This is a genomic window from Devosia sp. GW821-FHT12F11 (assembly GCF_058806655.1).
This window is the reverse complement of the sequence record NZ_JBXAPX010000009.1, coordinates 217093-324914: the sequence shown is the minus strand read 5'-3', so window position 1 is coordinate 324914 and position 107822 is coordinate 217093. Positions and strand designations below refer to the sequence as shown.

Here is a 107822-nt window from a genome sequence, read left to right as displayed (position 1 = left end):
CGTCGTCCCAGTTCTTGATGCCGCCGGCAAAGCTCCAGTACCAGGCAAAGTCGTAGCCGGTGGTGGCGGCATGCTGCAGCGCGAAGACGAAATCCTCAGCGGTCAGCGGTTCGCCGTCGCTCCAGTTGAGTTCGGGCCGGATCTTGAACGTCCAGGTCAGGCCATCGGCCGACTGCGACCAGCTCTCCGCCGCGATCGGGGTCAGGTTGAAGTCCTTGTCGAAGGCGGTCAGACCGATCTGGATCATGTCCGAGCCGGCGGCGCGGGCATAGACGGTCTTCATGTAATCCATGTAGGTGGCCGTCGTGGACTGTCCGGGGACAGTCACGGTCTGGGCCATCGCCGGCACGGCCAAACTTGCCGCCAGCGCTATCGATCCTGCCAATTTTAGCAGTAAATTCAACTCATTCTCCTCAAATATTCGTGCACTGGTTCCGGAAGGGCAGGGCGTGCACGCCCCGTTGCGGCGGCCCTCGGAATGCTTGGTGCGACGTCCTCCTGCGCTCCCGTTATGGGGATGTCACAGGTCCTCTCGCGTCGCGGGTACGGGGCAGGGACGTTCCCCGGGCAAAGCCGGGGAACGCATGTTCTGCTGCTACTTCACCGAGATGTGCGAGTAGAGGAAGTTGCCGATACGACCGAGCGGGGTGAAGCCACGCGAGTTGGGCGTGACGCCCGGCCCGGTGATGTCCTCGCTGACCGCAGCGGTGATGAGCGGGTGAACCAGCGGCACGATGAGGCCCTGATCGATCATCACCTGTTCAGCCTGCTCGTAGAGCTTCACGCGCTCTTCCCAGACCGGGTTCTTGTCGGCCTCGGCGACGAGCTTGTCGTACTCGGCCACGTGGTAGCTGTGACGGCCACCATTGTAGAACAGGCCGTAGAAGTTCGACGGATCGAGGTAGTCGTACTCGTAGGGCGCCAGGTAGATGTTGTTCTTGCGGGCGAGCATGCCCTCCATCCAGTCCTTGCCCGGCATCACCTTGATATTCATGGTGATTCCCAGGATGTCCTTGAACTGGGCCTGCAGGTACTGAGCCATGGCGGGGAGGATCGCGCCGTTATAGCCGCCTTCCTCGCGGAACCAGACTTCGATGGTCGGGAAGCCTTCACCGTTGGGGTAGCCGGCCTTGGCCAGCAGTTCCTTGGCCTTTGCCGGGTCGAACACCGCCTGCGCCGCGACCTTGTCGCTGTAGCCAGGGTAGCCGGGCGCCAGGATCGAGTGCGCCGGGATGGCGATGTCCTTGAGCACGGTGGCGGTCAGCTCGTCGCGGTTGACGGCATAGTAGAGCGCCCTGCGGACGTCGGCATTGTCGAACGGCGCCTTCTCGAGATCGAAGGCGAGGTAGGACGTGGCAAACACCGCTTCCTTGCGGATCGAGTCGGGGAAGCGCTGCTTCACCACCGGGATCTGGCCGGCATTGAGCGTGGTGTAGGCGAGGTCGCCGGCGAGGAAGGCCGGCATGCCGACTTCCGGCAGGCCCACCGACGGATCGATGGTCAGCTCGTCGACCTGCGCCACCCACGGGCCGTTGTAGTCGGGGTTCTTGGTCAGGACGACCGAGTTGTTCGACTTCTCCCAGGACTTGAGCAGGAACGGACCCGACGAGAGGACATTGGCGACATTGCTCGCCCAGTCGTCGCCGAATTTATCGAACTGGTGCTTGGGCACCGGGTACCAGAGCGAGACCACGCCCGGCAGATAGGGCTTGGGCGCCGCAGTGGTGACTTCGATGGTCTTGTCGTCGACAGCCTTGAGGCCGAGGGTCGATACGTCAGCCTTGCCGGCCGACACGTCGTCCCAGTTCTTGATCCCCGAGGCGAAGCTCCAGTACCAGGCGAAGTCGTAGCCGGTGGTGGCGGCGCGCTGCAACGCAAAGATGTAGTCGTTCGCGGTGACCGGCTCGCCGTCGCTCCACTTCATGCCGTCACGCAGGTGGAAGGTCCAGGTCAGGCCATCGGCCGACTGCTCCCAGCTGGTCGCGGCCAGCGGGGTCAGCTGGTACTCGTTGTCGAAGCTGGTCAGCGGCTCCTGCAGCAACTCGGCGCCGGAAGCGCGCGCATAGACCGTCTTCATGTAGTCCATATACGTGCCGGTGGTGGATCCACCCGGCACGGTGAGTTTTGTCTGCGCCAACGCTGGCACGGCGGTCAATCCCGCCGCCAGCGCGACCGCGCCGACAAATTTCAGCAACGCGTTCATAGAGCTCCCTCCTTGTTGCAGAGCTACTGCTTGACGTCCCCTGTGCCCCGGCCGAACCTCGGCGTGCCGGTGTCCGAACGGGCCTCGCATGAGCGGTTTCCGGGCATAGACGCCCCGCCCGGAACCGGTGCATCGGCTGACTGCAATTCCCCTCGCAATCGGCCTTATGACATATGTCTGACAACTCCAGATTGGCTTGGCAAGCCGTTTGTGGCCTGCAGATGACAAGGTTGGCATAGTTTTGCGACGAGGCTGTTCAGCCGGACGAACACGCTCATCAGCGCCCCCCGAACAGGCTCTGCGCCGCGTTGGCGATCGCCGCCGCGTCGATGCCGAAATGCCGGTAGAGATCGGTCACCGTGCCGGTCTGGCCGAAGTGCTCCACGCCCAGCGTAATGGCCCGGTGCCCCCGCACACTGCCCAGCCAGCCCAGCGTCGCCGGGTGGCCGTCGATGGCGGTGACCAAGGCTGCAGTGTCCGGGGCATCGGCCAGCAGCGTCTCGACATGGCAGGTGGCCTCGCGGTCGCCATGCAGGCGCGCCCGCTGTGCGCCGTGCCAGCCGGCATTGAGCCGATCGGCGGAGGTGACGGCCAGCACCGCGACGTTGCGCCGGTCGCCGCCGATCATCCCGGCTGCGGTGATGGCTTCGCTGGCCAGCACGCCCTGGTAGGCGATGATCGCCTCGCAGTTCGGCGTCGGCGGCACTAGCCAGTAGGCGCCGCGAATGATGTCGTTGGCGAGCGCCGGCGTCACCTCGCGCGGCGGCTGTTCGATGGCGCGGGTGGAGAGGCGCAAGTAGACCGAGCCGCCGGAGACGTCGCGTGGCCAGTCGGCGAGATCGGCCCGGTCGCTGCCATCGCGCTGCATGTAGTCGAAACCCCAGTCGATGATCACCGAGAGCTCGTCGGCGAAGGCCGGCTCGAACGAAGCGAGCCCATCCTGCGCCATGCCGATCAGGGGCGTGCCGACCGATTGATGCGCGCCGCCTTCACCGGCCAGCGATACGCCGGAGGGTGTCGCCACCAGCAGGAACCGCGCATCCTGGTAGCAGGCATAGTTCAGCGCATCGAGACCGCGGGCGATGAACGGATCGTAGAGCGTGCCGATCGGCAGCAGCCGCTCGCCGAACAGCGAGTGGCTGAGGCCGGCCGCACCGAGCAGCAGGAACAGGTTCATCTCGGCGATCCCCAGCTCGATATGCTGGCCATCGGGCGTGAACTGCCACTTCTGTGCGCTCGGGATGCGTTCCTTCTGGAAGATGTCGGCCATCTCGCGGTTGGCGAACAGGTGCCGCCGGTTGACCCAGGTGCCCAGATTGGTCGAGACGGTGACGTCGGGCGAGGTGGTGACGATGCGGCGCGCCAGCTCGCTGTCGGTCTTGGCGATGGCGTCGAGGATCTTGCCGAACGCGGTCTGCGTGGAAGTGGCGCCGGGACCGACGAATTGCGGTCCCAGCGCCGGGACGGCCGGGCAGTTGAGCCGTCGAGACTGGGTCGTGTTGAACGGCACGGCGTCGAGGAAGGCCTGCAACTCGCGCTCGGATGGGTTGAGACCCTCGAAGCGGTCCCACTCGTGGCCGTCGCGAACCCGCATCGAGGTCTTGAGGCTCTCGATCTGCGCGCCGGTCATCTGTCCGGCGTGATTATCCTTGTGACCGGCCAGCGGCGTGCCCCAGCCCTTCACGGTATAGGCGATGAACACCGTCGGCTTGTCGGTGGTCTGGCCCTCGAACTGCTCGAGCAGGCTCTCGATGCAGTGGCCGCCGAGATTGGCCATCAGTTCGGCAAGCTCGGCATCCGTGCGGCGTTCGAGCAGGGCGGTGACCGGGCCCTGGTCGCCGATCTCATCGGTGAGCCGTTCGCGCCAGGCGGCGCCGCCACGGAACATCAGCGCCGAGTAGAGCGCATTGGGGCAGGCATCGATCCAGTCGCGCAGCCGCTCGCCGCCGGGCTCGGCGAAGGCGCGGCGTTGCTTGGCGCCATACTTGAGCGTCACGACGTTCCACTCGAAGGCGCGGAAGATCGCCTCGATCCGGTCGTAGAGCCCCTCGCGCACCACGCCGTCGAGGCTCTGGCGGTTGTAGTCGATGATCCACCAGGTGTTGCGAAGGCTGTGCTTCCAGCCCTCGAGCAGGCACTCGTAGACATTGCCCTCGTCGAGTTCGGCATCGCCGACGAGCGCGATCATCCGGCCTTCGGCGCGCTTCTTCGCCCATGGCTTGGCCCGCACATAATCCTGGATCATCGAGGCGAAGGCGGTGAAGGCGACGCCGAGCCCGACCGAGCCGGTGGAGATATCGACGTCGTCGGTATCCTTGGTACGCGACGGGTAGGATTGCGCCCCGCCATAGCCGCGGAAGGCCTTGAGCTTGTCGAGGCTCTGCTTGCCGAACAGGTACTGGATGGCGTGGAACACCGGCGCGGCGTGCGGCTTCACCGCCACGCGATCCTCGGGCTTGAGGATGCCGAAATACAGCGCCGACAGGATCGCCGTCATCGAGGCGGAGGAGGCCTGGTGGCCGCCCACTTTCACCCCGTCCGGGTTGGGGCGGAGATGGTTGGCGTGGTGGATCATCCAGTTGGATAACCACAAGGCCTTGCCAGCCAGTGCCTCAATCAGGGCGATACGCTCCGTCGACATGTCCCCTCCCAAATGTCTGACATTAACGGTGCACTAGCCCTTGGGGTGTTTCCTGCCTATTGTGACTGCTATGTCATCCCGTTGCGCAGGATTTACCACGATATGCCGCCAAGATCGGTGAATTCTGCCAAGACTGAGCTGACCGGAATCGATCGCCGCATCCTGAGGGCCCTGCAGGAAGATGGCCGCATGACCATCCAGGCGATCGCCGATCGCGTCGGGCTCTCGGCCTCGCCGTGCCTGCGCCGCATCCGCCAGATGGAGGAGGCGGGGATCATTGCTGCCTACAGCGCCGTGGTCGACCAGAAGGCGGTCGGGCTGCCCGTTTCGGTGTTCATCTCGATCAAGCTGGAGCGGCAACGGGCCGAGGAGCTCGATCGCTTCGGCGCTGCCATCGCCGGCTGGCCCGAGGTGATGGAGTGCTACCTGATGACCGGCCAGTTCGATTTCCTGCTGCGCGTCGTCTGCGCCGACCTCGCTGCCTACGAGGCGTTCCTGCGCGAGAAGCTCACCCAGGTGGCGGGCGTCAGCTCGATCGAATCGAGTTTCTCGCTGGGCCAGGTGAAATACTCCCGCGTGCTGCCCATCTGACGCAGTTACGGCGGCGCCAAACGTCGCTAAAAGCGGACCCGACAGTTTTCTTCGGGTGAGTCATGCAGGCCGACAGCATCGTTCTTGGCGCGGGTATCGTGGGCGTCAGCATCGCGGTGCATCTGCAGATGCGGGGCAGGGCGACCGTGCTGGTCGATCGGCGCGGCGCCGGCGAGGAAACCTCCTACGGCAATGCCGGCCTGATCCAGCGCGAAGGGGTGATGCCGCACGCCTTTCCGCAGGACCTGGGCGAGCTGTTCCGCTATGGGCTGAACAACCGCACCGACATGCACTACCACCTCGGCGCGCTGCCGCGCATCGCGCCCTTCCTCGCGCGCTACTGGTGGAACTCGCGGCCGGACCACTACCGCCGCATCGTCGAGACCTATGCGCCGCTGATCGCGCAGTCGATCAACGAGCACGCGCCACTGATCGAACGGGCAGGGGCGAGCCACCTGATCGAGAAGAAGGGCTGGTATCTGCTCTATCGCGACAAGGCCAAGCAGGACGAGGGCTACCTCAAGGCCGAGACGCTGCGGCGGGATTTCGGCATCGGCAGCGCTGAGCTTTCGAGCGCTCAGATGCACCGGGTCGAACCCGGCCTCGGCATCCCGCTCGAGGGCGCCTTGCACTGGACCGATCCGTGGAGCATCCGCGATCCCGGCGGGCTGGTGGTCAAGTATCGCGAGCTGTTCGAGCAACTGGGCGGCGTGGTGGTCAATGGCGATGCGCTCGGGCTGCAGCAGGGGACGAGTGGCTGGCGCCTGCCGGTGGCGGATGGCGTGCTCGAGGCGCGCGACGCGGTGATCGCGCTGGGGCCATGGGCCGGCGACCTTACCAGCCGGCTCGGCTACCGCCTGCCGCTCGGGGTGAAGCGCGGCTACCACATGCATTTCGGCCAGCCGGCGGCGCAGCCGCTGAGCAACTGGATCCTCGATACCAGCTATGGGTACCTGTTGACCCCGATGGCCCGTGGCATCCGGCTGACCAGCGGTGCCGAGTTCGCGCTGCGCGATGCGCCCGCGACGCCGGTACAGGTCGATCGCGACGAACCCTATGCGCGAGAGCTCTTCCCCGGCCTCGGCCAGCGCCTCGAGGCCCAGCCCTGGCGCGGCGCGCGACCGGCAACGCCCGACATGATGCCGATCATTGGCCCGGCGCCCAGCCAAAAGGGTCTGTGGTTCGCCTTTGGCCATGCCCACCACGGCATCACGCTCGGGCCCGTCACCGGCCGGCTGATCGCCGAGATGATCACTGGCGAGGCGCCGTTCGTTGACCCCACCGCGTTTTCGGCCGAGCGGTTTCTGTAACTGCTGCTGCAGGTGGTTGCGGACCCCCACCCCTGTCCCCTCCCCGCAAGGGGGAGGGAGACCCTCACACTGATATCGAGGCTATCGTCTCCCTCCCCCTGTTTGAGGGGGAGGGGACAGGGGTGGGGTCAGCCCGCCCTGGCGCCTCGGCCCAAGCCAGAAATCCGACTGCCGCATTTTGCCGCTGCTCGGGGGCTTGAACTCGGCCGATAGCTCGCTACGTTTTGCGGGCGGTACCGGGCCCCTCTGACGGCAGCACTTCTACGCTCCGTGATGTCGGAACTGCTCCAACGTTCACATGGAGAGGTCCGGCATGGATATGCTGCTCAGCGCCCTTATGGGCGATTTCCTTGGTACTCCCGTCTATTTCTGGGTGGCGTTTCTCGCCATCGTCATTGGCCTGTTGGTCTTCGACCTGGGCATTCTCAACCGCAACGCGCACGAAATTTCCGCTCGCGAGAGCCTGACGCTCTACGCCGGCTACGTCTTCGTCGCGGTGCTGTTCGGCATCTGGGTATGGTTCAGCCGCGGTGCTGAAGCCGGGCTCGAGTTCTACACCGGCTACCTGATCGAGCAGAGCCTCGCGATGGACAACATGTTCGTCATCGCGACCATTTTCGGCTTCCTCGCCATCCCGCGCCTTTACCAGCACCGCGTGCTGTTCTGGGGCATTCTCGGCGTGATCGTGTTCCGGGCGCTGCTGATCGGTCTCGGCGCGGCGCTGGTGCACTCGTTCAGCTGGGTGCTGGTGCTGTTCGGCGCGTTCCTGATCTTCACCGGCGTGCGGCTGTTCTCGCATCAGGACAAGGAACCGGACATCGAGGCCAACCCGATCCTCCAATTCCTCCGCAAGCACTTTCGCATCTCGAACACGCTCGACGGCAAGAACTTCCTGACCAGGCTGCCGGATAGCAAGACCGGCAAGCTCGTGACCTTCCTCACCCCGCTCGGCGTGGCGCTGATCATGGTCGAGACGGTCGATCTGATCTTTGCCGTCGACTCGGTACCGGCGGTGTTCGCCGTCACGCAGGACACCTTCATCGTCTACACCTCGAACATCTTCGCCATCCTGGGCCTTCGCGCCCTCTACTTCGCGCTTGCCGCGGCGATGAACCGCTTCCGCTACCTGCAGGTCTCGTTGGCCATCGTCCTGGTGCTGATCGGCATCAAGGTGGCGCTGGTGCCGTTCGATGTGAAGATCGACACCTTCCTGTCGCTCGCGGTCACTCTCGGCGTGTTGGCCGGCGGCGTCTTCTACTCGCTGTGGAAGACCCGCAACGAGCGGGACGTGTCGGCCGAGGTGCAGCCGGAGCAAGGCCGGCTCGAGCCGTAAGGGGGCGAACGGGGCCAGCGGCTAAGCTCCGCTTGGCCCCACCCACCGGCGTCATCCCCGCGCAGGCGGGGACCCAGTGCGATCTTTCAGGCTCCACCGCGCAGCAGCATCCCACTGGGTTCCCGCCTGCGCGGGAATGACGCCGGTGGGGGCCGAGACATCTGGGCGACTACGCGGCCCCTACGGCCGCACCGTCACCACATCGAGCGTTCCCGCGGGGAGGGGCTTCAGCAGCTCCTCCTCGGGCTTGGTGAGAAACAGCCAGTGCGCCCAGTCCTCGGGCAGGATCACGCAGACCTGCCGGTCGTGATAGGGCGCGATATCCGGCCCGGGCTCGGTGGTGAGCATGGTGAAGCTCAGCGCCCCATCCGCGTCCTCACTCCAGAGGCCCGCAATCGCCATCATCGGCGAGCCCTTGAGGCTGAAGCGGTGCTTGGTCTTGGGCGACTTGGTGCCGGTGAACTCGAAAAAGCCCGACAGGATGACGAGGCAGCGCTTCGATTTGTCGAAGTGCCGCCCGTCGGACTTGAAGTTGAACACCGGTGGCGCCTTGGGGCGCGGCGGTGGCCAGCCGAACCGCATCGAGACCACCTCGACGCCGTTCCCGGCCGCCCGCAGCACCGGCCCCATATCGCCGATGCGGATGTCATCGGCCCGCGGCAGCTCGGCCGGCGCCTCGCTGCTGTCGAGCTCGAGCGCCTTGATCGCTTCGAGATATTGCTGGTGGGTGACGTGCTGCTCGTAGTCGTTACACATCAGGCCCTCCGCGCTTCGGGATCGCTCAGCGCCAGCCGAGCGCCGGCGCAACGTGCTTCAGCACCGCCTCGATGACATGCGCGTTGTAGGCCACACCCAGCTGGTTGGGCACCGTCAGCAGCAGCGTATCGGCCGCCTTGATCCCCTCGTCCTCGGCCAGCTCCTTGACCAGTTGCTCCGGCTCCGCCGCATAGCTGCGGCCGAACACGGCTTGCTTGCCCGGCTCGATATAGCCGAAATGATCCTGGCTGCGCCCCTCGCCGCCGAAATAGGCGCGGTCCATATCGGTGACCAGCGGGAAGATGCTGCGGCTGACCGAGACGCGCGGCGTACGCGTGTGACCGGCTTCCGCCCAGGCGGCGCGGAAGGCTGCGATCTGCTCGGCCTGCTGGATGTGGAACGGCTTGTCGGATTCGGCCATCACCAGGGTCGAGCTCTGGAGGTTCATCCCCATCTTGCCGGTCCACTGCGCGGTCGGCGTCGTCGCGGCGCCCCACCAGATCCGGTCCCTGAGCCCCGGCGAATGTGGCTCGAGCCGTAAGAGGCCCGGCGGGTTGGGGAACATCGGCCGCGGGTTGGGCTGGGCAAAGCCTTCGCCGCCGAGCACATCGAGGAACACCTCGGCGTGGCCGCGCGCCATGTCGGCATCGGTCTGGCCCTCGGCCGGCACATAGCCGAAATGCCGGTAGCCATCGATCACCTGCTCGGGCGAGCCGCGGCTGATACCCAGCTGCAAACGCCCACCGGCGATCAGGTCAGCGGCGCCGGCATCCTCAGCCATGTAGAGCGGGTTCTCGTAGCGCATATCGATGACGGCGGTGCCGAGCTCGATCCGGCTGGTTCTTGCGCCGGCAGCGGCGAGCAGCGGGAACGGCGACGCGAGCTGGCGCGCGAAGTGGTGGACGCGGAAATAGGCGCCGTCCGCGCCCAGTTCCTCGGCCGCCACGGCCAGCTCGATCGATTGCAGCAGCGCATCGGCCGCCGATCGGGTCTGCGATTGCGACGAGGGCGTCCAGTGCCCGAACGAGAGGAAACCGATCTTCTTCATGGTATTGGCCTTAGCGTTGCCGGACCTCCTAGATGTCACGGCAAGGGAGAGGGATCAACGTCGTCGGCGTCTGTCACGTGCCGGTCATCCGGCGCAGTTAGGAGGCCCGCCATCAACCATGGGGCCACTGCCGTGACACTGAAATTCATCGTGATGAGCGACCTGCACCTGGTGCCGGAGGGCGAGCTGTCGATGACGCTCGATACCGCCGCCCGGCTGGAAGTCGCGGTCGAAACCATCAATGCCCGCTATGCCGATGCCGATTTCTGCATCCTCGCCGGCGATCTCGCCGATCTCGGCCAGGCCGCGGCCTATCGCCGGCTGCAGGCAATCCTCGCCAAGCTGACCATTCCGGTGCACATCACGCTCGGCAACCACGACGACCGGCCGACCTTCCTCGCCGTGTTCGGTGAGGATTTCGCCGGCGAGACCGGCCATGTCGACAAGGTGCTCGATGTGAAGGGCTACCGCATCATCCTGCTCGATTCGTCCGAGCCGGGCCGTGTCGATGGCGTGCTCGAGGCGCATCAGATCGACTGGCTGAAGGCCCGTCTGGCGGAAGCCGCCGACAAGCCGGTGATCGTCATCCTCCACCACAACGCCAACGCGCTGCATATCAGCTCCGACACCATCCGCATCCTCGAGGACGGCCCGTTCCTCGAGGCGCTGGCGACGCATGACGATATCCGCCAGGTGATCGCCGGCCACGTGCACGTCACCTCGACCGCCACCTATCGCGGCATCCCGTTCACCACGCTGGCCGGTGGTCACTACTCGGTGAGCTTCAACGTCGACCAGCCCGGCAAGCCGATCCGCCGCCTCACCGGCCCCGGCCAGATGGCCGTGGTAATCGGCACCGAGGACCGCACCACGGTGTTGTTCGAGGATTTCGTCGACGGCAACGAGGAGATCGTGCTGGCGGCTGCCGCCGAGTAAGCGGTGCCGGGGTGCGCGTTACTCGACGCGCACCTTCTTGACGAGGCCAAGCCGCTCGAGCTTTTCCAGGGCGTTGATCGCCTTGGGGTTGCCGGTATTGGCCTTCGACGAGAGGTCCTTCACCAGCGAGGCCGCGTCGCTCGTATCGCCGGCCTCGTTGAGCATGGTGATCGCCTTGACGTAGTCGACGGTCACGCAGCGCTTCCCCATCTGCTTGCCATGGTAATAGAGCAGCGCCGCTTGAATTTTGTGCGCCCGGCTCTTGTTGGCATCGGCGAGGACCTGCTCGCAGCTTGGCAGCGTCTCTGCGGCAACGGATGAAACGGCTGCCAGCAGCAGCACTGCGGCAAGTATCGTACGACGCATGAAATATCCCCCTGAGAACATTGCCGACGATTGGCATGCGGGTCAGGCGGCAGCAAGTATCTCCGCTGCGTCGGAGCGGAGATATTTGCGCGGATAGTTTACGCCGGGCGCGGCGTCAGGCGTTGCCGGGGCCGGTGATGTTGACCAGCCAGGAAATGCCGAACTTGTCGCTCAGCATGCCAAAACTGTCGCCCCATGGCGCCTTCGCGAGCGGCATCATCACGTTGCCGCCGGCCGAGAGTTTGTCCCAATAGCCGCGCAACTCGGCCTCATTGTCGCCGCTGAGCGACACGCTGATGTTGTTGCCTGGGGTGTGCGGCATGCCAGGCGGCGTGTCGGCTGCCATCAACCAGTAGCCGCTGGAGGAGATCAGTTGGCCGTGCATGATCTTGTCCTTGTCGGCGGGGTCGTGCGGCATGCCGCCCTCGGCGTAGGTGCTGATGGTCAGCTCGCCGCCGAACACCGAGCGATAGAACTCGATGGCCTCGCGGGCGTTGCCGTTGAAGTTGAGATAGGGATTGAGGCGCGTCGGCATGGTTTCCTCCCGTGCTGCCTCAGCCGAGGCTAGAGCGCTTTCAGGAAAAGTTGCAGACTTTTCTGGTTCGAAAGCGCGCCAGAATCAAAGACTGAGATCGCTTCGCCGTTCCACTTGAACGGAGAAACGATCTAGGTGAGCCGCGGTGACGAGAACAAGACGCGCGGGCTTGCGGGTGCTTTGACCGTCCGCTCTACTTCGCCTCGCGGAGGAGACCGGCATGGAGCTGCAGTTCAGGGCGACGGTGATCTACTGGCGCGGCCCGGCGCCGTTCTTCTACGCCCGCATCCCCACGGAAATCGGCGCCGAGATCGGCAAGGTGAAGAAGGCCGCGAGCTATGGCTGGGGCGTCATCCCGGTGGAAGCGACGATCAACGGCGTCACCTTCACCACCTCGCTGTTCCCCAAGGATGACACCTACCTGCTGCCGCTGAAGCAGGTAGTGCGCAACCAGCTGGGTGTCACCGCCGATGACCAGATCGATGTCGAAATGACCATCGGCGGCGGCTACGTGCCGCTGCAGTTCCGGGACTAGAATGCTGCTCGGGCAGAGCCGCCGGTCAGTCGGGCCAGCGGCTCTGACGATGCTCTTAGCGGCCGGCGAAGATGCTCTCGGCCCACGCCATCATGCCGCCGCCGCCGCCGCCGGCGTAACGGCGGAGTCGTGCGGCGAGGCTGTGGCCGGTCAGCGAGCCCATATAGTGGCAATCGCACAGCAGCCGGTGGGCATCCTCGTCATTCATCGCGAAGTAGTCCATGGCGTCGCCGAGCGTGTTGCCGCGCAGGCCATCGCCACGCAGGACCGGGTCACTGAAGGCGATGGCGAGCGGCGTGCTTTCGCTCCCTCGATATGCCCGACGATCCGCCTCGCTCAGGTACTCGATGCGATAGAGCGCCTCAATCGAGCCGGGATGTACCTCCAGCAGGTCGGCCCAGCGGTTGAGCCGTTCCTTGCGTGTCATGGTGGTGAGCGGGTTCGCCGCCACGATCGCGGCGGCCTCGCGCAGTTGTTCAGGTGTCTGGTGCTTCATGGGGACCTCCTCCGGGCCTGGGCACAGCGGCAGCCAAGGCCGATCTTGCCCTGGTGTCCCTTGTGCCTGACGCTTGGCTCGCGAGGCGACCGCCGGCTCCTGCCTTGGTCCTGCTGGTGGAGTGAGGCTGCGCCGCAAAGCCGCCGCAATGACGGCGGTCCCGAAGATGTGACCAGCGCGGCCCCGGGGGCCGGCGCCGGTCACCGATCAGGCGGCGAGCGGCAGCGCGAGGCGGCGGATTTCGGCCGCGACACGCGCCTGCAGCGCCCACAGGTTCCGGTCGCGGATGCCGTGCGCCTCGAGCTGCGTCACCGTGTTGTAGAGGTATTGCGCGCCCGAACCCCAGTGCCCGGCGGCGCGGGCGAGGGTGCGCGCCACCACGCTCTGCGGCAGCCGGCCGGCATAGTTGGCGCCCTCAGGCGAAGCGACGAAGGCCAGCGCATGGAGCGGCCCGCTCGGTGTTGCGAGCCGCATCCAGCGCGGCACGTTGGTCGGGCGCCGGCTATCGGTCTCGCGGACGAGCAGCCGCACCAGCTGGCCATGCGGATCGGCATCGGGCAGCCGGTAGGCCAGGCCCGCGCACGAGCCTCCGCGATCGAGCGCCATCATCAGCCCCGGCACCTCGCGGGTGCCGCGCCAGCGGGTCAGCCGCATGCAGAAGCGGCGGTGCCAGCCATGCGCTCGCGCCTGGCGGGTCTCGAGATGTTCGAGCTCCGGTTTCCAGATCAGCGAGCCATAGGCGAACAGCCACAACGGGCCATCCGGACGGTTGGCCAGCAGCGCGGCGGCCGTGGCGTCGAGGTCGGCTTCGGTGGGGTCGGGCTGGCCGGGCATCGGGCCCGGATCGGGCTCGGTGCGCTCGACCAGCGCAACCAGTTCAGCAGTCAGCTCCATGGCGGAGCGGCGTAGGGACATCGTCCAACTCCAAGCGGTCGCCCCCCGCCGGGATTGGGTCGGATATGCCCAGAGCGGCGCGGGGGATCAAGTGTACTGCTGGTACGGAACTGCTCTCGGGCGGGCGACCCGGTTTCGACGCAGGTCGCAACCGAAGCGGCCGAGCCGGCGTTGCCCAGGGGCAGCGACAGGAGGCCTCCATGCAGACACGACGCATCCACGAAGTAGCGGGTCAGGCGACCTGGGTGATGGTGCTCGAGACCGGTGACGAGGCGATCGATTGCCTCACCCGCTTTGCCGGCGAAGCAGGCCTGGATGCCGCGAGCTTCACCGCAATCGGCGCTTTCGAACGGGCGACACTTGCTTTCTTCGATTGGGAGCTGAAGGAATACCTGCCGATCCCGGTCGAGGAGCAGGTCGAGGTGGCATCACTCAGTGGTGACATTGCCCTTGGGCCGGATGGCCAGCCGGCAGTGCATGTGCATGCGGTGCTGGGACGCCGCGACGGCAGCGCGCTCGCAGGCCATCTCAAGGCCGGCGTGGTGCGGCCGACGCTGGAACTGGTGCTGACTGAGTCGCCCGGCGCGCTGCGCAAGCGCGTCGACGCCGAGAGCGGCGTGGCGCTGATAAGGATGTAGGCCGGTCGGGCACCATGACCGCCGCTCACTCGGGGTCATCCCTGCGGGGAGGCGACACTGGGGTTCAGCTCAGCTGAGAAGGCCAAGGAGCTACCACATGCCCGAAATCTCAGCCGGAATCCTGCTGCATCGGCATGGCCCCAACGGGCGTGAGGTGTTGCTGGTGCATCCGGGCGGACCGTTCTGGGCCCAGAAGGACGAGGCGGCCTGGTCGATCCCCAAGGGGCTGATCGATCCCGGCGAGGAGCGGGAGGCGGCCGCACGCCGGGAATTTGCCGAGGAGGTGGGCACGCTGCCGGAGGGCGCGCTGGCGCCGCTCGGCGAGTTAAAGCTGTCGAGCGGCAAGCAGCTGGTGGCGTTTGCGCTCGAGGGGGATTTCGACCCGCAGGCGCTGATCTCCAACAGCTTCGAGATGGAGTGGCCGCCGCGTTCCGGACAGCGGCAGAGCTTTCCCGAAGTCGACCGGGCAGGGTGGTTCGGGTTGGACGAAGCGCGGACCAAACTGCATCTGGGACAGCGCGTTCTGGTTGATGCGTTGCGGGCGCATACCCGGCCATAGACTTCTGGCGCGAGTGATGGCAGGGAGGCCAAAAGGGGAAGGCCCATGCGCATCGCGGTGACCGGCACGCACGGCAGTGGCAAGTCCACGCTCGTTGAGGATTTCGTTTCAGCTACTGCAGGTTACGAGGCGGTGCCGGAGCCCTACTGGCTGCTGGTGCAGCAGGGGGTAGTGTTCGCCGATGGGCCATCGGTCGCCGACCTCGAAGAGCAGCTGAAGCAGAGCTGCGCGCTGCTTCTGGCGACCAGCGAGGCGAACGTCGTGTTCGACCGCTGCCCTCTCGATTTGATCGGTTATCTCGAGGTGCTGAGCGCGGCTGAGGGCTTTGAATGGAGCCCGGACGGCAAGCTGCTGAAACGCATCGAGGATGCGCTGGCGTCGCTCGACCTCGTCGCCTTCGTGCCGCTGAAAAGCCCGGACGAGATCGAAGTGGCGATCGAGTACCCCAAGCTCAGGAAGCGGGTGGATGCGCGGCTCAAGATCATGCTGCGCGAGGATGATCTCGGGCTGCTGGCCGACGGGCCGCGTGTGGTCGAGATCACCGGGACCCGGGAGCAGCGGGTGCGCCGCCTGACCGAGGCGCTGGCTGGCTGAGCTGTTGCTCCTAGTCGTAGGCCTTCTCGTACTTCTCCAGCGCGCGAATGGCCTTGGCGTTGCCGCCGGCGGCGCGATCGCGGATGTAGGTCAGGGCCGCCTTGAGGGTGAAGGCGTCGCCGGACTCGCGGGCGAGCACCAGCGCCTTGAAGTAATCGACCTTGAGGCAGCTGACGCCCATGATCATGCCGTGCATGTAGAGGTGCGAGGCATCGGTCTGGCCGACCGCTGAGGCATCCTGGCGGGCCACGATCTCGGCGCAGATCGCCTTGATTTCGTCCTTGGTCGAGGCGGTGCTCACCTTGGTGTAGAGCGAGCTCTTGGGCAGCAGCTGCGCGCCGCCCTTGGCGGCGACCTCGGTGGCAATGCCCGCACTGGTCGCGAGAACCAGGGCAGCAAGAAGTGTGGACAGGCGTGAATTGTGTCGCATGGTGGATGCTCCAGTGCTCGGGGTTACTTGAGGCGCTTGGTCAGCGCTTCGATGCTGGTGCGGCGTTTGGGGAGGGAGAATGGCGGCTTCTGGCGCTTCGCGAGCCCGAACACGTCGCCCGCGGCGCGCTCCACCACGACGCTCTCAAAGATCTTCAGCGATTGGCATTCCCAGCCCGCGCCGCTGTGGCCGGTGACGGGGTTGTAGCTGTTGGACGTGTAGCCGAAGCAGATATTGCCGCGCTCGGTCTTCCAGCGGCCGGGCAGCACCACCTTGTTGCCGGGGTACCAGAGCCAGGTGCCGCCCTGCTTGTCGTAGTATTCCACCTGCGTGCCGTGGCCGGGGCTGTAGGTCATGATGGTCTGGTTGGCGAGCTTGGGCGCGGCGAGCGCCACACCGACGCCGGCGAGGACGATGAGGGTGGCAAGGATCAATCGCATGGCGGGGTTCCTCATTGACCGCAGAACTCGTCTTCGATGCGGCAGGGCCCGGCACCGAGCGCGTCGCAGGCCTTGAGCGCCGCGGCGTGGGCGCGGGACTTGCTGCCTGCCTTGCCGACACCCCATTTGCTGCCGGTGGTCGCAATCGCCAGGCACCCGCTGGATCCCGAGGCCACCACCTTGCAGTTCTGGTATTGCTTGCGGCAGGCCTCCAGCGTGACGTCGCTGGCCCACGAAATCGAGCGGAAGCGCTGGACAAAGGGCTTGCCGCCCGGCGCTGCCTGCGCCACGGCCCAATCGGCCATGGCTGGCACCGGCGCCAGCAGCGACAGGCTGCAGGCAACCGCCAGTATCAGATGCTTCATATTATCCCCCAAGGCGTAAGTATGACTTGCGTATGAAGTATCGCTAAGGGGTAAGACTTCGCGCCGCCAGTGCAGCCTGCGGATAGGGTAAATTCTGGCGGGAAATATCGGTCAGGCAGTGGCTGGGGGTGGCATCCCGTCCAGGCTCAGATACTGATCCCGCAGCGCTCAGGCACCGACCCACCCCAACCACGGTGTCACCCCGGCGGAGGCCGGGGTCCATCCTGAGATGCCCTTAGTGAACCGAGTTGAATGCCAGCCCTGATATGGGCGGCGCTGGCGGGCAGTGGTCCGCCAAGAAACCTGAGGATGGGCCCCGGCCTTCGCCCATACGCGCTAAGGTCAGGTGATTTCCACTGCTCGGATGCGGCGCCGATGGGCGAACTTGCCACCCGGCAGAGCCCCAAACTCGGTGTCATCCCTGCGAAAGCAGGGACCCAAGTCACTGCCCGCGCAGATGGATGGATGGCGGACGAGGGCAAAAAGCCCTCGCCGCGAGGTCCCTGCTTTCGCAGGGATGACAGCCGGTGGGTGGGGGCGATCGTAACTTAGCGCCCATAGACCTTCGCCGGAGTGACCCTGTGGGTGATGTAAGCGGGGAGGCCGACTTGCTCTTCCCAGGAGGTCCCCAGCCTAATCCTCGCTGCGCCCGCCGCCCTCGCGGTTGCGCTCATAGCGGTGCTTCAGCGGGAAGGGCGGCAGCCAGGCTTCGCGCCGGATGGTCCAGAGCTCATAGCTCGGCTTGAACTGGTCCGGCGCATCGAACGCCCCCACATGCACTTCGATCTCGTCATCCGACTGAGAGAACACCGACGACCCGCAGCGCGGGCAGAAATGCCGCCCCAGATACTGGTGCGTCGCGCCTTCGATGGTCACCGCATCCGCCGGAAAGATCGCGAACACCCCGAACAAGCTCCCCGAGTGCTTGCGGCAGTCGAGGCAATGGCAGATCCCGGTGCGGTACGGCTCGCCAGAGGTGGTGAGGCGGACATCCCCGCAGAGGCAGGAGGCGGTGGGCATGGTGTGGCTCCCGGTCGGCGACGCCGCATGGCGCCCTTTCTAGAGCCGAATATCCATTTCGGCGAGGCCGGCCGGCATCCGACCTTGAATACGCGGCGGGGTTCAGGGCTGTCGCGCCGGGCCGACCCGCTCGGCAATATGGAGCGCGGGCGGAGACGCCGAGCTTGCTCGAACCGTCTTCCGCCCGCCTTCACAGATTCAACGGGTCGCGATCGACATGGCGTCGCGGACCTTGCCACTCGGAGCCCATTTGATCGAGACCCTCTCGCCGACCTTGAGCTTGGAGAAGTCGCACCTGGGTCCGAACTGATAGACGTTCTTGCTGGTGAGGGTGACGGTGCACGCCTTGGCGTCGAGCAGCTTGACGGTGCCGCGGGCAGTCTTGAAGTGCACCCGGGCCGCCACGGTGGGCGCGTGGGCGGCAGGGGCGGCAGGTGCGACCATGGTGCCGCCGCTACCGTAGCCGGCAGCCATTACCCCGGACGAGGCGCTGAGGGCGGCAACGAGCAGAACTGGGAGGACAAAATTGCGCATGACAACTCCAATCGGTTACGGCCGGGTCGACCAATCGTCTGACGGCCTCGAGGACCGTAGGTCCGAGCGCTTACACCTCCCTGTCCGCCACCTTACATCCGCGCAAGGTTGGCGAGGCTGTCTCGGCAACGGCCGTCGGCGCTGATCATTGTCGTCGTCGCGCAGCGGCCCGATCGGGCCTGGCGCTAGAGCCGAATGCCCTTCTCGGCGAGCCCGGCCAGCATCCGGCCGTTGAAGGCCCGGGCAATCTCGGGCTGCCGCACCGGACTGGTGCGCAGCGACCCGCTCACCACCACCGATCCGGCATTGATCTCGTCGATCCCCAGGTCGTGCATGTCACTGGTAATGGCTTTGGCGAATTTCGGGTCTGCCCTGAGCTCGGTGGCTGCCGTCCGCATCTCGTCGATCACCGCCAGCGGATCGGTGCCGCTCGGCACGGTGAAGCGCGGGCGAAGCACGCCAAAATTCCGCGAACTGTTCTTCAGCGCCTTGACCGTCGAGAACGGAATCGAGTGCAGCGCCCCATCGCTGTCGCGTAGCCGCATGCTGCGCAGCGACAGGCTCTCGACCACCCCGGTGCGATCGCCGGTGCTGATGGTGTCGCCGACGGCAATCGTGTCCTCGGCGAGGATGAAGAAGCCGGTGATGACATCCTGCACCAGCTGCTGCGAGCCAAAGCTCAGGGCGAGGCCGAACACACCGGCGCCGGCGATCAGCGGCGTCACGTCGACCCCGATATTGGCCAGCACCGCAATGCCGCCCAGCACCACCAGCAGGATCAGCACGCCATTGCGCATCAGCGGCAACAGCGTCTGCAGCCGGCTCGAGCGCTGCGCGCCCGGACGGGTGTTCGGGTTCGGCGCCAGGGTCGTGGCGATCCAGGCATCGAGCGTCACCCAGATCAACCAGGCCACCGCGACAACGGTGGCAGCGGCAAACAGTGGGCCGACGATTACGCGGCCATCACCGGTGAGCCAGCCCCAGATGTTGAAGCCCCAGACGCCGGCAATGGTGATCGCCATGGCAAAGAGGGTCAGCGCGTCGGCGGCGACCCGCAACAGCCTGAGGATCTTGCCGGCCACGATCTGACGAAGGGTATGCCTTTGATAGCGGTAGCGCGGCGGCGTGGACGAGGTGAGCCGGTGCAGCACGGCGATCGTCACCATGCCGGCCAGCACCACCGCGAACGACCACAGCATCTGGCTCAGCACATCATTGTCGCGCTGCCCGGCCAGGAGGCTGAAAATGCTGAGGATCAGAAAGCCATAGGCGAGAAGGTGCCAGTGCCGCGCGAGGCGCCGGGTAGCGTTGCGGATCGGATTGTCCGAAACCGGAGCGCGCGCTGCGGCGCCGAAGATCAGCCGGCCAAGCGCCACCCGGTGCCGCGACACAAATGCCAGCATGGTGAGCGCGGCGATGCAGTTGAGGATTAGCCCGACAAAATCGGCCGCCGACCACCCGAGCACTTGCCGCAGCGACGGGTCGGAACTGAGCGCCGCGAAGGTGGCAAAGCTCGCGACCGCCAGCCACCACGGGTAGAACCGGCGCTGGCCATAGCGGATCAGCCGCACGCTGCGCGCGCTGCCGAACCCGGACAGCGCCGACGTCGCGAGGTCGGCCGTCAGCATCGCCAGGAGAATCCCAATCGCGAGACTATTGAAACTGGTGCTCGCCACCTTCGGCACCGGCAACAGGCTCGCCAGCACCGCGACCAACAGCGCTGCCGCCGCCGCCAGCACCACCTTCAGCATCAACCCCATCGCCAGCTTCCGCTTCCGCACCGGTTTTGTCGGCTGCACCAAACCGCGCGTAACCCGGCGCAGGCCAATGCCGATGCCGGCGACGATCACCAGGCCGGGCAGGGCCCAGAGCAGGAACTGCAGCAACTGCCCACTGCTGACCCCACTCTGCACCCGGCTACCGATCTGCGTCCCGGCCTGCGCCAGCTTCCGATCGATCGGCACGCCGAAGGTGGCGGTCGGCAGCGAGGTGACGAGCTCGTCGGACCAGCGGTACAGGGCTCCGACGAGGCCGGTGCTCGCACGGTTGTCGGCTTCCTCCCCGCCGGCTGCTGCTGCCGGCGCATCGGTCGGCGTTGATCGCAGATGCTCGAGCAACTGCTCTCGCAGCACGGGGTCCTCCAGCACGACGATCAGCCGATCGACGGCCTCGGACGAAGCCGCCGGGGCAGGGGCCGCCTGCTGGGCACCGGCGCTGCCGATCGACAGCATGACGAGAATAACGGCGATCAGCTGCTTCAAGGTGTAGTCTCCGTGTGGTCCATCCGGGCGGCAGATGCGCGGAATCGAAAGGGCTGTGTACTAGCCCTTGGGCGAGCAAATTGTCAGCATCGTGCCGAGGCTTAGCCTAAAGCGCTACGGGACGGTCCGACCAGCGTCGTCCCGTCCCCCGATAACCATTGGCAATGTGACCCGTGCCGGTTGGATACGCCTGCCGGCGATGATCTGGTCGAAGCAACGGAGGGTGTGTCTGGCCTCCCGGTGCCGGTTACGGCAGGGTGTGCCCGGCGGCGCGGAACAGGCGGTACCATTCCTCGCGCGTAAGATTGATGTCCGAGCCTGCGGCGCTCTCGCGGATGCGCCCGGGCCTGCGCAAATATGTAGATTGGGAAATCGACGCCACACTGCAAAAGGGCCACGGTCTCATCGGCGTGCGGTTGCCAACGCTTTCTCCGATGCAGAACGGTCTGTACCCGGTTCCGGATCGTCTGTTTGACAACGTCAATTCCGGCTATGCCGTATGGACCGATTGGGCCACGATAACCCAAGGGCGACACAGTTTGGTCAGCCTGATCGAAACTGCGAACTCGAAGAACTCTTCGTTGATCGACAACTCTCGCCCCCGCCGCATGCGCAACGCTTGAAGGAGACCTGCATGCCGATTCCCACGCGCCCGTTTTTGATCGTCTATGTAGCTTGGCATCCGGACTTCGAACTTGGACCGACAATCGCCAAGCACCTGTTCGACCATTATCGACGCGAGCACTTCGGTAACATTGCCGGTGGCGCAGGACTGAGTGTCGTCTATCGCCATGTAGCGAAAGCTGCCACAGGTGCTCCATTGGCGATCGATTTCGAGGAGGGCGAGACTTCTGCCGTTGTGGTGCTTTTCGACGAAGAGTTCGCGAAGTCCCGGGAATACATGGCTTGGCTGAAGTCGGTGGAGGCTTCGAGCGAAGACGCCGGCATGCGAGCGATGGTATTTCCTGTCGCCATGGATTCATCGCTCACGAAGGCTGGCGTCGTGGAGCAGGCAGTTCGATGGGATCACTGGACGCACATCCAAGAGCCCCAAGCCAAACTGCAGAAGCTGACCACCGACCTAACCTATCAGTTCAGCCGGATGCTTCGGTCCTATCTCGAGCGCCTGAAGCGGCCGCTGACCGAGGACGAGGAACTGCTCGGCTACTTGCAGAAGGTTCAGATATTCCTCAGTCACTCGAAGCATGACGCGGACGGCGAACGCATCGCCAAGGTCGTCCGAGATGCGTTGCATGATGGACAGGGCTTCAGCAGTTTCTTCGACGTCAAGGATATTCCCACCGGGACGCGGTTCGATCGAATCCTCTTGGCACAAGTACGCGTCAGTGCCGTGGTAGCGATCCACACGGACAGCTTCTCATCAAGGGAGTGGTGTCGTCGAGAGATCATCGAAGCGAAGCGGCACAACGTCCCCCTCGTCGTAGCGAACTGCATACAGGATGCGGACGAGCGTGGCTTTCCCTATCTTGGCAATGTGCCCCTGGTCCGTATGGACCCCATTCTGCTTGATCGCATCGACAACATAGTTGGCAGATTGCTGGATGAAGTCCTCAAGGACTTCCTGTGGCGTTGCCGCGTCGAGATGGTGCAGCGCGACGGCGGTGATGGCGCCGTATTCCTGCCTCGTCCGCCGGAACTGATATCTCTTGCAGCCCTCGACGGCGAGGCTCAAGCGAAAGTCACTCTTGTTTACCCCGATCCTCCCATTGGTTCGGAAGAGCAGCGGCTATTCGAGGTCATCGCCCCTTGGGTGAAGCTCAGGAGCATTACCGAGTGGATTGCTCAGTCTGGAGTGCACCCATGACTTACCGCGAACCACTCAGCCAGATGGCGATCGCCATATCGATCTCGGAGAGCGACGACTTGGCAGTCTTGGGCCTCGCCGAGGAGCATCTTCGCGACGCTATGACCGAGATTTCTCGCCACCTATTGGCCATGGGGGCGCGTCTGGCTTACGGAGGAGACCTGCGCGACAACGGGTTCACCAAGCTCCTGCTCGAGCTGGTAGCGCGCCACAGGCGAGATGCGGATGTGGGCGACACCAGGCCAGCAGTCTCGAACTACCTTCCCTGGCCGGTCCATTCGATGAAGTCGAGGGAGTATCTAGCAGGCCTGCAGGATGATCTCGAGGGGCTCGGCGTACTCTATTGCTTGGACAGGGATGGGCGACCGGTTGTCCCGAATTCCGATGTCGTTGCCGCCAGTTCTGATTTTTCCGACGAAGACTGGGCTGAAAGCCTCACTGCCATGAGGCGGGCGCAGACTGATGCCATCCACGGCCGAGTCGTTCTTGGTGGGCGGGTGACGAAGTTCAAGGGGCGGATGCCGGGCATCGCCGAGGAGACCGAATTCGCTCTGAAGGGAAAGCAGCCGCTGTATCTGCTTGGTGGGTTTGGAGGCTGCGCGAGGGACATTGCCGCGGACATGGGCTTGATGCCGGGTATCCCCGCAGATGGAGATTGGGCCGGTCGCAAAGAGCTGTCGGTCTGGAAATGGACGGACATGGCCAACGGATTGGAGCAGGCCGAGATAGAGACCTTGGCGCGAACGGTTCATGTCGATCAGGCCGTCGCTTTGATCCTCCGAGGGCTGCTTAGGTTGAGCCACCGAGATGGCCGTGATTGACTACCCGACCCGTGGCGATCTTCTCCGCTTCGCGGCCGAACTGAACCTAACCGAGCAGGCCTCCGTCAGGAAAACAGCAGAGGATCGAAGTCCGGAAGGAGCGACGTTTCTTTCACATTCGAGCAAGGATCAGGAGCTAGTGGTCGGAGCGGTTCGACTGTTGAGAGGGCATGGTGCTACTGTCTACATCGACAAGAAGGACCCTGGGCTGCCGCCTTACACGAACAAGGGCACCGCAACAGAGCTGAAGAAGAGGATACAGCAGTCCAGAAAGTTCGTGCTCCTCGCTTCGAACAACAGCAAGGACAGCCGCTGGGTCCCATGGGAACTAGGAATAGCTGATCAGGCCAAAGGCCTCAGCCGTGTTGCCGTGCTACCCGCAGTGGAATCGCAGAACGATATCACGTGGAGCACCTGGGAATACTTGGGGCTCTATGACCGCATCGTTTGGGGCGATCTTCAAGGGGAATCGAAGCGCGTGTGGATGGTGCTTGACCAACGAAAGAACACGGCGACCGAACTATCGGAGTGGCTCCGATCCTAAAGAGCGACAGGGCAGAGCTTTTAGCCGAATAGGGGCAATGTTTCTTCCGCCGATACACTAGCCTTCAAGCCGTAGTGCCTCGACACGCCGTCGATGAATTCCGGTTGTCCACCATAACTAGGGTGACGCACTTGCTTGGCATGGATTCCGAGGTCGGACATCGCGATTTCGGCGTCACGCCCTATAGCGAGGACCGACTGAGGCGCAAGCAAGTCCAACAGCGTCACCATCACGTGTCGACATGCATGTCTCTCCGCGCGCGTGTGGGACCTGTTCGTCATGGGATGGCCTGGCTCATGGGGATGCAGCGGAAACACGTTCCACAAGAACACCGGTTTCCCGATCTGCATCAACATACGCCAGATCACCGTCGCAGTGCGCTCCGCCGCGACGGGCCCCAGGGTCGAGCGTTTGAAGTCCTTTGCGCCAAGCAGGCTGGCATGGGCTTCCAAGTGCGCTTCATCTGTCAGCGCAAGGCCGGTCCTACGGCCTCCTCTATAGCCCAGGTCGCGCGCTATCCAGACGCTATCCACGCCGTTTGCGAGTGCCGCATCCAGAGCGGCCGCCAAGTTGGCACGCCGTATTGCCGCCGCGTCGGGCCGATCGAAGTCGGCGCATGTGTCAGAATAGGGATTGAACGCGTTGTCGAACTTAAGATCTGCGACCATCGCCACGAAGTTATTGGCCACGGGCGAACGCGCAGTCATTCTAGCTTTTCGAACATGATGGTTCGCTCGTTGAGGTCGATTGTTACGACGCCGTTGCGGTGTTCGCGAAGCTCTCGAAAGACCCGGAAGCCCTCAAGGATCGCATGCTCCCACTGCCACAGCGGCCTTTGCGCAACCTCATACCCGGTCACGAGCTCGCGGACAGCCTTCAACAACCCGTAATCCAGGGATTTTACGTGCTTGAACGCGCCGTGGCGCAAACCATGGTTGAAGATCCAGGTCGAGATCCCTTCTTCGATGATGTTTGCTCGCGCGCCATCCTCGTTTTCGTCCACCACCGGATTGCTCTTGCGTTTGATGCGAAGCAAGGCGCGAAGGGTAGGGGACCATCCGAGTATCCCCGCGAAGGCTAGGTGAAAGACGTCGTGATACCTGTAGTCGTCCGGTTCTTGCCGGTTGTCGGTCAGCGGGCTGCCCAAGTTGACGCCGTTGTACCTCATCACCACCTGCTGGCGCGAACCGTGGGTTCGTTCGATGAACTCGACCCGCATTGTACGAGGCAACTGCTCCCATTCCGGGAAGTCGGTGTCGTATAGCCCGCCCCAGTTCTTCTGCTCGGGCCATCGGCCGAAAGTCTTGATGACGTTTTGACGCGCAGCGGTGTCGAGGCTCACCTGGGCGTCGTCGGCGGATATCAGCAGTGCTCGGAAGATCTCCACCAAATCGGCTGAGAGCTGGTCGCCATTGTCGCGAATCTGGCCACCGCTCCAATGTGACAGGAGTATCCCAACTCTGCCCGCCAAGGCCAAAAGGCTGGCCTCGACCTGTTCGCCAGCGACTGGTTCGGCAAATGGAATGTCGTGTTGCTGCAGATCGACGAAGGTCGTGGCGCCGGCTTTGCCTCGATAGGTCCAGTCTGCCAGAGAAAGCCGAGCGCGCTCCGCGATATCGGACAGGTTCAGGCCAGCGCGCAAAGCGGCGTTTGAGAAGTACCATAAGGAGTCGCCCAACTCCTCGATGACCTCGTCGTGATAGGACGAGAACGACTCCTTGTCGCGCTGCTTCTTTTTCAGCGCGCTGAGCAGACTTCCCACCTCGCCGAACAAACCGAGGAGAACGAAGCCCAAACCATCGATGCTAGGTTTTCCGTTCTTGTCTGTTCTTTGCGTGAACTGCTGGTATTCGTTGAGGGCGAGCGGCGCGTCGTCATCCGTGAACAGGCTGCCTTGCTGGCGCATCAGTGATCGTGCATCAACCGTCATCGACTCATCCTCCCAACCGAGATGCTGAAGTCACGAGCTCCGGCCTGCAAGCCGTTCGTGGGATAGAAAATGTATCTCAGGCTACTTTATTCGTCTGCTTGGAGTAGCGAGCAGCGCTGTTCTCGAACTGGTAGGGATCGGCGAGCACAAGATTCCAGTTGCCTCGCCCCTTTTCTTCCATCCAGTCCAGCAGAGGGCCGCACTGCCAGTCGAAGAACGTGCGATGATTGCGACCGTTCTTGTAGTCGATCTCGTCGAGGATGGCCCGTGGGATCTCGATCGCGTCGCGGCCGAAATAGACGAATTTGTTCGAGTACAATACTCGGTCCGTGCCGGTGTCGTTCTCCACGTTGAACCACTCCGGGGTGCCGTCTTCATTGCTGTGGTGCGAGTTTTCCTGCGTCCATAGGTCCTCCTCGGTCTCGCGATGGTAGATGTTGTCGCCCAGCATCGCCATCTGCGAGCCGTTGCGGGCGGGGCGCTTCGCCTTGAAGTCCGGATGAGACCAGTACTCGTTGAACGAGAGCGATCCAGTCACCTGCATGAAGTAGATGCATTTGCCAGTTGCCTTCAGGGCCGACCCGCCAACACCCACTACCCAATCGCCTACCTTGGCCACACTGCGTATCCTGGGCTTGCATGTCGCTAGGGTGCAGGTCCCATGGAAAGGGTTGGGAGCGAATCCGAAGTCCCGATCGATGACATACACGTAGACTTTTGCCATCGTCAGCACCGAGACGTGGATGCAGCGTGGACTGGTGCCCGGTCACCGCCTCCAGGATTCTCGAAGGTGTTTGTGCCTTCCACTGCAGCGATAATGCTGTCTGCGTTCCAGTTGACGATGGCGCTGGCGTATTGCTCAAGAGCCGCCGGCTTGTCGTTCTCTGTTCCTCCGCGTTCGTAAACGCCGATGATTCGTTTGCCTTGGCGCTTCGCCTGGTTGATCTCCCAGTCGACCCAAGGGCGTTGAGCGGTGTTCTTTCCGATAACGACGATGACCGTGGAAGCCCAGCTCATCTTCATGCGCAGCAAACGCTGTATCGTCTTGTCGCTCACCAACCCCTTGTTCAGTCGCTCCTGGTTGGCGGGCTTCGCCCTGATTGAGCTGTTGCGGATCTCGTAGCCGTTGCGAGACAACATGTTGGTCATGTTCGTCACCGCCTGATCGTCGGCATGGTGGTGACTGATGAATACGTGACGGCGCGACGCCATGGTTTCTCCTCGAAAAGATCACTAACGATTGTTCACCTTTTGGTCCTCGCGCGGTATGTTGTGTCGGCCTGATTTATTGTAAAGAGCTGGAAGAGAAAATCTTTGGCATTCGAGCTTGTTAGAGGCTCTGGGCGCAAACGGAGCTGTCTGGCATGAATCAAGGCACTAGCGCGCAGCCGGCGTCGCTGGCGACAACTGACTACATCCGGATCGCACTCGACAAAGATTTTGGTCTAAGCGTCCACATAAACATGGTAGTGGTAGCATTGCTGGTTCTTGCCGTAGTGCTTGCATTCTTGGCTCGCTACTACTTTTTCCAGCGCCGCCTGCCACAGTTTGAGATCGAGGAAGCAGAATTCGGCCTTGGCGATCAGAAGATCACCTTGAGAGCGAACGATCTTGATCGCACAGTTGCCTACAGGGTCTGGGTGGAGCTGAGCACTCGCAAGATTGGACTGCAGATCGACCCAGATGACGACGTCATCGATGAAATCTACAACAGTTGGTACGAATTCTTTGCCGTGACACGCGAGCTGGTGAAGGACGTCCCGGTCGTGAAGGTGCGCCAAGACTCAACCCGTAAAATCATCCAGCTTTCGATCGAAGTGCTCAATACGGGGCTTCGGCCGCACCTAACGAAATGGCAAGCGCGGTTTCGGCGTTGGTATGCAAACCAACTCGAGAGGGACAAGGATGCTCTTGAACACCCTCAGGACATCCAGAAGCGCTTCCCGACTACGACAAGCTGGTAGCCGAGATGCTTGAGGTCAACAAGAAGCTGATAGCCTATCGTGCAAAGATGTACGACTTGGTAACGCAGTGACTATCGGTCCTCTACCGGAGGAAGTAGCTCGGTAATTGATCCATTGATGCCCACAGTGCCATAGGCAGTCGCGTCGCTATGCCAAGCGCAGTGCCACTTGGGTACCCAGCAGCGACCTTGCTCAGCGGCACGCTCACCATGAAGGAGCGTTGCTCGTCGGGTATCGCTACTGGATATAGGCCCAAGAACTCACGGCCCCTGTGGTCCTGGCCAACGTCTTCGACAACCGGCAGAACACATATTCTGCCCTTTGCTGCATCAAACCAACCGATCTCCCAACTCATCCATGTCGAGGCGGCGGCGTGATCAGAGTCGATGAAGACAAGCGCAGTCGAAGCGCTAAGCTTCTCCCTCAGACGCGCTGCCTCTCGCGAGGTGGTTGCGGCGTGATCGTTGTCGGGGTCCTCCAGCCAATCACAGAAGACCTTAAGGCCAAGGTCTTCAACAAGAGTGGCATAGACGCCGAGCACGATCTCTTTGTCGCGGATCGCTTGCGAAAGGAAAATGTCGTACTTCGGCGAGTCCACTTGAGCTTGTAGTGCTAGTGCGGTGTCTACCGAAACTGAGTGGTCCCTGGCAAATGCCCGGCCGCGGCGCCTTAGTTGCGGTGCGGTTGCGACCCGTGCTTGCATTCATTAGCCCCCGTCCCACCGCAATCGAAGCGCGTAAACTGATTCATTCAGGAATTAAGCAGAAAGCCCCGGGAGTCCGGGGCTTTCTTGTTCGTCATGACCGCTGACCAATACTGTTACTGATCAATGAGCCACACTGTGGTTTGGATCGTCCAAACCTATGTGGGCGGTCATATCAAGTCTCTTGGATGCTTCTCAGCTACACCCAGTCGTCGTCCCGCAATCCTCACAAACCATGCAATGCCCCGACACCTTCATCCGCATCGAGTTACAGTTGCTGCACTGATCGCCCGTATACCCCTGCATCAGCGCCTGTGCCCTCAACTGCCCCGCGTCCTGCTGCGTCGGCGGGCTCGGGATCGGGTTGAGCTCCGCTTCGTTGAGCACGGTCGGGCTGGTTTCGATCTTCAGGGCCGTTGCGGCCTTCAGCGCCGTGACGGTTGAGGTCTGCATCGAGGCGACCGGGTTGTAGGCCTGGGCGGCGGTGAGGCCGCCGGAGACCAGCATCAGGTTCTGGTCCTTCACCTTGCCACGGGTCATGCCGCGGGAGACGAGGTTCTGCGCCGGGATCGGGGCAGGGCGCTGGCCTTCGCCGCTCTGCGACAGCGCCGTCGGGCTGTCGGCGTGGACATGGGCCAGATCCTCGCGGTCGAGATAGGAGACGGCGAGTTCGCGGAAGATGTAGTCGAGGATCGAGGTGGCGTTCTTGATCCGGTCGTTGCCCATCACCATGCCGGCCGGTTCAAACCGGGTGAAGGTGAAGGCCTCGACATACTCGTCGAGCGGCACGCCATACTGCAGGCCGAGCGAGATCGAGATGGCGAAATTGTTCATCATGGCGCGGAAGGCAGCGCCTTCCTTGTGCATGTCGATGAAGATCTCGCCCAGGCGCCCGTCGTCGAATTCGCCGGTACGCAGGTACACCTTGTGGCCGCCGATATTGGCCTTCTGGGTATAGCCCTTGCGGCGGTTCGGCAGCTTTTCGCGCTCACGCGACACGCGCTCGATGATCCGCTCGACAATCTTCTCGGTGACTTGAGGAACGCGCGCCATCTGGTTGGCGGCGTTCAGCAGTTCGACCGCATCCTCTTCCTCGTCGTCCTCATCGGCGACCAGCGACGAATTCAGCGGCTGGCTCAGCTTGCTGCCATCGCGATAGAGCGCGTTGGCCTTGAGCGCCAGGCGCCAGCTGAGCTGGTAGGCTTCCTTGGCGTCCGCGACCGTCGCGTCGTTCGGCATGTTGATGGTTTTCGAGATAGCGCCCGAAATGAACGGCTGCGCTGCGGCCATCATCAGGATGTGGCTCTCGACCGAGAGGTAGCGCTTGCCGATCTTGCCGCACGGGTTGGCGCAATCGAACACCGGCAGGTGTTCGTCCTTGAGGAAGGGGGCGCCCTCGAGCGTCATCGAGCCGCAGACATGGATGTTGGCGGCCTCGATGTCCTTCTTGGAGAACCCCAGGAAGGCGAGGAGGTCGAACGTCATGTCGCCGAGCTGGGCGTCGGTCACGCCGAGGCTCTTCAGGAAATCGGCGCCAAGGGTCCACTGGTTGAAGATGAACTTGATGTCGAAGGCCGACTTGGTCGCGGCGTTGAGCGCGGCGATCTTCTCGTCGGTGAAGCCCTTGGCGCGCAGCGTCGAGGGGTTGATGCCCGGCGCCTGGTTCAGGTTGCCGTGGCCGACGGCATAAGCCTCGATCTCGGCGATCTGCGCCTCGGAATAGCCCAGCGTGCGCAGCGCCGGCGGCACCGCATTGTTGATGATCTTGAAGTAGCCGCCGCCGGCGAGCTTCTTGAACTTCACCAGCGCGAAATCGGGCTCGATGCCGGTGGTGTCGCAATCCATCACGAGGCCGATGGTGCCGGTCGGGGCAATCACCGAGACCTGCGCGTTGCGGTAGCCGTGCTTTTCGCCCAGCGCCAGCGCATCGTCCCACACCGCCTTGGCGCGGGTCGAAAGCGTGTCGTCGCCGATCGAGGCGTGGTCGAGCGCCACCGGGTTGATGCTGAGGCCCTCATAGCCGTCGGTCTTGCCGTAGGCGGCAGTCCGGTGGTTCCGAATGACGCGCAGCATGTGCTTGGAATTGCGCGGATAATCCTGGAACGGGCCTAGCTCGCCGGCCATTTCGGCCGACGTGGCATAGGAGACACCGGTCATCACCGCGGTGATGGCGCCGGCAATGGCGCGGCCCTGCGCCGAGTCATAGGGAATGCCCGATGTCATCAGCAGGCCGCCGATATTGGCGTAGCCGATGCCGAGGGTACGGTAGATGAACGAGCGCTCGGCGATGGCCTTGGACGGGAACTGCGCCATCATCACCGAGACCTCGAGGACCACGGTCCAGAGGCGGATGGTGTGCTCGAACGCGGCGACGTCGAACGACGAGTCGGCGTTGCGGTAGGGCAAGAGGTTCACCGAGGCGAGGTTACACGCCGTGTCGTCGAGGAACATGTATTCCGAGCACGGGTTCGAAGCGACGATCTCGCCGGCTTCCGGGCTCGTGTGCCACTCGTTGATGGTGGTGTGGAAATGGATGCCCGGATCGGCCGATGCCCAGGCGGCGTAGCCGATCTGTTCCCACAGGTCGCGCGCCTTGACGGTCTTGGTGACCTTGCCGGCCTTGGTGCGGCTCAACAGGTTCCAGTCGCCATCGGTCTCTACGGCCTTGAGGAAATCGTCGGTGACGCGGACGGAATTGTTCGAGTTCTGGCCGGAGACGGTAAGGTAGGCTTCGCTATCCCAGTCGGTGTCGTAAACCGGGAAGTCGATATCGGTGTAGCCTTGCCTGGCGAACTGGATGACGCGCTGGATGTAGTTCTCCGGAACCAGCGCCTTCTTCGCCGCCTTCACTTCGCGCTTCAGCGCCGGGTTCTTGTTGACGTCGAAGCAATCGTCGCCGGTGCCTTCGCAGTTCACCGCGGCCTTCATGATGGCCTTGAGCGCCTTCGACACCACCTTGGAGCCAGTGACGAGCGCGGCGACCTTCTGCTCCTCCTTCACCTTCCAGTTGATGTAATCCTCGATATCGGGGTGATCGATATCGATCACCACCATCTTGGCGGCGCGACGGGTGGTGCCGCCCGACTTGATGGCGCCGGCAGCGCGGTCGCCGATCTTCAAAAAGCTCATCAGGCCGGAGGACTTGCCGCCGCCCGAGAGCTTTTCGCCTTCGCCGCGCAGCTTGGAAAAGTTCGAGCCGGTGCCCGAGCCATATTTGAACAGGCGCGCCTCGCGCACCCACAGGTCCATGATGCCGCCCTCGTTGACGAGGTCATCGGTCACCGACTGGATGAAGCAGGCATGCGGCTGCGGATGCTCGTAGGCGGATTTGGACGAGGTCAGCTTGCCGGTGAAGGGGTCGACATAGAAGTGACCCTGGCCGGGGCCATCGATGCCATAGGCCCAGTGCAGGCCCGTGTTGAACCACTGCGGGGAGTTGGGGGCAACCCGCTGCGTGGCCAGCATGAAGCAGAGCTCGTCGAAGAAGGCGCGCGCATCTTCCTCGGTGGCAAAATACTTGCCCTTCCAGCCCCAGTAGGTCCAGGTGCCGGCGAGACGCTCGAACACCTGGCGGCTGTCGGTTTCCGAACCATAGCGCTCAGCCTCGGGGAGCTTGGCGAGCGCCTTTTCGTCGGGGACCGAACGCCACAGCCACGAGGGCACGTCGTTCTCTTCGACCTTCTTCAGGATCTTGGCGACGCCGGCCTTGCGGAAATATTTCTGCGCGATGATGTCGGCAGCCACCTGCGACCAGGTCGAGGGGACCTGCATGCCTTCGAGCTTGAACACGATCGAGCCGTCGGGGTTCTTGATCTCGCTCGTCACCGAGCGGAATTCGATCCCCGCATAGGCGCTGTCGTTGGCTTTCGTGAACCGGCGTTCGATGCGCATTTGTCTATATATTCCCCAATAAAGCGGACAGGAAAGCCCGCGAGCCGCCAAGGACGGCTTCTGCCTCTTTGTATGACGCTGTCTAACTGACCGTGAAAAACGGCCTAGGAGCCCCGTTTGGGACCTTCAGCGAACTGTCGCCGCCGCGTGGTCCCGGTCGTCCGTCGTGCCGTCTGAACAAGCCCGGCGCAACCTCCAAAGGATGCGTCCGATGCTTCGAGTCGGTCAATGCCGAGGCATGATCACAACATACAACTGCTAGTGGCATTGCCCGTATCCGACGGCTAAATCCAGTATCTCATATGTGGATTACGGGGAAAAGTTCCAACCCCGATTCGACGCGTAAGAGGGTCAATTTTCGGTACCGGGCCCTCGCGAACCGCTGGTGGAATCGGCGCTAAACCACGGGAAATCGGCCGCTCTTTCGCCACCTTTGAGCACCGCGCGAAGATGAGCCGGCCGGGCTAAGTGAGGAGCAGTTTTCGGTGCGAATCCTGTCAAGCGCATTATTTCCGTCACAAATCGACGACCATACACAGCGCCCTCTGGTGGGTCGGCACACCATAGGTAGAGGGCAGGGCGGGCTCGCCTTTCTGCTAGGCGCGTGTCCTAGGGCATGTTAGAGCCACAGGCGGAAATGGCGGGCGATCTGTCCCGCGCGAATGGCTTCTGAGACGGGTTCAGACGGTATGGCGAACGGCGGCATGAAGGACTTCCTGATCGAGATCCTGGCCTGGTGGCGGGGCAACACCTGGGGCACGCGCCTGTGGATCGCGACGCAGGGCGAGTATGTCGGCGAAGACGAGACCGGCAACCGCTACTACCGCTCGAAGAAGGGCTCGAAGCCCGGCCCGAACGGCTACGAGCGGCGCATGGTGGTCTATGCCGGCGGTTACGCCGAGCCCACCACCATCCCGCCCGGCTGGTACGGCTGGATGCACTACCGCAGCAACACCCCGCCGACCGAGCAGGATTACACCGCCCGTTCCTGGCAGCTGCCGCACCAGCCCAACCTCACCGGCACCGCCGCAGCCTATCGCCCGGATGGCAGCCTGCTCAGCAAGGGCGAGCGCCCGCGCGTCACCGGCGATTACGACGCGTGGTCTCCAGAATAATCCCGACCATCGTCCCGCCCATGCAGATGGTCCGCAAGGCAGTTGCCGTTGTTTTCGCCAGCCTTGCGCTGGCGACGCCTGTGCTGGCGGAGACGATCGCCAATCCGGTCGCCCAGTTCTCCGGGCTCGACAAGATCACCGGCCGCATCACCACCTTCGATGTCTATATCGATGAGACGGTGCAGTTCGGCGCGCTGCAGATCACCCCGCGCGCCTGCTACACCCGGCCGCCGACCGAGACGCAGCGCACCAGCGTGTTCGTCGAAGTCGACCAGGTGAGCCTCAAGGGCTCGATCGACCGCATCTTCACCGGCTGGATGTTCGCCGACAGCCCGGCGCTCAACGCCATCGACCACGCGGTCTACGATATCTGGCTGCTCGACTGTAAGCAGAGCTCGGATGTGCCGCCGCCTTCGGCTGACGCAGGCACCGGCGGCTGAGGCATGAACTCTTGGGATGCCTATGAAGGCACCCAGGCCCGCCCCATCCACGGTGTCACCCCGGCGAAGGCCGGGGCCCATCCTGAGGGGCTTCGGCCGATCATTGCTCGCCCGGCACCCTCGGTACTGATCGCATGATCTCGACTTCGTGGCCTGATGAGCTGTTCGCCAGCGGAGGGAGGCGCATCAGTTCAACCTCAGCATCTCAGGATGGGCCCCGGCCTTCGCCGGGGTGACATCGAGAGTGGGGTAAGCTCTGTGCCCTGCAGATAACGACACAACAGCGACCGCAACCACGATCAAGTCCGGCGCCTGTCACTTGCGCTTAGCTCCTCCCATCACGACGAGAGGAGCCCAGGATGCTCAGCACGCCCGAGATCGTTACCCGCCCCGACCAGCCGTTCGCGGCCATCCGCATCAGAGCCGATCGCGGCGAAATCCCGAGCAAGGCGCCGCCACTGATCGGCGAGGTGGCCGGCTGGCTGGCAGCGCAAGGCGCCGCTCCGGTCGGTGCGCCATTCTTCAGCTATCTCGAAATGCCCGAGGACGGGCCGATGGTGATGGAAGTCGGTTTCCCCACGGCAAAGCTGCTGGCCGGCGATTCGAGGGTCAGGACCGGCACCATCCCGGCCGGCCGCTTCGCGACGCTGATCCACACCGGACCTTATGACGGGCTCTACCAGGCCAACGTCGCGCTCGGCGAGTGGCTGGGGAAGCAAGGTATTGCGCATCCGATGCCGGAAGACGCCCCCGGCGAATACGACGCGGCTTTGCTGGAAATCTACGCCACTGACCCCGCCAGTGAGCCCGACCCGCAGAAGTGGCAAACCGAAGTGGCGTTCCGGCTGGGGAAGTAAGAGCGTGTTTCGCGGGTGGCCTGGCCAACGGGGGCGTGCCAGTCTGCAGATGGCAGGCGGCGGGCAACCCGAGAGTACTCGGGTCGAGCTGAACCACCGCGACCAACTCAAACTCGATGTCATCCCAGCGAAAGCTGGGACCCATTTCACCTCCCGCGCCAGCTGCCAGATGGGTCCCAGCTTTCGCTGGGATGACAGCCGGTGGGGCGTCGAGGTTGAGCCCTGCCGCCGCGCCCAGCGAGAAGCACGTCAGCCCGAAAAAGCACCGGCCGGCCCGGGAGAGGAACCGGCCGGCTGGAGTCATCCTGCCCGGGCGAGGATGTCCTTTGCGCCGCTCACCACTTGCGCGGCGGCGTCCTCCGGCGATTTGGCGCCGAAGGCGATTTCCTGGCTCAGCGTGCCCAGCAGCGACTGGCTGATCTCGCCCGCCGCCGACGGCGGCGACGGCGGGATCGGCCCAAGCAACTCGCCCAGGTTGGCGAAGAAATCGAGCGTCTGCCGCTCGAGGTCGGTGAGGCCGCCGGTGATATGCTCGCGCGACGCCGCCGAACTCGGGATGCCGCGTTCCAGCCCGAGCAGGCTCGCCGCCTCGAGATCGCGCACGAAGAAGTTGATCAGCTCCACCGCCTCGTCCTTGACCTTGGAGGTCTGAGCCAGCGTCCACATCATCGTGGGCTTGCGGTATTGCCCGCCTTTGCCGCCAGCCATCGCCAGCGGCATGTTGGTGACGGCCAGCCGGTCCTTGACCAGCGCCTGGTAGGCGATCAGCTCATTGACCCCGGTAAAGCCGCTCGCGGCGCGCCCGGTCACCAGCATGCTGGTGTCGATGGTGCCGGTCGAAACCGCCTGCTGCTCGGCGGTCACGCAGACGTCCTTGCTGCGCAGGTCCGCCCATAGCGTAAACCACTCGGCTGCGTCCGCCGTGTCGAAGGCGAGTTCCCCCTCCCGGGTGTAGAGTGCCTTGCCGCGTTGCCTCAGCCAGTTCTCCAATGCCGGCTCGTTGCCCGAGCCATCCTGCAGCATGCGCATCTCGCCATTGGCGGCGTTGAACTCGCCGACCATGCCCAAGAGGTCGGCATAGGTTGTGGTGGGTCCCGGCACCGGCAGGCCGGCGCGCTCGAAGGCGCTGGCATTGACCTGCAGGCAGAAGCCGCCGGCGCCCATGCTCACGCCATAGAGCTTGCCATCGACCCGCCCGGCCTCGATCTGGTCGGCATCGAAATCACCGAGATCGAGCGTCTTGCCGAGGTAGTCGTCGAGTGGCGTCAGTGCGCCGCGCTGGGCGTATTCGACGATGTAGCGGTAATCCATCTGGATCAGGTCGGGCGCGTTGCCGCCGGCGGTCTGCGTCGCAACCTTCGGCCAGTAGTCGTTGAACCCCATGAACTCGCTGACCACCGGCGCGGTGCCGAACTTCTTCTGGAACAGGTCGAACACCGAAAAAGTCCGTTCGGCGCGCGCCTGGCCACCCCAGAAGATGGCGCGGACGCCTTCCGATTGCGCCCGTACGGCCGGCGCCAGCGCCGTGGCCCCCAGCAACGCGAGAGCGCCCTTCAGCAGCGTCCTGCGACGTGTGATCATATCGTCTCCTCCTGGCTCTTTTGAGCCTTGTGTTGCGCGCGGCGCCGGTCCTCTCCGGGCGTCGTCGCGAAATAGGATTTGTACTGGCGCGAGAAATACTGGGTCGTCGAATAGCCCAGGATCGAGCAGATCTCCCCGATGCTCATCGAGGTGGTCTGCAACAGGCTGCGCGCCTTCAACAGCTTGGTGGATTTGACGAAGCTGGCCGGGCTCACCCCATAGATGCGCCGGAAGGTGCGGGTGAAGTGCGAGCGGCTGCGGAACACCGCTCCGGCGAGCTCGGAGACATCGTCGTGCTCGGCCGGCATCTCGAGCACCTTGTTGGCCAGCTCGATCACGTCGCGGTCGAGCCGGGAGCTGGGCACATCCCCTGGTTGCACCTGCAGCTGCAACTCGTCCAGCACCGCCCGCAGCAGCATGGCGGTGCGACCGCCGTTGTCGGCGAGGCCCGCGAGCTCGGCGGCATGCAACTGCACGATCTTGCGGGTCACTGCATCGATGAACAGGAAGTCGGAGGTCCAGCTCCAGATCGGGGGCAGGGGCGCCGCTCCCTCATAGGCGTAGTTGAGAAAGGTGACGCCCAGCGGATTGGCGGGATTGTGCGACGCCTGGTAGACGCCGTCGGGCCGCATCACCGCTGTCACTCCCGGCAACAGGGCGATGCGCTCGCCGCCGGGCGTCACCAGTTCGCCTTCTCCGGCCCAGATCAGCCAGATGCGGTAGTTGTCGTGCTTGGCCGGATCGGAGGTAAACGACCAGCCGGGATCGCAACGCATCCGGCCGACCGGAGCCCGCAGCTCGACGCCCGGCTCGCCGGCATCCGATGGTCTGGCAGCCCTCTCGTTCAACAGGTTGCCCCGGCGCCTTCACCGCCGAAGATGGCGAGCCGCTCGACCTGGTCGGTCGGTTGCGCCTTCTGGTCCATGTAGTGGAACTGCAGCGCCCGGCGCCGCTGCGCCGAGTTGTTCGATGGCGTGCCATGCGGCAGGAGGCCATCGAAGAACATGCCGTCGCCGGGCCTGAGCGGGAAGGCCACGGACTTGCGTCCCTCCATGTCGGTATCGCAGATCTGCCAGTCGCGGCGGCGAAAGTGGTGGATGGGCCCGAGCTTGTGCCCGCCATCCAGCACTTGCATGCAGCCGTTGGCGACAGTGGCCTCGTCGATCGCGATCCACACGCCCACGATGCGCGTGCCCAGCGGATAGTCGAAAAACGCGTGATCCTGATGCCACGGCTTCTCACGGCCGCCGCGCGGCGGCTTGAGCAGCGCCATATCCTGGAACAGGCGCACGTCGCGCTCGAGCAGGTGCCGGCAGATCGCGCCGATCCGCTCGCCCAGCGCGATGCGGGCCAGCCGCTCCTCATGGGGCACGAAGTCGTACAGCTTGCGCACCGCGTCGTAGCGCTCGGCGGCTGTCATCGTATCGATGATCTCCTTGTATCCTTTTTCGTAGGACACACCGGAGAACGCCGGCACCCGGCCCTCGATCAGGTCATCGATCGCCGCCTTGGCCGCCGGCAGTTCGTCCGCATCCAGCAGGCCTTCCACCGATAGCCAGCCATGTTCGCGATAGTGCTGGCGGGATGCCGTGGTCAGCGCCGTGGCGATATCCACCCGCGGTGCACTCGATTCCGGGTCGTAAAGCCCGTCCTGGTAGGTCCCGCCCTGTTCCTGGTCGAATTGCAGCATCGTCCGTGATCCCACTCTCCGGAGCTCGCCTTCGGCTCTCGTTGCTAGCGATAGTCACGCCAAACCACTGCCGATCCAAGGCCACGAAGTCAGCGAAGTTGTGCACTTTTCGCGCATTGTGACCGCGCGACAGAGGGAGGGCCGGCCGAGGACTTGACTCGATATGCTGGCCGGTATTTAACAATCATGTTATTTAACGAATGTGCAAAATATGACCACCGACGCCCTGACCCTCACGTTCTCCGCGCTCGCCGACCCAACGCGGCGGGCGATCTTGCAGCGGCTGAGCGAGGGGGAGGCGTCGGTGAGCGAACTGACGGCGCCGTTCGACATCTCGATGCCGGCCATCTCCCGCCATTTGAAGGTGCTGGAGCAGGCCGGCCTCGTAGCGCGCACCCGGCATGCGCAATGGCGTCCGGTGCAGCTCAACGCCGCGCCGCTGGCAGAACTCGCCAACTGGGTCGAGCACTACCGCCGGCACTGGGACCAGAACTTTGCGCGCATGGATGCGTACCTGGCCGAACTTCAGAAGGGGGACCCGAATGGCCCAAAGCAATAGCGTCACGGCCGAGCAGGCAGCCCTGGTGCTGGAGTTCGACCGGCTGTTCGACGCGCCACGGGCCCTGGTCTGGCTGATGTGGAGGGATCCCGAGCACATGGTGCGCTGGCACGGGCCCGAGGGTTACGCGCTGCTCAGCTGCGACATCGACTTCCGCGTCGGCGGCAAGTGGCGGCGCTGCATGAGCAACGGTCCCGGACACGCCCACTGGATCCGTGGCGAGTACCTCGAGATCGAGGAGCCGAGCCGGCTGAGCTTCACCTACATCAACGAGTATGACGGGTTCGAGACCGTGGTGACGATGGATTTCGTCGACGAGCACGGCAAGACCCGCATGTACTTCCGGCAAACGCCATTCATCAGCGTCGAGGAGCGCGATGGGCATGGCTGGGGCTGGAAGAGCGGCTTCGATGTGTTCGACCGCTATGTGGCGCAGTTCATCGACGACGACTGGAGCCCCAAGGGCCGGCCGCGCAGCGATGGCGTCGCCGAGGATATCGTCGCGGCGCGACGCCGGGCACTGGAAAGCAAGCGGGAGGACGACAATGCTCACTCTGCCAATGATCGTTGAGCGAGCTGCTCAACCCTATGTCGCCATCCGCAAACGGGTGACGATCCCCTTCGGCGAAGTGATAGGGCCGACCATGGATGCCATGTTCTCCGCCGTAAAAGCCAAATCCCTGCAACCGGTTGGGCCGGCATTCTTCAAGTACAACATCGTGAACATGCCGGATCTCGAGATCGAGTTCGGCGTGCCTGTAGCCGTCCCTGTGGCAAGCGACGGCCAACTGATCGGCGGCATGCTGCCGGCGGGACGTTACGCCCAGACCACCTACTGGGGGCACTACGACAACCTGATGGATGTCAACGCTGTGCTCATCGGCTGGGCCAGGGAGAAGGGCATAGTGTGGGACGCGACCTCTGGCAGCGATGGCGATCATTTCGCCGCCCGCTTCGAGATCTATCCCAACAGCCCGGAGGAAGAGCCCGACCCGAACAAGTGGGAAACCACGGTTGCCATCAAGGTCAAGGATTGAGCCATGCTGCTTAAGGGCCGGACGGCGATTGTCTATGGCGGTTCGGGCGCGGTCGGCGGCGCCGTTGCCAAAGCCTATGCCCGGGAAGGCGCGCGGGTGTTCCTCGCGGCCCGCAACCGCGACAAGCTCGAGGCCGTGGCGGCTGAGATCGCCGCGGCGGGCGGCAGGGCCGAAGTCGCGCCCATCGATGCCACCGATCACGACGCGGTCGAAGCACACCTCCAGGCGATCGTTGCCACGGCCGGTCCGGTGAAGGTGATGTTCAACGCCGTCGCGATCGATGACACCCAGGGCCAAAAGCTCATCGACATGCCGCGCGACAGGTTCATCGCGCCGATCGTGACGGGGATGAAGACCTGGTTCTCCACCGGTACCGCCAACGCCCGCCATATGGCGGCCAATGGCGGAGGCGTCATTGTCGGCATCTCGGCCAATGCGGCGCGCGAGGCCTATGACATCATGGGCGGCTTCGGTGTGTCCCAGGCTGCCATCGAGCACTTCCTACGCCACCTCGCGGTCGAGAACGGTCCCGCCGGCGTGCGCTGCGTCTGCGTCCGCTCGCCGGGTTCCCCCGATGCTCCGGGTGTGCGGGAAGCGTTCCTGCTGCACGCGAGGGAGGAGGGGATCACCCTCGAGGAAGCCGAACGCCGGGCCGGTGAGCGCACCCCGCTCCGCCGGCTGACGCCACTGGCGCAGATCGCCGACGTCGCGGTGCTGCTGTCCTCCGACCTCGCGGCGTCAATGACGGCGACGGTGGCCAATGCGACTGGCGGGGCGCAGGTAGATTAGGGTGACGATTGGGCGGGCTGACCACCGGCGTCATCCCCGCGCAGGCGGGGACCCAGTGGGATCTTTCAGTCTCAGCGTGTGCGGCAGTATCCCACTAGGTTCCCGCCTGCGCGGGAATGACGTCGGTGGGTGTTGAGACGCCAACGCGCCTCACCCGCTCCTAGAAAAACTCATCCAGCAGCGTGTACCACTCGAGCTTCGCCCGGTCCGGTTCTGTAACGCCATAGGCCGCGAAGAACACCGGGATCGCCGCAGCCCCGTAGTTCCACTCGAGGCTGCGGCAGGCCAGCGCCAGGTCCTGGTAGCGGTCGGCAACGCCCAGCCGTCCGCAATCGATAAAGCCGGTGAAGCGGCCATTCTCGGCCATGAAGTTGGGAAAGCAGGCGTCGCCATGGGTGACGACCAGGTCTTCGGCCGTCGGGACGCCGGCGATGAGCCGGGCGTGGTCCGCCGGACCCTGGTCGGGGTCGTCGCCGTCATAGAGCCCGGCATGGTAGCGCACCGAGGCGTCGGCGACGCGAAGGCCGGCGCGATGATCGAACGGGCAGCTTGCGGGATCGAGCGCGTGCAATTGGCGCAGCGCCTCGGCGACCAGGCGTATGGCGGTCTCGGCCGTCACCTCGGACGTGGACGCCAGGTCATGCCCGGAGATCGCCGTCATCAGCAGCCAGTGCCGGCCGCCATGATCGGCCGCGTCGACCACCGCGGGGCAGGGCAGCCCGGTGGCGTGGAGCCAGCGGAGCCGCTCGATCTCTCCCGGCAGCTCGGCCAGCGGCGAGATCGGTTCGGATTTGATGAAGTGGGCGTCGCCGGCACGGTACACCCACGCCCCGGATTCGCCGATGGTCTGCGGCACGAGCTCGAGGCTGCTCGCCCAGCCGGGCGGCAGGTCTAGTGGTCGCATGCAAAGAAATCGCCCTGGTGTCGCAGCGCCTCGGCGAGGCGGGCCTCATAATCCTCGCGCGGGATCTCGATGCCGCCGAAGGTGCGGAGGTGATCGGTGACGAACTGCGTGTCCAGCAGGTGATAGCCCCCGGCCACCAACCGTTCGAGCAGATGCGCCATGGCGATCTTCGAGCAGTCGGTCTTGCGATGGAACATCGATTCGCCGAAGAACGCGGCGCCCAGCGATACGCCATAGAGCCCGCCGACCAGCGCGGCCCCATCCCACACCTCGACGGTGTGGACGATGCCGCGCTCGAACAGCGCGCCATAGAGACGGCGGATCTCGGGGTTGATCCAGGTCGACTCGCGATCGACCCCCGCCGTGGCGCAGCCCTCAATGGTGCCGGCGAAATCGGTATCGACCTTCACCTCATAGGGGTGGGTGCGGAGCGTCTTCCGCAGGCTTTTCGAGATGTGGAAGCGGTCGAGCGGGATCACGCCGCGCTTTTGTGGGCTGACCCAGAACAGGTCCGGGGAATCCGCATCCTCCGCCATCGGGAAAATGCCTGCCTGGTAGGCCCGGATGATCAGTTCGGGCGTCAGGTCGATGGCGAACGGATCAGGCTTCTTGCTCATGAGCTGAATATGGGCCCGGCAGATCGGCGAAACAACGGCAAAGCGGGGTTGCAACCGCCGTCCTCGGAGGCGATTGTGCCGCCCGGCTGGGGGCGTTCAATGAACAAGTGGGTGCGGCGGATCATCGTCGGGATCGTCATCGTGGTGGTGCTGTTCATCGCCGCGGGCGGTGTGGGCACCTCCATGCTGATGAACCACCTGCTGACCCCGGGTGGTGTCGACTGGAGCGGCGCCAACAACCCCAAACCGCCGACTGACCCGTATGAGCTCGGCTATCGCGGCGACCCGCTGGCAGCGCTGGGCCTGCCGTTCGAGACGGTGACCTACGCCACCGAGCTGGGCGACGCAGAGGCCTGGTTCGTGCCGGCCGCGAACATGGCCGGCCCGTGGGCCGTCTACGTCCACGGCATTGGCGGCATCCGTGAGAATGGCTACCGGCAGCTGTCGATCCTCCACGAAGCCGGCATCCCGACGCTGCTGATCACCTATCGCAACGACAAGGGCGCGCCGGCGGAGCCGAACCCAATCTACGGCTTTGGCGTGAACGAGTGGCGGGACCTCGATGCAGCGGTGAGCTGGATGCTCGGCCGTGGCGCTCCGAACGTCATACTCGTCGCGGAGTCGATGGGCGGCGCCATCGCCGGGCAGTTCCTGATGCATTCCACCCAGGCCGACAAGGTGGTGGCCCTGGCGCTCGATGCGCCGGCGTTGGATTTCACCGAGGTGGTGGCCGACAAGATCGGATCGCGGATGATCCCGCTGGCCCGTACGCTGGCCAATGCCGGCATCTTCGTCTTCGACACCTATCGCGGTGTGCAACTGAACAAGGCCGTCAGCATGGATGCGGTGGCAAAGTTTCCGGGGCCGCTGTTCCTCGCCCACGGCACGGCCGACAGCCTGGTGCCGGTCACCATCAGCGAGCGGCTGGTGGCGGCGCGCACGGCGCCGACGACTTATCTGCAGACGGGCGCCAATCACCTGCTGTCGTTCAAGGAAAACCCCGAGCGCTACCGCGCCGAGATGGGCGGGTTCCTCAGCAGTCTCGGCCGCTGAAGCTCAGCGGAGCACCAGCCGCACCAGCAAAGGCAGGCTGATCGCAGCGAGCACGACCGGCAGCATCAGGACGAGGGCATCGAGGTAATCGATCATGTGCGGCATGGCACGATCTCCTTAGGTTGGGGATCCTTGCCACACGGCGGCTGAACCGGTGCTGGAGTGGCTGTTCAGAATTCGTTAACGAGTCGATTGAGCCGGCCGCCCTCACCGGGTCATTCCCGCGAAAGCGGGAACCTCTGTTTGGGTAGGCGCCGAGGTATCCGAAAACGAAGATCCCCGCTTTCGCGGGGATGACATCGTGCGTGGGGAAGAACCGGGCTCGCGCCCTAGTGCTTCATCCCGAGGTACTTTTCCAGCCAGTGAATATCGTAGTTTCCGGCAATGATATCCGGTTCCTTGATCAGCCGCTGGAACAGGGGCAGGGTGGTCTTGATCCCATCGACCACGAACTCGTCCACCGCGCGGCGCAGGCGCTGCAGGCACTCTTCGCGGGTGCGGCCGTAAACGATCAGCTTGCCGATCAGGCTGTCGTAATAGGGCGGGATCGTATAGCCCGCATAGACGGCGGAATCGACGCGCACGCCGACGCCGCCGGCAGGGTGGTAGAAGCTGATCTTGCCGGGCGACGGGGTGAAGGTCTGGGGGTCCTCGGCATTGATGCGCACTTCGATGGCGTGGCCGGTGAAGGTGATCTTGTCCTGTTCCAGGCTGAGCTTTTCGCCCGAGGCGACGCGGATCTGCTCATAGACCAGGTCGACGCCGGTGATGCGCTCGGTGACCGGGTGCTCCACCTGCAGGCGGGTGTTCATCTCGATGAAGTAGAACTCGCCGTTCTCGTACAGGAACTCGATGGTCCCGGCGCCCGAGTATTTGAGCTTGCGCATCGCGGCGGCGCAGATCTCGCCGATCCTGTCACGCTGCTCGGCCGGCACGGTGGGGGCCGAGGCCTCTTCCCAGACCTTCTGGTGGCGGCGCTGCAGCGAGCAGTCGCGAGTGCCCAGGTGCACTGCGTTGCCCTGGCCGTCGCCCATCACCTGCACTTCGATGTGGCGCGGCTTGCCCAGGTACTTCTCCATGTAGACGGAGTCGTTACCGAAGGCGGCCTTGGCTTCCGAGCGGGCCGTCGACCAGGCGTTGAGCAGGTCGAGTTCGGTGTGCGCGACCTTCATGCCGCGCCCGCCGCCGCCGGCCGTCGCCTTGATCAGCACCGGGTAGCCGATCTCGGCGGCGGTCTTCTTGGCGTCTGCCTCGGTTGCGACTTCGCCCTTGGAACCAGGCACGACCGGGATGCCAAGCTCGACGGCCGTCTGCTTGGCCGTGATCTTGTCGCCCATGATCGAGATGTGATGCTCGGAGGGCCCGATGAAGGTGATCTTGTGCTCGGTAAGGATGCGGGCGAAGCGCGCGTTCTCGGAGAGGAAGCCGTAGCCCGGATGCACGGCGTCGGCGCCGGTGATCTCGCAGGCCGCGAGGATCGACGGGATGTTGAGGTAGCTGTCCTTGGCCGGCGGCGGCCCGATGCAGACGCTTTCGTCGGCGAGGCGCACATGCATGGCGTTGGAATCGGCCGTCGAATGGACGGCCACCGTCTGAATACCGAGCTCCTTGCAGGCCCTGAGGATGCGGAGCGCGATCTCGCCACGGTTGGCGATGAGGACCTTCTGGAACATCCTGGGCTTACTCGATCACGACGAGCGGCTGGCCGTATTCGACCGGCGAGGCGTCTTCGACGAGGATGCGGGTGACGGTGCCGGAGCGATGCGCCGGGATCTGGTTCATCGTCTTCATCGCTTCGATGATTAGGACGGTCTGGCCTTCCGATACCTTGGTGCCGACGCTGGCGAAGGCGGGCTTGCCCGGCTCAGGCGAGAGGTAGGCGGTGCCCACCATCGGGGAGGTAAGGGTGCCCGGGTTCGAGCTCAGGTCGTCATGCGCCGATGCGATAGCGGCGGCGACGCCGGCCGGAGCCACTGGAGCAGGAGCTGCCGGAGCTGGAGCGTAGGCAGGTACGGCAAGCTGCTGTACCCCCTGGTTGGCGTAGGAGCGGGTGACACGGACGCGCAGATCGTCGCGTTCGATCTCGATCTCGGCAAGGTTCTGCTCGTTGAGCAGCTTGGCGATGGCCTCGATCAGTTCCTGATCGGCATTCGGGGACGACGCCTTGGTCATATTCTGCCTCTTAGAGTTTTTCGGCCAGTGCGTGGAGCGCCAGCCTATATCCGGTAGCGCCCAGACCGCAAATCACCCCCATCGCCACCGGCGAAACGTAGGAGTGATGGCGGAACGCCTCACGGGTGTAGATGTTGGACAGGTGAACTTCGATCACCGGCAACGCCACGGCGCGAAACGCATCGTGGATGGCGATCGAGGTGTGCGAGTAGGCGCCCGGATTGATGACGATGGCGTCGAATTTGCCCAGCGCCTGCTGGATCCAGGTGACCAGTTCGCCTTCGATATTGGATTGCTTGCAGGTGACCTCGAGGCCAAGCGTCTTGCCTTCGGCAATCGCCATCTTCTCGATGTCGGCAAGCGTCTGCGAGCCGTAGGTCTGGGGCTCGCGGGTCCCGAGCATATTCAGGTTCGGGCCGTTGAGAACAAGGACGCGGTGAGCCATGGTTCGTGCCTTTTGCACTGGCCCCCCAGCGGGCGCAAGCGTGGCGCGGAGTAATGCACGAAAAAGGGCGGATTTGCGGCGGAGAGGGTGGGTGGAAGACCTGCTCCACCCGGTGGCTGTGTACCCCCACCCTTGATCCTCCCCGCAAGGGGGAGGGAGACGACATCTCGATACTGGTGTGAGGGTCGCAGCGCACACCGGCCGAGAGGTTGATCGCCCCACTCAGCCCGGTTGCTCCGTCGTGCACACCGTTGCCCCGCAGGCGCGCATGTTGGCGATACGCTGCTTGAGCGCATCAAGGCCGATGGCGCCGGGGATGATCTCGTCGCCGATGATGAAGGTCGGCGTGCCGGTGATCTTCAACCGGTCGGCGATGCGGTAGCTTTCCTCGATCACCTGGTCGACCCTGGGCGTCTTCATCCCCATCTCCAGGGCGATCGGATTGAGCCCGAGGTCCGACGCCGCCTTCAACGCCGCCGCCTTGTCGACCTGGCCGCGGCTGGTGAACAGCGCCTGGTGGAAGGCCCAGTAGTCGACATCGGCGTCGGCCACCTGTGCGGCGATGCGCGCCGCGTCGACCGAGCCCTGCGACAGGATCGGGAATTCCTTCAGCACCACCTTGAGGTTCTTGTCGCTGTCGAGCAGCGCCGCGAGATCGGGCAGGGCCTGCCGGCAGTAGCCGCAGTTATAGTCGAACATCTCGACCAGCGTGACATCGCCATTGGGGTTGCCGAGCACGATGCCGTTCTCGGATTCGAAGATCGCGGGCTTCAGTTCGACCATCGCCGTGCGGGTCGCCGCAGTGCGCTCCGCCGTCAATTCGGCGTCGAGTGCGGCCGAGACTTTCTGCAGGATACGCGGATTGCCGAGCAGGTATTTTTCGATCATCGGATCGAGCGTCGACTGCTCGAGCGCTGCCACCGGTTGCGGGGAATCCTGCTTGGGTTGCCTCGCGATCAGGTCGGCGACGATGGTCTCCACGGCCGATGCGGTGAGGCCGGGCTCCGGCTTTGCCTGCGCCACCACCTCTTCGGCGATTGCCCGCGCCCCCGCCTCGTCGAGTTTTGGCCCCGACAGCAGCGTCGCGCCGAGCCCGCCCGCCAGCACACCGACGGCAAGCACGAGGATGGTGGTGAGGCGAGACATGCGAACTCCGGAACGACCTGTTTCGGTCCTGTCTAGCAGACCGGGCCGATTATGCCATGCTGCGCTGCCCGGACCGAACGCCGCGGCTTCAATTCTAGTTGAGGCGGCGCGGCAATTCCCGTAGCCAAGGCGCCATGCAGACCGACGAAAAACTCACCGGCCTGAGGCCGTTCTACGTGATGGAAATCACCGCGCGCTCCAAGCTCGTCGAAGCGAGCGGTCGCAGCGTGATGCACATGGAATCGGGCGAGCCCGGTGCGCCGCCGGCGCCGCGGGTGCGCGAGGCGGTTGCCGCCGCGCTGGAGCTGCCGCAGCACTACACCCACTCGGCCGGGCAGATCGAACTGCGCCGCGCGCTGGTCGACTATTACCGCGTGCAGCACGGCGCGACGGTCGATCCCGAGAGCATCGTCGTGACCATGGGCTCGTCTTCGGGCTTCATCCTCGCCTTCCTCGGGGCGTTCGGGCTCGGTGCGAAGATCGCGGTGACCCGTCCCGGTTACCCGGCCTACCTCAACACGCTCGATGGGCTCGGCATGCAGGCGGTCGAGATCCCCGTGACGGCCGCCGCCGGCTGGCGGCTCAGCGCCGCCGATGTCGAGGCAGCCTATGCCCGTGAAAAGTTCGATGGCCTGCTGTTCGCTTCGCCGGCTAACCCGACCGGGGCGGCGGTAACGCGCGAAGCGCTGAAGGAGATTGTCGAGGTCTGTGCGCGGCTCGGCGTGCAGTTCATCTCCGACGAGATCTATCACGGGCTCGACTATCGGGCGCCGTCGGTGTCGGCGCTCGAGTTCACCGACGACGCCATCATCATCAACAGCTTCTCGAAATACTACTGCATGACCGGCTGGCGCATCGGCTGGATGGTGCTGCCCGAGCGGTTCAACCGCCGCACCAACATTCTGCAGCAGAACCTGTTCATCGCCGCGCCGACCCTAAGCCAGATCGCCGGCCGGGTGGCGCTGGGCGAGCGGGAGTATTCCGAGCAGCAGAAGGCGCAATACGCGGTGAACCGGCACGTGCTGGCCGAGGGGTTGGCTGAGTTCGGTCTCGCCTCCGCCAACGAGGGCGACGGCGCGTTCTACGCCTATGTCGACTTTTCCCGCTTCACCAACGACTCGCTGAGCTTCTGCATGCAGATGCTCGACGAGGTCGCGGTGGCGGCAACGCCTGGCATCGATTTCGACCGGCTCAACGGCAACCGCTTCGTACGCTTTTCCTATGCTGGAACGCGCGCGACGATCGACGAGGGGCTGAACCGGATCGGCGATTTCCTCAGAGGGAAGTGATGCCCAGCCACGCGATACCGACGCTCAGGACGGAACGCCTGGTGTTGCGGCCGCCGGTGTTCGAGGATTTCGCCGCCTATCGCGAGTTGATGGCGTCATCGCGCTCGACATTCATGGGCGGACCGTTCGACGAGGCGCGGGCCTGGGGGCTGTTCTGCCACGATATCGCCTGCTGGACGTTGTTCGGGCACGGTGCGCTGATGATCGACCGGGCAGCGACGGGCCAGTGCGTCGGGCAGGTGGGGATCAACCATGGACCGCTGTTCCCCGAGAAGGAACTGGGCTGGCTGCTCTATGACGGTTTTGAAGGGCAGGGCTATGTGACGGAGGCGGCAGCAGCGCTGCGCGACTGGGCCTTTGCGGAACTGGGGCTCCCGACCCTCGTCAGCTATTTCGATCCGGCCAACGCCCGCTCGATCGCCGTGGCCCAGCGCCTCCGGGCGGTGCGGGACGATGCCGCCCCGCGCCAGGATCCCGATGACGTGGTGTACCGGCATTTTCCGCCGAGATCGCGCAGTTAGATCGTTCGCGAGTGCGAGCCACCGCCCGCCCCACCCACTCGGTGTCACCCTGCGAAAGCAGGGACCCAACTCTCGGCTGGTGCGGGCGGTGAGATGGGTCCCTGCTTTCGCAGGGATGACATCCGGTGGGGAGGCGAGCCGTGGGCCATCAACCCATCCGCTAAACCGCCCTAGCGCGGATCATCGCCAAGCACGAACGGCCGCAGCCGGTGGCCATCAGAATCCTCGACCACGAAGGTGAAGCCGAAATCCATCTCGGTCGGCTCCTGCAGCACAGTCAGGCCGAGCTTGGTCCACTCTTCGAACGTGGCGCGGACCGCTTCCTTGCTGTCTTCGCTGAACGAGATCTCGATCCCGCCGGCGGCGTTCGGCTTGGGCTCCATCTCGTTGGCCAGCCACAGGCCGATCTTGAGGCCGGTGGGCAGCACATAGAGCACGAAAGTCGGGGCCTTCTCGACCGGCTCGCGGCCGAGCAGCTTGCTGTAGAGCTCGGCGCTCTTGAGCGGGTCGCGGACAGCGAGGAGCAGGTAGTTGAGGGTGCGCATGGGGCGTCTCCGTTGTTGATGGAGACGGGGATAGCGGGCCGGACTGACAGTTTCCGGCAGTGGTAGACCGCGAAATGGTCAGCGGACCGGAATACCCTCGCGCTCGCGCCACTCCTTCAGCATGGCGGCGCGCCGCCGCGGGTAGCGCTCTGCCAGCACCTCCATGCGGTCGATGCGGTCGAGCCGGAAGTGCCGGTAGTCGGTCCGCAACTCGCACCAGCCGATGACCACGCGGACCCGATCGAAGAAGCCGACGGCGAAGGGCCAGATGGTACGCTCCGTCGCTGTGCCGCTGGCATTGCGATAGGCGATCACCAGCTTCTTCTGCTCGCGGATGGCGAGGCGAATGGCCGAGAGGTCGACTTGCGCCGGGATCACCTCGCCGCCACCGACGAGAAGGTTCGAGCCGTCGACGGTGTCGCGCAACTCACTAGGCAGCACAGCGGTGATCTTGCTCAGGGCGTTGGCTGCCGCATCGCCGAGCCGCGAATCCTCGGCCCGGCGCGCCACCCAGCGTGACCCCAGCACCAGCGCCTCGATCTCGTCGGCCGAGAACATCAGCGGTGGCAGGGTAAAGCCAGGGCGCAGCACGTAGCCGAGGCCCGGTTCGCCCTGGATATCGGCGCCCTGCGCTTGCAGCGTCGCGATGTCCCGATAGAGCGTGCGGATCGAAATGCCGAGCTCATCGGCGAGGGCAGGGCCCGTCACCGGCGCCCGATGGCGGCGCAGCAGCTGGATCAGGTCGAGCAGGCGTTCGGTGCGAGACATCTCGGCAGCCTAACGGATTCCGCTCCTTTGTGAGAGCGCCTCACCATCAAGACGATTGGCTACAGGTGAACGCCTGTGCTGCGCGGCGAGCGGCTGGAGCCTCCGGCAGTGCGGCAGGCGGTCTGAACGGACCCGAGCAATGAAGAAGGGCGGGAGATGATCCCGCCCTTTTCGATTCGACTGTTGTGCTGGCGCTTAGCCGCCGAGACCGAGGCGGCGCTGCCACCAGCCGGCCTTCTTCGGCTTGGCGTCTTCCGCCGGCTGCTCTTCAGCGGCCGGGGCGGTCGAGCTCACGACGATCTCGCCTTCCGGGATGACCTTCTTGGCGCGACGGCGCAGTGCCGCCTCGGGCTCCGGCGCAGGAGCAGCGGCAACCTCGGCGACGGTTTCCGCCGGTGCGGCCTCGGCGGCCACAGACTCGACCGGTGCGGCCTTGGGCTTGCGCGCCCGCGGCTGCTTGGGCTTCGGAGCGTCATCGGCCACAGCTTCCGGCTCGGCAACTGGCGCGGCTTTGGGAGCGGACTTCCTTCCCCGAGCAGGCTTCTTTGCGACTGCCGGAGCAGACTCTTCCGCGACCACTGGTGCAGACTCTTCCGCGACCTCGGGGGCAGCCGTCGCTGCAACCGCCGGAGCAGACTCCTCTGCCACAGGCTCGGCCTTCTTGCGGCGACCACGCTTCGGCTTCTCGGTCGGAGCGTCCTCGGCAACTACGGGGGCTGAGGCGTCGACGGCCGCAGCTTCAGCAACGACTGCCAAGGCCGGCGCATCGGCTGCGGCGACGGCCTCTTCCGAAGCCGGCTCGGCCGTCACGCCATCGCGCTGCTCGCCACCCTCGCCATCGCGACGGTTGCGGCGGCCACCACGGCGACCACGACGGCGGCGGCGGCGCGGCTCGCCGTCTTCACCGACGGCACCCTCACCGGCCTGGCGCGGCGCCTCATCGCCGTCACCGTCCTCGGACTCGTCGTCCGATGCGGCTTCGACGGGCTGGCGCGGCTGCTGCTGTGGCTGGCCGCCCTGCGGGCGATCCTCGCGGTCGCCACCACGACGGCGACGACGACGACGACGGCCGGAGCGTTCGCCACCTTCCTCGGAGCGCGCCTGGCGTTCGCCACCGCCGGTGCTCTCCTCTTCCTCGTCGTCCTCGTCTTCGATCAGAGCATCGGCCGCCTCGGCCTCCGCATCGATGATCGTGGTGGTGTCGACGCGGACATGCGTGCCGGCAGACTCGCTGCGGTCGAGCACGCGCGCCTCGCCACGTTCGATGGCAAAGTGCGACGGCCCGACATGGTCATCGGCGACGATGGTGATCGACAGGCCATACTTGGCCTCGAGATTATTCAGCGTGCCACGCTTGGTGTTGAGGATGTAGAGCGCCACATCGGTCGGCACGCGCACATTGATCGACTGGCCGGGCTTGCGCAGCACGTGGTCTTCCACGTTGCGCATCACCATCAGCGCCAGGCTTTCCACCGAGCGGACGAGGCCGGTGCCCTGGCAGGTGGGGCACTTGTGCGTCGAGCTTTCGACCACGCCGAAGCGGATGCGCTGGCGGCTCATCTCGAGCAGGCCGAAATGGCTGATCCGGCCGACCTGGATACGGGCGCGGTCGTTCTTCAGGCATTCCTTGAGCTTGCGCTCCACCGCCCGGTTCGAGCGGTTCTCCACCATATCGATGAAGTCGATGACGATCAGGCCGGCCAGATCGCGCAACCTCAGCTGGCGGGAGACTTCCTCCGCCGCCTCGAGGTTGGTCTGCAGCGCCGTATCCTCGATATTGTGTTCCTTGGTGGCGCGACCGGAGTTCACGTCGATCGAGACCAGCGCCTCCGTCGGGTTGATGACCAGATAGCCGCCCGACGGCAGGGTCACCTGCGGCGAGAACATCTGGTCGAGCTGGCCCTCGACGTTGAACTTACTGAAAAGCGGCGCGTCATCCTTATAGAGCTGCACGTTCTTGGCGTGGCTCGGCATGATCATGCGCATGAAATCTTTGGCTTCGCGGTAGGCGTCGTCGCCCGCCACGAACAGCTCGTCGATATCCTTGTTGTAGAGGTCGCGGATGGTCCGCTTGATCAGCGAGCCTTCCTCGTAGACGAGGCAGGGAGCCTGCGACTTCAGGGTCAGCGAGCGGACGTTCTCCCACAGCCGCTGCAGATACTCGAAGTCACGCTTCACTTCCGCCTTGGTGCGGCTGGCGCCGGCGGTCCTGAGGATGATCCCCTGGCCCTGCGGCACTTCAAGATCCCCGACGATGTCCTTGAGACGCTTGCGGTCTGCGGCATTGGTGATCTTGCGCGAGATCCCGCCGCCACGCGCGGTATTGGGCATCAGCACCGAGTAGCGGCCGGCGAGCGACAGGTAAGTGGTGAGAGCCGCGCCCTTGTTGCCGCGTTCTTCCTTGACCACCTGCACCAGCATCACCTGCCGGCGCTTGATCACTTCCTGAATCTTGTACTGGTGGCGGCGCTGCGACGGACGGCGGCGCTCCTGCGCGTCATCGAGTGCATCCGAACCGCCGACGCTTTCGACCGGCTCATTGCTGGTCGGCGCCTGCTCGATATGGCTGTGCTCTTCGTCGCCCTCGGCGTCGTCATGCTCGGACGAAACCTCGGCCGGCGCGCTGGCCTGGGCCGCGGCGTGCTCGTGTTCGTGCTCGTCGTCGTCATGTGCCTCGTCGCGCAGCAGCGCTTCGCGGTCGGCGATGGGGATCTGGTAGTAGTCGGGGTGGATTTCCGAGAAGGCGAGGAAGCCATGGCGGTTGCCGCCATACTCGATGAAAGCCGCCTGGAGCGAGGGCTCCACGCGCGTCACCTTGGCCAGGTAGATATTACCCCTGAGCTGCCGCCGCTGAGCGGATTCGAAATCGAACTCTTCGAGCCGGTTCCCGTTAGTGACGACGATCCGTGTTTCTTCCGGGTGGATGGCATCCACCAACATGCGCTTTGTAGCCATAGACTAAGTCTCCGCGCCGTCGCGCGCCGACACCGATCGACCGGCGAACCGGTCCTCCTGGCGTAGCGCAATGCGAGGCGAATGGTTTTAGGAGGATGGCGCGCGAGGCGCCGGCAAAAGCAACGGCGCGCGCGCCGCCGCGAGACTGGAGAGCGAAGGCAGCCGGGACTTCGACGACAAAAGCGCAACCGCTGTTCGGGATCGCGTCACTCTTTGTCTGCCCGATGGCCATCAGACCTCTTCCTTGAGAACAGGCCAGCGATAATCAAACCGCCTGTTCTTCGACCCCGAGGGATCGAGATTCTATCGCGAGGCGCCAAATGTGCCGCACTTCAGACCGGTCTCACCTCTGGTGATTTCCGATCCGCCGCTGCCGACCACGAGGGCCAGGGGCGCCGATTGCGCCGCTCCGGCATATGGTGGCGGCAGCAGGCCGCCTCAAGATGGCTTTAGGGTTGTTGCCGCAAATTGGCAACAGGAAACTCAAAACCCGCGGGTACGGGCGGCTTTCAGATCGATCACATTATTGCATTGTCGACGCGCGGTGCGTAACGCCGCAGAATCGCCCGAGTGATCTGGCGTCTTGCACCACCCTCAGGGAGCGCTGCTGTCTTGTTGAACTCTGCCGGTTCCGCCGGCCATACCGGAGCGCGAGCAGGAAAGGTTGCAGACCTTTTCCGGCTCGAGAGCGCGATAAATCAAAGGCTTAGACCGTACCGCCGGTTCACCGAAGCGGTGACACGGTCTAACAGAATTGCGGGGTTTGCGGCGATCATGCTGGTCCTCGTGGCCAGCCTGTTTGCGACGCACCCGGCCTTCGCCCAGCTCGAATCGATCGAGGATTACCCCGATGTCATCGACGCGCGTGTCACCGCGACGCCGCAGCGGGCGCGCCTGATCATCGATCTCAGTGGCCCGACAGAGTTCGCCATCGTCTCCCTCGACAAGCCCAACCGCATCGCCATCGACGTCAAGGCGTTCGAGCTGAAGATCCTCGCGCCGGCGGATGTGGCGGGGAAGGGCATCGTCAGCGGCTACACCGTCGAGATGGCGGAAAAGGGCAGGGCGCGTACCATGCTGACCCTGGCCGAACCGGCCCAGGTGCAGCAGGCCTATATCCTCGATGCCGTCGCCGACCAGCCGGCGCGCCTCGTCGTCGACATCATTGCGGCGACACCGGAGGAGTTCGCTACCAAGGTCGCCTCCGACCTCGCGGCCTCCATCGCCAACCAAGGCGCGGTGCCGCCGACCGCCTCGACCGATCCCGGCACCCACGCGCCGATCACTGCCACGCGTCCGCTGGTGGTGCTGGACCCGGGCCACGGCGGCGTCGACAACGGCGCCAGCGCGCCCAATGGCACGCACGAGAAAGACATCACCCTGACCTTCGCGCTGCAGTTGCAGAAGGTGCTGATCGATTCCGGCCGCTTCGACGTGGCGCTGACCCGCGAGGACGACACCTACCTGTCGCTCAACGAGCGCGTTGATCTCGCCCGGCAGAACAAGGCCGACCTGTTCATCTCGCTCCATGCCGACAGCTTCCAGCAGCCCGAGATCCGCGGCGCCAGCGTCTATACGCGCGACGAGAACGCCACCGACGTGCTCGACAAGGTGCTGGCCGACGGCGAGAACCGCTACGACATCGTCGCCGGCTTCTCGGTCCCGCAGGCCACACCCGCGGTGATGGACATTCTCGTCGATCTGATGCGCCGCGAGATGCGCAAATCGAGTTTCCTTGCCGCCGAGGCCATCGTCCATCAGCTCGAGCCGAGCGTGGCGCTACGCCGCTTCCCGGTGCGGCAGGCCGATTTCTTCGTGCTGCAGGCGCCGGATGTGCCCTCGGTGCTGGTCGAACTCGGCTTCCTGTCCAACGCCTCCGACATCGCCAACCTGCAGCAGTCCGATTGGCGCGACCGGGTGGTGAATGCCCTGGCTCGCGGCATCGCCGATTATTTCGACAGCACGCAAAAGGCCGCAGTGGCGACGCAGTGACTATTGGGCACGCGCCGCCTCGCAAGTTCTTGAAAGGGCGCCCTTGTCCACATTTCCGCCCTTGTCTGGTATGATTCCGCAATATTCCGCGCCCCATCCGATCGGACCCGTGGCGCCCGCTCCAAGGTTCACGATCTGATGCTCAGACTTCTCGGCTGGCTCTTCGGTTTCGGCGTTTTCTGCGCCCTGGGTGCCGTTGCGGTTGGCGCCGTCTATCTCAACCAGCTGAACGCGACGCTGCCCGACTACACGGTGCTGAAGGATTATCAGCCGCCGGTGACGACGCGCGTTCACGCCGCAGATGGGACGCTTCTGGCCGAATATGCGCGGGAGCGCCGGCTGTTCCAGCCGATCGAAACCATCCCGCCGCTGATCATCAACGCCTTCATCTCGGCCGAAGACAAGGACTTCTATACCCACTCGGGTATTGCCGTGGACGGCGTGGTCCGCGCCCTGCGCGACAACGTCATGGCGCGCATCGACGGCAACGACTCGATCCAGGGCGGCGGCTCGACCATCACCCAGCAGGTGGCCAAGAACTTCCTCCTCACCTCCGAGCAGACCTGGGATCGCAAGATCCAGGAAGCCATCCTGGCGCTGCGCATCGAGTCGACCTTCTCGAAGAACAAGATCCTCGAGCTTTACGTCAACGAGATCTTCCTCGGGCTCAACTCCTACGGCGTGGCCGCCGCAGCGCTCAACTATTTCGACAAGGCGCTGTACGAGCTGACGCTCAGCGAGGCCGCCTATCTCGCGGCGCTCCCCAAGGGCCCGAACAACTACCACCCGTTCCGCCGCCCCAAGCAGGCCATCGAGCGCCGCAACTGGGTGATCGACCGCATGGTCGAGAATGGCTACGTGACGGCCGAGGAGGCTGCCAAGGCCAAAGAGGAGCCGCTGAACGTCAAGCCGCGCACTTCGGGCAGCCAGTTGTTCTCGGCCGAGTATTTTACCGAGGAAGTGCGCCGTCAGCTCGGCAAACTCTATGGTGAGGCTGAGCTCTATGGCGGCGGCCTCAGCGTGCGCACCACGCTCGATCCGCACTTGCAGGAATACGCGCGCCGCGCCCTGATGGATGGGCTGATCCACTACGACCACGGCGAAGGTTTTCGCGGACCCATCGCCAGCGTCGACATCACCTCGGACTGGGGCGTCGCGGTCAACGCCGTCAAGCCGCTCAGCGACGTGCCGGAATGGACGCTCGCCGTGGTGCTGGAGATGGGCGACAACGAAGGCCGCATCGGCATTCGTCCCGCCACCGACATCGAAGGCAAGGTCTCGGCCGAACGCGTCACCGGCACGCTGGCCGGACCCGACATCAAGTGGGTGAGCAAGAAGCTCGGCTCGATCCTCAAGCCCGGCGACGTGATCTATGTCTCCAAGCTCCCCGACCGCGAGGGCGCCTATACGCTCGAGCAGGTGCCCGAGCTCGAAGGCGCGCTGGTCGCCATGGATCCGCGCACCGGTCGCGTGCTCGCCATGGTCGGCGGCTTCTCCTATGCCGAGTCCGAGTTCAACCGCGCCACCCAGGCGATGCGCCAGCCCGGCTCCTCGTTCAAGCCGATTGTCTACTCGGCCGCGCTCGACAACGGCTATACCCCGGCCTCGGTGGTGCTCGACGCCCCGATCGAGATCGTCAACGGCGACGGCTCGGTCTGGCGGCCGGAGAACTACGCGCAGGAATTCTACGGCCCGCAGACGCTGCGCCGCGGCATCGAGCGTTCGCGTAACGTCATGACCGTGCGTCTCGCCAAGGATCTCGGGATGCCGCTGATCTCGGACTACGCCAAGATGTTCGGCATCTATGACGAGCTGAACCCGGTGCTGGCGATGGCGCTCGGCGCCGGCGAAACCACCGACATGCGGATGACCGCAGCCTATGCGACCATCGCAAATGGCGGCCGCCGGATCGTACCGACGCTGATCGACCGGATCCAGGACCGCTACGGCAAGACCATCTACCGCCACGACGAACGCGTCTGCGATGGCTGCACCGCCGATAGCTGGAACCAGCAGGGCGAGCCGCTGATCATCGATAACCGCGAGCAGGTGCTCGACCCGATGACCGCCTACCAGATCACCTCGATGATGGAAGGCGTGGTGCAGCGCGGCACCGGCACCGGCGCCAAGAGCCTCGGCCGTCCGGTCGCCGGCAAGACCGGCACCTCGAACGACTACAAGGACGCCTGGTTCATCGGCTTCACTCCCGAGCTGGCGGTCGGCGTCTATGTCGGCTTCGACACGCCGCGCAACATGGGCCGTCAGTCGACCGGCGGCGAAATGGCCGTGCCGATCTTCACCGAGTTCGTCGCCAAGGCCCTGAAGGGCAAGCCGCCGACCCCGTTCAACATGCCCGGCGGGATGGCGCAGGTATGGATCGATCCCGGTACCGGCGTGAAGGCCAATGGCGGCGACCAGGCGATCTATGAGGCGTTCAAGCCGGGCACCGGCCCGAACCTCGTCACCTCGGTGATCGGCGTCGACTCCAACGCCTTCCAGGCCATCCAGGCGGGCCAGGATCCGGCGGCGACCGATATGACGCTGGGCCGTGGCGGGCTGTTCTAGCCCGATGATCGTCGCCTATCCCGATCCGCGGCTCACCCGCAGGGCCGAGCCGCGGCCGCTGGATGACGGCCTCAGGGCCATCGGCAACCGCCTGCTCGAGGCCACACGCGCCGCCAATGCCTACGGCCTCGCCGCCATCCACATCGGCGCCGTGGCGCCGGTGGTGGTGATCAGCGCCGACGAGGACCCGGCAAAACGTGATTACCTCGTTCTCTACAATCCCGAAATCGTCGCCACCGACGGCCCCAGTATTCCCGGCCCCGAAGGCTCGGTGTCGATGCCCGGCGTCGAGGTCGAGATCATCCGCCCCTACGCCGCGGAAGTCGCCTGGGACGACGAAACCGGCGCTCGCCAGCACCGCCGCTTCGAAGGCCTGCCTGCCCGCATCGCGCAGCACGAGATCGACCAGGTGAACGGTATCTTCTTCCTCGAACGCCTGTCCCGCCTGAAGCGCGACATGGTGCTGAAGAAATGGAAGAAGCGCGGCGGGGATTAGCCTCGCTTGAATCAGTGACGATTTGAGAGTGGTGCCGGCAGCAAGAATCGAACTCGCGACCCACTGATTACAAATCAGTTGCTCTACCAACTGAGCTATGCCGGCCCGACGCGGTCGATACCATTGGCTGCCGCATGGCGCAAGGCGCGCCGCAGCATGCCGCGCTAGCCGCGACGGCTTGTCTTAGATGTGGCATCCTCGTGGTGCAAATATCCGGCTGGTTGGTGATTCACTGGCTTAGAGGTCGCCGTGGGAGGCAAACGAAGCGCATCGGTTCCGGCTCGCATCCTGCCCCGGCACGCCGCCTTCTACTGGGGCGTTGGCGTGGGGGTGGTGGCGTTGGTCGTGTGCCTGCTGCTGTCGCCCAAATATGCGGTCGCCGTCGGCACCAACGCGATGTTCATCACCTACCTGCTGCTGGTCCGCATCGAGTTTCCCTGTCTCACCGCCGAGTTTCTGCAGCAGCGGCCCGATGATGCCGATTCTCCCGTGGCGGCGATCTTTCTCGGCACCATCCTCGCAGCGGTCGTGGCGATGATCTTCCTGTTCCTCGCGCTCAATGGCGGGGAAGGGCGGACCGATCCACTCGAGATCACGGTCAGTGTCGTTTCGGTGCTGCTCGGCTGGTTCACCGTGCACACGATGGCGGCGCTGCACTACGCGCACGAGTATTATCGCGATGACCCGGACGACAAGGGCGGTGTACTTGCCGGCCTGGCGTTTCCGGGAGACGAGCCGCCGGACGGCGCGGCGTTCCTGTACTTTTCGTATGTGCTCGGGATGACGGCGCAGGTAGCGGACGTTGCAGTGACGTCGCGGGCCATGCGCCGGCTGGTAACGCTGCACGGTGTCGTCTCGTTCTTTTTCAACACGGTCATCGTCGCGGCCACGGTCAACGTCGTCGTGACGATCGCCGGTGGATGAGGCTGGCGCCCGCGGGCGGCCCAGGCAAGCAGTTCACGCGCAGCGGGCAGCAGTTCCGGGCGCCAAAACTTCGAAGAGGAAACCGATCATGAAACGAACGCACCTTCTGGCCCTGCCGGTCGCCCTGTCGTTAGGCCTGCTGCTCGCTGCTTGTGACAACAACTCGGCGCCGCCGCCGGCCAAGCCGGCCGCCGAGGCTCCCGCTGCCCCGGCCGCCACGGCGGATGCGGACAAGGCGGCAGCCGAACAGAAGGCTGCCGAGGAAAAGGCTGCAGCTGATAAGGCAGCCGCCGACAAGGCCGCTGCGGACAAGGCCGCTGCGGACAAGGCCGCAGCAGACAAGGCGGCGGCCGAGGCCAAGGCTGCAGAGGAGAAGAAGGCGGCTGACGCTGCCGCAGCAGCCAAAGCCGAGGAAGACAAGAAGGCCGCGGAGGCTGCAGCCGCAGCAAAGGCGGAGGAAGAAAAGAAGGCTGCTGAAGCGGCAGCCGCCGCGAAAGCTGCGGAAGAAAAGAAAGCCGCCGAAGCTGCAGCTGCCAAGGCGGCCGAAGAGAAGAAAGCCGCCGAAGCCGCAGCTGCCGCCAAGGCTGCGGAGGAGAAAAGGGCCGCTGAGGCCGCCGCTGCTGCCAAGGCCGCGGAGGAGAAGAAGGCCGCCGAGGCTGCAGCCGCAGCAAAGGCGGAGGAAGAAAAGCAGGCAGCAGAGGCCGACGCTACCGCCAAGGCCGAAGCGGACAAGCAGGCGACGCTTGCCGCTGCTGCCGCCAAGGGCAAGGCCGATGCCGCCGCCGCGGTTGCCGCTGCCGAAGCTGCTCCGGCTGCCGCGGCACCGGGCTCCGCTGAGGCCAAGGGCGCTGCAGACGCCGCCGCTGCCGTTGCTGCTGCTGAAGCTGCTCCCGCAGCAGCTGCTACCCCGGCGCAGAGCAAGGGTGCGGCTGACGCCGCCGCGGCCGTAGCCGCCGCCGAGGCGCCGGTGATGACCACCCCGGCCATGGGCATCCTGCCGGCCGATGGGCTGAAGCCGGATACCCGGCTGGCCGCCAACGCCGACCGCAGCCAGATCGGCTACCTCGGCGTCTGGGCGCCGACCTACGATGCCTGCGGCACGGTCGATCAGGCCGGCGGCACCGGCTACGTGGTGATCACCAAGATCAGCGTCCGGCAGGGCAGCGAGATCACCCTGGTCGACGCCGTTCCGGCGACCGACGGTAAAGTGAGCCTCAAGGCTGGAGACAAGACGATCGAGATCGCGCAGGCCGGAACCGACGTGCTGAACGTCAACGGAACCGATCTGGTGCGCTGCACCACGCCGTAATGGGTTCTGGGGTCGCGGAGTTTGCTCCGCGGCCCTTACGTCCCCGCGCGGCCGGCGGTCACGGCGAACAGCGCGATCGCCGCCGCGTTCGATACGTTGAGCGACTTGATCGGCCCGGGCATGTCGAGCCGGACCATCTCGTCGCAGAGTTCGCGGGTCCGCTGCCTGAGACCCTTGCCTTCAGCGCCCAGGACGATCGCCATCGGCGTATCGTCGGTACGCGGGCGGATCGGGGCAGGGGCCTCCGAATCGAAGCCGATCACAGTGAGACCGCGCTCCTTGAGCTTCTCGATGGCGTCGCCGAGGTTGCGCACCTCGATCATCGGCACCATGTCGAGTGCGCCGGAGGCGGCCTTGGCCATCACTCCGGTCTCGCGCGGCGAGTGCCGGGCCGTGGTGACCACCGCATCGGCGCCGAACGCACAGGCCGTACGCAGGATCGCCCCGACATTGTGGGGGTCGGTCAACTGGTCGAGGATCACCACCAGCCGGGGATTCGGCACATCGTTGAGCCCGAAGCGGCTGATCGCCTCGACTTCCAGCGCGACGCCCTGGTGAACGGCGTCAGCGCCGAGCAGCCGATCGAGCTCCTTGGGGGTGGTTTCGGTGAATCGCATCTCCACCGGACCGGTCTCCCTGAGGCGCATCAGCGCATTGGGAGTGACCAAGAGGTTGCGCCGTTCGCGCAGCGGATTGTCGAGTGCCGCCCGCACCGTATGCAGCCCATAGAGGTAGACCGGCCCGGTATCCGGGTCGTACTTGGGCTTGGGCGGGAATTTGTTGCGGCTCATGGGGATGCCCTAGCGGTTTTGATGCAGGACAGCAAGGCGAGCCCTGCGATGCGCAAAGGGCGGATTGGGTGTTGACAGGCGTTCACCGCCCCGACATAAACCGCCCCGACGACGCGCCCGGGGACGGGCGCCGTTCGTTTCTCCGGCTCTGAATGGAGGGGTGGGAGAGTGGTTAAATCCGGCAGACTGTAAATCTGCTCGCTTAGCGTACACTGGTTCGAATCCAGTCCCCTCCACCACCCCCTGACATGGCCGGTAGCTTCAGAGCCGAAAGCAATGCTCGGCGTCAGGCGTCGCTGTCCGCGCCACCTTCCTCCACCACTATGGAACTCACCGGCGCCTCCAGCGTCCAGGTGATGCGCGATGCGGTCCGCGTGGTGTTCGCGCGCCCATTGAGGGCGACCGGTGTTACGCGCTCCAGCACCACGGTCCCGAACCCGCGCCCCGTTTGCGGTTCCGGCACCAGCGGCTCGTCGAATGCCTCGTCCCAGTTGACCTTCAGCTCGGGCGTCGGACCTCGGCTCACCGACCACGACACTGTGACCGTGCCGCTCACGCCGGCCAGCACACCGTACTTGGCAGAGTTGGTCCCCAGCTCATGAAACGCCATGCCGAGGTTCTGCACGGCGTTGGGCGAGATCGAGACGAGCGGCCCCGATATCGTCACCAGCTGTTCGTGCCCGAACGGCGCCAGTTGCGCTTTGACCAGTTCGGCCAGCGTGGAACCGGTCCACTCCGAGCGCACCAGCAGGTCGTGTGAGGCCGCGAGGCTGGCGATGCGGGTGCGAATCTTCTGCTGGAACTCGTCGATCGATACCGAACTCAGCCCGGTCTCGCGGATCAGCGACAGGATCACCGCATACTGGTTCTTCACCCGATGGTTGATCTCGCGCAGCAATACCCGGATGCGCCGCTCGCTTTCCTTGGTCTGGGTAATGTCGCGCGCAATCTTGGAAGCGCCCACTACCTCGCCGCGCGGGTTGCGGATCGGCGATACGGTCAGCGAGACGAACACCGTGCTGCCGTCCTTGCGCAGCCGGACCGTCTCGAAGCTTTCGATCCGCTCGTTGGCGCGGATGCGCCGGATGATGTCGGTTTCCTCGCTCTGCAGGTGCGGCGGAATCAGCATGGTGATCGACTGGCCGATCGCCTCCTTGGCCGAATAGCCGAACATCCGCTCGGCGGCCGGGTTCCAGTCTGTGATGATGCTGTTCAGATCCTTGGCGATCACCGCATCGAAGGAAGAATCAATGATCGCGGCCAGCCGCGCCTCAACGATGCGCTCGCCCTCGTCGGTCTGTCGTTCGCCCTGCATACGGTCCCCCAGCAACCCGGCAATGAACGAAGCGGACGCCTGTTGGTTCCGGTTGTCGATGGGATTGTTTGTGTCCTCGGCTATTCCGTCAGCAGCCGGTGCGAGCGGGGCTGCCAGCCGATGAGCCGCGCAGCTTTCGACAGGTCGTGCTCCCCCCCGGTCTCGTCGCCGACGATGAACAACGCCTCGAACCGGCCCGTCGCCGGCGGAGTCACCGCTTCGATGGCGCCGAGATAGGCGTTCGCCATATCTTCCTCGTCGAGCGGGTAGACATAGCTGCCGTCACCGGCGCGCTGCGGGTTGCGGCGTTGGGCCAGGTAGTCGGCACGCTTGCGCGGCCCGCTGATCCTGAGCCCGATGATGTTCATGCCGAACCAGTGCGCGAAATAGGCGCAGATCTCTTCGCCCAAGCCCTTGCTGAGGCCATAGACGGAGGGCGAGTCGAGCGGCACCTGGTCCTCGCCGGGGTAGTTCGGGCGACCTCGATAGTGGACGCTCATCGAACTGGTGTAGACACCGCGCTTCACGCCCGCTTCCTGCGCCAGATAAAGAAACAGGTGCAGTGCCTTGGTATTCAAGTCATAATTGTTGACGATAGTTTCGATGTCCTGGTCGGTGACCATGCCGCCCTGGGCGCTGCGCATCGCCAGCCAGACGAAGCCGTCGACACCCTGGAGCGCCTGGCGGATCGCCTCGGGGTCGAGCACCGAACCCCTCACGTGCTCGACGTCGGGGTCGGCGGGCGGGGCGAGGTCGAGCACTCTGAGCCTGTGCCTTGCCTTCAGATAGGGCGTGATCAGCTGGCCGACATGGCCGGCTCCGCCGACGAGCAGCAGCTTCATCGCGCCGCCTCCGGCTTGTCGCCGACATCGAGGATGCGGATGCCGCGCTCCCCGGCGATCCGGTGGAACAGCGCCCCGACTTCGGGCAGTTCCTCGCTCGAGTTGCCCTCGGCGATCAGCGGGTAGTCCGGGTCGAGCGCCTCTAGTCGGCTGAACAGCGTCGCAAAGTCCATCAGGCCCTTGCCGGGGCAGCCATCCTGCAGGTGGATCGCCAGCCGGTTCTCCACCCAGATGTCCTTGGCGTGGGCGCTGCAGATGTGGCGGCCGAGCAGGTCGAAATGCGCGTTGAGCGCGCCGCCGGTATCGTAGATCGTCTCGAGCGTGATCCAGTTGGCGGAATCGTAGTCGCAGCGCACCCACGGCGAATCCACTGCGTCGAGGATGCGGCCCGCGATCTCGGGAGTGCGGGGCGTCACCAGCGAGTGCGATTCGAGGCTGAGGAACACGCCGGCATCCTCTGCCGCCTTGGCGCACTCCTTGAGCGAACGGACCAACTGGTCCTCGGCCCTGGCCGTCCAGTTGTCGGGATGCGGGAACCAGGGTCCATCGGGGTTCATCGAACCGGGGCCGGTGTCGATGCCGCGGGCGCCCAGCCAGCCTGCGAGTTGCAGCGCCGCCTGCACCACGCGCACCGACTGCGCTCGCGCCGTCTCGTCGGAAGTGACGAGGTTCTGCCAGTAGCCGGTGGTCTGGAACAACGACACGCCCTCGTCGGCGAGCAGCGCTTTCAGCCGCGCCGCGTCCTCGCGTGACGCGGTCAGCGGGTCGTTGTCGCGAAAGCGCGTGAAGATGCCGGAAAAACCTGCATCGCGAACCCGTCGGCACATCTGGGGGGTAAGGTCATTCATGTCCGCGGGCAAAAAACACCCGCTCATACCAAGCCGCATCATCGTCCTCCTCGAGACGCGGGCATCCATCCGGCGCCGGGGCCCGGAGTCAATTATACGTTCGCCTCCCGGTGGGCAGGGCTTCGGCCTGGGGCAGGGCCAGCTATCCGCACCAGTTCGGCGATTCCGGCGTCCTCGCCCGGGCCAGCCCCTCGGTGATCAGTTGCGCACCCAGCGACTGCCCATCCCGCGTCACCACCGCCAGCTGCGATCCATCTGGATCCCCGATCTCGAACGTCCCGGCATTCAGCAGGTCACGCAGCCGCAGCGCCGAACGCCACGAGAGCTGGCTCGCCCTGGGACATTCCGAGGTGTAGCGCTCCGGCGTAACGGCGTCGGCAAGGCGGACGATCTTGCCGCGCAAATAGAAGCTGTCGCCGGACCATACACAGTTGAGGTGGGGCAGGGCCTCGCACAGCATGAAACGGGCATCCTCGGCGTGAACCGGGAGAGGGGCCGCCAGCAGCGGCAGCATCAACAGGGCAATCGCGGCGCGCATGCCCCACGCTGACTCCGATGCGGCTCGTGGGCAACGCACAATGCTGGGATTGAAGAAGCCTGGGTGGGCTCGAAGAGGCTTGCCAGCATCGCGCCTCAGCCACTAAGAAGCGCTGGCGCTTCGGCGCGGGTGTAGCTCAATGGTAGAGCAGAAGCCTTCCAAGCTTATGACGAGGGTTCGATTCCCTTCACCCGCTCCAGCGCACGATCCGTGGATCCGCCCCTCGTTCTCGCCTTGGTCCGCGAGGCGGGCTGCTCCTCCATGGTTCGCTTCCCTTCACGCGTTCCAGCCCGCCGCCCCCCTCAACTGATCGGCTTCTTAGCTTCCTCGACCACCCAGTCGCGGAATGCCTTGATCTTGGGCACGTTGCGGCGCCCCTCGGGGTAGGCCAGCCAATAGCTGGTGCCTTCGTCGATCACCCGCTCGAACGGCTGCATCAGCCGGCCCTCGGCCAACTCGCGCTGGAAGTAATCGGGGGTGAGTAGGGTGACGCCCTGGCCGGCCATTGCGGCGATGGCGTCGAAGGTCTGCATGTTCATCGACGGGGTCGTCTGTTGCTTGAGCACGTCGTGCGGCAGGCCATAGGCGTCGAGCCAGAAGATCCACCACGGGTCGTCGGCGTCGAGCAGCGGCAGTTTCAGGATATCCGCCGGTTCGTGGACTCCACCGATCGTCGCCGCCAGCGCCGGTGACAGCATCGGCGTAAACCGTACGTCGATCAGCTTGAAGGCTGCGAGGCCCGGCCAGACGCCTTTGCCGGCGCGCACCACGACGTCCACTTCCTCGCGGCCGAAATCTACCAGCCGCCCGGTGGTCTCCAGCCGCACGGCAATTTCCGGATGCCGAAGCTGGAAGATCCCGAGCCGCGGCGCCAGCCATTGCGCCGCGAAGGTGTGCATGGTGTTGACGATCAGCGTGCCGTGCTCGCGTTCACCGAAATCGATGAAGGCCTCGCGCAAGATGTCGAAGGCGCGACTCACGTCCGGCGCCAGCCGTTCGCCCGCCTCGGTAAGCGCCACCTCGCGCGGCCGCCGGAAGAACAGCGGCGCGCCCACGCGCTCTTCCAGCAGCTTGATCTGGTAGCTCACCGCAGCCTGCGTCATGCCCAGTTCCTGGGCGGCGCGGGTGAAGCTCAGGTGCCGGGCCGCAGCCTCGAAGACGCGGATCGCAGCGAGTGGGGGTAAGTGATCAGACATAAGGCCTCCTTATGCATGATACTCGAGCTTTGGTTGGAAATCAAAGCTCTGGGGGCGCATCTATCCCTCACACGCATCAAAGCTGACGGTGATCGAAATGCTCTACCAAGCCCCCAAGTCCCGCGCTGCCCGCCTGATCGGCTGGGTGAAGCACGCCATCCTGCCGCGTCGCGCCCACCCCGTGGCCGATATCCGCGAACTGAGTTCGTACCTGCGCACTGATATTGGCGCCAACGACACGCACTATCCTTTTCACCATCCATGATGAGCTGCGCCGCTTCGGCGGCGGACCATGAGAAAGGCCCGGCATCGCTGCCGGGCCTTCTGTTCGTGCGGGTAGATTCGAGATCAGCAGTCGAGCAGGTGGCCCGAGCCCTTCGGTGCTGCGGTGCAGGTCCACAGCGTCGGCAGCTTCAGCTTGGTCGCGGTGGTTTCGGTCGCCGCGGCAACCGTCTTCGGCGTCGCCTTCAGCATCTCGGCGCCTTTCTCCCAGCATTCCTTTTTCAGGACCGGGAAGATCAGGCAGTTCACTTCCGAATCCGACAGCGCCGGGGCGGCAGCGGTGGGCAGGACAGGCACGGCGAAACCTGACGCGACGAACGCGGCAACGAGAACGAGTCTCTTCATCTATTTCCCCTGGTTACCTCCAACGCGCGGCCTCCGCTTGGTGAAGGCCTCAGGCGCGCGGCACGAAGCGTAATCCCGCGCCACAGCGACGCGCAATCATCACGCGAAGGTTGCCCCCTTGCCACTTGCGCGGCACGAGGCTTTTCAGTAGAGGGAGGGCCGCAGGTTTAGGGGTATAGCTCAGTTGGTAGAGCATCGGTCTCCAAAACCGAGGGTCGAGGGTTCAAGTCCTTCTGCCCCTGCCACCTGCTCCTAGCCGAGGCGAACGACCTCGGCGCTGGTTTCCTCCGTACATTTCAACTTGCGGCACACAGCAGTCGATGCGCCAACGAGCGCTTCAGGCTGCTATCGCTTCTTCTTCCGAATGAGCTCCCAGTGCCGATCGGTCCAGCGGCGACGGGATCGATCCGGACGAGCCAGCCCTTTTGCCAGCCCTGGGTGGATGCGCAGCGGCAGCGTAAACGTCGGATGCCGGTCGGCTACAACAGCCCGAGATACATCGCGACCGGCGTCGCCAGCATCGCGGCGACGAGGGTCGCGAACAGAGCTTTGAGAAGGATCGTCTCGAGCATGGTGCCCTCGCTCGAGAAAGTCGGCGGGCGCGACAAGAGTTGCCACCGGAGTCTGCAGCCCGCCGCTTCCTCCCGAAGCGCTCAACCTAAGGCGTCGTGCCCACCGGCGCATTTAACAATGACATGTCGGCCTGGAGGGGCGAATTCCTTAGGGATCTTCCGGGGGAGGGGGTACAGTGCTCCGGCGCACGAACGCGCCACCAGCGAAAGCGACCCCCCATATGCCCGTGGATCATCCCGACGCGGCGCCCGCCGTGGTTCGTCGCTTGCCCAGTCGCACCCTGACGGTGGCGCTGAGCTTCTTCATCACGCTCGGCGCGCTTTTCGTGTTGGCGCCGTTGCTGCGCTTCGGCACGAGTTTCGGCTGACGGGGACAGACGCCATGCCCCGCAGGCCCGATTCCGGGTCCGATCTCGCAGCCAGCGCCGGCGGCGAGGACCTGTCCCGTCCGTTCGACTACGCCGAACCGGCCGATCTCTACTTTCCGGTGCAGGTCGGGCGGAAGGCCGGTCTCGACTATCGGCGCTTCCCGTCGGCAGCGCTGGCGCTGCGATATGCGATGGAATCGCTGCTGCCCGGCAAGCTGAGTTCAGCGACGCTCGAAGTCGATGGCGAGCGCTACGACAGCGTCGCGATGCGCCGGCTCTATGCCTCGTCGGATTTCCCGGCGTCGTGAGGCGGCGGCACGTCGATGCCGTCCTCGATATACTCGTGCAGCTTGTTGCGCAGCGTGCGGATGCTGATGGCAAGGATGGCGGCGGCGTGGGTGCGATTGCCGTGGGTGGCGCGAAGCGTTGCAAGGATCAGTTCGCGCTCGACGTCGGCGGCCTGCAGGCCGACCAGTTGCAGCGCTGCTGCTGGATCGGGATTAAGGTCGTAGCCGTTGAGCATCGGACGCCTCGCGCTATTCCATTTCGACCGGCAGGTAGAGGCTGAGATCGAGGGCAACAAGGAAGGCGGCGACGGCGGCGGCGATCATGATCGCCACCGGCAGCCATTGCCCAAACTGGGCTTGCGTCATCGCTTGCAAAAGCGCCCCCATCTCATGGTCCCAGAATCACGCCGCGGGTCCGTGCGCCTGTGGTAATGAAGGCAAGCTGACGGATGGCTGACAGCCCTCGTGGATGGGCGTCGGCGCGCCGACATCACCGTGTCATTGGGGCTTGCAATAGCGGAGGCAAGCCATTAGATACCGCTTCCCAAGCCGCCCGGGGTGACTCGCGCGGTTCTTCGTTTTTGGCCTGACGGCCCGACCGAAAGTAGAGCTGATGGCTGCACTGAACCCGCTGAAGTTCCTGCAAGAGGTTCGTCAGGAAGTCGGCAAGGTCACCTGGCCGACCCGCAACGAGACCCTGGTCTCGACGGTGATGGTGCTGGTGATGGTGGTCATCGCGAGCATTTTCTTCCTCGCGGCCGACCAGCTTATTTCCTGGCTCGTGCAGCTGATGCTGTCGATCCGCTAAGCGGCAAACGGATTATTAGGAGCTTCGACGCGGCATGGCCAAGCGCTGGTATATCGTTCAGGCGTACTCGAACTTCGAGCGCAAGGTGGCGGAAGACATCCGCCAGAAGGTTGCGCAGAAGAAGCTCGAAGACCTGTTCGACGACGTGATCGTGCCGACCGAAAAGGTCGTGGAGATGCGTCGCGGTCGCAAGGTCGACGCCGAGCGCAAGTTCTTCCCGGGCTACGTGCTGGTGAAGATGGATATGACCAACGAGGCGTTCCATCTGATCAAGAATACGCCCAAGGTCACCGGCTTCCTCGGTTCGGGCGACAAGCCCATGCCGATCTCGGAGAAGGAAGCCATGGCCATCCTGCAGCAGGTGCAGGAAGGCGTCGAGCATCCCAAGCCGTCCGTCTCGTTCGAGGTCGGCGAGCAGGTACGCGTTTCCGACGGTCCCTTCGCCAGCTTCAACGGCGTTGTGGAAGAGGTCGACGAGGAGCGTTCGCGCCTCAAGGTGGAAGTTTCGATCTTCGGGCGTCCGACGCCCGTCGAACTGGAATACGGTCAGGTCGAGAAGGTCTGATCCTGTCGTTGCGCAAGCACGACTGACTACTCGTCGTTGCGCAAGCACGACTGACTTATGCGTCGTTGCGCAAGCACGACTAGGAATTCCGGCGAAAGCCGGTACTGCGGCCGAGAGGTTGCGGAAAACCGTGGGAGGGCAGGGCGGTCGCCAACCGTTCGTAAAGCCCGGACCACGGCGTCTCACAGATCCGGTGACGCGGATCATCCGCCCGATCCTGGGCACATATGGAGATTGAACCATGGCAAAGAAAATCACTGGGTACCTGAAGCTTCAGGTCCCGGCCGGTTCGGCGACCCCGTCGCCCCCGATCGGCCCCGCGCTGGGTCAGCGCGGCCTCAACATCATGGAATTCTGCAAGGCCTTCAATGCGAAGACCGCCGAGCAGGAAAAGGGTGCCCCGACCCCGGTCGTGATCACCATCTATGCCGACAAGAGCTTCACTTTCGAGACCAAGCTCCCGCCGGTCACCTACCTGATCAAGAAGGCCGTGAACCTGAAGTCCGGCTCCAAGCTTCCGGGCAAGGAATCTGCTGGCACCATCACGCAGAAGCAGATCCGCGAGATCGCCGAAAAGAAGATGGCCGATCTCAACGCCTATGACGTCGACCAGGCCGCGACCATGATCGCCGGCTCCGCCCGCTCCATGGGCATTCAGGTGGAAGGCTGATCATGAGCAAGCTCGGTAAGCGTACTGACGCCGCCCGCGTGGGCATCGATCGCAAGAAGCTCTACGCGCTCAGCGACGCCGTGAAGATGGTCAAGGAACGCGCCAAGGCGAAGTTCGACGAGACCGTCGAAGTTGCGTTCAACCTGGGTGTCGACCCGCGTCACGCCGACCAGATGGTCCGAGGCGTGGTGAACCTCCCCAATGGCACCGGCAAGACCGTTCGCGTCGCCGTGTTCGCCAAGGACGCCAAGGCCGATGAGGCCCGCAAGGCCGGCGCCGATATCGTCGGCGCCGAAGATCTCGTCGAGATCGTCCAGTCGGGTAAGATCGAGTTCGACCGCGTGATCGCGACCCCGGACATGATGCCGCTGGTCGGCCGTCTCGGTAAGATCCTCGGCCCGCGCAATCTGATGCCGAACCCGAAGGTCGGGACCGTGACCCCCGACGTCGCCGGTGCCGTCAAGGCTGCCAAGGGCGGCGCCGTCGAGTTCCGCGTCGAGAAGGCAGGCATCCTGCACGCCGGCGTCGGCAAGGCCTCGTTCTCGGACGAAGCTCTGCTGCAGAACATCAAGGCGTTCGCCGATGCCGTCCAGAAGGCCAAGCCTGCTGGCGCCAAGGGCACCTACGTCAAGCGCGTCGCCGTGTCCTCGACCATGGGCCCCGGCGTCCACGTCGATCCCTCGTCGGTCAACGCTTAAGACCGTCGGGTAAGTTAGAATTCCTGGCGGCAGCGATGCCGCCGGGATGCCGATCTTCGGATCGGTGAAGTCCTGTCCGAGACTGCGGGTCTGCCCGAAAGGGCGCTAATCCCGAGCCAGCGACGCGCTAGCGCGCGATCAAAGGAGCAAGGGGCCCGCATAGATGGGGTGAAGACCGGATACTTGTCCGGTTCGAACCAGGCCAGTTGCCGCCAAGGGGCATTTCGCCCTCCGACGGTCAGCCGGTTGACAGGCATCAACCGCTGCACTCCAGACGGAGGGCAGCAATTGGCAAACGGTCCGGGACCTATCTCCGGGCCAAATGTGGAGACTAGCAGTGGAAAGAGCGGAAAAGGCTGAGCTCATCACCTCGCTCCAGTCGTCGTTCGCGGCGGCCGGGTCGATCGTGGTTGCCCAGAATGCCGGCTTGACCGTTGCTGACCTGGAGACTCTGCGCAAGCAGATGAAGCAGGCCGGCGGTACGATCAAGGTGGCCAAGAACCGCCTCGCCAAGCTTGCTCTGAAGGATACCGACAACGCGGACATCTCGGCCCTGTTCACAGGTCCGACCGTCGTCGCCTTCGCCAAGGATCCCATGACCGCGCCGAAAGTCGCGGCCGCTTTCGCCGACAAGAACCAGAAGTTCGTGGTTCTCGGTGGCGCAATGGGGAAGACCGGGCTCGACGCGAACAACGTCAAGGCGCTCGCCACGATGCCGTCGCTGGACCAGCTTCGCGCCACGCTCGCAGGGATGCTCAAGCAGCCCGGCACGCGTATCGCGTCTGTCCTGCAGGCCCCTGGCGGTGCGGTTGCACGGGTTATCTCGGCGCACGCCGAGAAGAGCAATGCAGCATAGGCAAACTACCCACGTGGGGCCGTTCCGGCCCTCCACGGTTCGAACTGAAACATCAAAGAGAGTGAATTCAAATGGCTGATCTCGCCAAACTCGTAGACGACCTGTCTGCCCTGACCGTTCTGGAAGCTTCCGAGCTGTCGAAGCTTCTCGAAGAGAAGTGGGGCGTTTCGGCTGCCGCTCCGGTCGCCGTTGCCGCCGCTGCCACGGGCGCTGCCCCGGCTGCCGCCGCTGAAGAGAAGACCGAATTCGACGTGATCCTCGCCTCGTTCGGCGAGAACAAGATCAACGTCATCAAGGAAGTCCGCGCCATCACCGGCCTGGGCCTCGGCGAAGCCAAGGCGCTGGTCGAAGGCGCTCCGAAGGCCGTCAAGGAAGCCGCTTCGAAGGCGGAAGCCGAAGACATCAAGAAGAAGCTGGAAGCCGCCGGCGCCAAGGTCGAGCTCAAGTAAGCTCGTCTACGGACAACGATCTGGGGCAGCGCGGCGAATTTGCCGCGCTGCCTTATTTGTGTCGCATTTATGGTATTTGGGACGCGTTCCACCCGCGCGATTGGATGGCCGGGCAGGACAATCAAAATTTCGGAGTTCGGATGGCGCTCATCGAGCGCAGATGAATTCGAGTGCAGTTGCGACGGGGCAGAAGCAGTCCCGCGCAAACGAGTGCGTAATGACCGGGGTTCCCTCCCTCTCACCGGGCCCCGATGAAAAGAAGCAAGGCCGATGTCCTGATGCCCGACGGCTGATAGTCGGGCCTTTGGACATCTGCCTCCGAGACATCGAGAAATTTGAGGAGCTGGTATGGCTACCACTTTCAACGGCCGCCGCAAGGTACGCAAGTCTTTCGGCAGCATTCGCGAAGTCACGGAGATGCCCAATCTGATCGAGGTCCAGAAGGCCTCCTATGATCAGTTCCTCATCGTCGACGAGCCCAAGGGCGGTCGTAACGATGAGGGGCTTCAGTCCGTTTTCCGGTCGGTTTTTCCGATCACCGACTTTTCCAACACTGCCTCCCTCGAGTTCGTGAAATACGAGTTCGAGCAGCCGAAGTATGACGTCGACGAGTGCCGTCAGCGCGACATGACGTTCGCAGCGCCGCTCAAGGTCACGCTTCGCCTGATCGTGTTCGAAGTTGATGAAGAGACCGGCGCCCGCTCCGTCAAGGACATCAAGGAGCAGGACGTCTACATGGGCGACATGCCGTTCATGACCATGAACGGTACCTTTATCGTCAACGGCACCGAGCGCGTTATCGTCTCGCAGATGCACCGTTCGCCCGGCGTGTTCTTCGATCACGACAAGGGCAAGACCCACTCTTCGGGTAAGCTCCTGTTCGCCGCCCGCATCATCCCGTACCGCGGTTCCTGGCTCGACATCGAGTTCGACGCCAAGGACATCGTGTTCGCCCGTATCGACCGTCGCCGCAAGATTCCGGTGACCTCGCTGCTCAAGGCGCTCGGCATGGATGCTGAGGAAATTCTCGACACCTATTACGACACCCTGCAGTTCGAGAAGACCAAGACCGGCTGGCAGAAGCCATTCGACGCCGACAAGATGAAGAACGCCAAGCCGACGTTCGACCTCATCGACGCCAAGACTGGCGACGTCGTGCACGAAGGTGGCAAGAAGCTTTCGCCGCGCCAGGCCAAGAAGCTCGCCGAGAACGGCCTGACCCACCTCGCTGTGGTGGAAGAGGACCTTTACGGTCAGTTCATCGCGCAGGACCTGGTCAACCTCAAGACCGGTGAGATCTTCGCCGAAGCCGGCGACGAGATCGACGAGAAGCTGCTCAACAAGCTCAAGGACGCCGGCTTCGACGCGCTGCCGATCCTCGACATCGACCACGTCACCGTGGGCGCCTACCTGCGCAACACGCTGGCCGTCGACAAGAACGAGTCTCGCGAAGACGCGCTGTTCGACATCTACCGCGTGATGCGTCCGGGCGAGCCGCCGACCGTCGAAACCGCCGAAGCCATGTTCAAGTCGCTGTTCTTCGACAGCGAACGCTATGACCTGAGCGCCGTCGGCCGCGTGAAGATGAACATGCGCCTCGACCTCGACGTCGAGGACACCGTCCGGATCCTGCGCAAGGAGGATATCGTCGAGGTGGTTCGTACCCTCGTCGACCTGCGCGACGGCAAGGGCGAGATCGACGACATCGACAACCTCGGCAACCGCCGGGTGCGTTCGGTCGGCGAGCTGATGGAGAACCACTATCGTCTCGGGCTGCTCCGCATGGAGCGCGCGATCAAGGAGCGTATGTCGTCGGTCGAGATCGACACCGTCATGCCGCAGGACCTGATCAACGCGAAGCCCGCGGCTGCCGCGGTGCGCGAGTTCTTCGGCTCGTCGCAGCTCAGCCAGTTCATGGATCAGACCAATCCGCTGTCGGAAGTCTCGCACAAGCGTCGCCTGTCGGCGCTCGGGCCTGGCGGTCTCACCCGTGAGCGCGCCGGCTTCGAAGTCCGCGACGTGCATCCGACCCACTATGGCCGTATCTGCCCGATCGAGACGCCGGAAGGCCCGAACATCGGCCTGATCAACAACCTGGCGACCTACGCCCACGTCAACAAGTACGGCTTCATCGAGACGCCGTACCGCAAGATCGTGGACGGCAAGGTGACTGACGACGTCGTCTATCTGTCGGCGATGGAAGAGGCCAAGCACTACGTCGCTCAGGCCAACGCCAAGCTCACCGCCAAGGGTGAGTTCGCCGACGACCTGGTCGTGGCCCGCCACGCCGGCGATAACGGCCTGACGCCGAAAGAGACCATCGATCTGATGGACGTTTCGCCCAAGCAGGTCATCTCGGTCGCCGCTTCGCTGATCCCGTTCCTCGAGAACGACGACGCCAACCGCGCCCTGATGGGCTCGAACATGCAGAAGCAGGCTGTGCCGCTGCTGCGTGCCGAGGCTCCGTTCGTGGGCACCGGCATGGAAAAGATCGTCGCCCGTGACTCGGGCGCCGCGATCGTCGCCAAGCGCAAGGGCATCGTCGACCAGGTGGATGCGACCCGTATCGTTATCCGCGCCACCGAAGAGACCGATGCGTCGAAGTCGGGCGTCGACATCTACAACCTGATGAAGTTCCAGCGTTCGAACCAGTCGACCTGCATCAACCAGCGTCCGCTGGTGGTGGTGGGCGACCATGTCGACGCCGGCGACATCGTGGCCGATGGTCCGTCGACCGACCTGGGCGATCTGGCTCTCGGCCGCAACGTGCTCGTCGCGTTCATGCCGTGGAACGGCTACAACTTCGAAGACTCGATCCTGCTCAGCGAAAAGATCGCCATGCAGGACGTGTTCACCTCGATCCACATCGAGGAATACGAAGTGATGGCCCGCGACACCAAGCTTGGTCCCGAGGAAATCACCCGCGACATTCCGAACGTTTCGGAAGAAGCGCTTAAGAACCTCGACGAAGCCGGTATCGTCCACATCGGTGCCGAAGTCGCTGCCGGCGACATCCTCGTTGGCAAGATCACCCCGAAGGGCGAAAGCCCGATGACGCCGGAAGAAAAGCTCCTCCGCGCCATCTTCGGCGAGAAGGCCTCGGACGTCCGTGACACCTCGCTCCGCGTTCCGCCGGGCGATGCTGGTACCGTCGTTGAAGTGCGCGTGTTCAACCGCCACGGCATCGACAAGGACGAGCGTGCCATGGCCATCGAGCGCGAGGAAATCGAGCGCCTGGCCAAGGACCGTGACGACGAGCAGTCGATCCTCGACCGCAACGTCTATGCGCGCCTGAAGGAAATGCTGTTCGGCAAGACCGCGACCGCTGGCCCCAAGGGCTATGTCAACGGCACCAAGCTGAACGACGCGACCTTCGACGCCCAGCCGCGGTCCAAGTGGTGGCAGTTCGCCCTCGAGGACGACAAGGTCATGGCCGAGATGGAGGCCCTCCATGCTCAGTACGAGGAGAGCCGCAAGCTGCTCGAGCAGCGCTTCATCGACAAGGTCGACAAGCTGCAGCGCGGTGACGAACTTCCGCCGGGCGTGATGAAGATGGTCAAGGTCTTCGTCGCAACCAAGCGCAAGATCCAGCCGGGCGACAAGATGGCCGGCCGTCACGGCAACAAGGGTGTGGTTTCGCGTATCACCCCGATCGAAGACATGCCGTACCTGGAAGACGGTACGCACGTCGACATCGTGCTGAACCCGCTCGGCGTGCCGTCGCGCATGAACGTGGGCCAGATCCTCGAGACGCACCTTGGTTGGGCCGCCCGCGGCCTGGGCAAGAAGATCGACGAGATCATGAAGGCCTACCAGCAGAAGGGCGACATGACGCCGCTCAAGAAGGAGATCAGCGCCCTCTACGAAGGCGACGACTACGTCTCCCAGCTTGACGACGACAGCATCCTCCGCCTTGGCGAGCATCTCTCCAAGGGCGTGCCGATCGCCACTCCGGTGTTCGACGGCGCCAAGGAGAGCGACATCGTCGACCTGCTGACGCGGGCAGGGTTGAACTCCACCGGCCAGTCCATCGTGTTTGATGGGCGCACCGGCGAGCAGTTCGACCGCAGGGTGACCGTGGGCTACATCTATATGCTGAAGCTCCACCACCTCGTGGACGACAAGATCCACGCCCGCTCGATCGGCCCGTACTCGCTGGTCACCCAGCAGCCGCTGGGCGGCAAGGCGCAGTTCGGCGGCCAGCGCTTCGGCGAAATGGAGGTGTGGGCGCTCGAAGCGTACGGCGCCGCCTACACGCTGCAGGAAATGCTGACCATCAAGTCGGACGACGTCGCTGGTCGCACCAAGGTCTACGAGGCGATCGTCAGAGGCGACGACACCTTCGAGGCGGGTATCCCCGAGAGCTTCAACGTTCTCGTCAAGGAAATCCGCTCTCTCGGCCTCAATGTCGAGCTGGATACGTTTGAAGGCGACGCGCTGCCCCAGGGCGGCCCCGCCGACAACCAGCTCGCACCTCCTCAGAACGCGGCGGAATAAGGCTGCCGAGTTCAACCCACATTCACTTCGGACGCTTCCCGGCCCGAGCCGCCGGGGAGCTCCGATAAGAGGAGTCTACCGATGAACACTCATCACCACGTCATGGACCCGTTCAACCCGCAGGTCCCGGTTCAGATGTTCGATCAGATGAAGATCAGCATCGCGAGCCCGGAGAAGATCCTGAGCTGGTCCTACGGCGAGATCAAAAAGCCCGAGACCATCAACTATCGTACGTTCAAGCCCGAGCGCGACGGCCTGTTCTGCGCGCGCATCTTCGGGCCCGTGAAGGACTACGAGTGCCTGTGCGGCAAGTACAAGCGCATGAAGTTCAAGGGCGTCATCTGCGAGAAGTGCGGTGTCGAAGTCACCCTGAGCCGCGTCCGTCGCGAGCGCATGGGCCACATCGAGCTCGCCGCCCCGGTTGCCCATATCTGGTTCCTCAAGTCGCTGCCGTCGCGTATCGCGTTGCTGCTCGACATGACGCTGAAGGATATCGAGCGCATCCTGTACTTCGAGCAGTACGTTGTGCTGGACCCTGGCCTGACCCCGTTCGGCGTGAACGAGCTGGTCACCGAGGAGCAGTATATCGACGCCCAGGACCAGTACGGTGCCGACAGCTTCACCGCCAAGATCGGCGCTGAGGCCATCCGCGACCTGCTGCTCTCGCTCGACCTCGAAAAGATCGCCGCCGACCTCCGCGTCGAGATCGCCGAGGCGACCACTGAGCTCAAGCCCAAGAAGCTGGCCAAGCGCCTGAAGATCGTCGAGCAGTTCATCGTCTCGGGCAACAAGCCCGAGTGGATGATCATGACCGTCATCCCGGTCATTCCGCCCGAGCTCCGCCCGCTCGTCCCGCTGGATGGCGGCCGTTTCGCCACGTCCGATCTCAACGACCTCTACCGTCGCGTGATCAACCGCAACAACCGCCTGAAGCGCCTGATCGAACTGCGGGCACCCGACATCATCATCCGCAACGAGAAGCGCATGCTTCAGGAAGCGGTCGATGCGCTGTTCGACAACGGCCGCCGTGGCCGCACCATCACCGGTGCGAACAAGCGTCCGCTGAAGTCGCTGAGCGACATGCTCAAGGGCAAGCAGGGCCGGTTCCGTCAGAACCTGCTCGGCAAGCGCGTGGACTATTCCGGCCGTTCGGTGATCACCGTGGGGCCGGAGCTCAAGCTCCACCAGTGCGGCCTGCCCAAGAAGATGGCGCTCGAGCTGTTCAAGCCCTTCATCTACTCGCGCCTTGAGGCCAAGGGCCTCTCGTCGACGGTGAAGCAGGCCAAGAAGCTCGTCGAAAAGGAAAAGCCCGAGGTCTGGGATATCCTCGATGAAGTGATCCGCGAGCACCCGGTTCTGCTGAACCGCGCTCCGACCCTTCACCGTCTGGGCATCCAGGCATTCGAGCCGCACCTGATCGAAGGCAAGGCGATCCAGCTGCACCCGCTCGTCTGCGCGGCGTTCAACGCCGACTTCGACGGCGACCAGATGGCCGTGCACGTGCCGCTCTCGCTCGAGGCGCAGCTCGAAGCCCGTGTGCTGATGATGTCGACCAACAACATCCTGCACCCGGCCAACGGCCAGCCGATCATCGTGCCGAGCCAGGACATCGTGCTTGGTCTCTACCACCTCTCCCTGATGAACGAGGGCGAGCCCGGCCAGGGCATGGCCTTCTCGGACATGGGCGAGCTGGAGCACGCGCTGGCGTCCGGCGTCGTGACCATGCACTCCAAGATCAAGGGGCGCGTTGACGTCTATGATCTGGAAGGCAACCGTACGACCGAGATCGTCGAGACGACCCCGGGCCGCATGCTCCTGGGCAAGCTGCTTCCGAAGCATCCGGCGGTGCCGTATGCGACGGCCAACCAGCTGATGACCAAGAAGATGATCTCCAAGATGATCGACACCGTGTATCGCGGTTGCGGTCAGAAGGAGACGGTCATCTTCTGCGATCGCATCATGGACATGGGCTTCAAGCATGCTGCCCGCGCCGGCATCTCGTTTGGCAAGGACGACATGGTTATCCCGGCCTCGAAGTACAAAATCGTCGAGGACACGCGTAAGCAGGTCGAAGAGTTCGAGCAGCAGTACAACGACGGCCTGATCACTCAGGGCGAGAAGTACAACAAGGTGGTCGACGCCTGGGCCAAGTGCGGTGACAAGGTCGCCGAAGAGATGATGAAGGGCATTGCTGCCGTTCAGTTCGACAAGGAGACGGGTCGTCAGAAGCCGATCAACTCGGTTTACATGATGAGCCACTCGGGCGCCCGTGGTTCGCCGGCGCAGATGAAGCAGCTCGCCGGTATGCGCGGCCTGATGGCGCGTCCGGACGGCTCGATCATCGAGACCCCGATCACGGCCAACTTCAAGGAAGGCCTGAACGTTCTCGAGTACTTCAACTCGACCCACGGTGCTCGTAAGGGCCTCGCGGACACCGCGCTGAAGACCGCGAACTCGGGTTACCTGACCCGTCGTCTCGTCGACGTGGCGCAGGACTCGATCATCACCGAGCTCGATTGCGGTACCGAACGCGGCCTCACCATGGAGCCGATCGTCGATGCCGGCCAGGTCGTGGCCTCGCTGGGGCAGCGCATTCTCGGCCGCACCGCGGCTGACGATGTGGTGAACCCGGAGAACGGCGACGTCATCGTTCCCAAGGGCACGCTGCTCACCGAAAAGGACGTTGAGCTCATCGAGAGCTACAAGGTCCAGTCGATGCGCATCCGCTCGCCGCTGACCTGCGATCTCCGCCAGGGCTGCTGCGCCGCCTGCTACGGTCGCGACCTCGCTCGCGGTACGCCGGTCAACATTGGTGAAGCTGTCGGCGTTATCGCCGCTCAGTCGATCGGTGAGCCGGGCACGCAGCTCACTATGCGTACGTTCCACATCGGTGGCACCGCGCAGGTGGTTGACTCGTCCTATCTCGAGGCTGGTGCCGAGGGTAAGGTCGAGATCCGCAACCGCAACGTCGCCAAGGTCGAGGGCGGTCAGCTGGTCGCCATGGGCCGTAACGTGACCATCGCCATCCTCGATCCCGAGGGCAAGGACCGCGCCACGCACCGCGTGACGTACGGCGCCAAGCTCCGTGTCGATGACGGCGCCGAGGTCAAGCGCGGCCAGCGTATCGCCGAATGGGATCCCTACACCCGTCCGGTGCTGGCCGAAGTCGATGGCGAAGTGGCTTTCGAGGATCTGGTCGACGGTGCCTCGGTGGCGGAAACCACCGACGAGACGACGGGCTTTACCAAGCGCGTCGTGTCGGATTGGCGGACCAGCCAGCGCAGCGACGGCCTGAAGCCGGCGATCACGATCAAGCGTGGCGACGCCGTCGTCAAACTGGATCGCGGCGGTGAGGCCCGGTACCTGCTCTCGGTCGACGCGGTTATCGCGGTCGAGCCGGGTGAGAAGGTGTCGCCGGGTGACGTTCTGGCCCGTATCCCGCTGGAAAGCGCCAAGACCAAGGACATCACCGGCGGTCTGCCGCGTGTGGCCGAGCTGTTCGAGGCACGTCGTCCCAAGGATCACGCGATCATCGCGGAGATCACCGGCACGATCAAATTCGGTCGCGACTACAAGAACAAGCGCCGGATCATCATCGAAGCCGCAGAGGAGGGCGCCGAGCCCGTCGAGTACCTGATCCCGAAGGGCAAGCCGTTCCACCTCCAGGAAGGCGACACCATCGAGAAGGGTGAGTACATCCTCGACGGCAACCCGGCACCGCACGACATCCTGGCGATCAAGGGCGTGGAAGAGCTTGCTCGTTACCTCGTCAACGAGATCCAGGAGGTCTACCGGCTGCAGGGCGTGCTGATCAACGACAAGCACATCGAGGTGATCGTTCGCCAGATGCTGCAGAAGGTCGAGATCGTGAACCCGGGCGACAGCGGCATGCTCAAGGACGAGCAGCTCGACAAGCTGGACTTCGACGAGCTCAACGACCAGCTGGTTGCCGACGGCAAGAAGCCGGCGACGGCCAACCCGGTGCTGCTCGGCATCACCAAGGCGTCGCTGCAGACCCGCTCGTTCGTGTCGGCCGCGTCCTTCCAGGAAACCACCCGCGTCCTCACCGAGGCGGCGGTTTCCGGCAAGGCCGACCTGCTCGAAGGTCTCAAGGAGAACGTCATCGTCGGCCGCCTGATCCCGGCCGGTACCGGCGCGGGCATCTCGAAGGCCAAGGCGATCGCTACCCGTCGCGACGATATGATCCTCGACGAGCGCCGCCGCCAGGCCGAGACCGCCGCCATCCCGGCGCCGACCCCGACCCCGGTGGAGCCGGCCGAGTAATCGGCAGCCACATTGCAGAACTTCGAAAGGGCCCTCCGGGGCCCTTTCTCTTTTCCGAGGAGCAGGAAACTGCCGACAACCGCGCCGGCGACGTGGACAAACTCCGATCGCTGCATGACATGCTGCGCCCATCGTCGTTCGTCCGCGATTCAGTGCGTCAGCCGGGCGACGACTTGAGCATCAGGAGATACAATGCGTATTCCGCCGCTTGCCATCGCCGTCGCCGTGATCGCCGTCGTCGCTGTCATCCTGCTCGGCTCCTGGTACCAGATCGACCAGGGTGAAGAGGGGGTCGTGCTCCGCAACGGGGCGGTCACCGGCACGGTTGGACCGGGCCTCCACTTCAAACTGCCGATCGTCGACGATGTGAAGGAGGTGTCGCTGCAGTCCCACACCAAGACCTTCGAGTCGATGGAATCCTACAGCCGCGACCAGCAGCCGGCGCAGATCCGGTTGTCGGTGAGCTATCACGTCATTCCGGGCAGCGGCGCCGAGGTCTATGCCGAGTATGGTGGCGTCGACAACATGATCGCCCGGCTGGTCGAGCCGCGCGTGCCGGCATTGTTCAAGAACGTCTTCGGCCAGTACGACGCCCTGGGTGTCATCCAGCAGCGCGCCAAACTCAACCTCGATGCGCTCGCCGCCCTGCAGGCCGGCATCGGCGACCCGATCATGGTGGAGAGCGTGCAGGTCGAGGACATCAAGTTCTCCGCTGCCTACGAGAACTCCATCGAGCAGAAGCAGCTCGCCACCGTCGAAGTGCAGAAGCGGCAGCAGGAACTGGCCCAGCAGGAAGTGCAGGCCAAGATCACCGTCACCCAGGCTCAGGCCGAAGCGGACTCGGTCGTCGCCACGGCCACCGCCAATGCTCAGGCCGTGCGACTTGCCGCGGAAGCCGAGGCCTACTCGATCGAGATCAAGGGCCGGGCCGAGGCGACGGCGATCGACCAACGCGGGCAGGCGCTGAAGGACAACCCGGGTGTCGTAGCGCTCGTCCAGGCTGAAAAGTGGGACGGCGTCCTGCCATCGGTGATGCCACCCGGCGGTACGGTGCCGTTCCTCAACCTGACACCCACGCCCTCGATACCCTGAGGCGGCGTGCTCAGCACTCTCCGAAGGGGCCCGTCGGGCCCTTTCTCATTTCCGTCATCGCTCCGACGCAAATCTGCAACCGCTCTGTGAGGCAAGCGACACACGTCATCGGTACCTGAGGCGCGCAACCCAAAGGAGCATCTCATGTTGCGCAAAGCCCTTATTGCCGGCGTCAGCCTTGTCGCACTCGCCAGCGCCGCCATTGCCCAGGAGGTCGCGCCGAAGCAGTTCGACGCTGTGCTGAAAGCGCATGCCGAGCTGCCGGCCCAGTCCTTCACACCGGCGCCGGCTGATGCTCCGGCCTATTTCAACCTTTCCGGCCGCTTCACCAATGGCCCGAAGACCGAGGCGCTCTACTCGATCCACGATCCGAAGACGGGCCTCGCGCGCCCTTATGCCGGGCAGGCGGTCCAAGGGTTCTCGGGCATCCGCTCGCTCGGCGATGATCGGTTCCTGGTGCTGACCGACAACGGCTTCGGCTCCAAGCTCACCTCGACCGACTCGCTGCTGATGTTCCATGAGCTCAAGCTCGACTGGGCCAACGGCCGGGTAGGGGTGGACAAGACCACCTTCCTCAAGGACCCGAACGGCGTCGTGCCGTTCCGCATCGTCAACGAGGCCACCAGGGAGCGCTATCTCACCGGCTCCGACTTCGACATCGAGTCGATCCAGCCGGTCGGCGACACCTATTGGCTCGGCGACGAGTTCGGCCCCTGGCTGATCAACGTCGCCGCCGACGGCACGGTGCTCAAGGTCGTCGCCACCAAGATCGGCGATGTCGACTACAAGTCGCCGGACAACCAGACCGTCGTCACCCCCAATCCGGGCACTCCGCTCGCCGGCGTCAACACCCAGCGCTCAGGCGGCTATGAGGGCATGGCCCAGTCGGCCGACGGCAAGACGCTCTACCCGCTGCTCGAGAAGACCTTCTTCGACGAGACAGCCGGCGCGCTCGAGCTGGTCGACGGCAAGCCGGCGATCCGCATGCTGGAGTTTCACCTCGACAGCAACAGCTGGGGCGACCAGGTACGCTACTATCCGCTGGAGGACGCGGCGAACTCGATCGGCGACTTCAACATGATCGATGATCACCGCGCCCTGATCATCGAACGCGACCAGGGCTCGGGCGGCGCCTGGGCCGACAAGCCGGCCAAGCTGAAGCGCATCTATCTGGTCGATCTCAACAAGGCCGACGCCAATGGTGTGCTGCACAAGCTCGCCTATATCGACCTGCTCGCCATCAAGGATCCGAACGGCGTGGCGCCGCGCGGCACCGAGGACGGCGTCTTCACCTTCCCGTTCGAGACCATCGAGGATGTCGATCTGGTCGATCCGACCACGATCGTCGTCGCCAACGACAACAACTATCCTTACTCGGTGGGCCGTCAGCAGGGCCGGGCCGACGACAACGAGTTCATGCTGCTCGACGTCGCCGACTTCCTGAAGGTCGAGTAAGCCTCACGAGAGCCGGGAAGGGGCCGCACGACCGGCCCCTTCCTTTTGCCTGGCCGTGCTGTCATGCAGGCGTCATAAGTCGCGCTGTAGAAGCCGACCGGACGAGCGGAGAGAAGCCGATGAGCGCCGAACTGTGGGGCAGGGTGGATGACTACATCGTCGACCGGCTGGTCGATGAGGACCAGGCGCTGGCCGATGCGTTGAAGGCTAACGCGGCAAACGGGCTGCGGCCCATCGATGTGTCGGCGGCGCAAGGCAAGTTCCTGCACCTTCTGGTCCGGATGAGCCGGGCGAAGCGCATCCTCGAGGTCGGGACGCTCGGCGCCTACTCGACCATCTGGATGGCCAAGGCGTTGCCGGCGGGCGGCACGATCGTCACGCTGGAATACGAGCCGCACCATGCCGAGGTGGCGCGGCGGAACATCGCGCGGGCAGGGTACTCCGGACGGATCGAGGTTCGCGTCGGCGCTGCGGCGGAGACACTGCCGGTGCTGGCCGGCGAGAAGCCCGAGCCGTTCGATTTCGTTTTCATCGATGCGGACAAGCCGAACAACACCGTCTACCTGGACTGGGCCATCAAACTCGGCCGTCCCGGTACGGTGATCGTGCTCGACAACGTGGTGCGGGACGGTCAGGTGGCCAACGCGGAGAGCCGCGACCCGAACGTGCTGGGCAGCCGCGGCGCGTTCGACTTGATCGCCGCCAACCCGCGGCTCACTGCCACGGCCTTGCAGACGGTCGGCGCCAAGGGCTATGACGGCTTCGCGGTGATGATCCTCGACTGAAGCTCGAGGGGCCGGCGTGGCTCAGGGGCCGGGCTTGTAGCCGACATATTCGGTGTACTGCTCGAGCAGCACCGACCACACCCCGAACGCCGCATCGAGGTTCTCGCGGGTGACGCCGTACTCGAGGTTCACGTCATACTCGATCGCCGCGTCGAGGTCGGCGTCGAGATAGGCATTGCCGAAGCGCTTGTCGCGGTTCCAGGCGTTGAGCGCATCCATCGTGGGTTTGATGTTGGCAAAGCCCGCGTAGAAGTTGATGTCTTCGCACGCCGCCTGGTCGGTGCAGTTCATGAAGAACACGTAATACGGCACGCCCTTGATGTTGCCCGCGATGCGCGGGTTGCCGTCGCCCTGGCTCTCGAGCGTCGCCGCGCCATAGCCGCGGGCGATGGTCACGATCTCGTCGACCTTCGAGCCATCGACAATGCTCTGTGCGAGCGCCGATGTCGTGGCGAGAGCGCCCAGCGTAACGGCAACCAGCAGGCGTCCCAGCTTCATCGATTGTTCCCCAACTCGGCTCCGGTGTCGCGCCGACTGATACACCTTTGTCTCAGGCGGGCCAATGCGGGGCAGGGGACGCTGCGCCCGATTCCCGAAAATCGAGGAAAACTGCATCGACGATCTGGCGCCAGCCATGCGCTCGGGTCAGATTAGCTCTGCCCTCCGACCCCATCCCGCCCGTGGATGGAAATTCCCCGGATTTCCGGCAGCGTGAGCATCACGTTCCGCTGCAAAGAATCCTTGACGGGGGGACTCACTGACCATATAGAGGCGCAACCTTAGCGGTCGGTCGTGAAGTTCACGCGGGTATCTGCCACCTTGTGCGGGCATCCAGGAACTTCAAACACATCGCCAAAGGCAAGAGACGACGACAAATCTTCGTGCGCATGAACGCCCAGCCAACGCTGGGTGGTCCGCTGCAATGAGAGGCGCCGCTGCCCCGTTAGGGGTGGAATTGGCGCCCTATTGGTTTGCCTTCGTCTTTCGCAACGAACTTCGGACCGATGGAAAGAGCGCAATGCCGACCATTAATCAGTTGATCCGCAAGCCTCGGGTATCCAAGCCCAAGCGGAACAAAGTACCGGCGATGGAAGCAAACCCGCAGAAGCGCGGCGTGTGCTCTCGCGTTTATACGACGACCCCGAAGAAGCCGAACTCGGCTCTCCGCAAGGTTGCGAAGGTCCGTCTGACCACTTCGCGTGAAGTCATTTCCTATATCCCCGGCGAAGGCCACAACCTGCAGGAACACTCCGTGGTGCTGATCCGCGGCGGTCGTGTTCGCGATCTGCCGGGCGTTCGCTACCACGTGCTGCGCGGCGTCCTCGACACCCAGTCGGTGAAGGATCGCAAGCAGCGCCGTTCGAAGTACGGCGCGAAGCGGCCGAAGTAAGGAGCATTCCAGATGTCCCGTCGTCACTCCGCTGAAAAGCGCGTCGTCAATCCCGATCCGAAGTTCGGCGATCTCGTTGTCTCCAAGTTCATGAACTCGCTCATGAAGGACGGCAAGAAGTCGGCTGCCGAGTCGATCGTCTATGGCGCCTTTGACATCGTGCAGACCAAGCTGAAGCAGGATCCGATCGGCGTGTTCCACACCGCCCTCGACAACATCCGCCCGGCCGTCGAAGTCCGTTCGCGCCGCGTCGGTGGTGCGACCTACCAGGTCCCGGTCGAAGTTCGTACCGATCGTCAGCAGGCCCTGGCTATCCGCTGGCTCATCGAGTCCGCCCGCAAGCGTGGCGAGCACACCATGAAGGAGCGCCTGTCGGGCGAGCTCATGGATGCCGTCAACGGTCGCGGTCAGGCCGTCAAGAAACGCGAAGACACGCACCGTATGGCTGACGCCAACCGTGCCTTCTCGCACTACCGCTGGTAACGGAAGGCTCGCTCAGATGGCCCGCGAATACCCGATCAATCACTATCGTAACTTCGGCATCATGGCTCACATCGATGCTGGCAAGACGACCACGACCGAGCGTGTTCTCTACTACACCGGCAAGTCCCATAAGATCGGCGAAGTCCACGACGGCGCCGCGACCATGGACTGGATGGAGCAGGAGCAGGAGCGCGGCATCACCATCACGTCCGCCGCGACCACCACGTTCTGGAAGGGCCGTGACGGCTCGCAGTTCCGCTTCAACATCATCGACACCCCCGGCCACGTGGACTTCACCATTGAAGTCGAGCGTTCGCTCCGCGTGCTCGACGGCGCCATCGCGCTGCTCGACGGCAACCAGGGCGTAGAGCCGCAGACGGAAACCGTCTGGCGCCAGGCCGACAAGTACAACGTTCCGCGTCTGATCTTCGTCAACAAGATGGACAAGATCGGTGCCGATTTCTATTTCTGCCTCGATACGCTGGACAAGCGCCTCGGCATCAAGCCGGTCGTCATGCAGCTGCCGATCGGCGCCGAAAGCGACTTCAAGGGCGTCGTCGATCTGATCGAGATGAACGCGCTCGTCTGGCGCAACGAAGAGCTGGGCGCCCAGTGGGACGTCGTCGAGATCCCCGAGGACCTCAAGGCCAAGGCCGCTGAGTACCGCGAGAAGATGATCGAGACCGCCGTCGAGATGGACGATGCGGCCACCGAAGCTTACCTGAACGGCGAAATGCCGGACAACGACACGCTGCGCCGGCTGATCCGCAAGGGCACCTGCGAGGTGAAGCTGTATCCGGTGTTCTGTGGCTCGGCCTTTAAGAACAAGGGCGTGCAGCCGCTGCTGGATGGCGTTATCGACTTCCTGCCGGCCCCGACCGACATTCCCGCGATCAAGGGCATCGACGTCAAGACCGAAGGCGAGATCGAGCGTCACGCCACCGACGATGAGCCGCTGTCGATGCTGGCCTTCAAGATCGCCAACGACCCGCACATGGGCTCGCTGACCTTCTGCCGCATCTACTCGGGTCACCTCGAGGCCGGTGCGATGCTGGAAAATACGGTCAAGGAAAAGCGCGAGCGCGTTGGCCGCATGTTCCAGATGCACGCCAACAGCCGTGAGCAGATCAACGAAGCCTACGCCGGCGACATCGTCGCTATCGTTGGCCTCAAGGACACCACGACCGGCGACACGCTGTCTGACCCGAACCACCGCGTCATTCTCGAGCGCATGGAATTCCCGGAGCCGGTTATCGACATCGCCGTCGAGCCGAAGTCCAAGGCCGACCAGGAAAAGATGGGCCTCGCGCTCGCTCGCCTGGCTGCCGAGGATCCGTCGTTCCGCGTCAAGACCGACGAAGAATCCGGCCAGACCATCATCTCGGGCATGGGCGAATTGCACCTCGACATTCTCGTCGATCGCATGAAGCGCGAGTTCAAGGTGGAAGCCAATATCGGTGCGCCGCAGGTGGCTTACCGCGAGGCGATCACCCGCACGGTCGAGCACGACTACACCCACAAGAAGCAGTCGGGTGGTTCGGGCCAGTTCGCGCGCATCAAGTTCCGCATCGAGCCCAATGAGCCGGGCAAGGGTTTCGAGTTCGTCTCGGAAGTCGTCGGCGGCAACGTGCCGAAGGAATATGTGCCGGGCGTGCAGAAGGGCGTTCAGTCCGTCATGGGTTCGGGTCCGATCATCGGCTTCCCGATCGTCGATGTGAAGTTCGCACTGACCGACGGCGCCTACCACGACGTGGACTCCTCGGTCCTCGCCTTCGAAATCGCCGGCCGCGCGGGTTTCCGTGAAGCCATCGAGAAGGCCTCGCCGAAGATCCTCGAGCCGATCATGCGGGTTGAAGTTCTGACCCCGGAAGACTATGTCGGCGACGTCATCGGTGACCTGAATTCACGTCGCGGCCAGATCCGCGGCACTGAAGCCCGCGGTATCGCGCAGGTGATCGACGCCATGGTGCCACTTGCCAACATGTTTGGCTACGTGAACTCGCTCCGCTCGATGAGCCAGGGGCGCGCTCAGTACACCATGACCTTCGACCACTACGAGCAGGTCCCGCAGGCGGTCGCCACCGAAGTCCAGGCAAAGTACGCTTAACGTTTACCCGCTAAGCAAGCGCTTGAATTAAAACTGAAAACTCACGTCGGCTTGTGGCTGACGCATACGGAGAGAAGCGATGGGCAAGGAAAAGTTTTCCCGCAATAAGCCTCACTGCAACATCGGCACCATTGGTCACGTCGACCATGGCAAGACCTCGCTGACCGCAGCGATTACCAAGGTCCTGGCTGAGACCGGTGGCGCGACCTTCAAGGCGTACGACCAGATCGACGCAGCGCCGGAAGAGAAGGCGCGCGGCATCACGATCAATACCGCCCACGTCGAGTACGAGACGACCAACCGTCACTATGCTCACGTCGACTGCCCGGGCCACGCCGACTATGTGAAGAACATGATCACCGGCGCCGCCCAGATGGACGGCGCGATCCTGGTCGTGTCGGCTGCCGACGGCCCGATGCCGCAGACCCGTGAGCACATCCTGCTCGCCCGTCAGGTCGGTGTGCCGGCGCTCGTCGTGTTCCTGAACAAGTGCGACATGGTCGACGATCCGGAGCTCCTCGAGCTCGTGGAACTCGAAGTTCGCGAACTGCTGTCGTCCTATGAATTCCCGGGCGACGACGTTCCGATCATCAAGGGCTCGGCCACTGAAGCTCTGAACGACGGCAACAAGGAGCTCGGCCACGACGCCGTGCTCAAGCTGATGGCCGCCGTTGACGAGTACATCCCGCAGCCGGCTCGTCCGATCGACCAGCCGTTCCTGATGCCGATCGAAGACGTGTTCTCGATCTCTGGCCGTGGCACCGTGGTGACCGGCCGTGTCGAGCGCGGCATCGTGAAGGTGGGTGAGGAAGTCGAGATCGTCGGCATCAAGGCGACGCAGAAGACGACCGTGACCGGCGTTGAAATGTTCCGCAAGCTGCTCGATCAGGGCCAGGCTGGCGACAACATCGGCGCGCTGATCCGTGGTATCGACCGCACGCAGGTCGAGCGCGGCCAGGTGCTCTGCAAGCCCGGTTCCGTGACCCCGCACACCGACTTCGTGGCTGAGGCTTATATCCTCACCAAGGAAGAGGGTGGCCGTCACACGCCGTTCTTCGCCAACTATCGTCCGCAGTTCTACTTCCGTACCACCGACGTGACCGGCGTTGTTACGCTGCCGGAAGGCACCGAGATGGTGATGCCGGGCGACAACGTGAATATTTCGGTCCAGCTGATCGTGCCGATCGCCATGGAAGAGAAGCTCCGCTTCGCTATCCGTGAGGGTGGCCGCACCGTCGGTTCGGGCGTCGTCGCCAAGATCCTGAAGTAAGACCTGGTAATCCAGGGCGCGGCGCGCCGCTACAAACAGCGCGCCGCGTTCCATTTTTCGCTGGGAAAGCAAGATGAACGGTCAAAACATTCGCATCCGGCTCAAAGCCTTTGACCACCGTGTGCTCGACACTTCCACTCGGGAGATCGTCAACACGGCCAAGCGTACGGGTGCGCAGGTGCGCGGGCCGATCCCGCTGCCCACACAGATTGAGAAGTTTACGGTCAACCGCTCGCCGCACATCGACAAGAAGTCGCGCGAGCAGTTCGAGATCCGGACCCACAAGCGTCTTCTGGACATCGTGGATCCGACCCCGCAGACCGTCGATGCTCTGATGAAGCTCGATCTCGCCGCCGGCGTCGACGTCGAAATCAAGCTCTGAGTGACTGAGTTTTCGCGCTGACCATCCAAAGGGTCCTCTTGGACACAATGACCCGGTCAAGCGCCAAAGAGAGAAGGTAACAACCGATGCGTTCTGGTTTGATCGCACAGAAGCTGGGCATGACCCGCCTGTTCTTGGATGACGGCACACACGTCCCCGTGACCGTGCTCGACCTCAAGAATTGCCAGGTGGTTGGCCAGCGCACGCAGGAGAAGGACGGTTACACCGCCCTCCAGCTCGGCGCCGGCACCGTCAAGGCGAAGAATGTCACCAAGGCGGAGCGCGGCCAGTTCGCCGTCGCCAAGGTCGAGCCCAAGCGTCAGGTAACTGAGTTTCGTGTCGATCCTGCGAACCTCATCGAAGTTGGCGCCACCATGCAGGCGGACCACTTCGTCGAGGGTCAGCTGGTCGACGTGACCGGTACCTCGATCGGTAAGGGCTTCGCCGGCGGCATGAAGCGCTGGAACTTCGGCGGCCTGCGTGCCACGCACGGTGTGTCCGTGTCGCACCGCTCGCACGGTTCGACCGGTCAGCGCCAGGACCCCGGTAAGGTGTTCAAGGGCAAGAAGATGGCCGGCCACATGGGCGACCGTCGCGTCACTACCCAGAACCTGAAGGTCGTGCGCACCGATGTGGAGCGCGGGCTGATCATGGTCGAGGGCGCTGTCCCGGGTGCCAAGGGCGCCTGGATCCAGATCAAGGATGCGGTCAAGAAGGCCGCTCCGAAGGGCGCTGCTGTGCCCGGTTCGTTCAAGGCGGCTGTCGCAGCCGTGGCCGAGGAGGCGAAATAATGGAACTCCAGGTCACTACTCTGGACGGCAAGGCCGACGGTTCGGTCACCCTGAAGGACGAGATCTTCGGTCTGGAAGTCCGTCAGGACATCCTGCACCGCATGGTCCGCTATCAGCAGCTCAAGGCGATGGCCGGCACCCACAAGGTGAAGCACCGCTCCGAGATCGCTTACACTTCGAAGAAGTCGATCAAGCAGAAGGGCTCGGGCGGCGCTCGTCACGGCGCCAAGTCTGCTCCGCAGTTCCGCGGCGGCGGCCGGGCCTTTGGTCCCGAGCCCCGCAGCCATGCGATCGAGCTGCCCAAGAAGGTCCGCGCCCTGGCGCTGAAGCACGCGCTTTCGGCCAAGGCCAAGGCTGGCGAACTGGTCGTCGTTCCGACCGTCGCCACCAAGGAGCCCAAGACCGCCCAGCTGGTTGCCAAGTTCGGCAAGCTGGAATGGTCGAGCGCTCTGATCATCGATGGCGCCGAGGTGGACAAGAATTTCGCCAACGCGGCCCGCAACATTCCGCAGATCGACGTGCTGCCGGTGCAGGGGATCAATGTCGCTGACATTCTCCGTCGCCATAAGCTCGTTCTGACCAAAGCAGCGCTTGAAGCGCTCGAGGCCCGGTTCGCATGAGCAAGTTCAGCAACTACGACGTGATCCGTAACCCGGTCGTCACCGAAAAGTCGACGATGGCGTCCGAGCACAGCCAGGTCGTCTTCGACGTCGCGATCGATGCCACCAAGGCCGATATCAAAGCCGCCGTCGAGGCGCTCTTTTCGGTCAAGGTCAAGGCGGTCAACACCCTGGTCCGCAAGGGCAAGGTGAAGCGTTTCCGGCAGGAACTTGGCACCCGTAAGGATGTCAAGAAGGCCATTGTCACCCTGGCCGATGGCCAGTCGATCGATATTTCGACCGGCATCTGAGGGGAGAGAGAAGAATGGGTCTAAAAACTTACAATCCGACCTCCCCGGGCCGCCGTCAGCTCATCACGACCGATCGGTCGGAGCTGTGGAAGGGCAAGCCGGTCAAGTCGCTGACCGAAGGTCTGAACCAGTCTGGCGGTCGTAACAACGCCGGCCGTATCACCGCGTACCATCGCGGCGGCGGTCACAAGCGTTCGTACCGCATCGTCGACTTCCGTCGCGTTCGCTTCGAAGAGACGGCGACGGTCGAGCGGCTGGAATATGATCCGAACCGCACCGCCTGGATCGCGCTGATCAAGTACGCGGACGGCGAGCTCGCCTACATCATCGCGCCGCAGCGTTTGTCTGCCGGCGACAAGGTGATCTCGACGCTCGGCACTGCCGACGTGAAGCCGGGCAACGCGATGCCGCTCGAGCGCATGCCGGTTGGCACCATCGTCCACAACGTCGAGATGAAGCCCCGCAAGGGCGGTCAGATCGCTCGTTCGGCCGGTGCCTACGCACAGTATGTCGGCCGCGACGCCGGTTGGGCGATCCTTCGCCTCAACTCGGGTGAGCAGCGTCGGGTCCACGGCTCGTGCCTCGCCACCGTCGGCGCGGTGTCGAACCAGGATCACTCCAATACCTCGATCGGCAAGGCCGGTCGTAATCGCTGGCTCGGCCGCAAGCCGGTCAACCGCGGTGTGACCATGAACCCGGTCGATCACCCGCATGGTGGTGGTGAAGGCCGTACGTCTGGTGGCCGTCACCCGGTGACCCCGTGGGGCAAGCCGACCAAGGGTAAGAAGACCCGCAGCAACAAGTCGACGGACAAGTTTATCGTCCGCTCGCGTCACGTGAAGAAGGGCCGCTAAGCCATGTCGCGTTCAGTCTGGAAAGGCCCGTTCGTCGACGGCTATCTGCTCAAGAAGGCAGAGACCAGCCGTGCGAGCGGCCGCAACGAAGTCATCAAGATCTGGAGCCGTCGTTCCACGATCCTGCCGCAGTTCGTCGGTCTCACCTTCGGCGTGCACAACGGCCACAAGCATGTGCCGGTGAACGTCCAGGAAGAGATGATCGGCCACAAGTTCGGCGAGTTCGCTCCGACCCGTACGTACTACGGTCATGCGGCCGACAAGAAGGCCAAGAGGAAGTAACATGGGCAAGCCGAAAACTCAGCGGTCGCTCAAGGACAACGAGGCCAAGGCGGTTCTCCGCATGCTTCGTACCTCGGGCATCAAGCTCAACCTCGTGGCTGCGATGATCCGCGGCAAGAAGGTCGACAAGGCTCTCGCCGAGCTGACCTTCTCGCGCAAGCGCATCGCCGGCTCGGTCAAGAAGACGCTCGAGAGCGCCATCGCGAACGCCGAGAACAATCACGGCCTCGACCCGGACAGCCTGGTCGTTGCCGAGTGCTATGTCGGCGACTCCCTGGTGATGAAGCGCTTCATGGCCCGTGGCCGTGGTCACGCTGCCCGCATGGAGCGCCCGTTCTCGAACCTCACGATTGTGGTTCGCCAAGTTGAGGAGACCGCATAATGGGTCAGAAGATCAACCCGATCGGTCTGCGCCTCGGCATCAACCGCACCTGGGACTCGCGTTGGTACGCGAACAAGGGTGAGTACGGTTCGCTGCTCCAGGAAGACCTGAAGATCCGTGAAACGCTGCTTGAAGACCTCAAGCAGGCTGCGGTTTCGAAGATCGTCATCGAGCGTCCGCACCGCAAGTGCCGCGTGTCGATCCACACTGCCCGTCCGGGCATCGTGATCGGCAAGAAGGGCGCTGACATCGACAAGATCCGCGCCAAGGTGAAGAAGTTCACCGACAGCGAAGTGCACATCAACATCGTCGAAGTGCGCAAGCCCGAGACCGATGCCAACCTCGTGGCTCAGGGCATTGCCCAGCAGCTCGAGCGTCGCGTGGCCTTCCGCCGTGCGATGAAGCGTGCAGTGCAGACGGCGATCCGCATGGGCGCCGGCGGCATCCGGGTGAACGTGGGCGGCCGTCTCGGCGGCGCCGACATCGCTCGCACCGAGTGGTACCGCGAAGGTCGCGTGCCGCTGCACACGCTGCGCGCCGACATCGACTACGGCACTGCCGAGGCGAAGACCACCTACGGCATCATCGGCATCAAGGTGTGGGTCTTTAAGGGCGAAGTCCTTGAGCACGATCCGTCCGCTCACGAGCGCCGCGCCACTGAAGGCGGCTCCTCGAACGAGGGCGGTCAGCGTCGCGAGCGTTCCGATCGGGACGATCGTGGTGAGCGCGGCGATCGCCGCGATCGCGCGCCGGCGAACTGAGAAGGCATAGACAAAAATGCTGCAACCAAAACGTACCAAGTTCCGCAAGGCGCATAAGGGCCGCATCCATGGCAATGCCAAGGGTGGCACGGAGTTGGCTTTCGGTCAGTTCGGCCTGAAGTCCCAGGAGCCCGAGCGCGTCACGGCTCGCCAGATCGAAGCGGCTCGCCGCGCGATCACCCGCGAGATGAAGCGCGCCGGCCGCGTCTGGATCCGTGTCTTCCCGGACCTGCCGGTTTCCAAGAAGCCGACCGAAGTCCGCATGGGTAAGGGCAAGGGTTCGGTGGAATTCTGGGCGGCTCGCGTCAAGCCGGGTCGTATCCTGTTCGAAATCGACGGCGTCCCCGAGGACGTCGCCAAGGAAGCCCTGCGCCTCGGCGCGATGAAGCTTCCGATCATCACGCGGGTCGTCACCCGCATTGCGGATTGATCGCCATGGCACGTGCACCGAAGAAAAAAGTTGAGGCCAAGAGCGCCAACGGCGCCGCCGACCTCCGCGCCAAGACCCCCGATGAGCTGAAGGATCAGCTGCTCGGCCTGAAGAAAGAGCAGTTCAACCTGCGGTTCCAGCGCGCTACCCAGCAGCTGGAAAAGCCGACCGAGGTCAAGAAAGTCCGCCGCGAAATCGCGCGGGTGAAGACCATCCTCGGCCAAAAAGCCGCAGCGAAGTAAGGAGCAACCGATGCCCAAGCGCGTTTTGCAGGGGACCGTGGTCTCCGACACCAATGACAAGACCGTGGTGGTGCGGGTCGACCGTGCGTTTACCCACCCGGTGATGAAGAAGACCGTGCGCCGGTCCAAGAAGTACCACGCTCACGACGAAGCCAATGTGGCCAAGGTCGGGGACGTCGTCTGGATCGAAGAGTCGGCGCCGATTTCGAAGAACAAGCGCTGGGTCCTGAAACCCTCCGCGTAAACCGGAATTTAGGGCTCGCCGAGTAGGCAGACCCCGAAACTGAAAAAGGCATCAAGCCATGATCCAGATGCAGTCCAATCTCGACGTTGCCGACAATTCCGGCGCGCGTCGTGTCATGTGCATCAAGGTACTCGGCGGTTCGCACCGCAAGTACGCCTCGGTGGGCGATATCATTGTTGTCTCGGTCAAGGACGCGATCCCGCGTGGCCGTGTCAAGAAGGGCCAGGTGATGAAGGCCGTCGTTGTGCGCACCGCTTTCCCGGTTCGCCGCGCCGACGGGACTGTCATCCGCTTCGACCGCAACGCGGCCGTGCTGATCAACAACCAGGCCGAGCCGATCGGTACCCGTATCTTCGGGCCGGTGCCGCGCGAGCTGCGTTCCAAGAACCACATGAAGATCATTTCGCTTGCGCCGGAGGTGTTGTGATGGCGGCCAAGATTAAGAAGGGCGACAAGGTCGTCATTCTCGCCGGCAAGGACAAGGGCAAGACCGGGCAGGTCACCCAGGTGTTCCCCGATGCGACCAAGGCCACCGTGCAGGGTTTGAACCTCGTGCGTCGCCACACCAAGCAGACCGCGAGCCAGGACGCCGGGATCTTCACCAAGGAAGCCCCGATTCACCTGTCGAATCTCGCGATCGCCGATGCGAACGGCAAGCCGTCGCGCGTCGGGTTCAAGATCAACGCCGACGGCACCAAGGTGCGCGTCGCCAAGTCGACCGGGGACACGATCGATGGCTGATACCGTCTATATCCCGCGTCTCCGTGCTCAGTACGACGAGACCATCAAGGCGAACCTGATCAAAGAGTTCGGCTACAAGAACGTCATGCAGGCCCCCAAGCTCGACAAGATCGTGCTGAACATGGGTGTCGGCGAGGCGGTGAACGACACCAAGAAGGTGAAGTCGGCTGCCGCCGATCTCGAGAAGATCGCCGGCCAGAAGCCCGTCATCACCCACGCTCGCAAGTCGATCGCAGGCTTCAAGGTCCGCGAAGAGATGCCGCTCGGCGTGAAGGTGACGCTCCGCAAGGCGCGCATGTACGAGTTCCTGGACCGTCTGGTGAACATCGCTCTGCCGCGGGTTCGCGACTTCCGCGGCCTGAACCCGAATTCCTTTGATGGTCGTGGCAACTACGCCATGGGCATCAAGGAACACATCATCTTCCCCGAGATCAATTTCGATCAGATCGATCAGACCTGGGGCATGGATATCATCGTGTGCACGACCGCGCGCACCGACGACGAAGCCCGGGCGCTGCTCAAGGCTTTCAATTTCCCCTTCCGGCAGTAACGGAAGAGAGAAGGACGAGACATGGCAAAGACCAGCTCCATCGAAAAGAACAACAAGCGCAAGCGCCTCTCCAAGCAGCTCGGCCCGAAGCGGGCCAAGCTCAAGGCCGTGGTGATGAACCAGAGCGTCTCGCTCGAGGAGCGCTTCGCCGCGCAGCTCAAGCTTGCTGCGCTGCCGCGCAACTCCGCTGAGAACCGCGTGCACAACCGCTGCGAACTCACCGGTCGCCCGCGTGGTTACTACCGCAAGCTCAAGCTCAGCCGTATTGCCCTGCGTCAGCTCGGCAATCTCGGGCTGATCCCGGGCATGGTCAAGTCGAGCTGGTAAGGAGAAGACGACAATGAGCCTCTCTGATCCGATCGGCGATATGCTGACCCGCATCCGCAACGCGCAGCTGCGTCGTCGCGATGTTGTCCAGACTCCGGCGTCCACCCTGCGTGGCCGTGTGCTCGACGTGCTGAAGTCGGAAGGCTTCATCCGCGGCTACTCGGAAAGCAAGATGGACAACGGCGTTGCCCAGTTCGACATCGAGCTGAAGTACTCCGACAACGCTCCGGTGATCCGCACCATCGAGCGCGTCTCGCGTCCTGGCCGTCGCGTCTATGCCTCGGTCAAGAACATCCCCTCGGTCGCCAATGGCCTCGGTGTGTCGATCCTGTCGACCCCCAAGGGCGTGATGGCCGATCATGAAGCTAAAGCCCAGAACCTGGGTGGCGAGGTACTCTGCCGCGTCTTCTAAGGCTTTTGCCTTGAAGCCGTCGGTGTGACGATTACTCCGAAGGAAGTAGAAAGAATGTCCCGTACAGGCAAAAAGCCGATTGCTCCGGTCAGTGGCGTCACCGTCACGATCAGCGATCGCAAGGTCACCGCAAAGGGGCCTAAGGGCGAGCAGGCGCTGACGCTCATGGATATCGTGAACGCCAAGCAGACCGATGACGGCATCGTCATCGAGCCCGCCAACGACAGCAAGGAAGCTCGTGCTGCCTGGGGGACCACCCGCGCGCTGATCAACAACATGGTTGTTGGCGTCAGTGCGGGCTTCGAGAAGAAGCTGCAGATCCAGGGCGTCGGTTATCGCGCTGCGATGCAGGGCAAGGATCTAAAGCTGTCGCTGGGGTTCAGCCACGAAGTGGTCTTCGTGACCCCGGCTGGCATCACCCTCGCCGCACCGACGCAGACCGAAGTGGTCGTGACCGGCACGGACAAGCAGCAGGTTGGCCAGGTGGCCGCCGACATTCGCGGTTGGCGTCCGCCGGAGCCCTACAAGGGCAAGGGCGTGCGTTATGTGGGCGAGTACATCGCCCGCAAAGAAGGCAAGAAGAAGTAAGGAGCGCACGAGATGCCCATCAGCCTCAAAGGTGCGGACCGCCGCAAGGCGCGCGTTCGCAAGGCGCTCAAGGCCAATGCCAATGGCCGCCCGCGTCTGTCCGTGCACCGTTCGGACAAGAACATCTATGCCCAGATCATCGATGACGCATCCGGCCGCACGCTTGCTGCCGCTTCGACCGTCGACAAGGACGTCAAGGCCAAGCTCAAGAACGGCTCGACCGCGGAGGCAGCTGCCGCCGTTGGCAAGCTGATCGCCGAGCGTGGCATCGCCGCCAAGGTGTCGACCGTTGTGTTCGACCGTGGTGCCTACCTCTACCATGGCCGCGTGAAGGCCCTTGGTGATGCGGCCCGCGAAGGCGGCCTGCAGTTCTGATCCGGCGACAAAGGAAAATTCGATGAGAGACGTTCAAGAGCGCGATAGCGAATTCGTCGACCGGCTGGTTCACATCAACCGCGTCGCCAAGGTTGTGAAGGGTGGCCGTCGCTTCGGCTTCGCCGCCCTGGTGGTGGTTGGTGATCAGAAGGGCCGCGTTGGCTTTGGTCACGGCAAGGCGCGTGAAGTGCCCGAGGCCATCCGCAAGGCAACCGAGCAGGCCAAGCGCCAGATGATCCGCGTTCCGCTGCGCGATGCCCGTACGCTGCACCACGATGTGGTCGGCCACCACGGCGCAGGCAAGGTCATCCTGCGTGCTGCCGTGCCCGGCACCGGCATCATCGCCGGCGGCCCGATGCGTGCGGTGTTCGAGACCCTTGGGGTCAACGACATCGTGGCGAAGTCGCAGGGCACCGCCAATCCCTACAACATGGTGCGGGCCACCTTCGATGCGCTGAAGCGCGTTGATAGCCCGCGTTCGGTCGCCGCCCGCCGTGGCCTGAAGGTCTCCGACCTGCAGGCTCGCCGTGGCGAGACCGTCGAAGCCTGATTAGGGCTTGGGAGTTAGAACTATGGCCGACAAGACCGTAACCATCGAGCAGATCGCCAGCCCGACGCGCCGTCCGCAGGACCAGCGCGCCACCCTCATCGGTTTGGGGCTGAACAAGATCCGCAAGCAGTCGACCCTCAAGGACACCCCCGAGGTTCGCGGCATGATCCGTAAGATCCCGCACCTCGTGCGCGTCGTCGACGCCAAATAAGGACGAGAACAATGACTCGTTTGAACGAACTCCGGGACAACCCGGGCGCCAACAAGAAGCGCGTGCGCGTCGGTCGTGGTATCGGCTCGGGCGTCGGCAAGACCGGTGGTCGCGGCGGCAAGGGCCAGACGGCCCGCTCCGGCGTTGCCATCAACGGCTTCGAAGGCGGCCAGATGCCGCTGCACATGCGTATGCCGAAGCGCGGTTTCAACGCTCTGAATCCCAAGAAGTGGAACCAGCTGCGTATCGACCGCGTCCAGAACTACATCGACAGCGGCAAGCTGGACATCAAGGGCGTGGTCGATGCGGCCGCTCTCGTGAAGGCCGGTGTGATCCGTCGCGAGCTCGATGGCGTGCGTCTGATCGGCAGCTCCGGTTTCACTGCCAAGAAGGTGACCTTCAAGGTTGCTCACGCGACCAAGGGTGCGCTCGCTGCTATTGAAGCAGCCGGCGGCAAGGTCGATATGCCTCAGGCAGAAGTGAAGGCTGACGCCTAAGAGCGCCTGGCCCCATTCTAAAGGGAGCGACTATGGCGTCCGCAGCCGAACAGCTGGCCAAGAATCTGAACTTCGGGACCTTCGCGAAAGCGAAGGCCCTTCAGCAGCGCATCTGGTTCACACTGGGTGCGCTTCTCGTTTATCGGCTCGGGACGTACATCCCGGTGCCCGGTATCGACCCCGATGCCTATGCCGCGACCTTCAAGCAGGCGCAGCAGGGCATTTTCGGCATGTTCGACATGTTCGCCGGCGGTGCCGTGCAGCGCATGGCGATCTTCGCGCTGAACCTCATTCCGTACATCACCGCGTCCATCGTGGTGCAGGTGATCACCACGGCCTCGCCGCGCCTCGAAGCCCTCCGCAAGGAAGGCGAGAGCGGTCGCCGCAAGATCAACCAGTACACGCGCTATCTCGCCGTGCTGTTCTGCGCCGTGCAGGCCTATGGCATCGCCATCGGTCTCGAGGGCAGCCAGGGCGTCGTGATCGATCCGGGTTGGTTCTTCCGGCTCTCGACGGTGATCACCCTCGTGGGTGGCACCATGTTCCTGATGTGGCTGGGTGAGCAGATCACCTCGCGCGGCATCGGCAATGGTATCTCGCTGATCATCTTCGCCGGTATCGTGGCGAACCTGCCGGCGACGGTGGTGCAGACCCTCGAACTCAGCCGTACCGGCGCGCTGCCGATCGGCTGGCTGTTCGGCCTGATGTTGATCGCCATCGTCGTTATCGCGGTGATCGTCTTCTTCGAACGCGCCCAGCGCCGGCTGCTGATCCAGTATCCGAAGCGCCAGGTCGGCAACAAGATGTTCCAGGGCGACACCTCGCACCTGCCGCTGAAGCTCAACACCGCGGGCGTTATCCCGGTGATCTTCGGTTCGTCCCTGCTGCTGCTGCCCGCCACCATCGCGTCGTTCGCGGCGCAGGGTGATGCGCCGCAGTGGCTGTCGGTGACGGCGGCGCTGCTCGGTCGTGGCCAGCCCCTCTATCTGGTGCTGTTCGCGGTCCTGATCATCTTCTTCGCCTTCTTCTACACCTCGATCGTCTTCAACCCGACCGATACCGCGGACAACCTGAAGCGCTCCGGCGGCTTCATTCCCGGCATCCGTCCGGGCGAGCGGACGGCGAACTACATCGACTACGTGCTGACCCGCATCACGGTGATCGGTGCCCTCTATCTGACCGTCGTGGCGCTCATCCCCGAGATGATCCACAGCCAGCTCAACGTCAGCCAGTTCATCGGCGGCACCTCGCTGCTGATTATCGTGACGGTAACGCTGGATACGGTGACCCAGGTGCAGAGCCACCTGATCGCCCAGCAGTACGAAGGCCTGGTGAAGCGGTCACGCCTTGGGGGCAAGCGTAAATGAGGTTGATCCTTCTGGGACCTCCGGGCGCCGGTAAGGGCACGCAGGCAAAGGTGCTGATCGACAGCTACGGGATCCCGCAGCTTTCGACGGGCGATATCCTGCGGTCCGCCATCGCCGCCAAGACCCCGATGGGGTTGGCCGCCAAGGAGATCATGGATCGCGGCGACCTCGTCTCGGACGAGATCGTCAACGGCATCGTCTCCGAGCGGCTCGACCAGGATGACTGCAAACCCGGTTTCGTGCTCGACGGTTTTCCGCGGACCATTCCGCAGGCCGAGGCGCTCGATCAGATGCTGGCCGACAAGGGCATGCAGCTCGACGCGGTGATCGAGATCACCGCCGACGCCGATGTGCTCGTTGGGCGTATCGCCAAGCGCGCCAAGGAATCGGGTGTTGCCCGTGGCGACGACAATGAGGAGGTGCTTCGCAACCGCCTCAGCGTCTATCGCGAGCAGACCGCGCCGCTGGTCGAGTTCTACCGCGGCAAAGGCCTTCTGAAGTCGGTCGACGGCATGCAGCCGGTCGACGATGTCACGGCGGCCATCCGCCGGGCCGTGCATAACTAGTATACCTCGGGGCAGGGGCTCTGCAGTTGACTCTGCGGCACCTTGCCCTTATGAACCGCGCCAGTCTCATGGATTATCGGGCTGGATTCGGTTCCTCAAAGAGTGGGGAGCGGAATTCCGGTCCCTTGTCGTTATCAAACGGGCAGCGTGAGCTGCCGACTATAGGAGAGCGGACGTGGCCCGTATTGCTGGCGTCAATATTCCGACCAACAAGCGCGTGGTGATCGCGCTTCAGTACATCCATGGGATCGGCGCGAAGTTCGCCCAGGAGATCACCGAGAAGGTCGGTATCCCGGCTGAGCGTCGTGTGAACGACCTGACCGACGCCGAAGTGATCCAGATCCGTGAAACGATCGATCGCGACTACGTCGTCGAGGGCGATCTGCGCCGTAACGTGGCGATGAACATCAAGCGGCTCATGGATCTCGGTAACTACCGTGGCCTGCGTCACCGCAAGGGCCTGCCGGTCCGTGGTCAGCGTACCCACACCAATGCCCGCACCCGCAAGGGTCCGGCAAAGCCGATCGCCGGCAAGAAGAAGTAATTCGGGTCGCGGAGCACCTCTCCGCCATCCTGATGTAGCTGCTGGGACTACGGCAGCGTCGATATCGAACTGAGGAAGCAAATTGGCAAAAGCTGAAATCGCGCGCGTTCGTCGTAAAGAGCGCAAGAATATCACCAATGGCGTTGCGCACGTGAATGCGTCGTTCAACAACACCATGGTCACCATCACCGATGTGCAGGGCAACACCATCTCCTGGTCGTCCTCGGGCGTGATGGGTTTCAAGGGTTCGCGCAAGTCGACCCCGTATGCCGCCCAGGTTGCGGCTGAAGACGCGGCCAAGAAGGCCCAGGAACACGGCATGAAGACCCTCGAGGTCGAGGTCCGCGGTCCTGGCTCGGGCCGTGAGTCGGCGCTTCGTGCGCTGCAGGCTGCTGGCTTCAACGTCACCAGCATTCGCGATGTCACCTCGATCCCGCACAACGGTTGCCGGCCGCGCAAGCGTCGCCGCGTCTAACCTCCGTTACGGTAGATCTCCCGGCGCGCCCCTCGCGCCGGGATAGGTACATTGCATAGCGGACAGGCGGTTAGGCGGACCGCCCATTTGAAAGGACACCACCGTGACCATCCAGCGGAACTGGCAGGAACTCATCAAGCCGACCAAACTGGACATCGTTTCGGGCAGCGATAGCGTGCGCACGGCTTCGGTCGTGGCGGAGCCGCTTGAGCGCGGCTACGGCCTGACGCTCGGCAACGCTCTGCGTCGCGTGCTGCTCTCGTCGCTCCAGGGCGCGGCCGTTACCGCGATCCAGATTGACGGCATCCTGCACGAATTCTCGTCGCTTCCCGGCGTGCGTGAAGACATTACCGACCTCGTGCTCAACGTCAAGGAAATCGCCCTCAAGATGGGTGGCGAAGGTCCGAAGCGTCTGACCCTGACCAAGCAGGGCCCGGGTGCGGTCGTTGCCGGCGACATCAAGGTTTCCGGCGACATCGAAGTGCTGAACCCCGAGCTGGTGATCTGCCACCTCGACGACGGCGCCGAGATCAATATCGAGTTCACCGTCAACACCGGCAAGGGCTACGTGCCGGCCGACAAGAACCGTCCCGACGATGCGCCGATCGGCTACATCCCGGTCGACGCGCTGTTCTCCCCGGTTCGCCGTGTTTCCTACAAGGTGGATGCGACCCGTGCCGGCGAGAGCCTCGACAAGGACAAGCTGACCCTGACCGTCGAGACCAATGGCGCCATCTCGCCGGAAGACGCCGTGGCCTACGCCGCGCGTATCCTGCAGGACCAGCTGTCGGTGTTCGTCAACTTCGAAGAGCCCACCAAGGAAAAGACCCAGGACACTGTCCCGGAACTCGCCTTCAACCCGGCGCTGCTCAAGAAGGTCGACGAGCTCGAGCTCAGCGTTCGTTCGGCGAACTGCCTGAAGAACGACAACATCGTCTATATCGGCGATCTGATCCAGAAGACCGAAGCCGAGATGCTGCGCACGCCGAACTTCGGCCGCAAGTCGCTCAACGAGATCAAGGAAGTGCTGGCTCAGATGGGCCTGCACCTCGGGATGGACGTGCCGAACTGGCCGCCTGAGAACATCGACGATCTGGCCAAGCGCTACGAAGACCATTATTAAGCAGGCCAACCGGAGCGCTTTCAGGAAAAGTTGCAGACTTTTCTCCCTCGAGAGCGCGACAACCCAATACGTGGATCACTTCAACGAAGTGATCCACAGCACTAACCGCCCGTCGTGAGACGCCCGGGCCTTAGGGAGTAACAAAATGCGCCACGGTAATTCGAACCGTAAGCTCAACCGGACCTCTGCTCATCGCAAGGCCATGTTCGCCAACATGTCTGCTTCGCTGATCAAGCACGAGCAGATCGTGACCACCTTGCCCAAGGCCAAGGAACTGCGTCCGATCGTCGAGAAGCTGATCACGCTGGGCAAGCGCGGCGACCTGCATGCCCGCCGCCAGGCCATCGCCCAGATGCGCGATGAAACCCAGGTGCAGAAGCTCTTCGCCACCATCGGTCCGCGCTACAAGGATCGTAACGGCGGCTATATCCGCATCCTCAAGGCCGGCTTCCGCTACGGCGACAATGCCGCTCTCGCGGTCATCGAGCTGGTCGATCGCGACGTCGACGCCAAGGGCCTCGACTCCGGTCCGGTCGAAGCTCGTGAGACCGACGACGAAGCCGCCGCGGCGTAAGCCCGAGGCTATCGACGAAATTCAAAGGCGGTCCGGTTTGTCCGGACCGCCTTTTCGTTTGACCACCGAAGATAATCAACGCCGTAATGGCGATACTCGATTGGGGAGAGTGGAATGTCGGATCAGGGCCTCATCCTCGTCACCGGCGCTACCGGTTTCGTCGGCAAATGGACGGTGCTGGAGCTGCTGAAGGCCGGGCACCGCGTGCGCGGCACCGTGCGCTCGCTCGGGCGCTCCGAAGAGGTCCGAGCGACGCTCCTCGGCGAACTGGGGCAGGGCCCCCTTGACCACCTGGAACTGGTGGAAGCGGATCTGCTCGACGACAAGGGTTGGGCCGAGGCGATGCGGGGCGTGGCTACCGTCATGCACATCGCCACCGCCATCCGTGCCGATGAACCCAAGGACCAGAGCCTCGTGATCCGCCCGGCGCTCGAGGGCACCCAGCGGGTCTTCCGCTTCGCCAACGACGCCGGCATCAAACGCATCATCATGACGTCGTCGATCGCCACGGTCGGCTACGGGCACGGCCAGACCAGCGGCCGTCGCGTCTACGACGAGACCTACTTCACCAACCTCGACAACATGCGCTGGACCTGGGCCTATTGCATCGGCAAGACCAAGGCGGAGCAGTTCGCCTGGGACTTCGCCAAGCAGCACGGCATCAACCTCACCACCGTCCATCCGGGCGCCATTATCGGGCCGGCGCTCGATAAGGACGCCAGCATCTCGCTGCAGTTGGTGTCCGGCCTGCTCAATGGCTCGACGCCAGCCATGCCCTCCAACGGCTTCTCGATCATCGACGTGCGCGACGTGGCCGCGCTGCATCTTGCGGCCCTCGACACCCCCGAGACGGCCGGCCAGCGCTATCTCGCAACGGCCGAGTACGTGCCTTTCCCCGAGGTCGGCAATATCCTGCGCGCCGCCCACCCGGAATGGAACGTCACCAGCAAGACCGTGCCCGATTGGATCATCAAGCTGATTGCCGCGTTCGGTGGGCCGGCGCGCCAGATCATCAACGACATCGGCAATGAAAAGGTGTTCGACGGCTCGAAAGGTGAGAAACTGCTGGGCCGCAAGTTCATTTCCGCCAAGGATTCGATCCTCGCCACCGCAGACAGCGTGATCCGCCTCGGACTGGTGAAACAGAAGACCCCCTGACGTGCCCACAATAGAGCTGATCGACGATCTCCGCGCCGCCGTCGGGCGCCGCTACCTCATTACCGGCGACCGGAAGACCGAGCGCTACCGCCGCGGTTTCCGGTCGGGCGAGGGGGATGCCGTGGCGGTGGCGAAGCCCGGCACCCTGCTGGAGCTGTGGCGAGTGCTCGAGGCGACGGTCCGCCACGACGCCATCGTCATCATGCAGGCCGCCAATACCGGCCTCACCGAGGGCTCGACGCCCAGCGGCCATTATGATCGCCCGGTGGTCGTGGTGAACACGCTGCGTCTTGCCGGTATCCAACTGCTCGACGGCGGCAAGCAGATCGTCAGCTTCCCCGGCAGCACGCTCGACAAGCTTGAGAAGCTGCTGAAGCCGATCGGCCGGCTGCCGCACTCGGTAATCGGCTCGTCCTGCCTCGGCGCTTCGATCGTCGGTGGCGTCTGCAACAACTCCGGCGGCTCGCTGGTCCACCGCGGTCCGGCCTATACCGAGCTGTCGCTGTTCGCCCAGATCGGCGCCGACGGCCGGCTGGAACTGATCAATCACCTCGGCATCGAGCTCGGCAACAGTCCCGAGGAGATCCTCGGTCGCCTGCAGGCGGGCAGCTATTCGGCCGAGGATGTGCAGCACAATGTCGGCCTCGCGTCGGATCGTGAGTATGCCGAGCGGGTGCGCCAGATCGATGAGCCGACCGCCGCGCGTTTCAATGCCGATCCGCGACGCCTGCATGAGGCCTCCGGCAGCGCCGGCAAGGTGGTAGTGTTCGCCGTGCGTCTCGACACGTTCGAGAAGCAGGGTGGCGAACAGGTGTTCTACATCGGCACCAACGACGTTGCCGTGCTGACCCGGTTGCGCCGCGAACTGCTCAGCCTGAGTGCATTGCCGGTGGCCGGCGAGTACATGCATCGCGACATGTTCGATGTCGCCCGCAGCCACGGTAAGGATACCTTCCTCGTCATCCAGCGCTTCGGCACCGAGGTAATGCCGACCTTCTTCAACCTGAAGGGCAGGGTGGATGCCACGCTCAACAAGCTGCCGCTGCTGCCCAAGCAGCTTTCCGATCGCATCCTGCAGGCCATGAGCCACCTGTTCCCCGAGCACCTGCCGCAGCGCCTGCTCGAGTATCGTGACCGCTATGAGCATCACCTGATGCTCCGCATGTCCGGCGACGGCATTGCAGAGGCCGAGGCGCTATTGGACGGGGTGTTCGCCGACGGGGCCAACGGTGCGTATTTCAAGTGCACGCCCAAGGAGGGAGCACAGGCCTTCCTGCATCGCTTCGCCGCGGCGGGCGCCGCCATCCGCTATGCGCTGATGCATGAGAAGGACTCGGGCGGCCTGCTGGCGCTCGATATCGCGCTCCGCCGCAACGATCACGACTGGTACGAGCACCTGCCGGCGGCGATCGACAGCCAGCTCAAGCTGAAGCTCTATTATGGCCACTTCCTCTGCCACGTCTTCCACCAGGATTACGTGTTGACGAAGGGCGCCGATCCGCACCAGGTGAAGGACGCCATGCTGGCCGTGCTCGACCAGCGTGGCGCTCAGTATCCCGCCGAGCACAATGTCGGCCATGTCTATGCATCAAAGCCCGAGCAGCAGGCGTTCTTCCGCGCGCTCGACCCGACCAACAGCTTCAACCCCGGGATCGGCGAAGATTCCAAGCACCGGAACTATGCCGGCGATCACCACCACGACCACTCACACTGACGGGCGCCTAAGACCCCATCCCGCATAGAGCCGTTTGAGCTGTCGCATCGAGTTGACCTCGACCAGCGGCAGCCCGACGGCTCGGACGCGGTCGCGATCCCTCTCGCGCCGGGTCGGCTGCACGAAGAGGATCCAGCGGATCATCTCCCACTTGAGGCTGTCTTTGTTCCCCGCCAGCGCGCCCACCCGATTGCTTTGGAACAGGGTGCGCCACAGGTAGCGCCGGAAGTTCGCCCAGTGGTTGTCATAGAGCAGGATGATGCCGGTGGCGCGGGCGAAACGCTGCGGCATCAGGCTGGAATAGTTGCCGTCCATCACCCAGCGCTCCCTGAGGATCGCGGCATCATGCAGCGCGTGAAACTCCTCGTCCGGCCGCTGTACCCAATTGGTATCGGGCAGATGGCGGAACAGGTCGACATGGAACGGTTCGGCGCCGATCTTGTTTGCCAGCGCGACAGCGAGCGTCGACTTGCCGGAATTCGATGGCCCGCAGATCATGATGCGTTCGCCAAGCGCCGAGAGTGGCAGCACGTCCATCTTCACCCCCATGTTCAGTAAGCCCCGCGTCCGGGGACGCGGCTTATACTGTATCTGGCCCAATGAGGCGAGACGCCGGATCGGTGGTGCTGCGGATCGCCTGCGGCCCGTCTCACCGCCAATGTGGAGCTGCTGAAGTGAGCGGGCTTCCCTCCACCGCAGCGCTGCAGCTAGAATGTGGGAGGGCGGTGCGCGTGCACCGCCTTTCGTTCGTGGGAGGGTACCGCCGTGGCCAAGGTCGTCATCATCGGAGGCAGCGGCCATGTCGGCACCTACCTCGTGCCGCGGCTGGTCGAAGCCGGGCACCATGTCATCAACGTCACCCGCGGCCACCGCAAGCCGTACACGCCCAATGCAGCGTGGGGCAGGGTGGAGACGGTGCTCATCGATCGCGAGGCCGCCGAACACGAGGGCAGTTTCGGCACTGCCATCGCAGCGCTCGAGGCCGACATCGTCATCGACATGATCTGCTTCGTGCTGCCGCGCGCCCAGCAACTGGTGGAGGCGCTGCGCGGCAAGGTGCAGCACTTCATCCACTGCGGCACCATCTGGGTCTATGGCCACAACGCCGCCGTGCCCGCAACCGAGGACCAGCCGCTCAACCCCTTTGGCGAATACGGCACGCAGAAAGCGGCGATCGAGAGCTACCTGCTCGACGAGGCGCGCCGTGACGGCTTTCCGGCCACCGTGTTCCGTCCCGGCCATATCGTCGGCCCGGGCTGGACGCCGCTGAACCCGGCGGGGCACTTCAATGCCGAGGTGTTCTCGCAGATCGCCCGCGGCGAGGAACTGGCGCTGCCGAACTTCGGGCTCGAGACCGTGCATCACGTCCACGCCGACGACCTGGCGCGGCTGATCATGGCGATCATCGCCAACCGCTCGACCGCCGTCGGCGAGGCCTTCAATGCCGTCTCGCCGCAGGCCATCAACCTGCGCGGCTACGCCGAAGCGATGTACCGCTGGTTCGGCCACGAGCCGAAGCTCAGCTACCTGCCGTTCGAACAGTGGAAGGCCGGGCAAGACGCCGACGAAGCCAACGCCACCTGGGAGCACATTGTCCGCAGCCCCAGCCACTCGATGGAGAAGGCGAGGCGCCTGCTCGGATACAGCCCGCGCTACTCCTCGCTGGAGGCCGTGCAGGAGGCCGTCCGCTGGCTCGTTGCCAACGGCAAGGTGCAAGGTCCGCAAGACTAGTGAAATCGGCTCATGGCACACCATCGCTCATCACGAGGTAAGCCATGACCCAGAGTTACGAAGCCCGCATCAACCGCGTCACCGCCTACATCCACGAACACCTCGACGAGCCGCTCGATCTCATACGCCTTGCCGACGTCGCGGCGATGTCACCCTGGCACTGGCACCGCGTCTATTCGGCGATGCGTGGCGAGACTGTCGCCGCTGCGGTCCGCCGCCTCCGCCTGATGCGCGCCGCCAACGAGCTGGCCAACACCGACGGGCCGGTCGAGGCGATCGCCAGACGTTCCGGCTACGACAACCTGCAGTCCTTCAC

119 protein-coding genes and 4 tRNA genes (2 of these 123 only partly in view) are annotated in these 107822 nt (G+C 64.1%); 79 read left to right on the top strand and 44 right to left on the bottom strand.

All coding sequences use genetic code 11. The features are described from left to right. The 3 genes from AC1ROK_RS24970 to AC1ROK_RS24960 form a co-directional block, all read right to left on the bottom strand. Positions 1-340, bottom strand: the start of a protein-coding gene (locus AC1ROK_RS24970) for a peptide ABC transporter substrate-binding protein (RefSeq protein WP_492851972.1). 1193 nt of this gene lie to the left of the window's left edge; the window shows 340 of its 1533 coding nt (coding positions 1-340); its start codon is at positions 338-340; its stop codon lies off the left edge, out of view. 255 nt (positions 341-595) lie between these two features. Further along, positions 596-2203, bottom strand: coding sequence for a peptide ABC transporter substrate-binding protein (locus AC1ROK_RS24965; protein ID WP_492851970.1), 1608 nt, complete (start codon positions 2201-2203; stop codon positions 596-598). 277 nt (positions 2204-2480) lie between these two features. Then, entirely contained in the window at positions 2481-4844 is a 2364-nt protein-coding gene (locus AC1ROK_RS24960) for a thiamine pyrophosphate-binding protein (RefSeq protein ID WP_492851968.1), read from the bottom strand. Between the two features lie 102 nt (positions 4845-4946). Here AC1ROK_RS24960 and AC1ROK_RS24955 point away from each other — a divergent pair, with 102 nt between their 5' ends. The 3 genes from AC1ROK_RS24955 to AC1ROK_RS24945 all read left to right on the top strand — a co-directional run bounded on the left by AC1ROK_RS24955 (position 4947) and on the right by AC1ROK_RS24945 (position 8078). After that, on the top strand, positions 4947-5435 hold the full coding sequence (locus AC1ROK_RS24955; RefSeq protein WP_492851966.1) for an Lrp/AsnC family transcriptional regulator: 489 nt from the start codon (positions 4947-4949) through the stop codon (positions 5433-5435). Positions 5436-5497: 62 nt separating this feature from the next. Further along, entirely contained in the window at positions 5498-6745 is a 1248-nt protein-coding gene (locus AC1ROK_RS24950) for an NAD(P)/FAD-dependent oxidoreductase (protein WP_492851964.1), read from the top strand. A 313-nt stretch (positions 6746-7058) separates the two neighbouring features. Further along, positions 7059-8078 (top strand): TerC family protein, encoded by a 1020-nt coding sequence (locus AC1ROK_RS24945; protein WP_492851962.1) that lies wholly within the window; start codon positions 7059-7061, stop codon positions 8076-8078. A gap of 180 nt (positions 8079-8258) precedes the next feature. On the opposite strand, the gene AC1ROK_RS24940 is transcribed toward AC1ROK_RS24945, so the two are convergent. Continuing rightward, positions 8259-8834 carry an SOS response-associated peptidase gene (locus AC1ROK_RS24940; RefSeq protein ID WP_492851960.1) on the bottom strand — a complete coding sequence of 192 codons (576 nt, stop codon included), beginning with the start codon at positions 8832-8834 and terminating at the stop codon, positions 8259-8261. 25 nt (positions 8835-8859) lie between these two features. Then, a complete protein-coding gene (locus tag AC1ROK_RS24935; protein ID WP_492851958.1) occupies positions 8860-9882 on the bottom strand; it encodes an LLM class flavin-dependent oxidoreductase in 1023 nt (340 codons plus the stop codon). A 132-nt stretch (positions 9883-10014) separates the two neighbouring features. Here AC1ROK_RS24935 and AC1ROK_RS24930 point away from each other — a divergent pair, with 132 nt between their 5' ends. Then, on the top strand, positions 10015-10818 hold the full coding sequence (locus tag AC1ROK_RS24930; protein WP_492851956.1) for a phosphodiesterase: 804 nt from the start codon (positions 10015-10017) through the stop codon (positions 10816-10818). A gap of 18 nt (positions 10819-10836) precedes the next feature. On the opposite strand, the gene AC1ROK_RS24925 is transcribed toward AC1ROK_RS24930, so the two are convergent. Both AC1ROK_RS24925 and AC1ROK_RS24920 read right to left on the bottom strand, forming a co-directional pair. Then, complete coding sequence (locus AC1ROK_RS24925; protein WP_492851954.1) at positions 10837-11184, bottom strand: helix-turn-helix domain-containing protein; 348 nt, start codon at positions 11182-11184, stop codon at positions 10837-10839. Positions 11185-11299: 115 nt separating this feature from the next. Continuing rightward, complete coding sequence (locus AC1ROK_RS24920) at positions 11300-11719, bottom strand: VOC family protein (RefSeq protein ID WP_492851952.1); 420 nt, start codon at positions 11717-11719, stop codon at positions 11300-11302. 220 nt (positions 11720-11939) lie between these two features. Here AC1ROK_RS24920 and AC1ROK_RS24915 point away from each other — a divergent pair, with 220 nt between their 5' ends. Then, entirely contained in the window at positions 11940-12254 is a 315-nt protein-coding gene (locus tag AC1ROK_RS24915; RefSeq protein ID WP_492851950.1) for a DUF1905 domain-containing protein, read from the top strand. Positions 12255-12309: 55 nt separating this feature from the next. Here the strand turns inward: AC1ROK_RS24915 and AC1ROK_RS24910 are convergent, their stop codons facing one another. Both AC1ROK_RS24910 and AC1ROK_RS24905 read right to left on the bottom strand, forming a co-directional pair. Then, positions 12310-12750 carry a hypothetical protein gene (locus AC1ROK_RS24910; protein ID WP_492851948.1) on the bottom strand — a complete coding sequence of 147 codons (441 nt, stop codon included), beginning with the start codon at positions 12748-12750 and terminating at the stop codon, positions 12310-12312. Between the two features lie 207 nt (positions 12751-12957). Continuing rightward, complete coding sequence (locus AC1ROK_RS24905) at positions 12958-13665, bottom strand: gamma-glutamylcyclotransferase (RefSeq protein ID WP_492851946.1); 708 nt, start codon at positions 13663-13665, stop codon at positions 12958-12960. Positions 13666-13844: 179 nt separating this feature from the next. Here AC1ROK_RS24905 and AC1ROK_RS24900 point away from each other — a divergent pair, with 179 nt between their 5' ends. The 3 genes from AC1ROK_RS24900 (at position 13845) to AC1ROK_RS24890 (ending at position 15435) form a co-directional block, all read left to right on the top strand. After that, positions 13845-14282 (top strand): PPC domain-containing DNA-binding protein, encoded by a 438-nt coding sequence (locus AC1ROK_RS24900; protein ID WP_492851944.1) that lies wholly within the window; start codon positions 13845-13847, stop codon positions 14280-14282. 97 nt (positions 14283-14379) lie between these two features. Then, positions 14380-14841 (top strand): NUDIX hydrolase, encoded by a 462-nt coding sequence (locus tag AC1ROK_RS24895; RefSeq protein ID WP_492851942.1) that lies wholly within the window; start codon positions 14380-14382, stop codon positions 14839-14841. Positions 14842-14886: 45 nt separating this feature from the next. Further along, positions 14887-15435, top strand: a complete 549-nt coding sequence (locus AC1ROK_RS24890; protein ID WP_492851940.1) for an AAA family ATPase — start codon at positions 14887-14889, stop codon at positions 15433-15435. 10 nt (positions 15436-15445) lie between these two features. On the opposite strand, the gene AC1ROK_RS24885 is transcribed toward AC1ROK_RS24890, so the two are convergent. The 6 genes from AC1ROK_RS24885 to AC1ROK_RS24860 all read right to left on the bottom strand — a co-directional run bounded on the left by AC1ROK_RS24885 (position 15446) and on the right by AC1ROK_RS24860 (position 20485). Then, positions 15446-15865 carry a hypothetical protein gene (locus AC1ROK_RS24885; protein ID WP_492851938.1) on the bottom strand — a complete coding sequence of 140 codons (420 nt, stop codon included), beginning with the start codon at positions 15863-15865 and terminating at the stop codon, positions 15446-15448. Positions 15866-15888: 23 nt separating this feature from the next. Further along, positions 15889-16305 (bottom strand): hypothetical protein, encoded by a 417-nt coding sequence (locus AC1ROK_RS24880; protein WP_492851936.1) that lies wholly within the window; start codon positions 16303-16305, stop codon positions 15889-15891. 11 nt (positions 16306-16316) lie between these two features. Continuing rightward, complete coding sequence (locus AC1ROK_RS24875) at positions 16317-16670, bottom strand: DUF4189 domain-containing protein (protein ID WP_492851934.1); 354 nt, start codon at positions 16668-16670, stop codon at positions 16317-16319. 633 nt (positions 16671-17303) lie between these two features. Further along, on the bottom strand, positions 17304-17690 hold the full coding sequence (locus AC1ROK_RS24870; protein WP_492851932.1) for a GFA family protein: 387 nt from the start codon (positions 17688-17690) through the stop codon (positions 17304-17306). Between the two features lie 198 nt (positions 17691-17888). Further along, positions 17889-18224 (bottom strand): hypothetical protein, encoded by a 336-nt coding sequence (locus tag AC1ROK_RS24865; protein ID WP_492851930.1) that lies wholly within the window; start codon positions 18222-18224, stop codon positions 17889-17891. Between the two features lie 185 nt (positions 18225-18409). Continuing rightward, entirely contained in the window at positions 18410-20485 is a 2076-nt protein-coding gene (locus AC1ROK_RS24860) for a mechanosensitive ion channel family protein (RefSeq protein ID WP_492851928.1), read from the bottom strand. A gap of 308 nt (positions 20486-20793) precedes the next feature. Between AC1ROK_RS24860 and AC1ROK_RS24855 the strand changes: the two genes are divergently transcribed. Genes AC1ROK_RS24855 through AC1ROK_RS24840 form a run of 4 tightly spaced genes read left to right on the top strand, consistent with a single transcriptional unit; the run spans position 20794 to position 23675 of the window. Then, positions 20794-21108 (top strand): TIR domain-containing protein, encoded by a 315-nt coding sequence (locus tag AC1ROK_RS24855; RefSeq protein WP_492851926.1) that lies wholly within the window; start codon positions 20794-20796, stop codon positions 21106-21108. A gap of 11 nt (positions 21109-21119) precedes the next feature. Then, on the top strand, positions 21120-22310 hold the full coding sequence (locus tag AC1ROK_RS24850) for a toll/interleukin-1 receptor domain-containing protein (RefSeq protein ID WP_492851924.1): 1191 nt from the start codon (positions 21120-21122) through the stop codon (positions 22308-22310). After that, complete coding sequence (locus tag AC1ROK_RS24845) at positions 22307-23131, top strand: hypothetical protein (RefSeq protein WP_492851922.1); 825 nt, start codon at positions 22307-22309, stop codon at positions 23129-23131. Before AC1ROK_RS24850 ends, AC1ROK_RS24845 begins: the two co-directional genes overlap by 4 nt. After that, complete coding sequence (locus AC1ROK_RS24840) at positions 23118-23675, top strand: toll/interleukin-1 receptor domain-containing protein (RefSeq protein WP_492851920.1); 558 nt, start codon at positions 23118-23120, stop codon at positions 23673-23675. The genes AC1ROK_RS24845 and AC1ROK_RS24840 overlap by 14 nt, the downstream gene beginning before the upstream one ends. A gap of 20 nt (positions 23676-23695) precedes the next feature. Here AC1ROK_RS24840 and AC1ROK_RS24835 read toward each other — a convergent pair whose 3' ends face one another. The 4 genes from AC1ROK_RS24835 to AC1ROK_RS24820 all read right to left on the bottom strand — a co-directional run bounded on the left by AC1ROK_RS24835 (position 23696) and on the right by AC1ROK_RS24820 (position 26817). Further along, positions 23696-24382, bottom strand: coding sequence for a uracil-DNA glycosylase (locus AC1ROK_RS24835; protein ID WP_492851918.1), 687 nt, complete (start codon positions 24380-24382; stop codon positions 23696-23698). Continuing rightward, positions 24379-25605 carry a nucleoside triphosphate pyrophosphohydrolase family protein gene (locus AC1ROK_RS24830; RefSeq protein ID WP_492851916.1) on the bottom strand — a complete coding sequence of 409 codons (1227 nt, stop codon included), beginning with the start codon at positions 25603-25605 and terminating at the stop codon, positions 24379-24381. The genes AC1ROK_RS24835 and AC1ROK_RS24830 overlap by 4 nt, the downstream gene beginning before the upstream one ends. A 76-nt stretch (positions 25606-25681) precedes the next feature. Beyond that, positions 25682-26329, bottom strand: a complete 648-nt coding sequence (locus tag AC1ROK_RS24825; protein ID WP_492851914.1) for an Nmad2 family putative nucleotide modification protein — start codon at positions 26327-26329, stop codon at positions 25682-25684. A gap of 2 nt (positions 26330-26331) precedes the next feature. Beyond that, the gene (locus AC1ROK_RS24820) at positions 26332-26817 is read right to left on the bottom strand and encodes a TIR domain-containing protein (RefSeq protein WP_492851912.1); all 486 of its coding nucleotides are present in this window, start codon (positions 26815-26817) and stop codon (positions 26332-26334) included. 152 nt (positions 26818-26969) lie between these two features. Between AC1ROK_RS24820 and AC1ROK_RS24815 the strand changes: the two genes are divergently transcribed. After that, positions 26970-27569, top strand: coding sequence for a hypothetical protein (locus AC1ROK_RS24815; RefSeq protein ID WP_492851910.1), 600 nt, complete (start codon positions 26970-26972; stop codon positions 27567-27569). Between the two features lie 82 nt (positions 27570-27651). Here AC1ROK_RS24815 and AC1ROK_RS24810 read toward each other — a convergent pair whose 3' ends face one another. Together AC1ROK_RS24810 and AC1ROK_RS24805 are read right to left on the bottom strand one after the other, a co-directional pair. Further along, complete coding sequence (locus AC1ROK_RS24810) at positions 27652-28167, bottom strand: toll/interleukin-1 receptor domain-containing protein (RefSeq protein ID WP_492851908.1); 516 nt, start codon at positions 28165-28167, stop codon at positions 27652-27654. Between the two features lie 300 nt (positions 28168-28467). Beyond that, positions 28468-32163, bottom strand: a complete 3696-nt coding sequence (locus tag AC1ROK_RS24805; protein ID WP_492851906.1) for a vitamin B12-dependent ribonucleotide reductase — start codon at positions 32161-32163, stop codon at positions 28468-28470. Positions 32164-32867: 704 nt separating this feature from the next. Between AC1ROK_RS24805 and AC1ROK_RS24800 the strand changes: the two genes are divergently transcribed. From AC1ROK_RS24800 to AC1ROK_RS24790, 3 genes are all read left to right on the top strand, one after another. Continuing rightward, positions 32868-33278: an NADH:ubiquinone oxidoreductase subunit NDUFA12 gene (locus AC1ROK_RS24800; RefSeq protein WP_492851904.1), complete on the top strand. Its 411-nt coding sequence runs from the start codon at positions 32868-32870 to the stop codon at positions 33276-33278. A gap of 26 nt (positions 33279-33304) precedes the next feature. Further along, positions 33305-33718, top strand: a complete 414-nt coding sequence (locus tag AC1ROK_RS24795; RefSeq protein ID WP_492852000.1) for a DUF2155 domain-containing protein — start codon at positions 33305-33307, stop codon at positions 33716-33718. A gap of 359 nt (positions 33719-34077) precedes the next feature. Next, a complete protein-coding gene (locus AC1ROK_RS24790) occupies positions 34078-34575 on the top strand; it encodes a GyrI-like domain-containing protein (RefSeq protein WP_492851902.1) in 498 nt (165 codons plus the stop codon). 300 nt (positions 34576-34875) lie between these two features. On the opposite strand, the gene AC1ROK_RS24785 is transcribed toward AC1ROK_RS24790, so the two are convergent. From AC1ROK_RS24785 to AC1ROK_RS24775, 3 genes are read right to left on the bottom strand one after another with little or no spacing between them, the layout of a single operon-like run. Then, on the bottom strand, positions 34876-36156 hold the full coding sequence (locus AC1ROK_RS24785; RefSeq protein ID WP_492851900.1) for an ABC transporter substrate-binding protein: 1281 nt from the start codon (positions 36154-36156) through the stop codon (positions 34876-34878). Continuing rightward, complete coding sequence (locus tag AC1ROK_RS24780; RefSeq protein ID WP_492851899.1) at positions 36153-37004, bottom strand: helix-turn-helix domain-containing protein; 852 nt, start codon at positions 37002-37004, stop codon at positions 36153-36155. Before AC1ROK_RS24780 ends, AC1ROK_RS24785 begins: the two co-directional genes overlap by 4 nt. After that, a complete protein-coding gene (locus AC1ROK_RS24775; RefSeq protein ID WP_492851897.1) occupies positions 37001-37846 on the bottom strand; it encodes a phytanoyl-CoA dioxygenase family protein in 846 nt (281 codons plus the stop codon). The genes AC1ROK_RS24780 and AC1ROK_RS24775 overlap by 4 nt, the downstream gene beginning before the upstream one ends. A gap of 211 nt (positions 37847-38057) precedes the next feature. Here AC1ROK_RS24775 and AC1ROK_RS24770 point away from each other — a divergent pair, with 211 nt between their 5' ends. From AC1ROK_RS24770 to AC1ROK_RS24755, 4 genes are read left to right on the top strand one after another with little or no spacing between them, the layout of a single operon-like run. Continuing rightward, the gene (locus AC1ROK_RS24770; protein WP_492851895.1) at positions 38058-38405 is read left to right on the top strand and encodes an ArsR/SmtB family transcription factor; all 348 of its coding nucleotides are present in this window, start codon (positions 38058-38060) and stop codon (positions 38403-38405) included. Further along, complete coding sequence (locus tag AC1ROK_RS24765; protein ID WP_492851893.1) at positions 38389-38976, top strand: SRPBCC family protein; 588 nt, start codon at positions 38389-38391, stop codon at positions 38974-38976. Before AC1ROK_RS24770 ends, AC1ROK_RS24765 begins: the two co-directional genes overlap by 17 nt. Beyond that, on the top strand, positions 38951-39442 hold the full coding sequence (locus tag AC1ROK_RS24760; RefSeq protein WP_492851891.1) for a GyrI-like domain-containing protein: 492 nt from the start codon (positions 38951-38953) through the stop codon (positions 39440-39442). The genes AC1ROK_RS24765 and AC1ROK_RS24760 overlap by 26 nt, the downstream gene beginning before the upstream one ends. Positions 39443-39445: 3 nt before the next feature. Continuing rightward, entirely contained in the window at positions 39446-40231 is a 786-nt protein-coding gene (locus tag AC1ROK_RS24755) for an SDR family NAD(P)-dependent oxidoreductase (protein ID WP_492851889.1), read from the top strand. 160 nt (positions 40232-40391) lie between these two features. On the opposite strand, the gene AC1ROK_RS24750 is transcribed toward AC1ROK_RS24755, so the two are convergent. Both AC1ROK_RS24750 and aat read right to left on the bottom strand, forming a co-directional pair. Next, positions 40392-41135: an APH(3') family aminoglycoside O-phosphotransferase gene (locus AC1ROK_RS24750; protein WP_492851887.1), complete on the bottom strand. Its 744-nt coding sequence runs from the start codon at positions 41133-41135 to the stop codon at positions 40392-40394. Beyond that, positions 41123-41752: a leucyl/phenylalanyl-tRNA--protein transferase gene (aat, locus tag AC1ROK_RS24745; protein ID WP_492851885.1), complete on the bottom strand. Its 630-nt coding sequence runs from the start codon at positions 41750-41752 to the stop codon at positions 41123-41125. The genes AC1ROK_RS24750 and aat overlap by 13 nt, the downstream gene beginning before the upstream one ends. A 99-nt stretch (positions 41753-41851) precedes the next feature. Between aat and AC1ROK_RS24740 the strand changes: the two genes are divergently transcribed. Beyond that, positions 41852-42805 carry an alpha/beta hydrolase gene (locus AC1ROK_RS24740; protein WP_492851883.1) on the top strand — a complete coding sequence of 318 codons (954 nt, stop codon included), beginning with the start codon at positions 41852-41854 and terminating at the stop codon, positions 42803-42805. 329 nt (positions 42806-43134) lie between these two features. Here AC1ROK_RS24740 and accC read toward each other — a convergent pair whose 3' ends face one another. The 4 genes from accC to AC1ROK_RS24720 form a co-directional block, all read right to left on the bottom strand. Beyond that, complete coding sequence (gene accC, locus AC1ROK_RS24735; protein ID WP_492851881.1) at positions 43135-44478, bottom strand: acetyl-CoA carboxylase biotin carboxylase subunit; 1344 nt, start codon at positions 44476-44478, stop codon at positions 43135-43137. A 7-nt stretch (positions 44479-44485) separates the two neighbouring features. Continuing rightward, positions 44486-44977, bottom strand: coding sequence for an acetyl-CoA carboxylase biotin carboxyl carrier protein (gene accB / locus AC1ROK_RS24730; RefSeq protein ID WP_492851879.1), 492 nt, complete (start codon positions 44975-44977; stop codon positions 44486-44488). 10 nt (positions 44978-44987) lie between these two features. Then, on the bottom strand, positions 44988-45422 hold the full coding sequence (aroQ, locus tag AC1ROK_RS24725) for a type II 3-dehydroquinate dehydratase (protein ID WP_492851877.1): 435 nt from the start codon (positions 45420-45422) through the stop codon (positions 44988-44990). A gap of 222 nt (positions 45423-45644) precedes the next feature. Beyond that, positions 45645-46568 carry a DsbA family protein gene (locus AC1ROK_RS24720; protein WP_492851875.1) on the bottom strand — a complete coding sequence of 308 codons (924 nt, stop codon included), beginning with the start codon at positions 46566-46568 and terminating at the stop codon, positions 45645-45647. Positions 46569-46702: 134 nt separating this feature from the next. On the opposite strand from AC1ROK_RS24720, the gene AC1ROK_RS24715 reads away from it, so the two are divergent. Further along, positions 46703-47857 (top strand): pyridoxal phosphate-dependent aminotransferase, encoded by a 1155-nt coding sequence (locus AC1ROK_RS24715; RefSeq protein ID WP_492851873.1) that lies wholly within the window; start codon positions 46703-46705, stop codon positions 47855-47857. Then, positions 47857-48378, top strand: coding sequence for a GNAT family N-acetyltransferase (locus tag AC1ROK_RS24710; protein WP_492851871.1), 522 nt, complete (start codon positions 47857-47859; stop codon positions 48376-48378). The genes AC1ROK_RS24715 and AC1ROK_RS24710 overlap by 1 nt, the downstream gene beginning before the upstream one ends. 170 nt (positions 48379-48548) lie before the next feature. Here AC1ROK_RS24710 and AC1ROK_RS24705 read toward each other — a convergent pair whose 3' ends face one another. The 3 genes from AC1ROK_RS24705 to AC1ROK_RS24695 all read right to left on the bottom strand — a co-directional run bounded on the left by AC1ROK_RS24705 (position 48549) and on the right by AC1ROK_RS24695 (position 52646). Then, positions 48549-48923 carry a VOC family protein gene (locus tag AC1ROK_RS24705; RefSeq protein ID WP_492851869.1) on the bottom strand — a complete coding sequence of 125 codons (375 nt, stop codon included), beginning with the start codon at positions 48921-48923 and terminating at the stop codon, positions 48549-48551. A 78-nt stretch (positions 48924-49001) separates the two neighbouring features. After that, the gene (locus tag AC1ROK_RS24700; RefSeq protein WP_492851867.1) at positions 49002-49691 is read right to left on the bottom strand and encodes a helix-turn-helix transcriptional regulator; all 690 of its coding nucleotides are present in this window, start codon (positions 49689-49691) and stop codon (positions 49002-49004) included. Positions 49692-49886: 195 nt separating this feature from the next. After that, on the bottom strand, positions 49887-52646 hold the full coding sequence (locus AC1ROK_RS24695; protein ID WP_492851865.1) for an Rne/Rng family ribonuclease: 2760 nt from the start codon (positions 52644-52646) through the stop codon (positions 49887-49889). 774 nt (positions 52647-53420) lie between these two features. On the opposite strand from AC1ROK_RS24695, the gene AC1ROK_RS24690 reads away from it, so the two are divergent. From AC1ROK_RS24690 to AC1ROK_RS24680, 3 genes are all read left to right on the top strand, one after another. After that, positions 53421-54638, top strand: coding sequence for an N-acetylmuramoyl-L-alanine amidase (locus AC1ROK_RS24690; protein WP_492851863.1), 1218 nt, complete (start codon positions 53421-53423; stop codon positions 54636-54638). 138 nt (positions 54639-54776) lie between these two features. Continuing rightward, positions 54777-57203: a penicillin-binding protein 1A gene (locus AC1ROK_RS24685; RefSeq protein ID WP_492851861.1), complete on the top strand. Its 2427-nt coding sequence runs from the start codon at positions 54777-54779 to the stop codon at positions 57201-57203. After that, on the top strand, positions 57187-57699 hold the full coding sequence (locus AC1ROK_RS24680; RefSeq protein WP_492851859.1) for a peptide deformylase: 513 nt from the start codon (positions 57187-57189) through the stop codon (positions 57697-57699). Before AC1ROK_RS24685 ends, AC1ROK_RS24680 begins: the two co-directional genes overlap by 17 nt. Before the next feature lie 29 nt (positions 57700-57728). Here AC1ROK_RS24680 and AC1ROK_RS24675 read toward each other — a convergent pair. Beyond that, positions 57729-57804: transfer RNA gene (locus tag AC1ROK_RS24675), tRNA-Thr, on the bottom strand. Between the two features lie 144 nt (positions 57805-57948). On the opposite strand from AC1ROK_RS24675, the gene AC1ROK_RS24670 reads away from it, so the two are divergent. Then, positions 57949-58623, top strand: coding sequence for a DUF1345 domain-containing protein (locus AC1ROK_RS24670; protein WP_492851857.1), 675 nt, complete (start codon positions 57949-57951; stop codon positions 58621-58623). An 88-nt stretch (positions 58624-58711) separates the two neighbouring features. Next, positions 58712-59932, top strand: coding sequence for a hypothetical protein (locus tag AC1ROK_RS24665; RefSeq protein WP_492851855.1), 1221 nt, complete (start codon positions 58712-58714; stop codon positions 59930-59932). A gap of 35 nt (positions 59933-59967) precedes the next feature. Here the strand turns inward: AC1ROK_RS24665 and rlmB are convergent, their stop codons facing one another. Beyond that, positions 59968-60723, bottom strand: a complete 756-nt coding sequence (rlmB, locus tag AC1ROK_RS24660) for a 23S rRNA (guanosine(2251)-2'-O)-methyltransferase RlmB (RefSeq protein ID WP_492851853.1) — start codon at positions 60721-60723, stop codon at positions 59968-59970. 154 nt (positions 60724-60877) lie between these two features. On the opposite strand from rlmB, the gene AC1ROK_RS24655 reads away from it, so the two are divergent. After that, positions 60878-60962, top strand: a tRNA-Tyr gene (locus AC1ROK_RS24655). A gap of 47 nt (positions 60963-61009) precedes the next feature. Here AC1ROK_RS24655 and AC1ROK_RS24650 read toward each other — a convergent pair. The 4 genes from AC1ROK_RS24650 to AC1ROK_RS24635 form a co-directional block, all read right to left on the bottom strand. Then, on the bottom strand, positions 61010-62038 hold the full coding sequence (locus tag AC1ROK_RS24650) for a PAS domain S-box protein (protein ID WP_492851851.1): 1029 nt from the start codon (positions 62036-62038) through the stop codon (positions 61010-61012). An 80-nt stretch (positions 62039-62118) separates the two neighbouring features. After that, a complete protein-coding gene (locus AC1ROK_RS24645; RefSeq protein ID WP_492851849.1) occupies positions 62119-62880 on the bottom strand; it encodes an NAD-dependent epimerase/dehydratase family protein in 762 nt (253 codons plus the stop codon). Beyond that, on the bottom strand, positions 62877-63728 hold the full coding sequence (locus AC1ROK_RS24640; RefSeq protein WP_492851847.1) for a sugar phosphate isomerase/epimerase family protein: 852 nt from the start codon (positions 63726-63728) through the stop codon (positions 62877-62879). Before AC1ROK_RS24640 ends, AC1ROK_RS24645 begins: the two co-directional genes overlap by 4 nt. Positions 63729-63870: 142 nt before the next feature. Next, positions 63871-64266: a thermonuclease family protein gene (locus AC1ROK_RS24635; protein ID WP_492851845.1), complete on the bottom strand. Its 396-nt coding sequence runs from the start codon at positions 64264-64266 to the stop codon at positions 63871-63873. Between the two features lie 125 nt (positions 64267-64391). Between AC1ROK_RS24635 and AC1ROK_RS24630 the strand changes: the two genes are divergently transcribed. Continuing rightward, positions 64392-64465 (top strand) — tRNA-Gly (locus tag AC1ROK_RS24630). Between the two features lie 103 nt (positions 64466-64568). On the opposite strand, the gene gcvA is transcribed toward AC1ROK_RS24630, so the two are convergent. After that, positions 64569-65462: a transcriptional regulator GcvA gene (gene gcvA / locus AC1ROK_RS24625; protein ID WP_492851843.1), complete on the bottom strand. Its 894-nt coding sequence runs from the start codon at positions 65460-65462 to the stop codon at positions 64569-64571. 97 nt (positions 65463-65559) lie between these two features. On the opposite strand from gcvA, the gene AC1ROK_RS24620 reads away from it, so the two are divergent. Continuing rightward, positions 65560-65727 (top strand): hypothetical protein, encoded by a 168-nt coding sequence (locus tag AC1ROK_RS24620; RefSeq protein WP_492851841.1) that lies wholly within the window; start codon positions 65560-65562, stop codon positions 65725-65727. A gap of 83 nt (positions 65728-65810) precedes the next feature. On the opposite strand, the gene AC1ROK_RS24615 is transcribed toward AC1ROK_RS24620, so the two are convergent. After that, the gene (locus tag AC1ROK_RS24615) at positions 65811-66089 is read right to left on the bottom strand and encodes a hypothetical protein (protein ID WP_492851839.1); all 279 of its coding nucleotides are present in this window, start codon (positions 66087-66089) and stop codon (positions 65811-65813) included. Positions 66090-66258: 169 nt separating this feature from the next. On the opposite strand from AC1ROK_RS24615, the gene AC1ROK_RS24610 reads away from it, so the two are divergent. Together AC1ROK_RS24610 and AC1ROK_RS24605 are read left to right on the top strand one after the other, a co-directional pair. Further along, positions 66259-66334: transfer RNA gene (locus tag AC1ROK_RS24610), tRNA-Trp, on the top strand. A gap of 709 nt (positions 66335-67043) precedes the next feature. Further along, the gene (locus AC1ROK_RS24605) at positions 67044-67337 is read left to right on the top strand and encodes a hypothetical protein (protein ID WP_492851837.1); all 294 of its coding nucleotides are present in this window, start codon (positions 67044-67046) and stop codon (positions 67335-67337) included. On the opposite strand, the gene AC1ROK_RS24600 is transcribed toward AC1ROK_RS24605, so the two are convergent. Further along, the gene (locus tag AC1ROK_RS24600; protein ID WP_492851835.1) at positions 67307-67552 is read right to left on the bottom strand and encodes a helix-turn-helix domain-containing protein; all 246 of its coding nucleotides are present in this window, start codon (positions 67550-67552) and stop codon (positions 67307-67309) included. The genes AC1ROK_RS24605 and AC1ROK_RS24600 overlap by 31 nt on opposite strands. Positions 67553-67926: 374 nt before the next feature. On the opposite strand from AC1ROK_RS24600, the gene secE reads away from it, so the two are divergent. The 11 genes from secE (at position 67927) to AC1ROK_RS24545 (ending at position 83475) form a co-directional block, all read left to right on the top strand. Then, a complete protein-coding gene (gene secE, locus AC1ROK_RS24595) occupies positions 67927-68124 on the top strand; it encodes a preprotein translocase subunit SecE (protein ID WP_492851998.1) in 198 nt (65 codons plus the stop codon). Between the two features lie 34 nt (positions 68125-68158). Then, complete coding sequence (gene nusG, locus AC1ROK_RS24590; protein WP_055877965.1) at positions 68159-68689, top strand: transcription termination/antitermination protein NusG; 531 nt, start codon at positions 68159-68161, stop codon at positions 68687-68689. Between the two features lie 241 nt (positions 68690-68930). After that, positions 68931-69359 carry a 50S ribosomal protein L11 gene (rplK, locus tag AC1ROK_RS24585; protein ID WP_055877963.1) on the top strand — a complete coding sequence of 143 codons (429 nt, stop codon included), beginning with the start codon at positions 68931-68933 and terminating at the stop codon, positions 69357-69359. A 2-nt stretch (positions 69360-69361) separates the two neighbouring features. Beyond that, positions 69362-70057, top strand: a complete 696-nt coding sequence (gene rplA, locus AC1ROK_RS24580; RefSeq protein WP_492851832.1) for a 50S ribosomal protein L1 — start codon at positions 69362-69364, stop codon at positions 70055-70057. A 337-nt stretch (positions 70058-70394) separates the two neighbouring features. Next, on the top strand, positions 70395-70913 hold the full coding sequence (gene rplJ / locus AC1ROK_RS24575; protein WP_492851830.1) for a 50S ribosomal protein L10: 519 nt from the start codon (positions 70395-70397) through the stop codon (positions 70911-70913). A 71-nt stretch (positions 70914-70984) separates the two neighbouring features. Continuing rightward, positions 70985-71362, top strand: a complete 378-nt coding sequence (gene rplL / locus AC1ROK_RS24570) for a 50S ribosomal protein L7/L12 (RefSeq protein ID WP_492851828.1) — start codon at positions 70985-70987, stop codon at positions 71360-71362. Positions 71363-71710: 348 nt separating this feature from the next. Next, entirely contained in the window at positions 71711-75859 is a 4149-nt protein-coding gene (gene rpoB / locus AC1ROK_RS24565) for a DNA-directed RNA polymerase subunit beta (protein WP_492851826.1), read from the top strand. An 81-nt stretch (positions 75860-75940) separates the two neighbouring features. Continuing rightward, on the top strand, positions 75941-80143 hold the full coding sequence (gene rpoC, locus AC1ROK_RS24560; protein ID WP_492851824.1) for a DNA-directed RNA polymerase subunit beta': 4203 nt from the start codon (positions 75941-75943) through the stop codon (positions 80141-80143). 192 nt (positions 80144-80335) lie between these two features. After that, positions 80336-81235, top strand: a complete 900-nt coding sequence (locus AC1ROK_RS24555) for a prohibitin family protein (RefSeq protein ID WP_492851822.1) — start codon at positions 80336-80338, stop codon at positions 81233-81235. 144 nt (positions 81236-81379) lie between these two features. Continuing rightward, the gene (locus AC1ROK_RS24550; RefSeq protein ID WP_492851820.1) at positions 81380-82690 is read left to right on the top strand and encodes an esterase-like activity of phytase family protein; all 1311 of its coding nucleotides are present in this window, start codon (positions 81380-81382) and stop codon (positions 82688-82690) included. Between the two features lie 119 nt (positions 82691-82809). Then, positions 82810-83475, top strand: coding sequence for an O-methyltransferase (locus tag AC1ROK_RS24545; RefSeq protein WP_492851818.1), 666 nt, complete (start codon positions 82810-82812; stop codon positions 83473-83475). 21 nt (positions 83476-83496) lie between these two features. On the opposite strand, the gene AC1ROK_RS24540 is transcribed toward AC1ROK_RS24545, so the two are convergent. Further along, entirely contained in the window at positions 83497-83973 is a 477-nt protein-coding gene (locus AC1ROK_RS24540; protein WP_492851816.1) for a YbjN domain-containing protein, read from the bottom strand. A gap of 520 nt (positions 83974-84493) precedes the next feature. Here AC1ROK_RS24540 and rpsL point away from each other — a divergent pair. The 33 genes from rpsL (at position 84494) to dld (ending at position 105775) form a co-directional block, all read left to right on the top strand. Continuing rightward, the gene (gene rpsL, locus AC1ROK_RS24535; RefSeq protein ID WP_055049779.1) at positions 84494-84865 is read left to right on the top strand and encodes a 30S ribosomal protein S12; all 372 of its coding nucleotides are present in this window, start codon (positions 84494-84496) and stop codon (positions 84863-84865) included. Positions 84866-84877: 12 nt separating this feature from the next. After that, entirely contained in the window at positions 84878-85348 is a 471-nt protein-coding gene (rpsG, locus tag AC1ROK_RS24530; protein WP_055877935.1) for a 30S ribosomal protein S7, read from the top strand. A gap of 16 nt (positions 85349-85364) precedes the next feature. After that, entirely contained in the window at positions 85365-87455 is a 2091-nt protein-coding gene (gene fusA, locus AC1ROK_RS24525; RefSeq protein ID WP_492851813.1) for an elongation factor G, read from the top strand. Between the two features lie 79 nt (positions 87456-87534). Further along, positions 87535-88725, top strand: coding sequence for an elongation factor Tu (gene tuf / locus AC1ROK_RS24520; protein WP_055877931.1), 1191 nt, complete (start codon positions 87535-87537; stop codon positions 88723-88725). Between the two features lie 73 nt (positions 88726-88798). After that, positions 88799-89107 carry a 30S ribosomal protein S10 gene (rpsJ, locus tag AC1ROK_RS24515; protein ID WP_055049780.1) on the top strand — a complete coding sequence of 103 codons (309 nt, stop codon included), beginning with the start codon at positions 88799-88801 and terminating at the stop codon, positions 89105-89107. Between the two features lie 86 nt (positions 89108-89193). Then, positions 89194-89898 carry a 50S ribosomal protein L3 gene (gene rplC, locus AC1ROK_RS24510; RefSeq protein WP_055877928.1) on the top strand — a complete coding sequence of 235 codons (705 nt, stop codon included), beginning with the start codon at positions 89194-89196 and terminating at the stop codon, positions 89896-89898. After that, positions 89898-90518: a 50S ribosomal protein L4 gene (rplD, locus tag AC1ROK_RS24505; protein ID WP_477149288.1), complete on the top strand. Its 621-nt coding sequence runs from the start codon at positions 89898-89900 to the stop codon at positions 90516-90518. Before rplC ends, rplD begins: the two co-directional genes overlap by 1 nt. Continuing rightward, the gene (locus tag AC1ROK_RS24500) at positions 90515-90808 is read left to right on the top strand and encodes a 50S ribosomal protein L23 (RefSeq protein ID WP_055877922.1); all 294 of its coding nucleotides are present in this window, start codon (positions 90515-90517) and stop codon (positions 90806-90808) included. Before rplD ends, AC1ROK_RS24500 begins: the two co-directional genes overlap by 4 nt. A 14-nt stretch (positions 90809-90822) precedes the next feature. Next, complete coding sequence (gene rplB / locus AC1ROK_RS24495; RefSeq protein ID WP_055877921.1) at positions 90823-91662, top strand: 50S ribosomal protein L2; 840 nt, start codon at positions 90823-90825, stop codon at positions 91660-91662. 3 nt (positions 91663-91665) lie between these two features. Beyond that, the gene (gene rpsS / locus AC1ROK_RS24490) at positions 91666-91944 is read left to right on the top strand and encodes a 30S ribosomal protein S19 (protein WP_055049075.1); all 279 of its coding nucleotides are present in this window, start codon (positions 91666-91668) and stop codon (positions 91942-91944) included. A 1-nt stretch (position 91945) separates the two neighbouring features. Next, complete coding sequence (rplV, locus tag AC1ROK_RS24485; RefSeq protein WP_055877918.1) at positions 91946-92326, top strand: 50S ribosomal protein L22; 381 nt, start codon at positions 91946-91948, stop codon at positions 92324-92326. Further along, the gene (rpsC, locus tag AC1ROK_RS24480; protein ID WP_492851808.1) at positions 92326-93087 is read left to right on the top strand and encodes a 30S ribosomal protein S3; all 762 of its coding nucleotides are present in this window, start codon (positions 92326-92328) and stop codon (positions 93085-93087) included. The genes rplV and rpsC overlap by 1 nt, the downstream gene beginning before the upstream one ends. 16 nt (positions 93088-93103) lie before the next feature. Further along, entirely contained in the window at positions 93104-93517 is a 414-nt protein-coding gene (gene rplP / locus AC1ROK_RS24475; protein WP_055049078.1) for a 50S ribosomal protein L16, read from the top strand. 5 nt (positions 93518-93522) lie between these two features. Next, the gene (gene rpmC / locus AC1ROK_RS24470; RefSeq protein ID WP_492851805.1) at positions 93523-93759 is read left to right on the top strand and encodes a 50S ribosomal protein L29; all 237 of its coding nucleotides are present in this window, start codon (positions 93523-93525) and stop codon (positions 93757-93759) included. A gap of 10 nt (positions 93760-93769) precedes the next feature. Further along, complete coding sequence (rpsQ, locus tag AC1ROK_RS24465; protein ID WP_055877908.1) at positions 93770-94003, top strand: 30S ribosomal protein S17; 234 nt, start codon at positions 93770-93772, stop codon at positions 94001-94003. A 58-nt stretch (positions 94004-94061) separates the two neighbouring features. Next, positions 94062-94430 (top strand): 50S ribosomal protein L14, encoded by a 369-nt coding sequence (rplN, locus tag AC1ROK_RS24460; protein ID WP_055877905.1) that lies wholly within the window; start codon positions 94062-94064, stop codon positions 94428-94430. Next, positions 94430-94744: a 50S ribosomal protein L24 gene (gene rplX, locus AC1ROK_RS24455; protein ID WP_055877903.1), complete on the top strand. Its 315-nt coding sequence runs from the start codon at positions 94430-94432 to the stop codon at positions 94742-94744. Before rplN ends, rplX begins: the two co-directional genes overlap by 1 nt. Next, the gene (rplE, locus tag AC1ROK_RS24450) at positions 94737-95294 is read left to right on the top strand and encodes a 50S ribosomal protein L5 (protein WP_492851802.1); all 558 of its coding nucleotides are present in this window, start codon (positions 94737-94739) and stop codon (positions 95292-95294) included. The genes rplX and rplE overlap by 8 nt, the downstream gene beginning before the upstream one ends. Before the next feature lie 21 nt (positions 95295-95315). Further along, complete coding sequence (rpsN, locus tag AC1ROK_RS24445) at positions 95316-95621, top strand: 30S ribosomal protein S14 (protein WP_492851800.1); 306 nt, start codon at positions 95316-95318, stop codon at positions 95619-95621. A gap of 13 nt (positions 95622-95634) precedes the next feature. Continuing rightward, positions 95635-96033, top strand: a complete 399-nt coding sequence (rpsH, locus tag AC1ROK_RS24440; protein WP_055049085.1) for a 30S ribosomal protein S8 — start codon at positions 95635-95637, stop codon at positions 96031-96033. 54 nt (positions 96034-96087) lie between these two features. Then, positions 96088-96621, top strand: coding sequence for a 50S ribosomal protein L6 (rplF, locus tag AC1ROK_RS24435; protein ID WP_492851798.1), 534 nt, complete (start codon positions 96088-96090; stop codon positions 96619-96621). 12 nt (positions 96622-96633) lie between these two features. Next, positions 96634-96996, top strand: coding sequence for a 50S ribosomal protein L18 (gene rplR, locus AC1ROK_RS24430; protein WP_492851796.1), 363 nt, complete (start codon positions 96634-96636; stop codon positions 96994-96996). A gap of 22 nt (positions 96997-97018) precedes the next feature. Then, positions 97019-97546, top strand: coding sequence for a 30S ribosomal protein S5 (gene rpsE, locus AC1ROK_RS24425; RefSeq protein WP_055049088.1), 528 nt, complete (start codon positions 97019-97021; stop codon positions 97544-97546). Positions 97547-97568: 22 nt separating this feature from the next. After that, positions 97569-97757, top strand: coding sequence for a 50S ribosomal protein L30 (gene rpmD, locus AC1ROK_RS24420; RefSeq protein ID WP_055877885.1), 189 nt, complete (start codon positions 97569-97571; stop codon positions 97755-97757). An 11-nt stretch (positions 97758-97768) separates the two neighbouring features. Beyond that, entirely contained in the window at positions 97769-98254 is a 486-nt protein-coding gene (gene rplO / locus AC1ROK_RS24415; protein ID WP_055049090.1) for a 50S ribosomal protein L15, read from the top strand. Between the two features lie 32 nt (positions 98255-98286). Continuing rightward, entirely contained in the window at positions 98287-99621 is a 1335-nt protein-coding gene (gene secY / locus AC1ROK_RS24410) for a preprotein translocase subunit SecY (RefSeq protein ID WP_492851793.1), read from the top strand. Further along, positions 99618-100187: an adenylate kinase gene (locus AC1ROK_RS24405; RefSeq protein WP_492851791.1), complete on the top strand. Its 570-nt coding sequence runs from the start codon at positions 99618-99620 to the stop codon at positions 100185-100187. Before secY ends, AC1ROK_RS24405 begins: the two co-directional genes overlap by 4 nt. A 175-nt stretch (positions 100188-100362) precedes the next feature. Further along, complete coding sequence (rpsM, locus tag AC1ROK_RS24400; protein WP_492851789.1) at positions 100363-100731, top strand: 30S ribosomal protein S13; 369 nt, start codon at positions 100363-100365, stop codon at positions 100729-100731. Between the two features lie 82 nt (positions 100732-100813). After that, positions 100814-101206: a 30S ribosomal protein S11 gene (gene rpsK, locus AC1ROK_RS24395; protein WP_492851787.1), complete on the top strand. Its 393-nt coding sequence runs from the start codon at positions 100814-100816 to the stop codon at positions 101204-101206. Between the two features lie 103 nt (positions 101207-101309). Beyond that, positions 101310-102329: a DNA-directed RNA polymerase subunit alpha gene (locus AC1ROK_RS24390; RefSeq protein WP_492851785.1), complete on the top strand. Its 1020-nt coding sequence runs from the start codon at positions 101310-101312 to the stop codon at positions 102327-102329. 145 nt (positions 102330-102474) lie between these two features. Continuing rightward, positions 102475-102903 (top strand): 50S ribosomal protein L17, encoded by a 429-nt coding sequence (gene rplQ / locus AC1ROK_RS24385; RefSeq protein WP_055996351.1) that lies wholly within the window; start codon positions 102475-102477, stop codon positions 102901-102903. 114 nt (positions 102904-103017) lie between these two features. Continuing rightward, positions 103018-104061: an NAD-dependent epimerase/dehydratase family protein gene (locus AC1ROK_RS24380; protein WP_492851782.1), complete on the top strand. Its 1044-nt coding sequence runs from the start codon at positions 103018-103020 to the stop codon at positions 104059-104061. A gap of 1 nt (position 104062) precedes the next feature. After that, positions 104063-105775 (top strand): D-lactate dehydrogenase, encoded by a 1713-nt coding sequence (gene dld / locus AC1ROK_RS24375; RefSeq protein WP_492851780.1) that lies wholly within the window; start codon positions 104063-104065, stop codon positions 105773-105775. Here the strand turns inward: dld and AC1ROK_RS24370 are convergent. After that, positions 105767-106312, bottom strand: a complete 546-nt coding sequence (locus AC1ROK_RS24370) for a P-loop NTPase family protein (protein WP_492851778.1) — start codon at positions 106310-106312, stop codon at positions 105767-105769. The two genes, dld and AC1ROK_RS24370, sit on opposite strands and share 9 nt — an antisense overlap. 228 nt (positions 106313-106540) lie before the next feature. On the opposite strand from AC1ROK_RS24370, the gene AC1ROK_RS24365 reads away from it, so the two are divergent. Both AC1ROK_RS24365 and AC1ROK_RS24360 read left to right on the top strand, forming a co-directional pair. Then, positions 106541-107506, top strand: a complete 966-nt coding sequence (locus AC1ROK_RS24365; RefSeq protein ID WP_492851776.1) for an NAD-dependent epimerase/dehydratase family protein — start codon at positions 106541-106543, stop codon at positions 107504-107506. 44 nt (positions 107507-107550) lie between these two features. Then, on the top strand, positions 107551-107822 hold the 5' end (the start) of the coding sequence (locus tag AC1ROK_RS24360; protein ID WP_492851774.1) for an AraC family transcriptional regulator. Its footprint extends 556 nt past the window's final position; only the first 272 of its 828 coding nucleotides appear in the window; its start codon is at positions 107551-107553; its stop codon lies beyond the right edge, outside the window.

What these genes read in the sequence shown, in the direction of transcription:
- AC1ROK_RS24850 (WP_492851924.1), top strand. Translation starts at nt 21,120, where the DNA reads ATGCCGATTCCCACGCGCCCGTTTTTGATCGTCTATGTAGCTTGGCAT.
- AC1ROK_RS24665 (WP_492851855.1), top strand. Translation starts at nt 58,712, where the DNA reads ATGAAACGAACGCACCTTCTGGCCCTGCCGGTCGCCCTGTCGTTAGGC.
- rpsL (WP_055049779.1), top strand. Translation starts at nt 84,494, where the DNA reads ATGCCGACCATTAATCAGTTGATCCGCAAGCCTCGGGTATCCAAGCCC.
- rplA (WP_492851832.1), top strand. Translation starts at nt 69,362, where the DNA reads ATGAGCAAGCTCGGTAAGCGTACTGACGCCGCCCGCGTGGGCATCGAT.
- rpsC (WP_492851808.1), top strand. Translation starts at nt 92,326, where the DNA reads ATGGGTCAGAAGATCAACCCGATCGGTCTGCGCCTCGGCATCAACCGC.
- AC1ROK_RS24615 (WP_492851839.1), bottom strand. Translation starts at nt 66,089, where the DNA reads ATGAAGAGACTCGTTCTCGTTGCCGCGTTCGTCGCGTCAGGTTTCGCC.
- AC1ROK_RS24555 (WP_492851822.1), top strand. Translation starts at nt 80,336, where the DNA reads ATGCGTATTCCGCCGCTTGCCATCGCCGTCGCCGTGATCGCCGTCGTC.
- AC1ROK_RS24940 (WP_492851960.1), bottom strand. Translation starts at nt 8,834, where the DNA reads ATGTGTAACGACTACGAGCAGCACGTCACCCACCAGCAATATCTCGAA.
- nusG (WP_055877965.1), top strand. Translation starts at nt 68,159, where the DNA reads ATGGCCAAGCGCTGGTATATCGTTCAGGCGTACTCGAACTTCGAGCGC.
- AC1ROK_RS24815 (WP_492851910.1), top strand. Translation starts at nt 26,970, where the DNA reads ATGAATCAAGGCACTAGCGCGCAGCCGGCGTCGCTGGCGACAACTGAC.
- AC1ROK_RS24800 (WP_492851904.1), top strand. Translation starts at nt 32,868, where the DNA reads ATGAAGGACTTCCTGATCGAGATCCTGGCCTGGTGGCGGGGCAACACC.
- AC1ROK_RS24650 (WP_492851851.1), bottom strand. Translation starts at nt 62,038, where the DNA reads ATGCAGGGCGAACGACAGACCGACGAGGGCGAGCGCATCGTTGAGGCG.
- rpsJ (WP_055049780.1), top strand. Translation starts at nt 88,799, where the DNA reads ATGAACGGTCAAAACATTCGCATCCGGCTCAAAGCCTTTGACCACCGT.
- AC1ROK_RS24620 (WP_492851841.1), top strand. Translation starts at nt 65,560, where the DNA reads ATGCTCTACCAAGCCCCCAAGTCCCGCGCTGCCCGCCTGATCGGCTGG.
- AC1ROK_RS24500 (WP_055877922.1), top strand. Translation starts at nt 90,515, where the DNA reads ATGAGCAAGTTCAGCAACTACGACGTGATCCGTAACCCGGTCGTCACC.
- AC1ROK_RS24775 (WP_492851897.1), bottom strand. Translation starts at nt 37,846, where the DNA reads ATGCTGCAATTCGACCAGGAACAGGGCGGGACCTACCAGGACGGGCTT.
- AC1ROK_RS24405 (WP_492851791.1), top strand. Translation starts at nt 99,618, where the DNA reads ATGAGGTTGATCCTTCTGGGACCTCCGGGCGCCGGTAAGGGCACGCAG.
- rplO (WP_055049090.1), top strand. Translation starts at nt 97,769, where the DNA reads ATGACTCGTTTGAACGAACTCCGGGACAACCCGGGCGCCAACAAGAAG.
- AC1ROK_RS24785 (WP_492851900.1), bottom strand. Translation starts at nt 36,156, where the DNA reads ATGATCACACGTCGCAGGACGCTGCTGAAGGGCGCTCTCGCGTTGCTG.
- rplV (WP_055877918.1), top strand. Translation starts at nt 91,946, where the DNA reads ATGGGCAAGCCGAAAACTCAGCGGTCGCTCAAGGACAACGAGGCCAAG.
- AC1ROK_RS24600 (WP_492851835.1), bottom strand. Translation starts at nt 67,552, where the DNA reads ATGCTCAACGGCTACGACCTTAATCCCGATCCAGCAGCAGCGCTGCAA.
- AC1ROK_RS24550 (WP_492851820.1), top strand. Translation starts at nt 81,380, where the DNA reads ATGTTGCGCAAAGCCCTTATTGCCGGCGTCAGCCTTGTCGCACTCGCC.
- AC1ROK_RS24835 (WP_492851918.1), bottom strand. Translation starts at nt 24,382, where the DNA reads ATGACTGCGCGTTCGCCCGTGGCCAATAACTTCGTGGCGATGGTCGCA.
- AC1ROK_RS24710 (WP_492851871.1), top strand. Translation starts at nt 47,857, where the DNA reads ATGCCCAGCCACGCGATACCGACGCTCAGGACGGAACGCCTGGTGTTG.
- rplP (WP_055049078.1), top strand. Translation starts at nt 93,104, where the DNA reads ATGCTGCAACCAAAACGTACCAAGTTCCGCAAGGCGCATAAGGGCCGC.
- AC1ROK_RS24875 (WP_492851934.1), bottom strand. Translation starts at nt 16,670, where the DNA reads ATGAAGCATCTGATACTGGCGGTTGCCTGCAGCCTGTCGCTGCTGGCG.
- AC1ROK_RS24805 (WP_492851906.1), bottom strand. Translation starts at nt 32,163, where the DNA reads ATGCGCATCGAACGCCGGTTCACGAAAGCCAACGACAGCGCCTATGCG.
- AC1ROK_RS24895 (WP_492851942.1), top strand. Translation starts at nt 14,380, where the DNA reads ATGCCCGAAATCTCAGCCGGAATCCTGCTGCATCGGCATGGCCCCAAC.
- AC1ROK_RS24370 (WP_492851778.1), bottom strand. Translation starts at nt 106,312, where the DNA reads ATGGACGTGCTGCCACTCTCGGCGCTTGGCGAACGCATCATGATCTGC.
- AC1ROK_RS24695 (WP_492851865.1), bottom strand. Translation starts at nt 52,646, where the DNA reads ATGGCTACAAAGCGCATGTTGGTGGATGCCATCCACCCGGAAGAAACA.
- AC1ROK_RS24545 (WP_492851818.1), top strand. Translation starts at nt 82,810, where the DNA reads ATGAGCGCCGAACTGTGGGGCAGGGTGGATGACTACATCGTCGACCGG.
- rlmB (WP_492851853.1), bottom strand. Translation starts at nt 60,723, where the DNA reads ATGAGCCGCAACAAATTCCCGCCCAAGCCCAAGTACGACCCGGATACC.
- AC1ROK_RS24950 (WP_492851964.1), top strand. Translation starts at nt 5,498, where the DNA reads ATGCAGGCCGACAGCATCGTTCTTGGCGCGGGTATCGTGGGCGTCAGC.
- rplC (WP_055877928.1), top strand. Translation starts at nt 89,194, where the DNA reads ATGCGTTCTGGTTTGATCGCACAGAAGCTGGGCATGACCCGCCTGTTC.
- rpsG (WP_055877935.1), top strand. Translation starts at nt 84,878, where the DNA reads ATGTCCCGTCGTCACTCCGCTGAAAAGCGCGTCGTCAATCCCGATCCG.
- aroQ (WP_492851877.1), bottom strand. Translation starts at nt 45,422, where the DNA reads ATGGCTCACCGCGTCCTTGTTCTCAACGGCCCGAACCTGAATATGCTC.
- AC1ROK_RS24605 (WP_492851837.1), top strand. Translation starts at nt 67,044, where the DNA reads ATGCCCCGCAGGCCCGATTCCGGGTCCGATCTCGCAGCCAGCGCCGGC.
- AC1ROK_RS24905 (WP_492851946.1), bottom strand. Translation starts at nt 13,665, where the DNA reads ATGTCCCTACGCCGCTCCGCCATGGAGCTGACTGCTGAACTGGTTGCG.
- AC1ROK_RS24820 (WP_492851912.1), bottom strand. Translation starts at nt 26,817, where the DNA reads ATGGCGTCGCGCCGTCACGTATTCATCAGTCACCACCATGCCGACGAT.
- accB (WP_492851879.1), bottom strand. Translation starts at nt 44,977, where the DNA reads ATGACCAAGGCGTCGTCCCCGAATGCCGATCAGGAACTGATCGAGGCC.
- rplE (WP_492851802.1), top strand. Translation starts at nt 94,737, where the DNA reads ATGGCTGATACCGTCTATATCCCGCGTCTCCGTGCTCAGTACGACGAG.
- rplX (WP_055877903.1), top strand. Translation starts at nt 94,430, where the DNA reads ATGGCGGCCAAGATTAAGAAGGGCGACAAGGTCGTCATTCTCGCCGGC.
- AC1ROK_RS24890 (WP_492851940.1), top strand. Translation starts at nt 14,887, where the DNA reads ATGCGCATCGCGGTGACCGGCACGCACGGCAGTGGCAAGTCCACGCTC.
- AC1ROK_RS24885 (WP_492851938.1), bottom strand. Translation starts at nt 15,865, where the DNA reads ATGCGACACAATTCACGCCTGTCCACACTTCTTGCTGCCCTGGTTCTC.
- accC (WP_492851881.1), bottom strand. Translation starts at nt 44,478, where the DNA reads ATGTTCCAGAAGGTCCTCATCGCCAACCGTGGCGAGATCGCGCTCCGC.
- AC1ROK_RS24935 (WP_492851958.1), bottom strand. Translation starts at nt 9,882, where the DNA reads ATGAAGAAGATCGGTTTCCTCTCGTTCGGGCACTGGACGCCCTCGTCG.
- AC1ROK_RS24740 (WP_492851883.1), top strand. Translation starts at nt 41,852, where the DNA reads ATGAACAAGTGGGTGCGGCGGATCATCGTCGGGATCGTCATCGTGGTG.
- AC1ROK_RS24380 (WP_492851782.1), top strand. Translation starts at nt 103,018, where the DNA reads ATGTCGGATCAGGGCCTCATCCTCGTCACCGGCGCTACCGGTTTCGTC.
- AC1ROK_RS24880 (WP_492851936.1), bottom strand. Translation starts at nt 16,305, where the DNA reads ATGCGATTGATCCTTGCCACCCTCATCGTCCTCGCCGGCGTCGGTGTG.
- rplQ (WP_055996351.1), top strand. Translation starts at nt 102,475, where the DNA reads ATGCGCCACGGTAATTCGAACCGTAAGCTCAACCGGACCTCTGCTCAT.
- AC1ROK_RS24915 (WP_492851950.1), top strand. Translation starts at nt 11,940, where the DNA reads ATGGAGCTGCAGTTCAGGGCGACGGTGATCTACTGGCGCGGCCCGGCG.
- rplK (WP_055877963.1), top strand. Translation starts at nt 68,931, where the DNA reads ATGGCAAAGAAAATCACTGGGTACCTGAAGCTTCAGGTCCCGGCCGGT.
- AC1ROK_RS24960 (WP_492851968.1), bottom strand. Translation starts at nt 4,844, where the DNA reads ATGTCGACGGAGCGTATCGCCCTGATTGAGGCACTGGCTGGCAAGGCC.
- AC1ROK_RS24925 (WP_492851954.1), bottom strand. Translation starts at nt 11,184, where the DNA reads ATGCGTCGTACGATACTTGCCGCAGTGCTGCTGCTGGCAGCCGTTTCA.
- AC1ROK_RS24920 (WP_492851952.1), bottom strand. Translation starts at nt 11,719, where the DNA reads ATGCCGACGCGCCTCAATCCCTATCTCAACTTCAACGGCAACGCCCGC.
- gcvA (WP_492851843.1), bottom strand. Translation starts at nt 65,462, where the DNA reads ATGTCTGATCACTTACCCCCACTCGCTGCGATCCGCGTCTTCGAGGCT.
- fusA (WP_492851813.1), top strand. Translation starts at nt 85,365, where the DNA reads ATGGCCCGCGAATACCCGATCAATCACTATCGTAACTTCGGCATCATG.
- AC1ROK_RS24945 (WP_492851962.1), top strand. Translation starts at nt 7,059, where the DNA reads ATGGATATGCTGCTCAGCGCCCTTATGGGCGATTTCCTTGGTACTCCC.
- AC1ROK_RS24870 (WP_492851932.1), bottom strand. Translation starts at nt 17,690, where the DNA reads ATGCCCACCGCCTCCTGCCTCTGCGGGGATGTCCGCCTCACCACCTCT.
- AC1ROK_RS24790 (WP_492851902.1), top strand. Translation starts at nt 34,078, where the DNA reads ATGCTCAGCACGCCCGAGATCGTTACCCGCCCCGACCAGCCGTTCGCG.
- AC1ROK_RS24840 (WP_492851920.1), top strand. Translation starts at nt 23,118, where the DNA reads ATGGCCGTGATTGACTACCCGACCCGTGGCGATCTTCTCCGCTTCGCG.
- AC1ROK_RS24540 (WP_492851816.1), bottom strand. Translation starts at nt 83,973, where the DNA reads ATGAAGCTGGGACGCCTGCTGGTTGCCGTTACGCTGGGCGCTCTCGCC.
- AC1ROK_RS24855 (WP_492851926.1), top strand. Translation starts at nt 20,794, where the DNA reads ATGTCCGAGCCTGCGGCGCTCTCGCGGATGCGCCCGGGCCTGCGCAAA.
- AC1ROK_RS24700 (WP_492851867.1), bottom strand. Translation starts at nt 49,691, where the DNA reads ATGTCTCGCACCGAACGCCTGCTCGACCTGATCCAGCTGCTGCGCCGC.
- AC1ROK_RS24865 (WP_492851930.1), bottom strand. Translation starts at nt 18,224, where the DNA reads ATGCGCAATTTTGTCCTCCCAGTTCTGCTCGTTGCCGCCCTCAGCGCC.
- AC1ROK_RS24765 (WP_492851893.1), top strand. Translation starts at nt 38,389, where the DNA reads ATGGCCCAAAGCAATAGCGTCACGGCCGAGCAGGCAGCCCTGGTGCTG.
- AC1ROK_RS24760 (WP_492851891.1), top strand. Translation starts at nt 38,951, where the DNA reads ATGCTCACTCTGCCAATGATCGTTGAGCGAGCTGCTCAACCCTATGTC.
- AC1ROK_RS24955 (WP_492851966.1), top strand. Translation starts at nt 4,947, where the DNA reads ATGCCGCCAAGATCGGTGAATTCTGCCAAGACTGAGCTGACCGGAATC.
- AC1ROK_RS24690 (WP_492851863.1), top strand. Translation starts at nt 53,421, where the DNA reads ATGCTGGTCCTCGTGGCCAGCCTGTTTGCGACGCACCCGGCCTTCGCC.
- rplF (WP_492851798.1), top strand. Translation starts at nt 96,088, where the DNA reads ATGTCCCGTACAGGCAAAAAGCCGATTGCTCCGGTCAGTGGCGTCACC.
- rpmD (WP_055877885.1), top strand. Translation starts at nt 97,569, where the DNA reads ATGGCCGACAAGACCGTAACCATCGAGCAGATCGCCAGCCCGACGCGC.
- AC1ROK_RS24720 (WP_492851875.1), bottom strand. Translation starts at nt 46,568, where the DNA reads ATGTCTCGCCTCACCACCATCCTCGTGCTTGCCGTCGGTGTGCTGGCG.
- AC1ROK_RS24635 (WP_492851845.1), bottom strand. Translation starts at nt 64,266, where the DNA reads ATGCGCGCCGCGATTGCCCTGTTGATGCTGCCGCTGCTGGCGGCCCCT.
- rpsN (WP_492851800.1), top strand. Translation starts at nt 95,316, where the DNA reads ATGGCAAAGACCAGCTCCATCGAAAAGAACAACAAGCGCAAGCGCCTC.
- rplN (WP_055877905.1), top strand. Translation starts at nt 94,062, where the DNA reads ATGATCCAGATGCAGTCCAATCTCGACGTTGCCGACAATTCCGGCGCG.
- rpmC (WP_492851805.1), top strand. Translation starts at nt 93,523, where the DNA reads ATGGCACGTGCACCGAAGAAAAAAGTTGAGGCCAAGAGCGCCAACGGC.
- rpoC (WP_492851824.1), top strand. Translation starts at nt 75,941, where the DNA reads ATGAACACTCATCACCACGTCATGGACCCGTTCAACCCGCAGGTCCCG.
- rpoB (WP_492851826.1), top strand. Translation starts at nt 71,711, where the DNA reads ATGGCTACCACTTTCAACGGCCGCCGCAAGGTACGCAAGTCTTTCGGC.
- rplL (WP_492851828.1), top strand. Translation starts at nt 70,985, where the DNA reads ATGGCTGATCTCGCCAAACTCGTAGACGACCTGTCTGCCCTGACCGTT.
- rplB (WP_055877921.1), top strand. Translation starts at nt 90,823, where the DNA reads ATGGGTCTAAAAACTTACAATCCGACCTCCCCGGGCCGCCGTCAGCTC.
- AC1ROK_RS24845 (WP_492851922.1), top strand. Translation starts at nt 22,307, where the DNA reads ATGACTTACCGCGAACCACTCAGCCAGATGGCGATCGCCATATCGATC.
- AC1ROK_RS24965 (WP_492851970.1), bottom strand. Translation starts at nt 2,203, where the DNA reads ATGAACGCGTTGCTGAAATTTGTCGGCGCGGTCGCGCTGGCGGCGGGA.
- AC1ROK_RS24770 (WP_492851895.1), top strand. Translation starts at nt 38,058, where the DNA reads ATGACCACCGACGCCCTGACCCTCACGTTCTCCGCGCTCGCCGACCCA.
- AC1ROK_RS24900 (WP_492851944.1), top strand. Translation starts at nt 13,845, where the DNA reads ATGCAGACACGACGCATCCACGAAGTAGCGGGTCAGGCGACCTGGGTG.
- rpsE (WP_055049088.1), top strand. Translation starts at nt 97,019, where the DNA reads ATGAGAGACGTTCAAGAGCGCGATAGCGAATTCGTCGACCGGCTGGTT.
- AC1ROK_RS24685 (WP_492851861.1), top strand. Translation starts at nt 54,777, where the DNA reads ATGCTCAGACTTCTCGGCTGGCTCTTCGGTTTCGGCGTTTTCTGCGCC.
- rpsH (WP_055049085.1), top strand. Translation starts at nt 95,635, where the DNA reads ATGAGCCTCTCTGATCCGATCGGCGATATGCTGACCCGCATCCGCAAC.
- AC1ROK_RS24795 (WP_492852000.1), top strand. Translation starts at nt 33,305, where the DNA reads ATGGTCCGCAAGGCAGTTGCCGTTGTTTTCGCCAGCCTTGCGCTGGCG.
- AC1ROK_RS24755 (WP_492851889.1), top strand. Translation starts at nt 39,446, where the DNA reads ATGCTGCTTAAGGGCCGGACGGCGATTGTCTATGGCGGTTCGGGCGCG.
- AC1ROK_RS24640 (WP_492851847.1), bottom strand. Translation starts at nt 63,728, where the DNA reads ATGAATGACCTTACCCCCCAGATGTGCCGACGGGTTCGCGATGCAGGT.
- AC1ROK_RS24705 (WP_492851869.1), bottom strand. Translation starts at nt 48,923, where the DNA reads ATGCGCACCCTCAACTACCTGCTCCTCGCTGTCCGCGACCCGCTCAAG.
- tuf (WP_055877931.1), top strand. Translation starts at nt 87,535, where the DNA reads ATGGGCAAGGAAAAGTTTTCCCGCAATAAGCCTCACTGCAACATCGGC.
- AC1ROK_RS24830 (WP_492851916.1), bottom strand. Translation starts at nt 25,605, where the DNA reads ATGACGGTTGATGCACGATCACTGATGCGCCAGCAAGGCAGCCTGTTC.
- AC1ROK_RS24750 (WP_492851887.1), bottom strand. Translation starts at nt 41,135, where the DNA reads ATGCGACCACTAGACCTGCCGCCCGGCTGGGCGAGCAGCCTCGAGCTC.
- AC1ROK_RS24910 (WP_492851948.1), bottom strand. Translation starts at nt 12,750, where the DNA reads ATGAAGCACCAGACACCTGAACAACTGCGCGAGGCCGCCGCGATCGTG.
- rplR (WP_492851796.1), top strand. Translation starts at nt 96,634, where the DNA reads ATGCCCATCAGCCTCAAAGGTGCGGACCGCCGCAAGGCGCGCGTTCGC.
- AC1ROK_RS24825 (WP_492851914.1), bottom strand. Translation starts at nt 26,329, where the DNA reads ATGGCAAAAGTCTACGTGTATGTCATCGATCGGGACTTCGGATTCGCT.
- AC1ROK_RS24645 (WP_492851849.1), bottom strand. Translation starts at nt 62,880, where the DNA reads ATGAAGCTGCTGCTCGTCGGCGGAGCCGGCCATGTCGGCCAGCTGATC.
- aat (WP_492851885.1), bottom strand. Translation starts at nt 41,752, where the DNA reads ATGAGCAAGAAGCCTGATCCGTTCGCCATCGACCTGACGCCCGAACTG.
- secY (WP_492851793.1), top strand. Translation starts at nt 98,287, where the DNA reads ATGGCGTCCGCAGCCGAACAGCTGGCCAAGAATCTGAACTTCGGGACC.
- rpsS (WP_055049075.1), top strand. Translation starts at nt 91,666, where the DNA reads ATGTCGCGTTCAGTCTGGAAAGGCCCGTTCGTCGACGGCTATCTGCTC.
- rplD (WP_477149288.1), top strand. Translation starts at nt 89,898, where the DNA reads ATGGAACTCCAGGTCACTACTCTGGACGGCAAGGCCGACGGTTCGGTC.
- rpsQ (WP_055877908.1), top strand. Translation starts at nt 93,770, where the DNA reads ATGCCCAAGCGCGTTTTGCAGGGGACCGTGGTCTCCGACACCAATGAC.
- AC1ROK_RS24715 (WP_492851873.1), top strand. Translation starts at nt 46,703, where the DNA reads ATGCAGACCGACGAAAAACTCACCGGCCTGAGGCCGTTCTACGTGATG.